Origin of the sequence: Streptococcus devriesei DSM 19639 (assembly GCF_000423725.1) — a bacterium.
Taxonomy (GTDB): Bacteria; Bacillota; Bacilli; order Lactobacillales; family Streptococcaceae; genus Streptococcus; species Streptococcus devriesei.
This window is the reverse complement of sequence record NZ_AUIN01000013.1, coordinates 1-115,343: the sequence shown is the minus strand read 5'-3', so window position 1 is coordinate 115,343 and position 115,343 is coordinate 1. Positions and strand designations below refer to the sequence as shown.

The window sequence follows — 115,343 nt, the reverse complement described above, 5'->3', positions numbered from 1 at the left end:
GATCAAGAATGGCCTTGATACGTTCAGAGCCAAAGCGGCGCATCAGTTCATCTTCAAGGGAAAGGTAAAATTGTGACTCACCCGGATCTCCCTGGCGTCCTGAACGTCCGCGCAGCTGGTTATCAATCCGGCGGCTTTCATGGCGTTCTGTACCGATAACACAAAGACCGCCGAGCTCACGCACACCTTCACCAAGCTTAATATCTGTTCCGCGTCCGGCCATATTGGTTGCAATGGTAACTGCACCGCGCTGACCGGCATTCATGATAATCTGAGCTTCTTTAAAGTGATTTTTAGCATTAAGAACTTCGTGAGGAACTCCTGCCTGAACCAGCATTTTGGAAATGAGGTCTGACGTTTCAACCGCAACAGTACCGACCAAAACCGGCTGTCCCTTCTCATGGCGGTCTTTCACATCATCAATAACTGCCTTAAATTTAGACTCAAGCGTCGGATAGAGCAGGTCGTGGTGATCAATCCGAGCTACCGGACGGTTCGTCGGAATCGGAATGACACGCATGTTGTAGATTTCGCGGAATTCCTCTTCTTCTGTCTTAGCCGTACCGGTCATACCTGCCAGCTTTTTGTACATCCGGAACATATTTTGGTAAGTAATAGAAGCGCTGGTCTTTGATTCGTCCTGAATGGACACCCCTTCTTTGGCTTCGATTGCCTGATGAAGTCCGTCAGAAAAACGGCGCCCTTCCATGGTACGTCCGGTAAATTGGTCAACAATCAGAATTTCCTGATCCTCACTGACCACATAGTCAATATCAAGCAGCATGATATAGTTAGCACGCAGAGCATTGTCAATATAGTGAGTCAGAGCAACGTTTTCAATATCATAGAGATTGTCTAAATGGAAATAAGCTTCTGCTTTATCAATCCCAGAGTCCTTAAGCCCAATTGTTTTCGTCGGCGTATCAATCGCATAATCGTCTTCTGTCAGCGTCTTTACAAAACTGTCTGCACGGTAATAGAGCTGGTTGGTTTCTGTGCTGACAGGCCCTGAAACAATAAGCGGCGTTCTGGCTTCGTCAATCAAAACGGAGTCAACCTCATCCACAAGCGCAAAATTAAGCGGCCGCTGTACCATATTTTCCTTGCGAACCACCATATTATCACGCAGGTAATCAAAACCGATCTCAGCGTTGGTCGAATAAGTAATATCACAGTTGTAGGCATCACGCTTTTCTGATGATGATTTGGCTGCCAGATTGATTCCGACAGACAGGCCCAGCCATGAATAAAGCTCACCCATTTCAGTAGCATCACGCGTTGCCAAGTATTCATTGACTGTGACAACATGAACGCCTTCGCCGGCAAGTGCGTTGAGGTAAACAGGCATAGTTGCTGTCAGGGTTTTTCCTTCACCGGTCTTCATTTCAGGAATATCGCCGTGGTGAAGAACCACTCCGCCCATAATTTGAACGTGATAAGGATAAAGACCTAAAACACGTCTTGAAGCCTCACGAACAACAGCAAAAGCCTCAGGAAGAAGATCATCTAACGATTCGCCGTTCTGGTAGCGCTGCTTAAATTCTTCTGTTTTAGCTTGGAGTTCCTCATCTGCAAGAGCCTCCATTTCATCAGCATAACTTTCAACTTTTTTTGCTATTTTTGCTAATTTTCTTACTTCGCCTTTATCATTCTCAATGATAGTGCGTAGAATATTTGCCATCTTTAATCCTTTCGATAGTATTATCGTCCTATTTTATCATAAATACAGCTCATATTCAAGAATTCCTGTGACCTGTCAAAACCTCATAAGAAGCTGGAAGACAGGTCTCTTTTATCCTAAAAATCAGCTGTTTGACATATCGGAAAATCTCAATATAACTAAAATTTTACAAATACAGAAGAAAATGCATTCCCAAAACATGAAAATGCACTTCCTTCGTATTTTTATATTTCTGAATTTTATCGCACCGACAAACACTCACTTTCGATCTAACAGTCTTATCTTTAGTGTTCATTGGGATGGCTGGCAATTATGGTCAGACTTCCTGTCAATTCCCATGTTTTGACATCACTTGGCAGTATAAAATGATCTCCTTTTTTAAGTGGATAAGTCTTCTTGTCAACTGTGATGCCGCCTTCTCCATCCAGTACACTAAGCAAGAGATAAGGAGCCGTCTGCCGCATCTTAACAGAGCCTTTTACCTCCCATTTATACACCGCAAAAAAGGAACTTGAAACCAAGAGAGTGGATTCTATGTTTTCCAGAGCCAGACTGACGGGAGTCGAGTTGGCAGGAGCACCAATCGTTAAAACGTCAATAGATGCCTCAATATGGAGCTCCCGCTTTTGTCCTTTATCATCTTTCCGATCAAAATCATAAACACGGTAAGTGGTATCACTGGACTGCTGGGTCTCCAAAATCATAATTCCCTTGCCAATCGCATGCATCGTACCGCTCGGAACATAAAAGAAATCCCCGGCTTTTACCGGAATGCGCGTTAGAAGCCGATCCCATTTTTCTGACGCTATCAAATCCCGCAGTTCTTCCTTCGACCGGGCATTATGGCCATAAATAATTTCTGCTCCTTCATCAGCGGAAATAACATACCAGCACTCAGTTTTTCCTAGCTCTCCTTCATGCTCCAAAGCATACTTGTCATCCGGATGAACCTGAACACTCAGCCAATCGTTAGCATCTAAAATCTTAGTCAACAGCGGAAAAACAGGGCTCTTGCTTTGGCCAAATAATTCTCTGTGCTCGGCATAGAGCTGATCAAGCGGAACTCCCTTATAAAGACCGTTTTTAACAATCGAAACTCCGTTGGGATGAGCTGAAATCGCCCAATATTCACCGGTTGTCCTACTGGGAATATCGTAGCCAAATTCTGTTTTCAAACGATTGCCGCCCCAGATTTTTTCATGCATTTGTGATTGTAAAAATAAAGGTTCTGCCATTAGTTCTCCTTTTTGTCACTTACTCTGCTAATTGTTTTTAACATCCAACAAAGAATAACCTCTTGTATCAAAGCGATTACGGCTGCGAGAATATTCAATCGGCCGCCCATTTTCAAGATAAACCACCTGCTCAACCTGCAAAACAGGATCTTCCTTTTGACAGTCCAAATAATCTTTATCGTAACTGTCTGGTTTCTCAGCTGTAATATGGCGATAAGAACCAGCAAATTTCAATCCTAAACGATGCCACAAATAATCATAAATGGATGTCAGTAAAACAGCATCATCCAGACCAGGCACTAAATCACAGGGCATGTAGGTATGTTCTAAGGCATATGGTTTTCCGTCCAGCAAACGCAAGCGAATAATTTTATAAACAGGAGCAGCGAGTTCAATTTGCAAGCGTTCAGCTATTTCTTTACTGGGAAATTCAACAGAAAATTCAATTATGCGACTGGTTAATGTTCTGGGATCGTCTTTTAAATCATAAGTCAATCCGTTGTAATTATTCAGACGAAATTTAGAGTCTTCCTTATTCCAGAATGACGAGTTTAGAATTTTCGTCCCATTCCCTTGTTTTGAAAAAACCAGCCCTTCAATCGCTAACAGCTCAACAGCTTTTTTTACCGTCATACGGCTGACCCCAAATTCCTTAGCCAAATCTGCTTGGATTGGCAGCATAGAATTTACCGGGTAAGTCCCATCAGAAATCCTACCGCGAAGAATGCCTGCAATTTCTTCGTATTTTGGCATAGACTGCTCCTGTTCCTTGTGTATTTACGATTAATTATAACGCAGAGTCAGGCTGTTTGTCCAGCACACGCAGGAAAGGATACCATAGAAAACCAACAATAAACATATCAATGATTTGTAAAATACCTCCCAAAATGGAATTGGTAGCTAACATACCGCTAAAGAATACAGGAACCGTCCAAGGTACTGAAACACCTGTTGGAGCAGGAACAAGACCAACAGCCATGACGGAATAGTTAAAAGCAGTAACAATAATCGGCGCAAGAACCCAAGGAATTAAAATAGTCGCATTTAAAACAATAGGCAAACCGAAAATCACAGGTTCATTGACATTAAAGATACCGGCACCTAATGCTAAGCGTCCAACATCGCGGTACAGTTTTTTCTTAAGAACAAAGGCCATTATGATGACCACCGCCAAAGTCATGCCTGACCCTCCCAAACCGACAGTAAATGTTTCCATGAAAGGCTTGGAAATGATATGCGGTAAGTGACTGCCATCTTTATAGGCTTCCAAATTGTCTAACATCAATGTGTTCCAGATAGGATCCATTACAGAATTCACAAGAATCTGACCGTGAAGACCGAAGAACCATAAAAACTGTATAAAGAAAATAGCAATCAAAGTCGCCCAAATGCTGCTGCCAAGCCCGACAAGAGGAGCTTGAATCACCTCGTAAATGACATCATGAAGATTGGTCTTTAAAATACCAGTTACTGCAGCATTAACAAGCAAGAAGACAGACAAGGTCAAAATAGCAGGAATCAAGGCAGCAAAAGATTTTGCAACAGCCGGCGGCACACTGTCAGGCATTTTAATCTGCCACCCTTTTTTCGTTGTTCGGCAGTAAATTTCTGCTGCTAAAAAAGCAACAATCATTCCCAAGAACATCCCTTTAGCCCCCAAGCGGTCCAAGCTCAATACACCTGAAACGGACTTCCCGTTGTCTAAAGTCACATAAAATGGTGTTAAAAGCAAGAAACTCGCAAAAGAAACTGCTCCGCCAAAAATACCTTCAACATCATAGGATTGAGATAAATAATAGCCGATACCAAACGTTACAAATACAGTCATAATAGACATCGTAGCATTTTGACCGCTGCCTAATAATCCTGTCAGCATCGTTTTGGTACTGTCATCAAAGAAGGGAAGATTCGTTATAACGACAACAATAGACCCAAACATTGTCAAAGGAAAGGCCAGCATAAAAGCATCCCGCAAAATTCCCAAGTACCTATTTGAACCTAGTTTGTTTGCCAAAGGCAAAAGTTTGTCACTGATAGCATCTAGAACTTTGTTCATAGCAGCTCCTCTTTTCTTTTTATTTGATTTTTGCACTACAAATATATAATATTTTTATTTAAAAGTCTAGTCTTTTTTAAAAAAGAATTGTTCTTTTTTAAAAAATGATATACAATTATAGAGAAATAAACTACTGATAAGGAGAATACAATGACTGTTTACAGATTTCCAAAGGATTTTTTCTGGGGGAGTGCATCCAGCGGCCCGCAAACAGAAGGGCGTTTTAACAATGACGGAAAAGGCGACAATATCTGGGATTACTGGTATCGGCAAGAACCCGATAAATTTTTTAACCAAGTAGGTCCAGATAAGGCTTCATATGGTTATATTCACTACAAAGAAGATATTCAGCTAATGAAAAAGACCGGGCATAATTCTTTTAGAACATCTATTCAATGGAGCCGCCTTATCCCTGATGGTGTCGGCAGTATAAATCAAAAAGCAGTCGCATTTTACAACGACTTCATTGATGAATTAATTGCAAATGGCATCGAACCTTTCATTAATCTTTATCATTTTGATATGCCCGTGGCACTGCAGGAAGAAGGAGGGTGGCTCAGCCGTAAAACAATTGATGCCTACGTTTATTTTGCCCAAACATGCTTTCAGCTTTTCGGCGACCGTGTCAAGTACTGGTTTACTCATAATGAGCCCATCGTTCCTGCCGAAGGAGGTTATCTTTATCAGTTTCATTATCCCAATGAACAAAACCTTAAGCATGCTGTCCAAGTAGCCTTCAATGAAGCTTTAGCCAGTGCCAGAGCTATCGAGAAATACCATCAGACACAGGATGGAAAAATCGGGATTATTCTTAATGTAACACCTACTTATCCACGTGATAAAAATAATCCCGAGGATGTTAAGGCTGCAAGCATTGCCGACGCCTTTTTTAACCGTTCATTTTTGGATCCGGCTATTAAAGGACAATTTCCAAAAGATTTAGTCACTATTATCAAAGAGCTTGATATGATTCCTCATCATACCGCAGCTGATCTGGAGGTTATCAGCAAAAATACAATTGACTTTTTAGGAGTCAACTACTATCAGCCACGGCGAGTTCAGGCTAAGGAGAAAGCTATTGGCAAAACTGCAAATCAGCCCATGCCTGAGGACTACTTTGACTATTACGATATGCCCGGTAAAAAAATGAATCCTTACCGCGGCTGGGAAATTTATGAAAAGGGAATCTATGATATCATGATAACTATCCGCGATGACTACGGAAATATTCCATGTTTTATTTCCGAAAACGGTATGGGGGTTGAAGGCGAGGAGCGTTATGTCAACAAAGACGGACAAATTGAAGATGATTACCGCATCGAATTTATCAAAGGGCACCTTCGCTATCTTCACCAAGCCATAGAAGAAGGCGCCAACTGCCTAGGTTATCATTTATGGACTTTTATGGACAACTGGTCTTGGACCAATGCCTATAAAAATCGTTACGGATTAATCGCGGTTAATCTTGATAAACAAGGAGAGCGTACTATTAAAAAATCTGGATATTTCTTCAAAGAATTATCTAAATACAACGGCTTTGAAGATTAATCAATCAACAAAAAAGACAAAGATCCATGGTTGAAATCAACCATGGATTTCAGGTTGTAGACAAACTCTCAAAACTAAATTCTCTCTAAAATTTCATCATAGAATAATATTACTTTTCATTTTTGTAAAATGATATAGAGACAATCAAAGCCTAACCTGATACTTTCCGATGTAGCAAAAGAGGCAGAAACTCACTGTTTCTGCCTCTCGGAGATTTTGAGACCCAGACTCAAAATCTAGGTATGGAATTCCGAAGGAAGTCGCTACCGTCCGTGCTACCTAAGGAAAGTATCATAACAAAATATTACTTTTTGAAAAAATAGACTTTTTCTTCAGTCTGAAATTTTATATAAATCATTTATTTTTTAGTAATTTTTTTCGCCAGAGCAAAATTTCCCAATGTCGCAGAACCGTTATCAGCAACTGCCGGTGTGACGATGTAATCTTTAACATCAGGCACTGGAAGATAGTCATTAAGCAAGGCCGTAAATTTTTCACGGACCCGGCGCAGCATATGTTCCTGAGCCATGACACCGCCGCCAAAAACGATAACCTGCGGCCGGTAAAGCATTGTCGCCTGAATAGCAGCCTGAGCAATATAGTAAGCTTGAATATCCCAAACATCTGAATTTTGCTCAATCAGTTCCCCGCGAATACCAGTTCTGGCTTCAAGACTGGGACCTGCAGCCAGACCTTCCAGACAGCCCCTATGAAAAGGGCAGACACCGTAAAAATCGTTAGCTGCATCGCTTGGATGAAGAGCCATATAAGTATGTCCTGCTTCTGTGTGTCCGACACCGCCGATAAATTCACCGTTTTGGATAGCTCCTGCTCCGATACCGGTACCGATTGTGTAGTAGACCAAGCTTTTCACCTTAGGGCGAGCAACGGTTTCCCCGTAGGCAGAAGAATTAACATCCGTTGTAAAGTAAAAAGGAATCTTAAAATCTTTGGACATCAAACCTACCAAATCAACATTGGCCCAGTTAGGTTTGGGGGTTGACGTAATATAACCGTAAGTTTCTGAATTTGGATCAATGTCAATAGGCCCAAAAGAACCGATTGCTATCCCGGCCAAATCTGCTTCGAATTTTTTGAAAAAGTCAACAGTCTTTTCAATCGTTTCGTAAGGAGTTGTTGTTGGAAATTGAACTTTTTCAACGATCTGAAAATTGTCATCGCCAACTGCACAGACAAATTTTGTTCCGCCAGCTTCCACGCTGCCATATAATTTAGACATAGTAAACCTCGAATCTTTTTTGCTTCAATATCCGGTAGTTACCCTTGCTTGCAAGAGCATAATTTTATAGGAAACTACTTTTCATTATACCATAAATAAAGGGTCTGTTAAGAAAGAATCCTGCTTTTAATGCTGCATAATAAAAATAAAAGCTGAGGCTAGATGTGTGTACTAACCTCAGCAAAATCTGTTATTTTTTAACTTCCAGCAAGTCATCGCCAACAGCCACTGTTCCTGAGGCAACAGGTGAAACTGAAGCATAATCTGCCGTGTTAGTAATGATAAACATGGTTGTGTCATCAAGACCGGCTTGTGCAATCTTAGCACTGTCAAATGTTCCCAGAACATCGCCTTTTTTCACTTTTTGGTCAGCTTTTACTTTTTGATCAAAGCCGTCACCATTCATAGATACTGTATCAATACCGATATGAATCAGGATTTCTGCTCCCTTGTCGGTCTTAATACCGTAGGCATGGCCTGTGTCAAATGCGATTTGAATTGTACCGTCAGCTGGTGCATAAACAGCGTTGCCGCTAGGTTTGATGGCAACACCTTTACCCATTGCTTCGCTGGAGAATACCGGATCTTTTACTGATTTCAGATCCACAACTTCACCGGCAAGAGGTGCGCTGAGGACATCATCAGTCACTTCAACAGGAGTTTCTGCTGCGGCTTTTGTTTCTTCTGTTTCCTTTACAGTTTCTTCTGCTTGTTCTTCTTCATCTTCATAACCAAAGAAGTAAGTCAAAGCAAAACCAAGCGCTGTTGTTACCAATACCATGATAACATACTTAAGAATCTGTCCATTCAAGTAAAGGAGGGAACCCGGAATGATTGTAATACCAAAACCTGTTCCGGCAAGGTTGAATAATGATGCCAGCCAGCCGCCGAAAGCACCTGCGACAAGCCCTAAGATAAATGGTTTACCAAAACGTAAGTTTACACCAAAGATTGCTGGTTCAGTGATTCCCAAACCTGCTGATAAAGCTGCCGGGAAGGCAAGGGCTTTTAATTTAGCAGATTTTGTTTTCACACCGACTGCAAGTGTTGCGCCGGCCTGTGCAGTCATCGCTGCTGTAATAATAGCGTTAAATGGGTCTTTTCCGTCTGCCGCAATCAATTGTGATTCAAGCAAGTTGAAAATGTGGTGAACACCGGTCACAACGACCAATTGATGGAGTCCTCCGAGTATCAAACCTGACAAACCAAGCGGTAAATGTAAGAGGAACTTCGTAGCAGCAAGGACATAGTCTTCAACTGAGTGGAAGACAGGGCCGATAACAAAGAGTGCAAGAGCAGACATGACTGTAAATGTCACAAACGGCACTACCAATAAATCAAGTACGTCCGGAACTTTTTTGTGCAGCCATTTTTCAAATTTAGCACCCAGCAGACCAACGAAGAAAGCCGGCAATACAGAGTTTTGATAACCAACTACCGGAATAAAGCCGAAGTACATGATAGGTTTAGCTGCATTAGAGGCAACATCCCAAGCATTTGGCAAAGCTGAGTTAACCATCATTAAACCGAGTACCAAACCAATAACCGGATTCCCGCCAAACACACGAAAGGCAGACCAGGAAATTAAGGCTGGAAAGAAGGCAAAGGCCGTATCAGTCAAGACTACCGTATAAGTATAGAAATTCGATGCTGAAAAAGCTTTTGATGTAGTGCCGAATAATCCTAAGATTGTGTCGTTATTGATGGCACCGCGGACACCCATAAAAAGACCTGTAGCAACGATAGCCGGCAAAAGCGGTACGAAGACATCACCAAAAGTCCGAATAGCGCGCTGGAAGGCATTTCCTTCTTTAGCGGCTTGAGCTTTTTGTTCTCCGGTTGAAGAGGTAGGCAAGCCAAGTGATACCACTTCATCGTAAATCTTGTTAACAGTACCTGTTCCGAAGATGATTTGATATTGACCGGAATTAAAGAAGGCTCCTTGAACTTTTTCGATGCTCTCAGCCTTTTTTTTGTCAATTTTATCCTCATCAACAACCATTACACGAAGCCTGGTAGCACAGTGAGCAACGCTGCGTACGTTGTCCCGTCCTCCTAAGGCCTCAATGACTTCTTTTGCAATTTGTGTATTATCCATTTGCAAAAAACTCCTTTGATATTTTGTTATGTTTTTTGAAAGCGTTTTTTTACTTCCCACGCTTTATATTTTATCATTTTTTTATAATATGTCAATCGTTTTACAGAAAAAAGTTAGTTTTTGCGTTAAAATATTGATTTTTAAGAAGAAAACGTCTAGTATAATAGTATAGAATTATATGATGGAGGCACTATGGCATTAACAACAGAACAAAAGTATAAACCATATGATAAATGGACAAAGGAAGAGGTTCAGAAAATCAAAGACAATGCTGCACGTTCTCCTTGGCATACAGTATTTCATGTTGAACCGGCCTATGGTCTTCTCAATGATCCCAACGGCTTCTCCTACTTCAAAGGAAAATGGCAGCTGTTCTATCAGTACTTCCCTTTTGGAGCAGCTCACGGTCTCAAATCTTGGGTACAGACAGAGTCAACCGACTTAATCCATTTTAAAGAAACAGGAACAATCTTATATCCGGATACTTCTCTGGACAGCCACGGCATGTACTCGGGCTCTGCCATGCAGTTTGGCGATAAGCTGTTCATCTTTTATACAGGCAATGTCCGCGATGAAAACTGGGTGCGGCATACTTATCAAAACGGCGGTCTGCTGGACAGCAGCGGACATTTAGAAAAAGTCCCTCAAACGCTGATTGCTAAGCCAGACGATGTTACCGAACATTTTCGCGACCCGCAGATTTTCTTCTACAAAGGCGACTACTACGCTATTATCGGTGCCCAAAGTCTGGATAAAAAAGGATTTATCAAGCTTTATAAGGCACTGAACAATAGTTATAAAAAATGGACCTTTGTCGGAGATTTGGATTTTGACAATGATGCCACCTCTTACATGATTGAATGCCCCAATCTGGTTTTTGTAGATGACCAGCCGGTTCTTCTTTACTGTCCTCAAGGGCTTGACAAAAAGGTCATTGATTACGACAACATTTATCCAAACATGTATAAGATAGGTCAAACGTTTGACACAGAAAAAGCGGCTCTGGTCAATCCTTCCGAGATTCATAATTTAGATTATGGCTTTGAAGTCTATGCAACTCAGGCCTTCAACGCTCCTAACGGCAGAGCCTTGTCTATCAGCTGGATCGGACTTCCTGATGTGGAATACCCGACCGATAAGTATGATTATCAGGGAGCTATGAGCCTGGTTAAAGAACTGACGATTAAAGACGGAAAACTCTACCAGTATCCTGTCGATACTGTTACTGCCCTTCGTCAGGAAGAACAGAACTTCACCAATATGAGCTCAACCAACAATACTTATGAGCTGGAGCTGACTTTTGATAAGGACAGCCGCAGTGAAATTATCTTATTTGCTGATCAAGACAGCAAAGGCTTATCAATAGTTGTTGATACCAAAAAAGGGGAAATTCTGCTGGATCGCTCTCAGGCAGGAGAACAGTACGCTCTTGAATACGGCACAACCCGTTCCTGTACAATTGATAACAAAACAACGACCGCCAATATTTTCATTGATAAGTCCATTTTTGAAATTTTCATCAATAAGGGGGAAAAAGTATTTACAGGCCGCGTTTTCCCGCATGCAGACCAGACCGGTATTGCTATCAAACAAGGGCAGCCAGCCGGTAAGTACTTTGAATTAGACTATTAGATTATGGTTACAAAATTAACAGATGTTGCAGAATTAGCGGGCGTCAGTCCTACTACTGTTTCCCGCGTGATTAATAAAAAAGGCTATCTTTCCAAAAAAACCATTCAAAAGGTTAATGAGGCCATGCGTGAACTGGGCTACAAGCCCAATAATCTTGCCAGAAGTTTGCAGGGCAAATCCTCTAAGCTGGTTGGCCTCATTTTCCCCAATATCAGCCATATCTTTTATGCCGAATTAATTGAGCATTTAGAACGCGAGCTGTTTGATAAGGGTTACAAGACCATTATCTGCAACAGCGAACACGATTCTGACAAGGAACGTGAATATCTGGAAATGCTGGAAGCCAATCAGGTGGATGGCATTATCTCCGGCAGCCATAATTTAGGAATTACTGATTATGACCGCGTCACTGCTCCTATTATTTCCTTTGACCGCAACCTATCCCCTAATATTCCTGTTGTTTCATCCGATAATTTTCAAGGCGGCGTTCTGGCTGCTCACAGCTTGAAGGAAGCCGGCTGCAAGCGCATTGTCATGATTACCGGCAACGATGACAGCTGCTCGCCTACAGCCCTGCGCCGCACAGGCTTCAATTCTGTTCTGCCTGACGCTTATTTCATTAACGTTTCCAGCGACTATTCCCCTGTCCGCAAGGAGATGGAAATCAAAACGATTCTTGAGCGCTTTCATCCAGATGGAATTTTCACATCTGACGATCTGACAGCTATGCTGGTTATGAAAGTGGCCAATGAATCACAGATTAAGATTCCTCAAGACTTAAAATTAATCGGCTACGACGGCACTGCCTTTATTGAAAATTACCTGCCGCAGCTGACGACTATTAAACAGCCGATCCATGATATTGCTCAGCTGACTGTCGAATTGCTGCTTAAAAAAATCGCCGGACAAACGCTAAGTGACAAAGAGCATAAACTCCCCATCACTTTAATATCTGGCAGAAGTATTTAAAAACTCGCCCAATATTCCTGTTTTGGAATAAGCTCTTGGCGCAGTGGTTGGGAGTAAGACTTGTTGGCTAAGCCAACTTAGTCTTACCCCTGCACAGTTCATTAGGTGCTTTAGCACCAATGAACCACTGCTGGCTGGCTTTCCTTTTGCCACAAGGCCAAAGCGGAAAACCTAGCCAACTGTGCGGGGGTGGGAAGACGAACTCTTTTGTCATTTGTTGAGTTCTTTCCCACTCCCTTTTCTAAACAACAAAATCATCTGACACTGCCTGTTTTAGCAGCCAGCCTTTAAGCTCAAGATGAGAATCCGCAGCATAGTACTTTTCTGCCGCTGTCGGATAAAGATGAGAGGTAAAGGTTGCCTGACCGTCATTGATAAACAGCTCAACAGAGCTCTTGTCAATATAGACAGCAAGTTTCGTCAGCTCATCCTCCATGGGAATCGTCAAACATTCTCCAAGCTCTGCATTGAAATGCTGATCCATCTGACTGCGGTCAACTGTACAAAGCTTTGTTTTACTGTCATAAGAAATGCGAAAACCGCCGCTGCCATCTTTCTTGCTGAACAGCCGCAAGTCAAAATCCTGTTTCCGAGCGTTCAGCACCTCTAATTCACAAACTCTGGGCAGCTCCTTATCCAAAGTCAGCGGCTGCTTACGAAGTGAAGCCATGCCCTCTATAGGACGCTGAATCAACCGGTTATTAACCAGACGCAGTTCACGCGGCAGGGTCAGACTGCCCTCCCAATCTTCTGCTTCCGTCGGGTAGTGATTATCCGGCAGCCCCATCCAAGCCGTTAAAATAGCCCTATCAGAATCCTTTACCCCAGCTGCAAACTGCGCTGCATAAAAGTCAAAGCCATAATCCAGATGGCGGTAGTCTCCTTCTGCTGTGAAGGTTAAGTTCTGATAATCCATTTTCCCAAGTAAATAGACATTATGATTAGTATTTTGATTACGATGCGGCAAGGTTGTGTACTGAGGTGAAAAAACTAAGACATCCTTGCCGGAAATGCGTTCAATGGACGGGCACTCCCACATGCCGCCCAAGTTTTCAAATCCCGGAACCTGCAGTTCACCGGCAAAGGTCCAGCCTTCCAGCAAAGAATCCGAGCTGTAAATTAAAACCTTGCCCTTAAGGTCCTTGGATTGGGCACCCAGAAGAATGTAATATTTTTGTGTTTCTTCATCATAAACAACTTTAGGGTCACGCTGGTGCTCTGTATAATTTTCATGAGGCCCAAAAAGAGGCTGAGGGGCTTTCACCAATTCGCCGGAATCTTCCAGCTTGGCAACACAGGTATAAGGTGTCCGCACCCAATTGTCATCACGATGATTGCCTGTATAAAAAAGATAGAGATCCTCCCCTGTTGAAAAACCTGAGCCTGAATGCACTCCTTTATTATCGTAAAAAGAATCCGGATAAATGCCGACACCGCGGTTTTCCCAATGAACCAAATCCTTTGATACCGTATGATACCAGTATTTTAAGCCATGTACAGCACCCCAGGGACACCACTGGTAAAAAAGATGCCAGATACCCTTATGATAGACAAAACCGTTGGGATCACTTGATAAGCCTGTAATCGGCTGTAGGTGATAGGTTTGTCTGTAATCAGACTTTTTGATGGCCTCATAAAGCCCGCGAATATCATCTGCACTCTGCAGTACACGGTAGCGCTCTTCCCGCGTCCATTCTTTCATTTTCTTCTCCTTTGATTCAAACAGATACTTTCATTATAGCGTATGCGCTTTCATTTTTCAAACTCTTCTTTTCACATAAAAAAGCCCGGCTGATTTTTTGAGCTTTAGCAGCAGCAAAAAATTTCAGGTCGGGCTTCTATTTTTTCTCAGCAATAAACTGACTTAAGACACCATTAATAAACTTGCTGGATTTGTCATCGGAATATTTCTTTGAAATTTCAATGATTTCATTGAGAGCAACACGTTCCGGTGTTTCCTCATAATATTTAATTTCATATAAACCCAGCCGCAGCAAGTTTTTATCAACCAGCGTCAGGCGGGAAAGCGTCCAGCCTGATTTAAGATGCTGGGAAATGCTTTTATCCAGCTCTTCTTTGCAGTCAGATACCCCCTGAACCAAGGCCAGCAGGAACAAAGGCAAATCGGCTTCTTCCTCCTCAGTCTTGTCATAGGTATAGGCAAAATCAGCAGCTTTAAGGCTGTCGCCGCCGAATTCCAAAGAAAAGAGTGCCTGAAAGGCACGTTCACGCAGATCACGTCTCGAATCACTAAACACACTAGCCATCAAGGAAATCCTCATCAAACAGGGTTTTCATATCAGGTTTTGGTGTTTTTTCAGGAACAATACCAACAACATGGACATTAACAGCTGAAAGACTGACTTCTGCCATATCATAAACAGCCGCCTTGACCGCCTGCTGAATTTCGATAGAAACTGCCGGTACATTGACCCCGTACTGCAGATAGACATAAATATCAGCGTTAACGGTACCGTCTTCTTCTGTCTGAAGATAAACGCCCCGTCCATGAGCAACCTTGCTGAAACTGTCAGCTACTGTTTTATTATGAAGTGAGTGGACACCTTCAACCTTAGTGGTAGCGATGCCTGTAATCACTTCAAGCACACGTGGAGAAATAACAATTTCTCCGATCATTTCATTTGCCATCATGCGATCCTTTCTAATAAAGTCTACAAATCCGGCTTTGTTTAAGCACGAGAAACGTAAGTACCTTCTGCTGTATTAATGATCAGTTTTTGACCGACTTCAATGAAGTCCGGCACATTAACAACAAGACCTGTCTCAAGAGTTGCAGGCTTACCTGAACCTGTTACAGTTGCACCCTTGATAGATGGCTGTGTATCAGTAACCGTCAGCTCAACAGTTGTCGGGATGGTAACCCCGATAACTTCTGTACCGTAGAATTGAATTTTTACTTCTGAATTTTCTAAAATGAACTTCAATTCTTCTGCTACATTGGCAACCGGAATTTCATACTGCTCATAGTTTTCTGTATCCATGAAATAAGCTGTATCATCCATTTGATAAAGGTATTGAGCAGGACGTGTTTCGATGATAGCCTGTTCAAATTTTTCTTCCGGACGGTAAGTTGTATCAAATGTTGAACCCGTACGGACATCACGCAGTTTCATGCGCATAACGGTGTTTCCTTTACCTGGTTTATGATGGCTAGCTTCAAGCACTTTAATCAATTTACCATCATTGGTCTCAAAAGTCATGCCAGCCTTGAGCTTACTTGCTTCAATCATGTTTTCTATACCTCTTTATAAAATATTATCATCTCATTTTACCATAATGTCCCGGCATTCTCAAATGTTTTCTGAGCTGCTCTCTTCCTGCTGACCCAGATGAATTTCCGGTACATCGTGCTGAAAATAAGGAACATTTTTGGCCTCTAAAAGCTCAATCGCAAAAGGATGCGGACGGTAGGCTGTCTTGTAGGTAATCTTGCTGATTCCTGCCTGCAGGAGTGCCTTGGTACAATTAATACAGGGGAAATGCGTGACATAAATTTCAGTATTGTTGGTCGAAATGCCCTCTTTAGCACACTGGATGAGCGCGTTCATCTCAGCGTGAACCGTTCGGATACAGTGTCCGTCTTCCATTTGGTGGCCGACTTCATCACAGTTATCCGTATCGGACACACCGCCGTTGTAACCTGTGGCAATGATCCGCTTATTTTTAACCAGCACAGCCCCGACATAAGCGCGGTTGCAGGTTGAGCGCTTGGAAATCAGCTCTGCATTAGCCATAAAATAATCTTGCCAGGATAGGCGTTTTTTATCAGTCATATCTCTTTTCTCCTATAAAACAATTAATTCTTTCGGAGCCTGAGTCAGAACCTCGCAGCCATTTTCTGTAATCAGCAGATCATCTTCAATTCTGACGCCGTATTTGTTTTCAAGATAGATGCCGGGCTCATCAGTCAGAATCATGCCCGCCTGAATAGCCTCATCAGATTTTCCGAAATAAGGAATCTCGTGAATATCCAGACCAATTCCATGGCCGATGCCATGCGTAAAATACGCTCCATAGCCGGCAGAATCAATCACTTCACGCGCAATGCAATCATAAGCACGGTAAGTCACTCCGGCCTTAGCAGCCGCAATTAAAGCCTGATTGCTTCGCAGCACGATATCATAGATTTCCCGCTCCTGATCGCTGACCTGCCCGATATGAATCGTCCGAGTCATGTCAGAAACATAGTGATGGTAGTAGCAGCCAAAATCAAGAGTCAGCGTTTCTCCCTTTTGAATAACCTTATCGGAAGCTACTCCGTGGGGCATGGCAGAGCGATAGCCGGATGCCGCAATCGTTTCAAAAGATACACTGCTTGCACCGTATTTTCTCATGCGAAAATCTAAGAAATTAGCTACGTCCAGCTCAGTTGTTTGTCCCGGCTTGATAAAATCAAGCACATCCAAGAATGCTTTATCAGAAATGGCACAGGCACACCGCACAGCTTCAATTTCGTCAGCGTCTTTAATCATACGCAGTTCTTCAACAAAATCAGTCATAGGATGCAGATGATAACCGGCAAAAATTTCTTCCAGCTGCTGATAAAAACTGTAAGTCACCTGACTGTCAAAGCCGATTGTTTTTAGGCCGTCTGCCTTGATGATGTCAGCAATGCTGTTCAGAGCTGAGCGCGTCTCAACAATATCAAAGCCTGAAACGGTTTGTCTGGCAATCAGCGTATAACGAGAATCTGTCAGTAAAATTCTGCGTTTAGGACTGATAAAAACAGTCGCTTCAGTTCCCCAAAAACCGGTCAAATAGTAAATATTATTCTGCCCGGTCACCAAGATAGCATCTGCCGGCGACTGGGACAGTTTTTCTTCAAATCTCAGCAGCCTCTTATTCATTTAATTTACCTTTCAAATACTGACCCGTAAAGCTGGCAGGAATGCCGGCCACTTCTTCCGGTGTGCCGGTCGCAATAATCTGACCGCCGCCAACTCCGCCTTCAGGGCCTAAATCAATAATATGGTCTGCAGTCTTAATAACATCCAAATTATGCTCAATGACAAGCACCGTATTGCCATCATCAACAAAACGCTCTAAAACTTTTAGAAGTCTGGCAATGTCATCGGTATGAAGACCGGTTGTCGGCTCGTCTAAAATATAAAAACTCTTGCCGGTGGAGCGTTTATGGAGTTCACTGGCCAGTTTCATCCGCTGCGCTTCACCGCCTGACAGTGTTGTTGCCGGCTGCCCGAGAGTCACATAGCCGAGACCAACATCCTTGATCGTCTGAATCTTGCGGGCAATCTTAGGAATGGGAGCAAAGAATTCTGCGGCATCGTTGACCGTCATGTCAAGAATTTCCGCAATATTCTTCTCCTTGTAATGAACTTCCAGAGTTTCACTGTTGTAACGGGTGCCATGGCAAACCTCACAAGGTACATAGACATCCGGCAAAAAGTGCATTTCAATCTTGATGATGCCGTCACCCGAGCAGGCTTCACAGCGGCCGCCTTTGACGTTGAAAGAGAAGCGGCCTTTTTTATAACCTCGTATTTTAGCCTCATTGGTTTGGGCAAACAAATCCCTGATATCATCAAACACACCGGTATAAGTTGCCGGGTTTGACCGTGGTGTGCGTCCGATAGGACTTTGGTCAATATCAATCAAGCGATCAATATGCTCAATGCCAGAAATAGACTTGTATTTCCCGGGCTTTTCAGAATTGCGGTTAAGCTTTTGCGCAATAGCCTTCTTTAAAATACTGTTAACAAGGGTTGACTTCCCGGATCCTGAAACCCCTGTTACAGCAATGAATTTTCCCAGAGGAAACTTAACAGTGATATTTTGCAGATTATTTTCTGCCGCTCCCTTAACTTCAATAAAACGTCCGTTTCCTCTGCGGCGCTCAAGCGGCACAGGAATCTTCTTTTTGCCGGACAGGTACTGTCCGGTAATAGACTTTTTATTTTTAGCAACCTGTTTAGGGGTGCCGGAAGCGACAATCTCTCCGCCTGCAGCACCGGCTCCCGGTCCCACGTCAACCAGCCAGTCAGCTGACATCATGGTATCTTCATCGTGTTCAACCACAATTAACGTGTTGCCCAGATCGCGCATTTTCTTAAGGCTTGAAATCAGGCGGTCATTGTCTCTTTGGTGGAGACCAATCGAAGGCTCATCCAAAATATAAAGAACACCGCTCAAATTCGAACCAATCTGAGTGGCCAAGCGAATCCGCTGGCTTTCACCGCCGGAAAGTGTTCCGGCCGAGCGCGAAAGCGTCAGGTAATTGAGCCCGACATTGTTGAGAAAAGTCAGGCGATCTTTAATCTCCTTGACAATCGGCGTGGCAATGGTTTTCTCGTTATCTGACAGCTCTAAGTGCGTCAGTAAATTCAGATGATCGGCAATGGATAAATCAGACACCTGACCGATATTCAGTCCGTCTTCACCGCCTACACGCACGCAGAGCGCCTGATCATTGAGGCGGTAGCCGTGACAGGTTGCGCAGGGCAGCTCATTCATATAGCCGCGCATGACATTGCGGGTAAAGTCGCTGTTGGTTTCGTGATAGCGGCGGCTGATATTGCTGACAATGCCTTCAAAAGGAATATCAATATCTCTGACACCGCCGAATTCATTTTCATAGTGAAAATGAAATTCTTTGCCGTCAGAGCCATATAAAATCAGATTTTTAGCCTCATCCGACAGCTCTTTAAAGGGAACATCCATGTCAACGCCAAAAGCTGTCATGGCCTGTTCAAGCATCTGCGGGTAATAATTGGACGAGATAGGATTCCAAGGGGCAAGTGCTCCTTCTCTCAGCGTTTTGGACTCATCCGGAATAACCAAATCCAAGTCCACTTCCAATTTGATACCCAGACCATCACAGGTCGGGCAGGAACCAAAGGGAGCATTGAAAGAAAAGAGGCGCGGTTCCAGCTCAGGTACCGTAAAGCCGCAGACAGGGCAGGAATAATGTTCCGAAAAGATTAATTCATTGCCATCCATCGTATCAATAATAACATAGCCGTCACCCAAGCGCAGAGCTGCTTCGATCGAATCAAACAGCCGGCCGCGAATGCCCTCTTTTTGTATTAAGCGGTCAACAACTACTTCAATATTGTGCATCTTGCTTTTGGAGAGTTCAGGTACTTCTGCCACATCAACAATATCACCGTCAACCCGCACGCGGACATAGCCATCTTTTTGAATACGCTCAAAAATAGACTTGTGCCGTCCCTTTTTTCGGCGGACAATAGGAGCTAAAATCTGCATGCGCGTCCGCTCAGGCAGAGTCAAAACCTGATCCACAATCTGCTCCACAGATGAAGCTGTAATCGCACCGTGCCCGTTTTTGCAGTAAGGCACACCGACACGTGCATATAAAAGCCGCAGGTAGTCGTTGATTTCTGTGACTGTCCCCACAGTTGAACGTGGATTTTTGCTGGTTGTTTTTTGGTCTATGGAAATGGCAGGGCTGAGACCATCAATAGAATCCACATCGGGTTTATCCATATTTCCCAAAAACTGTCTGGCATAAGCTGACAGACTCTCAACATAACGGCGCTGACCCTCCGCATAAATGGTATCAAATGCAAGGCTTGATTTCCCTGATCCCGACAGGCCTGTCATAACAATCAGCTTATCGCGCGGAATTTCCACGTCAATATTTTTCAAATTATGAGCACGCGCTCCGTGAATAATTAATTTATCCTGCATAACTAATGAAGCCTTCTCTCTAGTCTTATCTTCTTATTATAACAAATATTTAAGAATCAGTTGCCCCAAAATGTTTCAAATGTAGTATAATAGAACAGTATGCATTAATTAAACGAAGAGGAGGGCTTGTCATGAAGCAAATGTTTCTTTCAACAGCAACAGAATTCAAAGAAATCGAAACATTCGAGCCGGGTGCTTGGATTAATTTGGTCAACCCCTCCCAGGAAGAGTCAATGCAGGTGGCCGAAACTTTCAATATTGATATCACCGACTTGCGGGCACCGCTCGATGTCGAAGAAACATCTCGGGTTTCCATAGAAGATAATTACACGCTTATCATCGTTGACGTTCCTACATCGGAAGAGCGCAACAGCCGCAGTTACTATATTACGATTCCTTTGGGAATCATTGTCACTCAAACAGCTGTTATCACGACTTGCTTAGAGCCTCTGACGCTCTTTGACAATTTCTTGAATCATCGGATCCGCAATTTTTACACTTTTATGAAGACGCGCTTTGTCTTTCAGCTTCTTTACCGAAACGCAGGACTCTATCTGACAGCCCTTCGTTCGATCGACCGCCAAAGTGATAAAATTGAAGCCCAGCTGGAAAAAGCGACACGCAATGAGCAGCTGATTGACATGATGGAGCTGGAAAAGTCCATTGTCTACCTGCGAGCTTCTCTCAAACTGAACGAACGCATTGTCAAAAAACTCTCCGGCAGCACCTCCAGTCTCAAAAAATATGTTGAAGACGAGGACCTGCTGGAAGACACCCTGATTGAAACCCAGCAAGCGATTGAGATGGCAGGCATCTATGAGAATGTCCTTAATGTTATGACAGAAACCTCAGCCTCCATCATTTCCAATAATCAAAATACCATTATGAAAACTTTGGCACTGATGACCATGGCCCTTGATATTCCAACCGTTATCTTTTCTGCCTATGGCATGAACTTCCAAAACAACTGGCTGCCTCTAAACGGCATGGAGCACGCTTTCTGGTATATCGTTCTAATCGCAGCAGCTATGAGCTCAATCGTTGTCATCTACTTTATTAGAAAGAAATGGTTCTAAATGGGTAAGAATGTCGGACACTAAAAGTGTCTCGCCATTCTACGCCATCCGCTATCTGGCGGTATGTCTTACCCATTTACTGGTACAGGAGGTCAAATATTATCGATTTGTCCTTCTGGGCGGTATAAGCTATTCTTTCATGCCGAATCGGCTGCTGAAAGTGGCAGCCTGCCTTTCCCCATTATATTTTTACTTAGATTTTTATAAACAGGAGAATTCTACCCTATGGATTTACAAAACCTCACCAAAAAGAATCAAGAATTTATCAATATCGTCACACACCAATTAATCCAAGCCGGCAAGTCGGATCAAGACATCAAAGCTATCCTTGAGGAATACTTGCCGGATATCCTAGAAAAACAAAAACAGGGTATTCCTGCCCGTTCTTTCCTTGGTGCACCTAGTGTCTGGGCAGCTCAGTTTATTGAAAACGAAGAAGACCGAGCAAATAAGTCGGCTCCCAAAAATACCAATCCTTGGCTGATGTGGCTGGACACCTCCCTCTTTTTCCTTGCCATTGTCGCTTTAGTAACGGGGCTGTTGAATTTCTTCAGCAAACAGACACCGACCTACGGCATTGTGTCAATCTTATTTATAGGTTTTGGCGGCGGTGCAGTCATGTTTGCAAGCTATCACTTTGTCTATCGGCATTCCGGAAAATCTAAGGAAGAACGCCCAAGTCTGTTGAAATCAATTGGGATCCTGATTCTCTTTATGTTCTTCTGGATGGTGCTCTACACAGCATCAAGTCTGTTGCCGGCAGCTATTAATCCTAAGCTTTCAGGACTGACACTGCTTATTCTGGGAGCTATTGCCTTTGGTATTCGCTACCTGCTCAAAAAGAAATATAATATTGAAAATGCCTTAGCTCCGCAGCAAAGCGCGAAATAATTTTCACTGCCAAATAGGACAGCTTAGACATAAAAAATGACCACTTAGAAAGAAAGTGGCCTTTTTTATAATTTTTTATGCTATAGTTAATACATGGAGACGAGATATATTTTTGATGACCGGGTGGCACCCGGTGTTATGGAAATTCACTTAAACTCTAAACACCAATCTGTTGAGGTATTTTCAGAAAAGGAAATTTTCTTTTTAAACATCACAGATATCATTTTCATCGAAATCAACAATCGCAAGACCTATGTGCATACAGTAAACAGGGTCTATCAAAGCCGGTTGAATCTGCGTGATTTCATGGAACTGCTGCCTGATTATTTCCAGCAAATCGGCAAGAGTCAAATCGCCAACAGTCTTGAAATTTCTGCTATCAACAAATCTTTTTCCTCCACCCCAAAAATCAGCTTCAGAAATTCAGCCAAAACAACCTGGGTTTCTCGAAAATATTACAAAGAATTACTCATGAAAAAAAGGAGTTTATTATGAAAAAAGAATATTCTTGGTATTTCCTGCTATTGCTGCTTGCTCTTTATTTTATTGCTATAGCCTTCTTTCCTGCCTTGCATTTGATTCTGGACGGCATGCTGGTTTTAGCCCTGCTCTTTGCTTTCTTTGGAATCAGCAGCCATAATTTCGTTTTGTTCTTTATCGGATTGGGATTTTTAAGCATTTACCTTAAAGATCTCTTCCACTTCACCTACTCCACCGGCCCGTTATTTGCCGGCCTCGTTCTTATCGGTGTTATCCTGCATAATCTGATTAGACCCCGCAGCTCCTACACTTACAAAAGCAAGAGCACTTCGCACCGCCATTTTGAAGGTGAAAAAAATGCCAATTATATTGACAATGAAACCGACCTCTATCTTAGGACATTCTTTTCAGAAAACACTACTTATGTAACCTCAAAACAATTAACCAACGTTTACATCAACACGAAATTCGGTGAGCAGTCAATTGATTTCACTCAGGCACAATTTATGACAGACTCTCCTGAAATCCGGCTTGATGTTGCCTTTGGTCAGACCAATATTCGCATCCCCGGCAATTGGCGTATCGTCAATAAAACAAGCACACCTTTTGCCGCCATTTCTTATTCAGGCAGCCACGACACCAGCAGCGATGATCTTGTATCCGTTGCACTGACGGGTACAGTCGCTTTTGGAGAAGCTGTTATTCAATATTAAAAAAAGAGTGATAAAAATCACTCTCTTTTTCTTAGTCTTCATTTACGAAAGGCATAAGTGCCATAACGCGAGCACGTTTGATTGCTGTTGTTACTTTGCGTTGGTTCTTAGCTGAAGTACCTGTTACGCGGCGTGGAAGAATTTTTCCGCGCTCTGAAACAAAACGGCTAAGCAATTCAGTATCTTTATAATCAACATATTCAATCTTGTTAGCTGCGATATAGTCAACTTTTTTACGGCGTTTAAATCCGCCACGACGTTGTTGAGCCATGTGTTTTCTCCTCTTTATATTTTTGTATTCGTTCCATTAGAATGGAAGATCGTCATCTGAAATATCCATTGGATTGGAATTTCCAAATGGGCTTTCATCTCTGCCGAAGTTTGGTGTTTGCGATTGCGAAGCATCCTGCTGGGCAGAAAAATTACTTCCGCCAAAATTGCCGCCGGCATTATAACTGCCAGATTGGGCTTCACGTGTAGCACGGCTTTCCAAAATTTGGAAATTGTCGGCAACAACCTCTGTGACATAAACACGCTGACCCTGCTGATTTTCATAATTACGGGTTTGAATACGGCCTGTAATTCCAAGCAGAGTGCCTTTTTTGGCCCAGTTAGCTAAATTTTCAGCCTGCTGGCGCCAAATCACGATGTTAATGAAGTCAGCTTCACGTTCACCATTTTGATTTTTAAAATTACGGTTAACCGCAAGCGTGAAAGTTGCCACAGCTTGATTACTTGGAGTGTAACGAAGCTCAGCATCACGAGTCATGCGACCAACGAGTACTACATTATTAATCATAAACGACCACTACTTTCTTAAGCGTCAAGTTTAACGATCATGTGACGAAGAATATCACCGTTGATTTTTGAAAGACGGTCAAACTCGTCAAGAGCTACGGCTTCTTCAGCCTCAACATTGACAATATGGTAGAGGCCTTCACGGAAATCTTGGATTTCGTATGCAAGACGGCGTTTTTCCCAATCTTTTGATTCAACAACAGTTGCACCGTTGTCGCTCAAGATAGCGTCAAAGCGTTCTACCAAAGCATTTTTTGCTTCTTCTTCAATGTTTGGACGAATAATATAAAGAATTTCGTACTTTGCCATTGATTTTTCCTCCTTTTGGACTAATGACTCACGGTCTTTGCCATGAGTAAGTGAGGGATACTCACGAAACCTTATTATACAAAAATTATAGAACAAATGCAAGGAGTTTTCTAAAAATGAGCAAAGATTTCCCCTGACAAAAAGTCAGGGGTTATTGATTTCCTAAAGAAACTCACTGATTTTTTCAACCGGATAGCGCTGAGAATGGAATTCTGCTGACTGTTTTTCAGGATCTGGTTTGCCAATGGCAATCGCCATACATGGGACATAGCGTTCCGGATTCAGCCCCAAGGTCTCAGCAGCCACACCGGAATTATAGCCTTGAATAGCGTTTGTTTCATAGCCGTGAGCGCGTGCGATCAGCATGAACTGCATAGCTGCCAGAGCACTGTTAGTCTTAGCATCGAATAAGAGCATTTCCCGGCTTGCATTTTCATATAAAGGCAGAAAAGTTTTCAAAACCTCATCCCTTTTTTCAGGGGTTATTTGCCCGTCATCACAGGCTTTATTCCACAAATCACGATAAGATTTATAGGCTTCAGTATCGCCAAAAATCATGACAATAGCTGATGCTGTTTCAAGCTGCGGCGTATTAAAGCGCATAAAGAAAGTACGCAGTTTTTCCTTGCCTTCCTCACTGTCAATGACAAGAAAGCGCCACGGCTGCAAGTTGCAGGCTGATGGAGCTGTACGGGCTTCATCAATCATTTGCGCCAGTTCATCACGGCTGATTTTGACAGCAGGATCAAAGTGGCGCACAGAATGACGGTTTAAAAGAATGTCAGCGAAATTATTGTTTACAAAATTGGTCATCTTACTGGTCTCCTCTATTAAAAAATTTTCTAAATTCCTCGCGGTATTCCTGTTTCAGAATCTCTGCCGCCAATCAGGCATAAACAAGTAATCTTACCTGCTGCAGGAATTGATAGAAGCTATGTGACGTAAAACATACCTACATAGATAAACCCCGACGATTTACACGCTCATCGCCGGGGTTCCTTCTGCTTTTACAATTAAAGTGTCATTGGACTTCTCCTTTGCACTTTTTGATTTTCAAGGAGTTATTCACTATTTTCATAGTCTTTCTGATTTATCTCTAAAATGGTAGACCTCCTTTTATATTCTATTTTAAGAATGACTAGGTCTTTGAGCTCTCCAACCTAAATATCTACCTAGATTGTCGACCATAACTTTATTCTTATTATCAAAGCAGAGGACTCTACTCGCGAGCATTTTTCTTGTAGGATTTTAAATAATGACCACCCAAAACTTCTTTTTTCGTACAATCGTCTCTGGTCGCTTATTTCTCATATCCTGATTATAATCTTTAATCGCCCTCTTGCTTTTTTATCACATCTACAATAAAACATTATTTGTAAAGTTACTGCCTACCGTCTATTCTTTGTCACCGTTCTTATAGCGACCTACATCAAGCATCAACATAAGCGCCACCTCCTATTTAACAAAAAACTAATGGTTTATAGAAATATTCAATCTCCGTTTTTATACCGCGCGATATTCAATCTTACCATAAGAATTCCTCCTTATCGTTAATGATTTCTTATCTTTTTTCTAAATTTATTCTACCGTAACCGCTTACATTTGTCAAGATAAAACTATTAAAAATATGACTTTTTTGGAAAATAAATCAGCATCTGCTACAATAGACTTATGCTAGATTTAAATGATTACGGTATCAAAATGTGGGAAGCAGACAAAATTGCCTCCTTTAGAAAAACATTATTGGCTTGGTATGATCAGGAAAAGCGTGATCTGCCCTGGCGCCGGACAAAAAATCCCTACTGCATCTGGGTCTCTGAAATTATGCTCCAGCAAACTCAGGTGACAACCGTTATTCCCTACTATGAACGTTTTTTGGACTGGTTTCCAAGCATTCAGGATTTGGCTCAGGCGCCCGAAGAACGATTGCTTAAAGCTTGGGAAGGCTTGGGGTATTACTCCCGTGTGCGCAATATGCAGACCGCTGCCCGGCAAATTATGGAAAAGCATGGCGGTCAGTTCCCCAATACTTATGATGCTATCGCTAAGTTAAAAGGAATCGGTCCTTACACAGCCGGAGCTATTGCCAGTATCGCTTTTGACCTGCCGGAGCCGGCAGTTGACGGCAATGTCATGCGGGTGATGGCTAGGCTCTTTGAAGTTGACTATGATATTGGCGATCCTAAAAATCGAAAGATTTTCCAAACTATCACCAAAATACTCATTGATCCGAAGCGACCCGGAGATTTTAACCAAGCTCTAATGGACCTGGGAACAGATATTGAAGCAGCCAAGAATCCACGGCCGGAAGAAAGTCCTGTTCGCTCTTTCAGCGCTGCCTATCTTCACGGGACAATGGATAAGTATCCGATTAAACTGCCTAAGAAAAAGCCGCGGCCTGTGCAGATTCAGGCCTTTGTCATCCGCAACCAAAAGGGCGATTTTCTGCTTGAAAAAAATAATAAGGGACGTTTATTGGGAGGCTTTTGGACATTTCCGCTTCTGGAAACGGACTTTATCAGCCAACAGCTAAGTCTCTTTGAAAACGACGGGACCACTGTTTTAGAAACGCAGTCGCAAAAACACCTCTTTTCAGAGGATTATAAGCTCACTGTCAACTGGTCCGATAACATTTTTCAGCCTGTCAAGCACACTTTCAGCCATCAAAAATGGCAAATTGAGCTGATAGAAGGATTCACGGCAAGCGACAGTCTGCCAGCCAAACATGAGCTTCGATGGGTTTCTGCCAAAGAGTTTGACCGTTTTCCCATGGCGACACCTCAGAAAAAAATGATAGAAGCCTATTTGAAAACTATAGACTCCAAAAAATGTTAAAATCACCTGCCTGTCCTTGCAAAATCATCTCAGAAATGATCTTTGACTGAGCAAAAATGTTTATTTAAGCTTTCTGAAAGAATTCTTTAAGCCTATCTTAAGGAAACGTTCGTACACTATAGTCATCCTAGCAATAGGAATCCCAAAACTTTCACCGAACACTGTTCGGTATCCGTCACTGTAAGGAGCTAAAGCTCAAACGGTGAGCGTATCTTTTTCATAAATCTCCTAAAAGCAGCCCAACTTTTGTTGGGTTGTTTTGCTGTTAAAATAGTAACAACTAATGTAAACTTTCACCGAACATGTTCGGTATCACTGTAAAGAAGCTAAAACTCAAACAGTGAACGTATCTTTTCCATATCAGTGGCTGCCAGTCATCTTCTCGCGGTTTTACCGCTTAAGCTGACAGTAGCTGCTGCATGTGTATTCGTACGACCTGAAGGTCTACGACTGCGGTAAAATCTCCTAAAAGCAGCCCAACTTTTGTTGGGTTGTTTTGCTGTTAAAATAGTAACAACTAATGTAAACTCTCACCGAACACTGTTTGATATCCGTCACTGTAAGGAGCTAAAGCTCAAACAGCGAGCGTACCTTTTTCATAGCAGTGACTGCTAGTCATCTTCTCACGGCTTTGCCGTTTAAGCTGACAGTAGCTGTTGCATACGTATTCGTACGGCCTGAAGGTCTACGACTGCGGTAAAATCTCCTAAAAAAGGCCCTGAGAAATCAGGGTCCTTTTTGTCTTAAATTTTATAGGAGCGAGGAAAATTATCTACCGGATAAAACTGCCCCGCTCCTTTTGCTGCTAATCGCGCAATTATTAACCAAGTTCAGCTACGATAGCCTTAAGCTGATCCTTGGTATGAACACCGGCTACTTGTTTAACAACTTCGCCGTTTTTCTTGAAGAGAAGTGTCGGAATGCTCATGATGCCAAATTGCTGTGCTGTATTAGGATTTTCATCAACATCAATTTTGACAATTTTGAGTTCGTCTTCGTCCAATTCTTCTGAAAGCTGTTCAAGGATGGGAGCCTGCATGAGACAAGGACCGCACCAAGTTGCCCAGAAATCAACAAGAACAAGACCGTCTTTTGTTTCTGCTTCAAAGGTTGTATCTGTGACTGCTTTTGTCATAGTAGTTTTCCTCCATTGTTTTTATAAGCTTATTCTACACTAAAAGATATTATTTGCCTAATATTTGCTACGCTATTTGAAGGTGACGATTGTTGCTCCTGAACCGCCTGCATTTTGCGGGGCATAGCCAAATTCTTTAACATTCTTATTGCGGCGTAAATACTTGGTGACACCTTCTCGGATAACACCTGTTCCAATCCCGTGGATAATATCTACCTGAGCCATATTATTGAGCAGTGCCTGATCAATGAACTCATCCAGCTCCTGCATAGCTTCCTCATAACGCTTGCCGCGTAAATCAAGCCGAGCTCTGGGAGCTTTTTGAGAGTTTCTTTTGACCACCTGAACGTGTTTTTTCTGCGGATTTTTGACACTGTCTTTTTTCACTAAGTCAAATTCACTTTCCTGCAAAGTCATTTTGATTAGTCCGACCTGAGCTTCCCAGCGGCCGTCCTTAAGCTGCTTGACAAGAGTTCCCCTTTGCCCGTAGCTGCTGACGATAATATCGTCTCCCACCCGGGCTGCCCGTTTTTTCTTGGCCTTTTTTAAGACCTTGTTTTTAGATAAATCAATATCGGGCGCCAAGGTTTTAAGCTGCCTTTTGGCTTCGATGACTTCATGAGGCTTAAGCTGCGACTTGGCATGAAGATTCTTGAGAATGTCATCACTTTCTGCCAAAGCCTTATCAACTATATCCTGAGCCTGGGCTTTTGCTTTGTCCAATTCTTTATCTCTGGCATGTGAAAATTCATTATAAAGTTTTTTAACAGCACGATTAAACTTGAGATTCTCCTGTTCTACCTCACGGATATTATCCAGACGCCTGCGGCTTTCGATTGTCTGATTTTCCAAGCGTTCAATAATTCGATTGACATCAGAATCCGTATCTGTCAGATTTTCAGCTTCTGAAACAATAATCTCTGACAGTCCCAGACGGCGGGCTATTTCAAAGGCATTGGAACGCCCCGGCACTCCCTGCATGAAATGATAAGTCGGACTGAGAGTCACCATATCAAATTCCATGCTGGCATTTTCCACATAATCAGCTTCAATGCCATAGGCCTTGAGTTCGGGATAATGGGTGGTCACCATTGTCTTAATATCCGACAGACGCAGGTGCTCCAGTATACTCATGGCCAAGGCTGCGCCTTCCTGTGGGTCTGTCCCCGCGCCAAGTTCATCAAAAAGAACCAAGCTGTCCTTGTCAGCTGTCTGCAGGATATCAACGATATGCGTCATGTGGCTTGAAAAAGTTGACAGACTTTGTTCAATAGACTGCTCATCACCGATATCAGCAAATATTTCTTTAAAGACAGCTGCTTTGCTCCCTTGGTCAGCCAAAATGGGAAGGCCCGACTGAGCCATCAGCTGGGTCATGCCCAGTGTCTTCAGCATAATCGTCTTACCGCCTGTATTGGGACCGGTAATTAAGATGGCAGTTGTATCCGTGCCAAAATGCAGATCATTCGCGACCGGATGAGTCAGGAGAGGATGCCGGACGCCCAGCAGCTGAATGGTTTTATCTGCTGTCAAGCTGGGAATGGACGCTTGATACTCTCTCATATAAAGATACTTGGCACGGGCAACATCAAGATGCCCAAGCAGCCAAGCATTGTTTCTGATAGAGGCGGTCTCAGGGCGCAGCCTGTCAGACAAGGCTTGCAAAATACGCATTACTTCATGGCGCTCATCAGCACGCGCCTGTGTCATGTCCTCATTGAGGTTGACAACAGCTCTGGGTTCAATATAGACAGTACTTCCAGAGGCGGAAATATCATGAACGACACCTGCAATCCGGTGGCGATAGGTATTTTTGACAGGCAAAACACTGCGGCCGCTGCGGCTGGCAATCAGATTTTCAGCCAGCAAGTCTCCCTGCTTTTTTAGCATTTCCTGAAGAATCTGGCGGATTTGCTGCTCATTCTGCTGAATTTTGTGGCGAATCTGCGTTAATTCCGGACTGGCAAAATCTTCAATAAAGCCGCTGTCGTTTATAGCCTGCAGGCTTCCCTGCAGATCAGGAAAACGCTCAATTTTTTCAAACAGGCCGTCCAAAGCGGTTAATGAAACATTCTCCAAATTATCATAAAAGCCACTAATCTCGGCTGATATTTGCAGAACCCGCTTAAGTGCAAGGAGTTCTTGAATATTGAGATCGGCTCCTAATTCTAAGCGGCGCAGGCTCTCGGAAACATCCTGACTGTGACCGAAGCCAAAAGAGCCGTACTCTTGATAAATCTGTTCAATATCTGCCACCTCTTCAAAAGAACGCTCTATCTTAGCCTTATCAGCCATCGGCAGCAAACCGTCTAACTCTATTTGCCCTTGCTCGGTTTGCAGAAAACCGGCAAATTGTTTTTTGACCTTATCAAATTCTAAGGCCGTTAAAATCTTTGTATTCATGGCTTTATTATACCATAATGCAGCAAAATGCCAGATACTAAAAACCTTAACAAAAAAAGTGAGGTCAGTCCTCACTTTAATACTGCTGCTATCCAAAAATGATTGACAATCCATGAAAATAAGGGAAAGTTAATCAGCAGACGAATCACCCAGCTTCCCGCCAGAAAATTCTGGACTGCAGCAACGGGAATCGTTGCTAAGATACTGAAAAAAAGATTGAATGACAGCACACTCACCAAAACGGCTAAGCTCCCGCTGACATAGGCAAAAACAGGCCTGTCAAAACGATCCAGCCTGACAAAATGCACAAAAATACCAATCAGTCGAAAAATCAGATAAGCCAAGACGTAAAGGCTAAAAAAGGACAGCCCCGCATAAAATACCTTGTCCAATTCGAACAGGCCTACTGAGCTGAAAAAAGTAACAGACGCACCCTCGCTGGCATTGGAATACGGCACCCACAGCGTCAGCAGCTGAGCCAGTCGCTTATAGTAAGCCGCCGCAATTCCCAGTGAAATTAAGCTGGCTGCAAAGTAATAGGCCTGTAAGATAATGCCTCGGTGATAGCCGATATAAAAATTCCAAGCTAAAAGCAAGAGAATCAAAAGCGATATCATTTTTTATCTCCGCTGCGCTGTGCCCGGCCTTTCAGAAGAGATAGTTCTTTCGTCCTGAATTTTTCCAGCTCTTCTTCTTTTTTATCGAAATCAATTTCTCGGCTGAGCTGGGTCGATAGGGCATTGATAGCCATTAAAATAGCAATCGTTTCATCATCGGCCTGAGGTAATTTTTCTTTAATGGCGTCATATTTTTCTTTAGCAACCCGTTCAATCTCTTCCATAAAGAGATTGTCTTTGTCAGTTGTCAGTGTTAATGTTTTTTCACCAAATGTGAATTTGTAACGATTTTTACTTGTCATAAGTCCACCTCGAATTTTATTATAGCGTAAAATCTTTTTTTCGTAAATTAGAGATTTTTTAATTTCTTTCCAAAAACCTCTCTCAAGCAAGCAAAATAGGAGAAAATTTCTTTTAAAATTTTTGTAAAAAATTTTTGGTTAACCTTTTATCACTTATATTACATTAGAATATTCCAAAGATTTGCTTTTTTATGCTAAAATATAGGTTATGAATACTTTTGTTCTGCAGCTCGACGAAAAGGCTGTCCAAGACATGATCCACAAGCTCGGCAGCTATCGCGTCCAAAACAGCAATGCTTACGTTCGTTTTGCTGCCAAGTTTAAAGAGACTACAATCCTGATTTACACCTCAGGCAAGGTTGTTTTCCAAGGAAAAAACATTTCAGAAGCTGCTCACACTTTAGGTTTTCAGGCAGAGCCTGCCCATCAAGATGAGCAAAGCAGCAAAAATCTTTCTCTCATTGGTTCTGATGAAGTGGGAAACGGATCTTATTTTGGCGGTCTGGCAGTGGTTGCCAGTTTTGTCCGGCCTTCCGATTATCCTTTTTTAAAAGGGCTGGGCGTAGATGATTCTAAAAATCTGACAGACAGTAAAATTCGGCAGATTGCCCCCTTATTAGAGGAAAAAATACCGCATAAGGCTCTGCTTTTGACACCTCAAAAATATAATCAGGTAGTAGGCCCAAAACACAGGCACAATGCTGTTTCTGTTAAAGTCGCTATGCACAATCAGGCCATCTTTTTGCTTTTGCAGGAGGGAATAACACCTGATAAAATTGTTATCGACGCCTTCACCAGCTTCAATAATTATCAAAAATATGTGAAGCATGAAGTCAATCGTTTTTCTAATCCTATCAGTCTGGAAGAAAAGGCAGAAGGAAAGTATCTGGCAGTAGCTGTCAGCTCTATTATCGCTCGGAAACTCTTTTTAGACAATCTTGCTGCTTTAAGTCAGGAGATCGGTTTTAACCTGCCCAGCGGTGCAAGTTCTCAATCCGATAAAACAGCCAGTCAGATTTTAAAAGCTTACGGAGAAGACGGGCTCAGACGCACAGCCAAACTCCATTTCAAAAACACAGAAAAAGCTTATCAACTACTAAAATAATAAGGATGGTATCATGAAAAGATTTTTAAAAGAATGGGGACTCTTCTTGTCCTTCTTTATCGTTTTCGGGCTCTTGCGCCTCTTTGTCTGGTTCCCGGTTCAGGTAGACGGCCACTCTATGGATCCTACTTTAGCTGACGGAGAGCACCTTATCGTTGTAAAAACGGCATCTATTGAACATTTTGACATTGTTGTAGCTACCGAAGGTGACAAACATATCGTTAAACGTGTTATCGGCATGCCCGGCGACACCATCACCTATAAAAACGACATGCTTTCGATCAACGGCAAAAAAGCAAATGAAACCTATCTGAAGCAATATAAGAAAAAATTTGCTGAGGACAGATTGTACAAAACCTATTCTTACAATCCCTATTTCCAAGAACTCGCTTCAAAATCCACCGCCTTTACCACAGACAGCCAAGGAAATGCCAGCTTTACTATTAAAGTGCCCAAAAATCGCTATCTTCTTTTGGGAGATGACCGGATTGTCTCCAAGGACAGCCGTCAGGTCGGGACTTTTTCTAAGGACAAGCTGGTGGGTGAAGTGAAAGTCCGCTTCTGGCCGCTCAACGCTGTTCGTTTTATTTCAAATAAATAAGAAGACTTTCAATTCAACGGGAGTTGGAAATAAACTCAGACAGCTTTGAGACTATTTCCGCTCTCGATTTTTTATAAGGAATGATTATGACTTATTATTTTTCAGGCACTATTGAGCGTGTTATCTTTGAAAACGCCAGTAATTTTTTTAAGATTATTCTTTTGGAAATCGATGATACCGACAGTGATTTTGATGATTTTGAAATCATTGTTACAGGAACCATTGCCGATGTCATTGAAGGAGAAAACTACACCTTTTGGGGAGAGATGACCCAGCATCCCAAATACGGTCAACAGCTGAAAGTTGAGCGTTACGAGCGTGCCAAACCCTCTTCTGCCGGCCTCATTAAATATTTTTCCAGCGAACATTTCAAGGGAATCGGACGAAAAACAGCCGAAAAAATCATCCAGCTTTACGGCGATGAGCCTATTGATAAAATTTTAGAAGATCCCGGTAAACTAAGCACTATACCGGGTCTCTCTAAAGTCACTAGAGAAAAATTCATCAGCAAACTGCGCCTCAATTACGGGACCGAACAAATTTTGGCCAAGCTGGCTGAATACGGTTTGAGCACTAAACTCGCCGTTCAAATTTTCGATCACTATCGAGAAGACAGTCTGGATATTATCAATGAAAATCCTTATCAGCTGGTTGAAGATATTCAGGGCATCGGCTTCAAACTGGCGGACCAGCTGGCTGAGCAGCTGGGAATAGAAAGCGACGCCCCCCAGCGCTTTCGCGCGGCTTTAGTCCATACTCTTCTGGAGACTTCCATCAATAAGGGCGACACCTACATTGAAGCTAAAGAATTACTGGAAAAGGCCATTTTTATCCTTGAGGAGTCAAGGCAGGTGGAACTTGATCCCAGTCAGGTAGCCCATGAGCTGAGCCAGCTTATTGTTGAGGATAAGGTGCAAAATATTGATACTAAGATCTTTGATAATACACTTTTCTATGCGGAAATCGGCATTCAAAAACACCTCTCCCGTATTCTTGATCAGCCGTTAAAAAAGCCCATTGACGATAAAGACATCGAAGCTGAAATCAGCCATGTTCAAGAAGACTTCACCATTCACTATGACATTACTCAAAAGGAAGCTATCCAAAAGGCACTTCAAAACAAAATCTTTCTTTTAACCGGCGGACCGGGAACAGGAAAAACAACGGTTATCAATGGTATCATTAAAGCCTATGCCGGCCTTCATAACCTTGATCTCAGCAGCAGCGATATTCCTATTATTCTAGCTGCACCGACTGGCCGGGCAGCCAGACGCATGAATGAATTGACCGGCCTTCCCAGTGCGACTATCCACCGCCATCTGGGCTTAAACAGCGACAGTGACTACCAAGCGCTTGAAGATTTCTTGGACTGTGATTTAATTATTGTTGATGAATTTTCCATGGTAGATACCTGGCTGGCCAATCAGCTGTTCAGCGCTATCGCATCAGACACACAGGTTATTATTGTCGGTGACAGTGATCAGCTCCCTTCTGTCGGTCCGGGGCAGGTCCTAGCTGATTTACTGAAAATCAGCTCGCTGCCGCAGGTCTCACTAACCAAGATTTTCAGACAGTCTGAGGATTCAACGATTGTCACCTTGGCCAGTCAGATTCGTCAGGGGATTCTCCCTGCTGATTTCACAGCAAAAAAGGCCGACCGCTCTTATTTTGAGGCCCAGAGCAATCACATTCCTCCCATGATAACCAAGATTGTCAAATCTGCTCTTAAAAGCGGCATTGCAGCTCAGGATGTTCAAATTCTGGCACCTATGTACCGCGGACAGGCAGGCATTAACAACCTTAACACACTGATGCAGGATCTCCTCAATCCCTTAGCCGGGCAGCTGGAATTTCAGTTCAATGAGCTGCGTTTCCGCAAAGGTGATAAGGTGCTTCATCTGGTAAATGATGCTGAAATCAATGTTTTTAACGGTGACATCGGCTACATCACTGATTTGCTGCCGGCAAAATACACTGAATCCAAACAGGATGAAATTATCATGGATTTTGAAGGAACCGAGATTTCCTATCCTCGCAATGAATGGAGCAAGATTACACTGGCCTACGCCATGAGTATCCATAAATCTCAAGGCAGTGAGTTTAAAGTCGTCATTCTGCCTATCACGCGTCAGGGAGGGCGGCTCCTGCAGCGCAATCTCGTTTATACGGCCATCACACGCTCCAAAAGCAAGCTGATAATGCTCGGTGAAATCGCAGCCTTTGATTACGCCGTTAAAAATCAGGGAACTATGCGCCGAACCTATCTTGTTGAACGGTTTGAAGGTCCAAAGACCAATCAGGTTCCGACTGATCCATCAAATACAGAGCAAACCGAAGAAAATCCGCTGTCATCTGAAAAAGACTCCTATATCCTGACTGAAGATAATCTATTGACTATCGATCCTATGATCGGCCTGTCCCAAGCTGACTTTGACATCTTCTTTAAAAATTAGCTGACCTATATTCCAGATTAACTTCTTGGATCAAAGAGTGCTGAAAGGGTGATTGTTCACACAGGCTTTAAGACAGTGAATTGTCTGTTTGCCCTGTTTTCAACGGCTGTAGTTTATGTTAAAATAAGTTTGTGTTATCAAACACAGGCTTTTTTAATTTTAGGAGGTTTATATGGTATCATACGAAAAAGTAAGGCAGGCACTTAAAACCAGCACAATCGCCGTTGCTGTTCTTAGTATCTTAAATATTATTGGAGCAATTTTGGGGCTGATCAATGTTTTTTCAGTACTTCGAGCTTTTAAAAACGGGACAATTGATAAATATAACTTATCAGCAGAGCAATTAGAATCTCTCAAACAAACGATCTCCTCAACGGGTATCATGATTGTGATTGTTTCACTCATCGTTCATATCACCATCACTGTTTTTTGCTTTATCAATTTATCAAAATTAAAGCAAGAACAGTCTGTCAGCTCCATTCCTTATTATTTAGGGATTGCAGTGTCAACTTTGAACATAATTTTGAACATTATTTATTTCTCTATGTTCAATAAATTTTCAGTCTATGCGTTCTTGATCCAAGCTGCCTATATTGTTCTGTATTTCTACGCCATTCAAAAAGCAAGAACACTGGCAGGAAAAGAAGAAGAGGAATAGTTTTCCAATTCACAGCTGAGAGCGGTACAGAAATCAGTCATTCAAAGCAGATTGGCGAATTCTGCTTTCCTACAGCTGATTAGGGAACTGTTGCAGTTATCACTTGTGCAGCAAGGCTTTAGACTATAAAAAACAGGAAGGTGAGACAAAAGTATCTCACCTTCCCGTTTTTTTTTTTTAACTATTTATAGTGCTAAAAACTATCATTAGTTGTCATTATTTCTGCCAAAACCTTTCAAAAATAAAATTAGCATTGTCTTTTTCTGAAATTTTTTTCACCTGTAAAATGCCTAGTTTTGCTGCTTTTTGCTGCTTTTTGAATTTTTTATTAAAAAAGCTATTGCTTTTTTCATGAAAACGTTTTACAATAATAATGTTCTTAAATTTCTTTAACAAAGGAGAATTTTGTGACTTCTTGCAAGGAGCATTATTCTTTTTAATTGAGAAAAAATATTTATAAGGAGGAAGAACAAGAATGGCTATCGGAATCATTATCGCCAGTCATGGTGAGTTTGCCGCTGGTATTCATCAATCTGGTTCTATGATCTTTGGCGATCAAGAGAAAGTTCAAGTTGTTACTTTCATGCCAAGTGAAGGACCTGATGACCTTTATGCCAAATTCAACGATGCAATTGCTGCATTCGATGCGGATGATGAGATTTTAGTTCTGGCTGACTTGTGGAGCGGATCTCCATTTAATCAGGCCAGCCGTGTCATGGAAGAAAATCCTGACCGTAAATTTGCGATCATCACCGGACTTAATTTGCCAATGCTGATTCAAGCCTATACAGAACGCATGATGGATGCGTCTGCCGGGGTTGAAAAGGTAGCTGCAAATATTATCAAAGAGGCCAAGGATGGTGTCAAAGCCCTCCCTGAAGAGCTGCAGCCCAAAGAAACTGCTCCTGCGGCCGCTGTTGCAAGCGCTGCGCCTCAAGGTTCCATCCCAGAAGGAACAGTTATTGGTGATGGTAAGCTCAAGATCAACCTTGCCCGTGTTGACACCAGACTTTTACATGGACAGGTCGCTACCAACTGGACACCGGCTTCTAAGGCTGATCGTATCATCGTAGCATCTGATACCGTAGCAAAAGACGAGCTGCGCAAAGGTCTGATCAAGCAAGCCGCACCAGGCGGTGTTAAAGCCAATGTTGTTCCAATTAAGAAATTGATTGAAGCAGCCAAAGACCCTCGTTTCGGCAATACGCACGCGCTGATTCTTTTTGAAACACCTCAAGAAGCTCTTGAAGCGATCGAAGGCGGTGTGCCGATCAAAGAATTAAACATCGGTTCAATGGCTCACTCAACCGGAAAAACAATGGTCAACAATGTTATTTCCATGGATAAAGATGATGTCGCAACTTTCGAAAAGCTCCGCGATTTAGGCGTGAAATTCGATGTTCGTAAGGTTCCAAACGACTCCCAAAAAGACTTGTTTGAACTCATTGAAAAAGCTCACGTGCAATAAAGATAATATGACTGTTCCTTGAAACAGGCCCATTATCTTCTCGTGTGCTCTTTATTAATTTATTTATAACTTAATCAAAAAGGAAGGATGTAGAAACATGTCAGATATTTCTATTATTTCTATGATTTTAGTCGTTATCGTCGCCTTCTTCGCAGGGTTAGACGGTATTCTCGACCAATTTCAATTCCACCAACCGCTTGTCTCATGTACATTGATCGGTTTGGTGACAGGCCATCTTGAAGCAGGTATTATCCTTGGTGGCTCACTTCAAATGATTGCTCTCGGCTGGGCAAACATTGGTGCAGCAGTTGCACCGGATATTGCCTTAGCAGCAACTGCTGCCGCTATCATCATGATAAAAGGCGGTGACTTTAGTCAGCGCGGTATCGGTGTTGCAACTGCTGTGGCTGTACCATTGGCTGTTGCCGGACTTGCACTTACCATGATCGTCCGGACCCTTTCCGTCGCTATCGTCCATGGTGCTGATGCGGCCGCTAAAAATGGCAACATCGCTGGGGTTGAACGTGCCCACTTCACTGCCCTTCTCCTGCAAGGCCTTCGTATTGCTCTCCCTGTAGCTCTTCTGCTGGCTCTTCCTACATCAACTGTACAATCGATGCTCAATGCGATTCCTGACTGGCTGGCAGATGGTATGACTATCGGCGGTGGTATGGTTGTTGCCGTTGGTTATGCTATGGTTATCAACATGATGGCAACTCGTGAAGTTTGGCCGTTCTTCGTTCTCGGTTTTGTCTTTGCAGCCCTTAGTGATTTGACTTTAATCGCTCTTGGTGCAATCGGTGTTGCTATGGCTCTTATTTACCTCAACCTTTCAAAACAAGGCGGTTCCGGCAACGGTGGTTCAGCCGGCGGTTCCGGAGATCCAATCGGCGACATCTTAGAAGACTACTAGAAAGGAGCGATTAACATGGCAGAAAAAATTCAATTAACACAATCTGATCGTCGTAAAGTTTGGTGGCGCTCCACTTTCCTGCAAGGTTCTTGGAACTATGAACGGATGCAAAACTTGGGCTGGGCTTACGCACTTATCCCCGCCATCAAAAAACTTTATACATCAAAAGAAGAGCGTTCTGCTGCTTTGGAACGCCATCTGGAATTCTTTAATACCCACCCTTACGTAGCTGCTCCTATTATGGGGGTTACCCTCGCTCTGGAAGAAGAACGTGCTAATGGTGTTGAAATTGATGATGCAGCTATTCAAGGGGTTAAAATCGGTATGATGGGACCTTTAGCCGGTATCGGTGATCCGGTCTTCTGGTTTACCATTCGTCCTATCCTCGGTGCCCTTGGTGCGTCTATTGCATCTTCAGGCAACATCCTTGGTCCAATCATTTTCTTCTTTGGCTGGAATATTATCCGTATGGCCTTCTTGTGGTACACACAAGAATTTGGTTACAGAGCAGGTTCTGAAATTACAAAAGACCTCTCCGGCGGTATTCTCAAAGATATTACCAAAGGTGCTTCTATCTTAGGTATGTTCATCTTGGCTGCTTTGGTAGAACGTTGGGTATCTATTAAATTTACTGTAGGTCTTCCGTCAACACCACTTGCCAAAGGAGCTTATATTGAATTTCCTAACGGCAGTGTCTCAGGCAAGCAATTACAAACAATTTTGGGTCAAGTTAATGACGGACTCAGCTTAACACATGACAAAGTAAACACGCTGCAAGGTCAGCTGGACTCCTTGATCCCAGGTCTTATGGGCTTGCTCCTTACTTTCTTATGTATGTGGCTGCTTAAGAAAAAAGTTTCTCCAATCACAATCATTATTGGACTCTTTATCGTTGGTATCGTAGCCCATGTTATTGGATTGATGTAATATCAAGCTATTCATATCATTAAAAATTCCTTAGAGTTTTGTTGATATACTCCCCTAATGGTGACAGTGAAAAATTTCATTGAGCCCACAGGGGAGTTTTTTAGCGCTCAAAGGCTGAGCAGCTAAGTCAGAAGACCTTAGACCTATAACTGATTATCGCTATTTTTGCTATCTAAAATAGCGCAAGCTTTCTTTTTTTGATATAATAAAACATATTATTCAGGAGTAAGTTATGGTACAATCAATCAATACAAAAGTGGAATACACTGGTAAGGGCGTTTCTTATCTGGGAATCGGTGGTAAAGTCGGAAAATTTCTCTTAGGCGATCGCGGGTTTGAATTTTATAATGATAATAATGTTGAACACTTCATTCAGATTCCTTGGGGAAGCATCCTTGAAATGGGTGCCAACGTCAGCCGAAGAAAAGTCAGCCGCCATTTTGAGATTGTTACTGACCAAGGTAAATTTCTCTTTGCCTCGTCTGATTCAGGTAAAATTTTAAAAATATCCCGCCAGCATATTGGCAATGATAAGGTTGTGAGGTATCCCAGCCTCATTCAAAAAATCGCTTCGCGTTTTAGCAGAAAACACAAAGCAGCTAAGAATTAAACGTTTAATCTTATTTCTTATAAATAAGGCAATAAAAAATGCTGAAGAGGTCTTCAGCATTTTTTAGTTATCATAGTCGCCAAAAGGCAGCCAGCTGTCAATTTTCATGATAAATTGTTTCAAGTTCAAGAAATCAAACAGCTTTATTCTCAAAATTTCGACCAAGGTGGAAACCACATAGATAAGAAAAGCCGTTCCCAAAATCAGAAAAGGAAAAAGCCAGATGGGCGCCGTGACAAACGATTCAAAACCATCCTCTAAGAAAAAGCGAACCATCAAAGGATTGAGGTGGAACAGATAAACTCCCAGCGTTGTCGGAGCCAGCAGCTTGATTAACTTGAAAAAGCGGCTGCCCTTTTTTATCTCTAGGGTTGCAAAGAAAATAAAAATGGCTAGGGCTTCACAAAGAAGCGTCGGCGATGTGTACCAATACCAAATATCACCAATGAGCAGTTTAGCAGTTAGCGTTGCAGCCATAGCTGTCAGAGCAATCAATAGGATCAGCCTGCGGCTGAACAGTTTTTTCAAATCAAGCCGCTGCAAATAAGCACCGATAATATAAAGGACAATCAGCCAATTCATGCTAAAGCCCTTAGCAAAGGAAAATTCATCCACCTTCGTATTAAACAAGACCGGAAGCACAGAAAAAAAGACAATCGCCAAAATGACTAGATGCTTTAAATCTTTTGTCCTCAGCCTTTTTAAAGCGATGTTTAAAATAGGCATAAAAATCAAAAGGCCGAAATAGGCTGTCACATACCAATACTGTCCTGTGATAATAGGAAAGAAGGCCTCAATCCAGTCATGATAGGTTACCGGTTTTTGTAAAAACGTAAAGATAGCCGTAAAGGCAAATGTATAAAAGAACACCTGCAGCCATAAAGAAAGGCATTTTGAATATCGGTAATGCGAATGGGCGCCGACATAGCCGCTAATCAAGGCATAGCAGTTAACAGCACTGTAAGCCAGCACCTGAATGCTCCAGGTCACAAAATAATAAGGATCAAAATCCTCCTCTACAGTTGAGCGGATACCGCCCTTTCCCAAAACATGGGTGACGACAATCATAAACATGGCAAAAATACGAAGAAAATCGATCCCAGAATTGTAGTGTGAACGTCCTTTTTCTCTAATATTTTCTTTCATCGTTTTACTATTCTAACACAGGAAACGGGCAAACGGAAAAATGTTTTAAATTTGAGATATTTTGTTAAATCAATTTCATAAAATTAATGATTCTGAACAGGCGATTTCTCATTTTTTCGTATTTACATTCTATTTTAAATCTTGTATAATGAAAACAACGGATAAGTAGCATCGAATCTTTTTCAGAAAGCCTGCGGCTGCTGCGAGCAGGTAAAGAAACCATGTGAAATTCTACCGTGAAAATTTTTGATGACAGTAATTAAGAGCACAGAATGTGAAGCTGGATGGAACCGCGCTTAAGGCGCTCCAGCAAGTCACTGCCTGTGTTTTTATTTTAAGGAGAAAATATGTTAGATATTAAACGCATTCGCAATGATTTTGACCGTATCGCTGAAAAACTAGTCAGCCGAGGTGTCAGTCAGGATAGCTTACAAGAACTCAAAGACCTTGATGCAAAACGCCGGTCTCTTCTCATCCAGTCTGAGGAAGCCAAGGCCGAACGCAACACAGCATCTGCAGCTATCGCACAGGCTAAACGCAATAAAGAGGATGCTTCTGCACAGATTGCGGCCATGCAAAAATTATCAGCGCAGATCAAAGCAACTGATGCTGAACTGGCTGAAACTGATGACAAACTGAATCAGATCATAACGGTCTTGCCCAACACACCTCACGAAAGTGTTCCTCTAGGAGCTGATGAAGATGAAAACGTTGAGGTCCGCCGCTGGGGAACTCCCCGTGAATTTGACTTTGACATCAAGGCTCACTGGGATCTGGGCGAAAATCTCGATATTTTAGATTGGGAACGCGGGGCCAAGGTCACAGGGTCACGGTTCCTGTTTTACAAGGGACTGGGGGCTCGTTTAGAGCGGGCCATCTATAACTTCATGCTCGATGAACATGCTAAAGAAGGCTACACAGAAGTTATTCCGCCATACATGGTCAACCATGAGTCCATGTTTGGGACAGGCCAATATCCTAAATTCAAAGAAGATACCTTTGAATTGGCAGATACTGACTATGTTCTCATTCCGACAGCTGAAGTTCCACTGACCAATTATTATCGCGATGAGATCATTGACGGCAAAGACCTGCCGGTTTACTTCACTGCCATGAGTCCTTCTTTCCGATCTGAAGCCGGGTCTGCCGGCCGTGACACTCGCGGACTTATCCGCCTGCACCAATTCCATAAGGTCGAAATGGTAAAATTTGCCAAGCCGGAAAATTCTTATGAAGAATTGGAAAAAATGGTAGCCAATGCCGAAAATATCCTGCAAAAGCTGGAGCTGCCTTACCGTGTCATTACTCTATGTACCGGCGATATGGGCTTCTCAGCGGCTAAAACCTACGATTTAGAAGTTTGGATTCCAGCTCAAAATACCTACCGCGAAATCTCTTCCTGTTCAAATACCGAAGATTTCCAAGCCCGCCGGGCTCAAATCCGCTACCGCGACGAAGCCGACGGCAAGGTAAAATTGCTCCATACACTGAACGGTTCAGGACTGGCTGTTGGACGTACCGTCGCAGCTATCCTTGAAAACTACCAAAACGAAGATGGTTCAGTTACCATTCCTGAAGCCCTCAGACCTTATATGGGCGGGGTTGAGGTGATTGGTCAAAACAGTAAATAACCTCAATAGATGCATCCCAAAAGCCCTCAAAAACAGCTATTTTTGGGGCTTTTCTTAACTGGACTTTTTAATTGATGTGTTTTCAAGATTAAGTTTGCTCTTTTGATAACTATGAACATTTCAGCTGTTTTAACCTTGATGAAAATCTATTTTTTGTTAATGAATGATTAAAAAATTAACAGAAAATATATAAAGTCTCACCCCTTTAACGTAAAAATTAATTTCATCTTTCTTTCAATCTTTTTGGGTTGGCAGGCAGGCAAAAAAGTTTTACAATGGCCTTGTTAGCTGAAAAGGCAGACAAAAAAATAAAGTAAAGGATGGCTATCTTATGACAAGTCAAGCATTGGAACGATTTGAAACAATGGATGCAAACGAACTCGCTGCTGTAGAAGGCGGATTTAGTTGGAGTGATTTCTGGGAAATTTCTAGGGTGATTGGAGGACCAATTCGTCTTCCTTATCCGGTCCTCTAATTTCATTGTTACCAGAAGTATAAAACATGCGTTTATGAAAAGCATTTTTATGCATCCGGCTGGAATCGGCTATGGTCCGGCAGCCTATGCCCAAAAAGTTGGACTATAAATTTATGATAAGGATTGAGTTCTGTACTCCACAGAGCTTAGTCCCTTTAACTTTACCTTGATTCATTTGTTGTTGTAGTAATAAATGTATTCGTAATAGCGTATTTTATCTGTACTACTTCTTCTCACCGTCCTTTCTTGTTATGCGTTTATTCAATAGAATTGATACTTTACCTACTGTAGTGAATTCTCTGGCTGTTATTATCGCTCTGGGATTAATAACAGTATTATTTACTTGCCGGAGTTATCAGATGGATAAACAAAAAAGGGTTGATTAAATAACAATCCTAGCTGTAAAATAAAAGTCCTTGAAAAGTATTTTTTGAGGACTTTTTTTATTGATTCATTTCAAAAATTTTCCAACTAAAAAAGACAAAAAATGGCTCATGTCAACTTTACAGCTGACAATGAGCCCAGATAAATGCACTATTAGGAATTTTTCTCGTTCTTATCTTTAATAGCAAAATAACGGGTGGCAGCAACAGCTTTTTGCCAGCCATGGTAAAGTTCTTGTGCTTCTTGGGCGGACATTGACGGCTCAAATCGCTGGCTGGCAACGAAGAGCTCTTTTAATTCCTCCGTATCCCGCCAGTAGCCGATTGCCAAGCCTGCTAAGAAGGCTGCCCCAAGGGCTGTTGTTTCCAGATTAGCTGCCCGTTCAATCGGTATTTGGAGAATATCTGCCTGAAACTGCATGAGATAGGTATTCATAGCCGCACCGCCATCCACCTGCAGCTGAGGAATAGCAATAGCTGTGTCAGCCTGCATGGTATCTATGACGTCTCGCGTCTGGTAAGCTAAGGACTGCAGAGTCGCTTTTACGATATCGTCATCAGTCGTTCCGCGGGTCAGCCCAAAAACTGCTCCGCGCGCTTCACTGTCCCAGTAAGGAGCCCCAAGTCCTGTAAAAGCAGGAACCAGATAGACTTCGTTATGGCTTTGGGAACGATAAGCCGCTGCTTGAGAATCCGGTGCTGATGCCAAAAGATGCAATTTATCGCGCAGCCATTGCAAAGCAGAGCCTGCTACAAAGACAGAGCCTTCCAAAGCATAGGTCACCTCTCCGTCTAAAACGTAAGCAATCGTCGTCAAGAGATTATTGGCTGATTTAATGGGCTTTTGACCTGTATTCATGACAATAAAAGCACCTGTTCCGTAAGTATTTTTGACCATTCCCTCTTCTAGAGCCAGCTGTCCAAAAAGAGCTGCCTGCTGGTCTCCAGCCATGCCGCAAATGGGAACGGAACTGCCAAAGAAATGAAAAGGAACTGTATAACCATATATTTCAGAATTCCCCCTTACTTCCGGCAAAAGACTGGCTGGAATATTGAGCAGGTCTAAAATTTCTTGATCCCAAGTCAAATCATTGATATTAAACAGCATGGTCCGGCTGGCATTAGAGTAATCAGTCATATGAGCCTCTCCGCCTGTCAAACGCCAGAGCAGCCAAGTATCAATCGTACCAAAGAGCAGCTCCCCATTTTCTGCCTGCTTTTGGGCACCTGGTACTTGGTCTAAGATCCAGCGAATCTTAGTAGCAGAAAAATAAGCATCAACAATTAACCCCGTTTTAGCATGGATCACCTCCTGATAACCGTCAGTCCTCAGCTTATCAGCAATACTGCTGGTCTGCCTGGACTGCCAGACAATCGCATGGTAGATGGGCAATCCTGTTGCCTTATCCCAGATAACCGTGGTTTCACGCTGATTGGTAATGCCGATGCCTGCAACCTGCTGAGGTTTAATACCAGATTCGATAAAAAGAGTTGCTAAGGTCGCCTGGACAGCATTCCAAATCTCATTGGCATCATGCTCAACCCAGCCGGGCTGCGGAAAATATTGGGGAAATTCTTTTTGGGCTTCATGTACCTTCTTTCCTGCTTTGTCGAACAGAATGGCCCGCGTTGACGTTGTTCCCTCATCAATTGCTAAAATATAAGATTCTGTCACCTGTCGTCTCCTTTTGATAACGTTTACAGACATTATACCCTACTCGCTTTCTTTTCTCAAGGCAAGAAAAAAGCCTCCTAGGAGACTTCTATTTTCTTTGATGAGACCTTACCAAAAGACATCAAAAAAATCTACTTGAGCCTACTTTTTGTCTGCCTTACCGTATTCTTTAAAAACGCCGAATAAAACCAGCACCATACCAATAAGGGCAAACATCATCTGCAGCATATTATTTGACGTTAAGAGAACCCAAATCCCTAAAAATAGGATTATCAATAAAAAAGGGACCATCAGATATTTTTTCATATTATTACCTCGTCTGGTGCGATTAGCTAACAGCTTTCGTAAAATGTAAAATACTTTTCAATGTTATCTTATCATTTTAGTTTGCAGTTTTTAAAAATTCGCAAATATGAAAATTTATTTTTACTTATTTGCATATGTGCAAATAAGGAGTCTGATTCTGAAAAGAAAATAGTCAGCTTGACAAAACAAATCCCATAAAATTTAAGTCAAAGCGGCCCAACATCTTTCATCTGGTTGCCTGATAATAAGGCATAAGCTTGTCAAATCCCTGAGCAAATTGATTCGTCAGTGTATTTAGATCTAATTTTTCTGATATAGGAATGTCATACTTAACCAAAACTTTTCGAACCTGACCGCTTGCAACTTTTTCCCGTAACTCCTGACGATTAGCTTCAGTTCCTGCAAGACGGTGGCTGAGTCCGTGTTCCTGAGCAAAATAATAAAGTGGTGCTTTTATAGGAAGTTCAAGGACCTGATGCTGCTTAAGAAGCGTCATTTCTGATTTTTTGCGTTCTACAAAACTGACTTCCACACTAATACCAAAGTCCTCAGACTGGCCATAGAGCCTGATGGCAAGACCAACATCAGACTGGCTGTCTTCTGGTCTTTTAAAATAACACCAAAAATGAGGTCTGGCTATCTGAGCCTGATTGGCCCAATTGCTGACACGAGTCATTTGAAAAGGAGAAACTTTAGGTTCCAGAGCTTTGGCAATTTCTGTAAATTCCTGACGGGCAGCCTGACCCAGAGACTTTAAGGCCATCATTTCTCCCGCTAGAGGCCCTGACTTTTCGGACTTGGTATATTTGAAGCCTTGCTGACTCAAATATTTTTGAATAGCTTGATACATCATAAACTCTTTTCCCTATCCATGAGGCTAGACACTTGCTAAACAGATAGCCTTTACTTACGTTTTCGAGCAATCAAACGAATTGGGGTGCCTTCAAACACAAAGGCCTCGCGGATTTGATTTTCCAGAAAACGCAGATAAGAAAAATGCATCAGCTCTTCTTCATTGACAAAAATAATAAAGGTCGGCGGTTTGACAGAAACCTGTGTCGCATAGAATATTTTAAGCCGGCGGCCTTTATCAGTCGGTGTTGGATTAACCGCCACTGCATCCATGATAACATCATTGAGTACCGCTGACGGAATACGCGTATTTTGGCTCTGGCTGATTTGTTTAATCATCTCCGGCAGCTTATTTAAACGCTGTTTGGTTAGAGCAGAGACAAAGATAATCGGTGCATAAGTGATATACTGGAAGTTATCTCTTAAATCAGCCTCCCACTGGGCAACTGTATGGTTGTCTTTTTTAATGGTATCCCACTTATTGACAACGAGAATTATGCCCTTGCCGGCTTCATGAGCAAAACCTGCAATACGTTTGTCATATTCCCGAATTCCCTCTTCAGCATTGATAACCATCAGCACAATATCAGAACGATCAATGGCACGCATGGCACGCATGACGGAGTACTTTTCAGTGTTTTCGTAAACCTTGCCGGATTTTCGCATACCGGCAGTATCAATCATGATAAATTCCTGACCCTCACTGTCCGTAAAACGCGTATCAACTGCATCACGCGTCGTACCGGCAACAGGACTTGCAATCACGCGCTCCTCTCCCAAAATAGCATTGATAAGACTGGACTTACCAACATTGGGACGGCCGATTAAGCTGAATTTTATCACATCAGGATTGTCTTCTTCGAGCTTTGTTGGGAGTTTCTGCACAATCGCATCGAGCACATCTCCGGTACCAATCCCATGCACAGATGAAACAGGATAGGGATCACCCAGACCAAGCGAATAAAAATCATAGATTTCACTGCGCATTTCAGGATTGTCAACCTTATTAACAGCAAGAATGACCGGCTTTTTGGTACGGTAGAGAATTCTTGCAACATACTCATCAGCATCTGTAATGCCTTCTCTGCCGGATACCACAAAGACAATAACATCAGCCTCTGTCATGGCAATATCAGCTTGGTGCTTGATTTGTTCCATAAACGGTGCATCAACATCATCAATGCCGCCTGTATCAATCAAAGAAAACTTACGGTTAAGCCACTCAGCACTTGCATAGATGCGGTCCCTTGTCACACCTTCAACATCTTCAACGATGGAAATGCGTTCACCGGCTATACGGTTAAAAAGCGTTGATTTGCCGACATTGGGACGGCCGACAATCGCTACGGTTGGTAAAGCCATTACTGCTCCTTCTTATCTTCTATTTTCACCTTCTAGGTGAACTTCTTTAGCTAAATAGCGAATCCGCTCCATGATACGCTTAGCCTGCCAAGTTTCGTCACTCCCGCGGATATTGCCCAATTTAGCCTCTAAATCTTTAAAACTATAGTTAGAGGTAAAAAAGGTAGGCAGCTCCTCTAACATGCGGTACTGTAAAATGACCTGCAAAACTTCGTCCCGAATCCAGGAAGTGCTCTGCTCTGCTCCTATATCATCCAAAATCAGGATTTCAGCTTTTTTGACAGCATCAATCTCATCCTTGACCGTTCCAGTATTGATGGCATTTTTCACATCAATAGTAAAGCTCGGAAAATGTAGCAGAGTAGTCGCAGCGCCTTTTTGCTCTGACAGTTCATGAGCCATGGCCGCCATCAGATAGGACTTACCAATCCCCATGTCTCCATAAAGATAGAGACCTTTTTGGTCAGAGCTGGGGTAGTTTTCAACAAAATCAGCAACCATCTTAAAGACGTCTAAACGTTTGACATCATCAAGACTGATATCATCAAAAGAAATGTTTTTATAAGATCTGGGAAGGCTGACCACATTGATGCGTTCCGAAACAGCCTGTCTCTTCTGAGATTCTTTGAGCTCCTTGGTTTCCAGATAAGAAACATCTGCATAGCCTGCATTCATGGTCAGAATCGGCTGATAGCCCTTGGCCACGTAATTTTCATCGTGATTTTTAAAGCGGTCGCGCTCTAAACGATACTGATTAAACTTAGGCAGACTGAGCTTAATCTGCTCCTGAGTCAAATGATGAGCAGCGATAAAATCAGCAATATCTTGGTCTGCCAAAATAGTCTGCATCATTTCTTCAGTATTGTAGTGCTTCTTAGTATCCTTTTTGGCCAGCGTTTGTCCAATCTTTTCCATCTACTCACCATCCTTTCTCAATCTGGCAAGCGTCTGACGTTTAATTTCCTCTAAACGTGCCTGCTCGTCTGCCGTTGTTTCATTCTTGTAATCCTGATTGCTCCACTCGGGAACATTGCTCTTTGTTTTGGCTTTTTCCTGATTTTGCTTCGTTCTGCGTTCTGAAAAAGCACGCATCTTTTCAACAGCCTGTTCCGCCGAAACGACCTTTTGATAGGCAAAGTCGTTGGCAATTTTCATCAAATAGCGCTTGTTGAGGTTGGCAGAATTCGTTTTGGACACCGTATATAAGACCATAACATTGATAACTTCATCCAAAAAGCTCATCTCTGCCAAATCAGCCAGCAGTTTCCTCTCATCTGCAGTAATCGCTGCGTGCCGCGCCTTCTTGATCTTTGCTAAGAAAACCTCAGGGCGGTCAAGCTTGGCCTCCTGAATAATAATCTGCTCTTCCTTAGAAAATTGACCGGCCGTATCAGCCTGCTTGGCCTGCTCTTTCTTCAGCTGCATGCGTTTGGTTGAAATCTTATGTTGACTGGCTGTCTCTTTGGCTAAAAGATAGGTTTCATACCAAGTTAGTTTATATTTTTCAGAAATCACATATAAAGCCACTGCATCTGTCCGTTCATCAGCAAACTGCAGGCCGTCTCTTGTCATCAAGTGTTTAAAACTGTCTAAATCAAAGTCTGTTTTGCTTTTAGCTGCTTCCTGCGGCTGAGGCTGCTCTTCTGTATAGCCAAAAACATCAGAAAACCGTTTGGATAGATTGCTGGCATCGTAAGGAACAGACACTTCCAGATGCTCCAAAGCAACCTGACCGATTTTTTGCTCTAGGAGATTGCGATAGACAGCATTTTTACAAAAGGCCTCAGCAGTTAAAGGCGCCAGCAATTTCACATAATAAAGGCCCTCTTTCTCATAAAAGGCTAAAAGATCCATGGCTGTCAAAAGAGACAGGGATTCTTCAAAACGAGCCATGCCAAATTGCGTATGGTTAAGAATTTCGCTGAATTTATGCCTTTTTTCACCATTATCAAAAAAACTGATAAAGTACTGATAAAGAGCCGCAGCATCACTGCCGATAATGGGCAAATAAAAGCGCATGAGGCTGACCGTATCAGGCAGAAGATAGTTCTGCCTGACATAGAGAAATTCATCAATCGGTTTCATCTAATTTACTCTTTTTCTTACTTCTGACGCGGTTGGTAATTTGCTGCAGGAGCGCTTCGATTTCATCAACATCCTTAAAACTGCGGTAGACACTGGCAAATCGAACATAAGTAATCTCATCCAGCTCCGCCAGCTCATCCATGACTAGGTTTCCTATAACAACACTGGAAACTTCGCTGTCATAATCACTGCGGATTTTTTGCTCAATATCATTGACAACTTTTTCAATAGCACTGCTGGAGACAGGACGTTTCTGAGCACTGCGGATAATGCCATTGAAAATTTTATCACGGGAAAATTGCTCTCTGGTTCCATCCTTTTTGACAACCAAAAGCGGCAGTTCTTCAATTCTTTCAAAGGTTGTAAAACGTGTATGGCAATTTTCACATTCTCGGCGGCGTCTGATAGTGTTGCCTTCCTCAGCCTGACGGCTGTCAACAACACTGGATTTTAAATAATTACATTTAGGACAACGCATGAAAACACCTCACTTCTTGATTCAGGTTAGTACTTTATTTTACCATATTTTGGTCTAGAACAAAAGTAAGCAGCAGCCAAATGAAACCTGTTCTGCCCCCACCGGTAATGCTTTTTATTCAGCACACCTCCGAACAAAAACAAAGGGCAGAAATTTCTTCCTCCCCTTTGCTTTTATCTATTTTTCGCGGATAACATAGCCCATACCGCGGACTGTCTGAATATAGCTTTCTTTGCCGGAAACATCAATCTTGCCGCGCAGGTAGCGAATATAGACATCTACCACATTCGTTTCGGCCTCTTGATCATATTTCCAAACTCGGTCCAAAAGCTCTTCTCGGGTCATCACCTGATTGAGGTTTTCCATAAGAGCACTGAGCAAATCAAATTCTCGCTTGGTTAAAGGTATGGTTTCACCATTTCGAATGGCAGCCCGATTATGCACATCCAGCTGCAGATCACGGTAAGTACTGTCTTTCTTCGAAGAATTTTTGGCTCTTTCAATATCCTGACGGCGAAAAATAGCACGAACCCGAGCCAGCAGTTCTTCAATGGCGAAGGGTTTGACGACATAGCCATCAGCACCGCGGTCCAATCCACTGACAATATCCATAGTAGAATCTCGGGCAGTAACCATAATGATATAAGTTGTTTTTTCCAGCTGCAGCCGGCGCGTTACTTCATAACCGTCCATTTTCGGCAGCATCAGATCAAGAAGGATTAAATCAAAGTCTCTTTCAAGAGCTCTGTCTAAACCGGAACGTCCGTCATGTTCCACATCAACTTCATATCCTTCATGCTGCAACTCCAGCGAAACAAACTTTGCAAGATTTTTTTCGTCTTCAATAATTAAAATACTTTTAGCCATATACCCCTCTGCTTATTCTTCTAATAAAATATTATAATATTATTCTAATAAAATAAACTTTTTATAATTAAACTATAAAGTCTAGGCAACAAACTTATTACAGTTCTATAAGGTCATTATTTTTTTATTATGATGATGGCTAATCCCTTTATTATCAAGGAAAAACGAATGTCATCAAACCCTTTTTCAAAATTTTATTTTTTAAAATAATCCACCAGTTTTTTCATTATACTATTTCTATTTTCTTTTTTCAATGGCTGGTATTGATTTTTCTTAGTCATTTTCTAAGAAAAAAATTTGATTTATTCAACAACTTGAAACCTTGAAGCTGTTTCCTGACATCCAATAGCAGAAAAATCACTCTTCATCATCAAATAATCCATCCAAAGCTGCAAACGGACTGTTTTTTTCTTTCTTTTCTTTCTGTAAATTTTGATAGTCTTCTTCACTGAGAAGATTCCAATCCTGTCCTGAAGGCAAATTTTGACTTTGTTTTTCTTCCTCGGTAAGAATCTTTAATGGAATATTAAGTAAAATATTATCAATAACACTTTCCTCTAAATCAATGGCGGCATCTTCTAAAATCAGGACGAGATCCTCATCCACCAGATCTTTCTTATCTTCTAACTGGCTGTTTTCTATAAAAACTTCATTGATAAACAATGATTTTGCCTGTCTGACAGTTTCCAAAGAACGGCTGGAAGGCAGGCTGATGGTATAGCTCAGCTCATAATTTAACAAATACAGCCCGTCATCATAACTGACTCTTCCCTTAGCCAAAACATCTTCAAGAGCCAAAACATCGGGGTTTCTTTCCTTTACAGCTTCTTCAATAGAGAGCCTTTCTTCAAATGCCAGACCTTCCGGCTGCTTTTTAATATCACTAATAGTAAACATTCTCTATTTCCTCCTCTAGTTCTTCAAATTGTTACCATTATATCAATAATCCACTGACTTGTCCTTGAAATTCTGTTTAAGCCGCTGCATTTAAAAAGAGCAGAATCCAATCGCTTCTGTTAAAGAAAAGGATTGTTTTCTGCTCTCTTGTTTTTAAATGAACTAATTTTAAATAGGTTTCTTGCTACATTTGCTCCAAACGTTTAATGCGGTCAGCAAGGGGCGGATGCGTATAAAAGAGATGCTGCAGGCTGGATTTTTTCTGCGGATCGTTGATATAAAGCGCAGCACTGGCATCGTCCACAGGATGAGACATGGGCTGTGACTGTTCTAATTTGTGCAAAGCCTTGATCATTCCTTGCGGATTGCGGGTCAATTCAACCGAGCTGGCATCCGCCAAATATTCGCGCTGGCGGGAAATGGCCAGCTGAACGAGACTGGCCGCCAAAGGCGCTAAAACAATAGCTAAAATAGAAAAAACCAATAAAATAATCTGCACATAACCGCCGCCTTCATTATTATTTGACGAACGGCGGCTGCGGCCGCCGCCAAACCACATCATCCGGCCGCCGATACTGGAAATAAGAGTCACGGCGCTGGCAAGAGCGACGGCAATAGTTGAAATTCTGATATCATAATTGCGGATATGGCTGACCTCATGCCCGATGACCCCCTCTAACTCTTCACGGTTCATGACCGCTAAAAGACCTGTTGTCGCTGCAACCGCAGCATTCTTGGGGCTGGATCCGGTCGCAAAGGCATTGAGTGACGGATCATCAACCACATAAACACGCGGCATGGGAATCTGCGCCACCATAGCCATATCTTCCACTATATGGTAATAGTCGGGCATCTCATCTGCGCTTATTTCTCTGGCATTATTCATGGCCATTACGACATTGGTTGATTGGAAAATCATGCTAAAGGCATAAATAAAGCCAATAATTAAAGCAATAATGACACCGCCAGTTAAACTATCCAGCCAAAGATATCCGACCGCAGCACCGATAAGTGCTAAAAGCAGAAAGAAGACAACCAGCAAAATGATTGTCTTTCTTTTATTACTGGCAATTTGATCAAACAGCATAGCAGTCTCCTAAGCCATATCGCCAAAATCAACTTTTGGCACTGATTTTTCTTCCTCGGGCGTTTCCAGAAATTCGCTGGCTTTAAAACCAAACAGGCCTGCAACTAAATTGCTTGGGAAAGTTTCCAGTTTAACATTGTAGTTAGCTGTTGTTGAATTAAAGAGCTGACGTGAGTATGAAATTTTATTTTCTGTGTTAGTCAGTTCATCTTGGAGCTTCATAAAGTTTTGATTGGCTTTAAGATCAGGATAATTTTCAGCAATCGCTAAGATACTGGCCATTTGTTTTCCAAGAGCATCGCTGGCTTGCATGGCTTCATTAGGCGTATTGGCATCAGCCACTTGACGGCGGAGTTCTGTGATCTTTTCAAGAGTGCTTTGTTCATAATTAGCATAGCCCTTGACCGTTTCAAGCAAGTTAGGAATGAGATCATTTCTGCGCTTCAGCTGCACATCAATCTGACTCCAAGCTTCCTGTGTCTGCATACGGCTTCTGATCAAAGCATTGTAACTCACAATTACCCAAACAATAAGCAAGGCAGCAATAATTAAAATAATCCAAATTAACATGGGGGTTCTCCTTAAAAATTCTTGTCTCCATTATATCAGAAAAAGAAGAATTATGTTAGAATAAATGATGATAAAAGGAGAAAGCATGACCCCTGAAGAATTTTACCAAGCCTTAGCCAAGTACCAAATCAATCTGTCTGACCGCCAAAAAAGACAGTTTGCTTCTTATTTTAAACTGCTGGTCGAATGGAATACAAAGATCAATCTCACAGCCATTACTCAGGAAAAGGAAGTCTATCTGAAGCATTTTTATGACTCGGCAGCTCCTATTTTAGAGGGCTGCATCAAAAATGAGCCGCTCAAGCTTTTAGACATAGGCGCCGGAGCTGGCTTTCCCAGTCTTCCCATGAAAATCATTTATCCCGAGCTTGAGGTGACAATCATTGATTCTCTGAATAAACGCATCAAATTCCTGCAGGTGCTGGCTGAGGAACTGGAGCTGACTAATGTCCATTTTTATCATGGCAGAGCTGAAGATCTCGGACAGGACAAACAATTTCGTGCTCAGTTTGACCTAGTTACTGCCCGCGCTGTTGCCCGGATGCAGGTATTAGCCGAGCTGACAATCCCCTTTTTAAAGGTGGGCGGTCAGCTTGTAGCGCTGAAAGCCAGCGCTGCTGATGAGGAAATTGCAGCTGCTCAGAAGGCGCTGAAAGTGCTGTTTAGTCAGGTTTCAGGAAATTATCACTACCAGCTTCCTAACGGAGACGAGCGCAATATTACCTTAGTAACAAAGAAAAAAGAAACGCCCAACAAATACCCGCGCAAAGCCGGTATTCCCAATAAAAAACCGCTGTAGAAAACCAAAAAGCTGTCATCTGACACCCGCACATTGCTGCGGCATCAGATGACAGTTTTTTATATGTTTCACATCACTTAGCTAATCCTATCTCCAAGGATTGTAAAAGCGGCCTTCGTTCAAACGGAACAACCAAAAACTAATCAATAAGATGAAGCAGGCTAAGCCAATTGCTAAGATATCTTTTTTTCTAAAGGGCTGATACATGTACCAGGTCCTTTTTTTATTTTTTCCGAACCGCCGCAGCTCCATTGCCGTTGAAACGGTATCAATCCGATCTAAAGAACTGAAAATTAAAGGAATGATGATTTGCAGATTACCCTTGATCCGGCTGAGCAGGTTTGCCTTTTGAGACAGCTCCAAACCGCGGGCTTCCTGCGATGTCCGAATCATGTAAAATTCCTCCTGAACATCCGGAATATAGCGCAAGGTCAGGCTGACAGCATAGGCCACCTTATAAGGAACGCCGATTTGATTAAGACTGGCAGCGAACTGACTGGGATGGGTAGTCATCAAAAAGAGTATTGCCAAAGGAACCGTACAAAAATACTTGAGAACAAGATTTAAAAGGTAGAAAATTTCCTGCCAGCTCAGGTAAAACCGCCCTGTTCCTGCCCATAGCAGTGTCCTTGCACCGTAGATTTTCTCACCGTAGTCAGGCGCAAAAAGATAAACCATGACCACATTCAAAACGGCAAAAACCGTCACAAACTTCATGACAAAGGAAATATCCCGCCAGTGAATATCGGCTGATTTAAACAGCAAAACAGACATAAGCCCTACTGCTAAAATCAAACGGGTATCATAGGTTGTCATACAGGCAATGGAAACAAGGAGAAAAAAGAGGAGCTTGCTGGCGCCTGACAGTTCATAGAGGAAGCCCTCGCTATCATGATAGCCTATCAACTGTTTATTCATCCGATCCTCCTTGGTGCTCAATATAATAACGGGTCAGCGAAATAGGATCACAGCCTAGTTTTTTCGCTAAATCAAAGAGACTGGTTTGTTTCAAATTAGCAGCTGCCAGTAATTCCGGCTGACTGAAGAGTTCAACAGGGCTTTGATCTGCCAAAATCTGCCCCTGACTAATGACAAGTGCCCGGTCTGAGTACTCCAGCACCAGCTGCATATCGTGCGTAATCATAATAATGGTATGCCCCAGAGCATTCAGCTCATCTAAGAAGGCCATCATTTCTGTATAGTGTCTCTTATCCTGCCCTGCTGTCGGCTCATCCAATAAGATAATTTCCGGATTTAAAACTAAAATTGATGCAATCGTTACACGCTTTTTCTGCCCAAATGACAAAGCAGAAATGGGCCAGTTGCGAAATTCATACAGGCCGCAGGTTTTTAGAACGGCAAAAACCTTCTCCTTCACCTGCTCCTCAGGAAAACCGCGAAGACGCAGCCCCAGAGCCACCTCATCAAAAATCATGGTCTGGCTGATCATCTGATTGGGATTCTGCAAAACATAACCGATGCGCTCAGATCGCTCTTTAATAGAATCAAAAGAGATGTCTTTTCCTTGATAGTAGATGCGGCCGCTGGCAGTTATAAATTGACAGAGCGCCTTGGCCAGAGTAGATTTGCCGGCACCGTTTTTCCCGACAATAGCAATGCGCTCCCCTTTATTAATCTGAACAGACAAATTTTGCAAAATCGGTCGATCCGGCGTGTAAGAAAAATTAAAACCGTCAATGGTAAGCAAAGGCAGAGAAGGCTTAGAAGCAGGCAGGCTGCTTGTTTCTTCAAAGTGAATGCCTGAGAGATTAAGCTGACTGAGTGCCGCTAAATGGGCTGTTTTTTTCACATCGAGACCTAATTGACGCAGAACCGTCAAATAAAGGGGTTCGCGGATGCCGTTTTCCCGCAGCAGATTGGTCTGCAAAATCTCATCAGGACTGCCATCAAAAAGAATCCGGCCATCATTAATCAGCACAATTTTATCAACAGGGCGGTAGAGAACATCTTCCAGCCGGTGTTCAATAATAATCGTAGTCGTTCCTTCTTCTTGGTGAATCCGATCGATCAAATCAATGGTGTCCTGGCCAGCTTTTGGGTCCAGATTAGCCAGAGGCTCATCAAAGAGCAAAATCGGACTTTCATCAATTAAAACGCCGGCCAGACTGACACGCTGCCTCTGACCGCCTGAGAGGTCCTGAGGGCGATGATCAAGCAAATCCGTCAGTTCTAAGCGCTCAGCCCAGATATTGACCTTTTCAACCATCGTCTGATGGTCTGCGCAGTCATTTTCCAGTGCAAAGGCCAAATCCTCAGCCACTGTCAAGCCGATAAACTGACCGTCCGGATCCTGCAAAACGGTTGAGACAAGATGTGACTTTTCATATACAGACAGATTAAAGGAATCCTTGCCGCCAATAGTCAGGCTGCCGCTCACCTGTCCCTTGTAAATATTGGGAATAATGCCGTTTAGACAATGGCCCAAGGTTGATTTTCCGCAGCCGGAAGGGCCGACAATCAGCACTTTTTCTCCCTTTTTCACTGATAAATTGATATTTTTCAGAGTGGGTTCTGCCTGGGCATCGTATTTGAAGGAAAAATCTTTAAATTCAATAAATGGTTCCATAAGATGTATCCCTGATTTTCAAAAAAGTCAGTCTTTGGATAGGCTTCCTGACTGTGTCCGTGTTTTAGCATAGACAGCCAGCAAAATAGTAGCACCGATACCAATTGTCAAAGCGTTGGCCACACTGGCCAGCAGGCCCTGAACAAATACCTTGCTGGCAGGTTCATTGAAAATGACAATATCTCCCAGAGGCGCCACAATTCCCCAGGCAATAATATTGATAATAATCTGTACAACATTGAAAGTCAGCACATCTTTAGCTGTAAAAAATCCCTGTTCGACCCGAAGACGATTTTTCAAAAAACCGATGCCAAGGCCAACCAGACCGCTTGGGATCACCCATGACCACCAGATACCGTAACCGGCAAACATATCTTTAACCATGTGTCCGATAAGACCTGTGAAAAAACCGACCGCAGGCCCAAAAAGAACAGCCAAAAAGGCCTGAACCGCATACTGCAGCTGGATGCTGGTATTGGCAAAAAGAGGAATATTGATAAAAATACCGATAATGACAAACAGAGCTGCACCGATACCGGTTGCGACAACCGCTTTAATAGAATTATTTTTCATGTCGTCTCCTTAGTTAATTTTTTTAATTTCAATGCGCCATTGCGGCCCAACCCCGACGTTGTAGGCCTTGGCAAAGGAACCCTGATTGATGGCAACCCCTACACGGTAGAGAGAATTGATATAGATGATGGGCTGGCCGACACGGACAGCCGCAAATGATTTGCCATAGGTGACCTGATTTTGGTAAACCAGCATGTCATTGTTGTAAATGGTCAGCTCAAAGCGATCATCAAATTCGGGCGCAAGCGTGTAAAATTCTTCACGGGTGATCGAGGTCCATAGAGAGCCAAATTGAACATCAAGAATATCAACTGCCCCGCGGACAAGATTATCCTCAATAACTGTTTTTACGGTCGGAAGCTCCACAATAGCCTCAACAGGCAGTTCAGGCCCCACATCTTCGAAGGCAATGTGACCGCTAGCTAATTTTGCTCCTGTAAAAGCATAGACATCACGTCCATGAAAGGTATAGGACAGTTCTGTATTGCGCCTGCGGTTTTCAATTTCAGAAATCTCCCTGACCGCTTTAATGCCAATGTGCCTTTTGATATAGGACAGCGTGCCGTTATCGGGCGTTACGATATACTGATTTTTCTCAGTCAGAGCCACAACACTTTTTCGGTCAGAACCGACTCCCGGATCCACCACTGACACAAATGTCGTGCCTTCAGGCCAATATTCCACCGTTTGAAAAAGGCGGTAGGAACCTTCAAAAATATTGTAGGGAGTGATTTCATGGGTCAGATTGTGAATGCCGAGAGTTGGTTCCTCCTGCAGGGCCACTCCGATCATGGCTGACACCGCACCGTCAACCAAACCAAAATCTGACTGCAAAACTAATAAATTGTTGCTCATTGAACTGACTCACCTTCCTTTCAATTCTTATTTTATCACAAGGGAGACTTTTTGGGACATCCCATTCAAAAAATTAAAAACAGCAGACCCTTTAAAACAACTTCAGAATCTGCTGCTTAGCGCTGACAGCTATGAATAGAGATCCGGCCGTCGATCGGCAAAAACAGGAATTTTTCCTCGGACATCCTGAACCTGCTGCATATCAATCTGACTGCTGAAAACACCTTCGCTGTCATCCGTTTCCAGCAAAATGTTTCCCAAAGGATCGATCACAAGCGAATGGCCGTTAAACTGATCTGTTGCTCCTTGGCCGATACGATTGACAGCAATAACAAAGGCCTGGTTTTCGATAGCCCGAGCCTGCAGGAGCGTCCGCCACTGATCAATCCTGCTGCTGGGCCACTGGGCTGAGACAAATAGAAGCTCTGCCCCTTGACTCACTAATTTGCGAGTCCATTCGGGAAAGCGAATGTCATAGCAGATGACATGGACGGCTTTGACCTTGCCAAGCTCAAAGTGGCTTTCTTTTTGCCCTGCAGTCAAAAAACGATCTTCTGCCATGAGACCAAAAAGATGCACCTTGTCATAGGCATTGACCAGTTTTCCGTCTGCAGCAAAGCTATAGGCAGTATTGTAAAATTTGCCCTGCCGCTTGACAGCGACAGAGCCTGCAACCAAGGCGACCTGATGCTCCCTAGCAAACTGGCTGAGCCAAGCGATACTGTCTTCTCCATTTTCATCAGCTATTTCTTCCAGCTCGTCCAAAGCATAGCCTGTATTCCACAGTTCCGGCAGGACAATAACATCAGGCTGGTCTGACAGAGCTTGCTGCATGAGCTCTAAAACCTTATTTTTATTTGTTTGAGGCTGGCCGTCTTTGACATCAAACTGTACAAGACTTACTTTCACAAAATCACCTCCAAAATCATCACAGCTGCTTTTAGCTGAAACACAGCTGCATTATCAGCGATGGCTGACTTTTCTTGTCAGCGTATCGCCGATAAACTGAATGGTAAAAATAAGCAGCAGGATGATGAGGGTTGCAACCCAGGTTACATCGTTGTTAAAACGATTGTAGCCATAAGAAATCGCAACATTTCCAAGTCCGCCGGCTCCGATAGCTCCCGCCATGGCAGTTTCACCAACCAATGAAATCAAGGTCACGGTTGACACACGAATCAAGTCCGGAAAACCTTCACTGAGATAAACCTTGACAATATCCCAAAAAGTAGCACCAGAAGCCTGAGCCGCTTCAATCACACCGCGGTCCAACTCAGAAAAGACAACCTGAACCTGACGGGCAAAAAAAGGAAAGGTAGCAAAGGACAGAGGAACCAAGGCTGCTGTCGCTCCTAAGTTGGTCTGCATCAAAAGCATGGTCAAAGGTGCCAGTACAGCAATTAAAATGACGAAGGGAATGGCCCGAAAAACAGACGTTATCTTATCAATAATCCAGCAGACTGTCTTGTTTTCAATCACACCGTCAGGCCCCATCAGCACTAAAAGAAGGCCAAAAACCAGACCGACCCCGCCGCCAATGATAAAGGGAACAATGGTCATATACAGCGTATTTAACAGAGCCGTCAGCCAGCCTGCATCTCCTGTCAGACCAAGCTCATAAACATTTGGTAAATAGGTTTGAATCACATGCATTCCTTAAGCTCCCCTCTTTAAAACAGTCACTGCTAAATCTAATGATTTTAAATTATCAAGCGCCTGCTTGATATTAGCCGCATCCCCCTCTAAAATGACAATCATTTCTCCGACAGGTGTGGCTTCTAAAATCTCGATATTGCCGTAAAGAATATTGGCAGTTACCTGATAATGCTTATAAAGATTGTTTAAAATCGGCTCATCTGTGGCTGTACCGGCATATTTCAGCTGCAGTAAGACCGCATCTGCCGGTAAGTTCTGGACAATATCCTGCTGCTTGATCTTAAGCAGGGCTTCTTCAATACCAGTCGCTGTTTCAATAAAGTCCTTGGTCAGCTCTTCTTTAGGATTAGAAAAAATATCCAAGATCGAACCTTCTTCAATCAGCGCTCCAGCCTGCATGACAGCCACACGGTTGCAGATATCCTTGACAATCTGCATTTCATGGGTAATCATGACAATCGTCAGGCCTAATTTTTTGTTTAAATCCTGCAGGAGTGCCAAAATCTGCTTGGTCGTTTTAGGATCCAAGGCAGACGTTGCCTCATCCGAAATTAAAATCTTAGGATCATTAGCCAGCGCACGCGCAATAGCCACACGCTGCTTTTGCCCGCCTGACAGCTGAGCGGGATAATTATCTGCACGGTCAGACAAACCTACTAAGTCCAGCAGTTCTGCGACTTTTTTGTCTTTTTCCGCAGCGCTTAAGTCTGAATGCCGCAAAGCAAAGGCAACATTCTGCCTAGCAGTCTTTTGTGCCATGAGATTGAAATGCTGAAAGATCATGCCAATTTCATGCCGTTTCTGCCGCAGTTCCTGACTGGACAGCTGAATTTTCCCCTTATCAAAGGTGACATCGTCATCAACCGTGACCTTTCCGGCCGTCGGTATCTGCAAAAGATTGATAACACGCACAAGCGTAGACTTACCGGCACCGGAATAGCCGACAATGCCGTAGATATCGCCCTGATTAATGTGCACACTGACATCCTTAACCGCCTCTATCCGGCGTTTCTTTTGATGAAAGGTGATATCAATATGATCGAGTTGTATAATCGCCTTACTCATAACTTCTGATTAGCTCCTTAATTAATTCAATGTGGGTGTAGTAGTCGGCTAAATTAACATTTTCATCGCCGCCATGATCCCGGCTGTTGGGATTGCCGATGCCAAAAGCCAACATAGGAACGCCTAAAGCTTCATAGACTGTGTGCATAGGCCCCGTGCCTGCTGCGGTTGGCAAAACGGAGACCCCCGCTTCATAAAACTGCTTGCTTAATTCTACAATATTCAAAATGGCCGGAGCACTCATATCGCTGCGGTAGGATTCTTCTCCCAAGGTATAGGTTACTTTGACATGTTCAAATCCCAGTTTTCTCAGGTGGCTGTTGATTTTTTCAAAAACATATTGAGGACTGAGCCCAGGTACCAGACGCATTTCCATCTTAGCACTGGCAGCTGCCGGAAGGATAGTCTTCACTCCCTGACCCTGATAGCCCGAGGAAAGCCCTTCTATGGACAGAGCCGGTTCAAAAAAGTAGGTCTTCAAAAAATCCTGACGCTCTTTTTTCAAAGCCGGAAGTTTCAGACCGTAAACTCTGCGCAGCCCCTCACTGTTTTCAAGGGCAAAGCGCTCCACCAAATCCAGCTCGCGCTCATTGGGCTCTAATACCTGATCATAAATACCATCAATCAAAATCCGGCCGTCATCGGCCCGCATGCTGGAAATGGCATTCAGCAGATACCAGGTTGCAGACTCAACAACTGCTCCGTACTTGGAATGAATGTCCACTTCGGCACTGGAAACTGAAAGATTAAAAGTGATAATTCCCTTATTTCCGCCTGTCAGCTCTAACTGTCCAAGGCTGTTTTTAACACCCTGCTCCCAGATTAGGACATCAGCTGGCAGCAGACTGTCCGCATACTTGGACAAATACTTATCAAGGTCTGTAGAGGCTGATTCTTCGGCTCCTTCTACGATAAAGGTAATATTAACAGGAAGATCGCCCACCTCTCGCATATATTTTCGGACAGCTGTCAGGCGAGCCGTGATGTGTCCTTTATCATCATCAACACCGCGGCCGTACATATAACCTTTTCTCACGGTCAGCTTAAATGGATCGTCTGTCCAGACCTGATCATCGTCAGCCGGTACAGTGTCGTAATGATTGTAAAAAATAATCGTCTTGGCCTGCGGGTTGGGACTCTTAAATTTAGCAATGACAAAAGGAGCCGTATAGGTCTCATCAATCGTCACCTCCGCACCAACATTGGCAAAAATTTCTCCCAGATAGCCGGCAACATCCTGAAGACCTGTTTGCTGGGCAAATATCGACTTTTTAGAAATCAAGGTTCGCAAAACTTCAAAATAATGCTGAGCAACTTCATCCTGCCAAAACTTGGCAACTTGTTCTTTTTCACTTGACACTATCATTGTTCTCCTTTATACGACAAGAGGCTGGGACCGCGTCTCAACCTCTCGCTTTTAGTAATCCTGCATTTGAGATGCCTAAGGCAGAGATGGCTTAGGACATTGACCAATCCTGAAAAATTCCTGCATCCGCAGACAAGATACATCCAGCCACAAAAGCTCTTCCATGGCTTTTACACCAATCAGCGGTGCGAAAGCAGAAAGTCAAAAGCAATTTGGCATCTGCTGATTTTTGACCCGCTTTCAAAGCTCCGAAATTTTTAGGAAGCTCTGCTTTATCATCTGTCTGCCTTATCCTTTGGCTGTTACTTACCAGACAGGCTGGTCAACATTTTTTGAAGTCTTTTCGATAACTTTCTTAACAGCATCTGTATGATAGGCCTTAACTAATTTCTTGACAGCAGCTGCCTTGTCTGATTTTTTCCAGCTCTTTTGTGCTGCAATAATATTAATCCATTGCTTAGAACCAGCATTGACTTTTTCTTTATAAAGAGACGTTTTAAAATCAATTTTAGCCGGAACAGCGTAACTGTTATTGACAATCGCAGCATCTACAGAAGTCAGGTTTCTGGCTGTTTGGCTGGCATCAACTTCTTTAATATCAAGATCCTTAGAATTGGACTTGATATCTTTGATGGTTGCCAGCGTATCGCCTGATACATCTAACTTAATAAGACCGGCATCCTGAAGAACATAAAGGGCACGGCTTTCGTTGGTAGGATCGTTAGGAACAGCAATCTGAGCACCGTTTGGCAGCTCTTTGACGCTCTTGTATTTGGCTTTGCCGTTTTCGGTTCCTGAGAAGAGATTAACAGGGCTGATATAAGTTTCAGCAACAACCACCAAATCTCCCTTGTTTTCCTTATTCCAGTCGTTTAAAAAGTTACGGTGCTGAAAGGCATTGATATCAACTTCTCCGTTTTTAAGAGCCTTATTGGGCTGAGAATAGTCCGTAAATTCCTTAAACTTAAGTTTAATATTGTCTTCTTTAAGCAGCTCTTCAATTTTGTCCCAGCGAGCCTTATCAGAATCCGTCATGGTCATCACACCGACAGTCAGGGTATTTTTATCACTTTTTTGGCCGCAGGCTGCAAGGAAAAACACTGCCGCTAAGGCCAAACCTAAAACACTTAATACTTTCTTTATATTCATTATTCATCCACCTTTTCTACTAAAGTATACCTATTTTCTCATAATTGCTTATAGCTATCAAATTGTTATTTCAAAGGTTTTTCTATAGTTTAAAACTATACCCCTGTTTTCATTTCACTTCTGCTGATAAAAAGGAGCTGAACCTTTCCAGCTTAAAATGTGTCTAGTCCGCTCCCTTATAAATTATTTGATATCCTTTTTGTCCGGAAGGTAGCTTCCGCCCAAATATTTTTGAGAAATTTTCTCCAGCGTTCCGTCTTCGTAGAGCTTTTTAATCCGCTTGTTCACAAACTTCTGCAGATCCTCTTGCCCCTGAGCAAAAATGAAGTAAACATACGGTTTTTGGTCTGACGGAAGATCAATGACTTTCAGATTATTGAGACCTTGATCTTTGATGATCGTTTCAGCTGAAATTTTTTCAAAGATCTTGAAATCATATTTACCATCGCTGACATTGCGGATCTGATTGGCAATATCTTCCTTGGTAAAGTTTATTTCAACCTGGTTGGCTTTGCTTTGTTTTTTATTGAATTTTTGCAGCATCGACACCGTTGTGTTCCCCTGAACCACTTGGGTGCTGTGTCCGGCAATGTCATCATAAGACTTAATGTCACTGTCTTTAGGCACAACGAGCACTAAAGGGTTGGCAGCTGTCGGATTGGAATACAGATATTTATTGGCCCGTTCTTTCGTGTAGCTGATATTATTAGCCCCAATTTGATATTTATCACTGTCCAGTCCTGAGAAGATGCTGGTCCATTCGGTCTTTTGATATTTGACCTTGTATTTGTCTGTTCCCTTAAAGACAGCCTTTGCAACTTCAATGTCATAACCTGTCAGTTTGCCGCCTTTTTCATAAGAAAAAGGATTCGTCGTTCCAACAGTTGCCAGCGTTACCGTTTCTTTTGATGATTTCGAACCGGAGCTGCAGGCTGCCAGCAAGAAAAGCGAAGCAGCGGCAAGTGCACCTGCTTTAGCAATAGTTTTCAATTTCATAAGTTTCCTCCAAGAATAATGATTATTTCTATCTTATCACTAATTGAGAACCTTGCCTATTATATTATTTCTATCACGGTGATAAGATATTTCTATCACTGCTCTTTGGCTTTTTTTAACGTTAAAAAACAGATCAGCTTTTATCTGATCTGCCTTGAACTATCTTTTATTTCACAACAATATTAACCAGCTTATTAGGAACTGCAATGATCTTGATGATGTCTTTGCCGGCAATTTCAGCTTGAATCTTATCATTGGCAAGGGCAATCTTTTCCAGCTCCTCACGGCTGGAATCCTTAGGAACAACAGCCTTAGCCCGAACTTTTCCTTTGATTTGAAGAACAATTTCAATGTCATCTTCAACAAGCTTACTTGCATCGTAAGTCGGCCAAGCCACATAGGAAATCGACTCTCCGCTTTGTGTCAGCGTTTGCCAGAGCTCCTCAGCTAAATGCGGAGCAAACGGCGCTAATAATTGGACAAAGCCTTTGGCATAATCAGCAAAGAGTTCCTCTTCTTTATTAGCAGCATTGACAAAAATCATGAGCTGAGAAATAGCCGTGTTAAAGCGCATAGCTTCAAGGTGTTCTGTCACCGTTTTGACCGCTTCATTGTAAACTTTATCTAAATGGCCGTTGTTGTGTCCAACAATATCTTTTGACGTCAGCAGGCGGTAAACACGGTCAAGAAACTTGCGTGACCCTTCAAGACCTTCTTCGCTCCAAGCAATAGAAGCATCCAGCGGCCCCATGAACATCTCATAAACACGCAAGGTATCTGCACCGTACTGTTCAACAACATCATCCGGATTGACAACATTTTTGAGCGATTTAGACATCTTGGCAGGCGCTTGTTCCAGCTCTTCTCCTGTTTCAATATTAAAGAAGGAACCATCACGTTTTTCGACTTTATCGGTGGCTACCAAGGCTCCACGGCGGTCACGGTAGCTTGTTCCCAAAATCATGCCTTGGTTAAAGAGTTTTTGGAAGGGTTCCTTGGTTGGTACAACACCGAGATCATAGAGGAATTTATGCCAGAAACGTGCATACAGCAAGTGAAGCACCGCATGTTCGGCACCGCCGATATAGATGTCAACCGGCAGCCATTGCTTAAGCAGGTCTTCGTCTGCCAACTTTTGATCATTGTGCGGATCAACATAACGCAGGAAATACCAGCTTGAACCGGCCCACTGCGGCATGGTGTTGGTTTCACGGCGGCCTTTAACACCGTCTTCGCGTGTTACTTGCAGCCAATCAGTCAAATTAGCCAGCGGCGACTCACCTGTTCCAGAAGGGCGGATGTCTTTGGTTACCGGAAGAACGAGCGGCAATTCACTTTCAGGAACTGCAGTTGAGGTGCCGTCTTCCCAATGGATAATCGGAATTGGTTCACCCCAATAGCGCTGACGGCTAAAGAGCCAATCGCGCAGACGGTAAGTCACTTTCTTATTTCCAACACCTTTTTCTTCCAGCCAAGCGACCATCTGATCAATAGCGGCAGCCTTATCAAGACCATCTAAAAATTCGGAATTGATGTGAGGACCGTCTTCGGTGAAAGCAGCTTCTGCGACATTGCCTCCTTCAAGAACCGGAATAATCTCAAGATCAAACTGTTTGGCAAACTCCCAGTCACGCTCATCGTGGGCCGGAACGGCCATGATGGCACCGGTACCGTAGCTTGCAAGTACATAGTCAGCAATCCAAATAGGAATTTCCTTACCGTTGACAGGATTGATAGCGTAAGCTCCCGTCCAGACACCGGTCTTTTCCTTTGCTAGGTCTGTACGTGCAAGATCAGACTTGAGGCTGGCCTGATGTTTATAATCAGCAACAGCCTCTGCCTGAGCCTCACTTGTAATCGCATCAACCAGCTCATGTTCAGGCGCCAAAACGGCATAGGTTGCCCCAAACAGCGTATCAGGACGCGTCGTAAACACAGTAAAGTCCTTGTCTGTGTCCTTAATCTTAAAGGTCACATTGGCACCAATTGACTTGCCGATCCAGTTGCGCTGCATATCCTTGATAGACTCAGGCCAGTCAAGGTCTTCCAAGTCTTCCAGCAAACGTTCTGCATAGGCTGTGATTTTGAGCATCCATTGGCGCATAGGTTTGCGGACAACAGGATAGCCGCCGCGTTCTGAGGTGCCATCAGGCAGGACTTCTTCGTTGGCAATGGCTGTGCCTAATTCTTCAACCCAGTTGACAGGGACTTCAGCTTCATAGGCCAAGCCTTTTTCATACAATTTAGTGAAAATCCACTGGGTCCACTTGTAATAGTTAGGATCAGTGGTATTAATTTCACGATCCCAGTCATAAGAGAAACCAAGTGAATTGATCTGCCGTTTAAAGGTTTCAATATTTTTAGCGGTAAATTCAGCAGGATCATGGCCCGTATCCATGGCATACTGCTCAGCCGGCAGACCAAAAGCATCCCAGCCCATTGGGTGCAAAACATTGTAGCCCTGAGCACGTTTGAAGCGGCTGAGAATATCCGTTGCCGTGTAACCTTCCGGGTGCCCTACATGGAGCCCTGCTCCGGATGGATAAGGGAACATGTCCAGCGCATAAAATTTAGGTTTTGAAGCATCCGTTCCGGTTTTGAAAGTCTTATTTTCAGCCCAGAAGGTCTGCCATTTCTTTTCAATTGCTTTGTGATTATAGTAAACCATAATATTCTCCAAAAAATATAGTCTTCATTATTATAGCACGAAATGACTAAAGAAAAAAGGCGAAAAAAGAGTTCCTTCTCCGCCTTTTCGGTTGTTACCGCGCTGTCTCAGCAAGCAGCTGCGAGCCGCCCAGATCCAAGATACGGTTAATGAATTGATTCATAAAATCGCGTTCTTCTTTGGCGTGGCCGTCATATTTTGTTTCCAGTTTGCTAAAACCGAGCGCTCCAAAAATTCTGGCTTGCATCTGATGGTGGGTTGCCTGCGTCTTCATTTAGACATCCCCTGATGTGATACAGTCAATAAATATGAATACATACAATCAAAAGTTACAGTCATTTCTGCTTCGCTAAATAGCTCTGCAACTGGTCCATAGCAGCTTGAGTGTCCGCCAATCCTAATTGGTATATCTCATCAAATTTATCAGGATTTTTCTCCAAACGGCCGATTTCAACCGTGCGGCTGGGCCGAAGGGCAAAGAGTTCCCCGTCTTTTTCCAGGTCAATGATATGTTCAACTGTCGCGTTGTAGAGCTCAGGGCGCTTTACAGCCACCTTAACAAAATCAGGGTATTTGCGATAGAGCAACTTATAGAGCCGGCCGCTGGACGGCTTTTTGCGGTAATCAATCGGGCGCGTTAAAACCACAATCAGCTTATCAAAACCTAAACTTCTGGCAAAATCAACCGGGATAGAATCAGACAGCCCGCCGTCCAGATACTTCTTGCCGTTCCATTTGACAATTTTAGAAGCTAACGGCAAGGCAGAGCTGGCTCTCAGAGCCTCCATTTGTTCAAAAACATTATCAATCTTAATATAGTCGGGCTTGCCGGTTTCGATATTTGTCGCCACTGCATAAAAAGGAATGTCCGCTTTTTCAAAGGCTTTTTCATCGAAAACGTCCAGCTCCATGGGAATTTTATAATAGGTAAAATCCTTATTGACCACATTGCCGGTTGTCAGCCAGGAGCGCAGGCCCATATAATTAGGATAAGAGATGTATTTTTTGTTATATCGCAGAGCACGGCCGCGCTGTCCTGATACATAATTAACCCCAAAAAGTGCACCTGCAGATACCGATACAATACCGTCAACCTTAATCTTTGCATCTAAAAAGGCATCCAGCACACCAGCCGTATACAGACCGCGCATGCCGCCGCCTTCCAAAACCAAACCAACAGACATCTAATCCCTTCTTTCACGAATCAATGTCTTTATTATAACAAAAGATTTCGGAAAATGCGGGGAAATAGAACGGCTTCGTGCCAGCTCCATAAACTCATCAGCTAACAAAAACATGGAGGCAATCGATTTTTATTTATTGAAAGGATGAAACCAAAACAGGACAATGGACTAATTTTTTCTGGAGTGCTTGCTGGCTCTTAATATGAAAAGAAGCTGAAACAAATGTTTCAGCTTCAGGTTGTAGACAATGTCTTTTTCGAGACTTTCCGCCGTGATAAAAGTGCCTGAAACCTCAGTGTTTCAGGCACTCGGAAGATTTGAGACCTTAGGCTCAAATCTTAGGTATGGAATTCCAACGGAAGTCGCTACCGTCCGTTATCACCTAAGGAAAGTCTCGGTCATGGCTCGCTTCGCTCGCAAATAAGTACCATTCAAATTGACATTTGCAGAGCTGCAAAAACATATATGTATAAAAAATAAGTTTATTTTCAAGTTGAGCTGAAACAAACGTCCCAGCTTCATTTTGCTTACAGTTCTGCAATCTGATACAATTCCAGCTCTGCCTGTGTTTCTGAACCAAACATGTTAATCATGATTTTAACCTTGTTGTTTTCAATTTCAACAACACGGCCTTCCTGCCCCATAAAGGCACCGTCAATGATTTGAACCACATCGCCTTCTTTGATATTGGTATCAATCACATCCACGGTTTGTCCCATAGACAGCAAGATTGAACGGATTTCTTCTTCAAGCAGCGGTGTCGGTTTAGAACGGTTACCGTGCGAGCCCACAAAACCGGTAACATTTGGCGTATTACGCACCACAAACCAAGCCTCATCTGTCATAACCATTTCAACCAGAACATAGCCCGGAAAACGGTTTTCTTCGATTTCTTTAGTTTTCCCGTTTTTTTCAACATTGACCGTCTGTGTAGGAATTTCCACGCGCAGGATATTATCCAGCATGTTGTAGGTCTGTGCCCGCTGCAGGAGATTTTCTTTAACCTTATTTTCATAACCTGAATAAGTCTGCAGAACAAACCAGCCCTTATCAAATGAATCTAACATAATTTTTCCTCCATTATAAAAAAGCCTATGCGGCTTTTGGAACTTTTGCTATATTATACCACAAAAGTCTCAAAAACGATAGGCTTTTTTGCATTCCCGACCATAAAAACGGGACACCGTCAAGCAGTCCCGCTCCTTGCAAACTAAGCAGAAATCTAATAGTTAACTGAACCATCAGACATTCTGTTTAAAAGATTTCCTGCCAGGTGGTTAAAAGCGACTCAGCAGATCAGTTAAGCCTAAGTTTAACAGTTTGTCAAACAGAAAAATAACCAGAGCAAAAAATGCTGAGTACTCAAGAATCGAAATAAAATCATGCCAAGACTGCTTGCGTGTCGGCCAAGTTGTATTTTTTAGAACGGAAAATACGCCTCCGATAAATTTCATGGTTTCTCTCCTAACGTGTTTCTTTGTGTAGTGTGTATTTCTTACAATGTTTACAAAATTTATTAACTTCCAGCCGGTTAGGTTTGGGATTGCTGCTCACTCCGATCGAATAGTTGCGCGAGCCGCATTCCACACAGGCTAGACTTGCTTTTTTCTGTGCCATAATGCCTCCATAGCCTTCTTATTTTAACACGGTTCTATTATTCTTGCAAGTTTACTCAAAATAATTTACCACCCTGTCCCAAAGGTTTTTAGCCTTGTCAACCAGATTGGCATCATCTACTTGCTTCTTGATTGAATCTGTGGCATTTTGCGCTTTCTCCCGGATGCTGTCAATAATATCCTGTGAGTCTGTATTCGTTTGGTCAGAAGCATCATCTGGATCATAAGTTGACTTAATACCGTCTTGGAAGTAAGCATTTTTAACCTTGAATTCTGTTCCCTTCGTATAAGGAAGAATGTAACTTGCCTGTGTACTAAAGATATTGGAGGCCGTTCCTGAACTTGAGTCACTCAGATAGTGTTTTTCATCAGTCTGATTAAAGCCCAGCCACTGACTGATGACAACATCAGGCGTATAGCCGATAACCCACTGATCACTGGCAAGATTGGCGTCGAAATTGGTTTCTGTTGTTCCTGTCTTACCAGCTAAGGTATAGCCATAAACATTGGCATTCACTCCGGTACCGTTTGAAAAGGTTCCAAGCATCATGCTGGTCATCTTATCTGCCACAGATTTGCTGAGGACGCGTTTATCATTAGGTGTAAATTTCTTCAGGATTTCACCGCTGGCCGTTTCAATGCGGGTAATCAGATGGGCTGTCGGCATAACTCCGCCGTTGGCAAAAGCCGAATAAGCCTGAGCCATCTCCAGCGGATTGGTTGTAACACTGCCGCCTAAAGCAACGCCTAATTCTCTTTTAGCATCATCCATATTTAAACCAAACTTCTTGCCGTAAGAGAAAGCTTTGTTAATACCTAATTTATCAAGCGTATAGACCGCAGGGATATTATAAGAATTAGCCAGAGCTTGATACATGGGAACATCTTCTGTTTCAATATTGCCGTAGTTATTCGGCTTATAGCCGTCAAAATCCCTAGCCCTGTTCGGCAGGAGCTTATCCATGGACCAGCCTGAAGCAATGGCCGGAGCATAAACCGTCAAAGGCTTAATCGTTGAACCCGGACTTCTGCTGGATTGTGTGGCATAGTTATAGCTTCTAAAGGTCACATCTTTGGTACTGTTAACCCGGCCGACCAGGCCTCTGACGCCGCCGGTTTTAGGATCAAGAGCCACACTGGCAGCCTGAGCGCTGCTGTTATCATAGGGCGAAACAGGAAAGAGACTGTCTTCATCAAAAGTCTGCTGCATACCGGTCTGGTAATTCTGATCCAGTTCCGTATAAATTTTGTAGCCGTTATTGACAATATCTTTTTCACTGATGCCATAAACAGAGCTGGCTTCACTGATAACAGCATCAAAATAAGACGGGTACTCATAGTCATCTGTTTTAGCTACATAGGTATCACTCAAGCGGTTGCCCATACCGACACTTTGCGCTTCGTCTGCTTGATTTTGAGAAATCTTTCCGGCAGCTACCATATTTTGTAAGACGGTATCGCGCCGGTTGGTCGCATTTTCAACCGAATAAAGCGGGTTATAAATACCAGGTCCCTTAAGCATTCCTGCCAGAGTCGCCGCCTCATCCAGCGTCAGCTGAGCAGCTGTTGTCCCAAAATACTTCTGGCTGGCATCTTCAACACCCCAGACCCCGTTGCCGAAATAAGCATTATTGAGATACATGGTCAGAATTTCTTTTTTACTGTATTTTTTAGTCAGTTCCAAGGCCAGGAAAAACTCCCGTGCTTTTCGTTTAACCGTTTGTTCCTGAGTCAAAAAGGCATTTTTAGCTAACTGCTGAGTGATAGTGGATCCGCCTCCGGAATATCCTAAAGTGACAACAGCCAAAAGCATCCGCTTGTAATTAATACCGCTGTTTTCATAAAAACTTCTGTCCTCGGTTGCAATCACTGCATTTTCCAAATCATCAGAAATAGCATCCAGCTCGACATAGGTACCCTTTTGACCGTAAAGAGAGCCGGCCTGCTTTTCATTTTTGTCATAAATGACTGTCGTTGCTTTCAAGGCCTGCTGCAAGTTAGAAACATTGGTCGTTTTGGCCAGATAAAACAGATAAGACCCCGTCAATAGAACAAAAGTTCCCAGCGCTATCAGCAGAATTTTTCCGACGTGATAACGCCGCCAGTACCTGCGTATCAGTCCGTTTTTAGCCAGACCAATCTTGCTTAGAAAAACATTGAATTTGCCGCTATCCGCCTTTTGGCCATAGCTGCGGTGGTAGCCGCTGTCAGCGTCTTCCTGCTCTTCTTTTGCCCGGGCTGCCGCTTCTTCTTTGCGGCGCTCCTGTTCAGCCTGATATTGTTTGGGAAAAAATTTCTTTTTTAACAATTCTAATATACTCATGCACCTATTATATCAATTTTGACGAAAATGATATAATAAAATCATGACTTTTACCGTAAAAATTACCAATCCCTACCCCAAGGGGTCCGTTAAAGAGCTTTTGGAAAAGCGTTTGCTGATTCCAAGGAAAATCAGACATTTTCTAAGAACCAAGAAGCATGTTTTCATCAATGGCGAAATGATCAATTGGCAAAGCCCTGTTAACACAGGAGACCTGATTGAGTTAATCTTTGATGACAGTGACTATCCGACTAAAACGATTCCCATGGGAAATAAGGATTTGGCAGACTGCCTTTATGAAGATGAGCACCTGATTATCGTCAATAAGCCCGAAGGCATGAAAGTGCACGGCAATGAACCTAAGGAAATTGCTCTTTTAAATCATGTGTCCAGCTACACAGGACAGACCTGCTATGTAGTCCACAGACTGGATATGGAGACCAGCGGAGCTGTCCTGTTCGCTAAGAATCCTTTTATCCTGCCCATCGTCAACCGTTTGTTGGAAAACAAACACATTCAGCGTGAATACTTAGCTCTGACAGCCGGTCAATTCCCCGAAAAAAGCCTTGTTTTTAAAGAACGAATCGGGCGTGACCGCCATGACCGGCGTAAGCGGGTAGTTGATCAAAAACACGGTCAGACGGCCATCACTCAGGTTTCGCTTGTAAGACATTGTGCTAATCACACCAGCCTGGTCAAATGCCGCCTCCAAACAGGCCGTACCCACCAGATCCGTGTTCATCTGGCCTATCACGGCTACCCTCTCATAGGAGATCCTCTTTACAATCAGCACACTGCAGGCAGGCTCATGCTGCACGCTTATCAATTAAGTTTCACACATCCTCTAACCCTCAAGAAAATTAAAGTCCAAGCACGGTCAGACAGTTTTGAAAAAGAGCTTCCAAAATAATTATTTTGGAAGCTCTTTTTTACTTTTGACTGAGCATAGAAGCTAAACCGACCGTGCTTTGCCAATACAGCTAAATTCAGAAACGTCTAGTTTCTATTTTTTAGTTAAGCTGATACCCGTTTTAGGAGCGCCGCTGGTATCATCGCTTTCCCAATAAACGGTGGTAATGCTTGTGCCGTTGATTTTAACGCCATAGGTATAGTGATCATTGGCACCGATGTCATCTAAAACAGTAAAGGCTGCTTTGTCGCCGGATTGATAGTAATAGCGATAAGTACCATCTGATGTTTCATCAGTTTTTTCAACTTTGGCTGTTTTGGTCGTATCTTCTTTCTTATCGTCCTTATAGTCAGTCTTTTTCGTCACAGTTCCGTCTTCCGAGAAGGTCATGGTTACTGTCTTATCATCTTCCTTAGTCTCCCAAGTTCCAATCAGTTCCTCCGGCAGAGGTGTCGGACTTTTCACCTGATTATCCTCAGCGACCATTGTTGGGCCGCTGATAGATTTAATAACAGTGTAACCCTTTGCTGTTTTTTTAACGCTAATCTGACCGGTAAGACTTTGAAGCAGGTGGCCTGAGGTTTTCTTTTCTGGATCTGTTGCTTCATCATAGTAATAATCATAGGTAGCTGCATAAGACAAACTGTAAGTTTTAACGCCCGTTTGATGCAAGTCGCTCAGCGTCACAGAGGTAATGGCAAAGCTGGACGGTTTTCGGCTGTCTGTTACCATCTTTTGCTTGATGCTGCCTTTCAAAGCCCCGTAAAAATGATTTTCTGTGCCCTTTTCAAAAACAGTGTTTAAATCCACAGGATCCTGACCGCTAGTGGCATAGACAGAAAATTTTTCAAACGCAGACTTAAGCAAATTCTGAGCAGTTGCATTGTCCAGCTGATCAGGAACATCCAGCTGAATGGTACTGCCGTCTGCAATATCAAGGAGCGACTGCTTCTTAGATTTTATTTCCCCGTCCGAAAAGGTCTTTTTAACATAGACAGGCTTGGTTCCCATGACAGGATAGTCACTGACCGCATATTCTCCATTGGAAAGAGAAGAGACCTTCTTTTTGCCGAAATAGAGGTCGCCGTTTGCCAGATTACTTTTGACCGTGAAATTCTTAAAGGCCAAAGTCATATCAATTGTCTTATGCTTGCCATCATAATCTTTGCTGAATTCAACTTCTTTGCCATTATGCAATCCATTAAGAGTAAAGCGATAATCCCCTACCGGCAAATGGTCAAGCGCCAGATGGTACTGTTCAGAATTGCTGGTTGCAACCTTTTTATCATTCAAAAGAACATCCAAATCTGAAACATTTGTTTTCAGCTTGAGCTTGAGCGGCTTCATTGCCAGCCGATAGTCTGGAAAAAAGAAGAAGCGGCGCCCAATACGCTTGAGATAAACAGTATCGGAATTATCCGCCATCAACAGTTTGCTGCGCAGGCTGCGTTGGGAAGCTTTTGTTTTCAGGCGCGCAAACTTGGTATACTGAGCTTCATCATTAGTAATCAGCTCATTGGTATCATCCCAAACCATATATTCCTTGATATTTTCAAAGGTATTGCCCGAAGCACTCCGAGCCCTGATATAACGATCCAACGTAGCTGTTTTGGAATAATGAAGACTTCCCCATAAACCAAAGATAACTAAAAGAACCCCAATAATCACGAGAGTGGTGCGGATGGGCTTTCTTTGGAGCAGTTTTTTGACTGCTTTTTTCATTCTTGCAAAAAGCGGCCCCAGCAGCTCTTTTACCTGTTGAAAGAAGCGCTGCCATTCTTTCTTTAATTTCTCCATCTTATACTCCTCATAAAAAGTACTGACCGGCTAATCCGACAATTAAGCTTCTAAACACTCTTTTACAGTGTTCAAAAGAGCCGCAGATAAACCAACTGCAGTCTTCAAACAGACATCAAGACAAGAGCTGCCCTTTTATTCTGTTCTCGCATTATACTTTTTTTCTTTTTTTAAATTATAACAAAATGATAACAAAACAATCAAAATCAACTGTTTTTTTGGACAAATCTCCTACTTTTTCCTGATTTAAGGCTGATTGGCAATTGGACAAATTCCTCATTTTACTTACTGTGTCAGTTTGCAGCAAAAAAACCAAAGCCGCAAAATCATCTGTTTTACCGCTTCTTACTTACCCCTTTTAACCAAGGACACATTAAAAGGGAGTGGGAAAGAAACCAAAAATTGAAAATTTTGGTTCTCACCACTCCCTAGTTTCAAGGTGGTGACCTGAAACGGTCTCTCCCCAGACCGTTTCACTCCCACCCCTGCGTCAAGAGCTTATTCCAAAACAGGAATACTGGACGAGTTTTACCCAGCCTCTTTTGCATCTATTACATCATGCCGCCCATCATGCCTGGATCCATGGCTGGAGCTGCAGGTGCTTCTGGTGCCGGATGATCAGCAACAACTGCTTCTGTTGTCAAAATAAGGCTTGCTACAGAAGCGGCATTTTGCAGAGCTGAACGTGTCACCTTCACAGGGTCAATGATACCTTCTTTAATCATATCAACCCACTCGCCGTTAGCGGCATTAAAGCCTGTTCCTACAGGGCTGTTCTTCAATTTGTCAATAACAACTGAACCTTCGTAACCGGCATTTTTAGCAATTTGGCGAACAGGTTCTTCCAAGGCACGCAGGACAATGTTGCGGCCTGTGGCAGCATCATCTTCCAAATCAAGAGCAGCAACTTTTTCAATCACATTGATTAGGGCTGTACCGCCTCCGGACACAATGCCTTCTTCAACAGCAGCGCGTGTTGCATTCAGAGCGTCTTCAATACGAAGTTTCATCTCTTTTAATTCTGTTTCAGTAGCTGCGCCGACTTTAATGACAGCGACACCGCCTGATAATTTAGCTAAACGCTCTTGCAGTTTTTCACGGTCAAAATCTGACGTTGTTGTTTCAATTTGCGATTTGATCAGCGCAACACGGTTTTCAATAGCTTCTTTGCTGCCAGAACCCTCAACAATAACTGTTGAATCCTTGTCAACCGTTATGCGGGCTGCTTGACCGAGAGCATCCATTGTAGCATTTTTAAGCTCGAGGCCGAGATCTTCAGTGATCACTGTTCCGCCTGTCAGAATAGCGATATCTTCCAGCATAGCCTTACGGCGGTCACCGAATCCCGGAGCTTTGACAGCCACAACATTAAATGTACCGCGAATCTTATTCAGAACCAAGGTTGGAAGAGCTTCCCCATCCACATCATCAGCAATAATCAAAAGCGGACGGTTGGTTTTAAGCACTTCTTCAAGCAATGGCAGGATATCTTGAATGTTTGAAATTTTCTTATCGGTAATTAAAATATAAGGATTTTCCAGATCGGCAACCATCTTTTCATTATCAGTTACCATGTATTGAGACAGGTAGCCGCGGTCAAACTGCATACCTTCAACAACTTCAAGCTCTGTTTCCATACCGCGTGACTCTTCAATGGTGATAACACCGTCGTTGCCAACTTTTTCCATGGCTTCAGAGATATATTCCCCAACTTTTTCAGAGCGTGATGATACAGCTGCAACCTGAGCAATAGCGTCCTTGCCGGAAACAGGCTGAGCGATAGCTTGTAAGCCTTCAACCGCTGTTGCAACCGCAGTTTCAATTCCGCGGCGGATACCGATTGGATTGGCACCGGCAGTGACGTTTTTAAGACCTTCGCGAACAATCGCCTGTGTCAAAACAGTTGCCGTTGTCGTACCGTCACCGGCAATATCATTGGTTTTTGAAGCAACTTCTGAAACCAGCTTAGCTCCCATATTTTCAAAATGGTCTTCTAATTCGATTTCTTTAGCAATGGTTACCCCATCGTTGGTAATCAAAGGAGAGCCAAATGACTTTTCAAGAACTACATTGCGTCCTTTAGGGCCAAGCGTTACCTTAACGGTATCTGCCAAAGTATCTACACCGCGTACCATTGCGGAACGGGCATCTGCTGAAAATTTAATATCTTTTGCCATAATCTAATCCTCTTTATCTAAATCTAATAGTCTGTCTTTCTCATAAGGCGCTTTTACCGCCAAAACGTTAAAACGCCATCATCAAGCATCTAAGTATATGTTACAGTCTTTCTGATTAGTCCTGAACGACAGCCAAAACATCTGCTTCACGAATAATCAGATAATCCTTGTCATCGTCTTTAACAGGTGTTCCCACATGATTTTCAAGCAGGACAGTGTCACCCTGAGCTATGCTTGGAGCAACTAAGTCACCGCTCAATGTACGAATGCCTTCGCCAACAGCCACTACCTTTGCCTTTTGTGTTTTATCCTGACCAGCTCCGGCAAGAACAAAACCGCCGACTGTTTTTTCTTCTTCTTTCATTAGTTGTACGACCACTCGGTCTCCTAAGGGTTTTAACATAACATACCTCCATAGAATTTTTTAGCACTCTAATTCATCGAGTGCTAATTACAATTATTATTGTATCACTTGGTCAGAAATAGTCAAGAAAAAAACTCTACCTTTCGGTAAAGTTTTTTTAGCTTATTTAGACTCAGAAAGTTTCAGCTTTTCTTCAAAATCATCAACAACCTTCTGAACATTGATCCGCCCCTTATAGATACCATAACCAAAAATCAACATGGCTAAGATACCCAAAACTGTCAGCACAATGCCGATAATAAGCCCGATCAGATTAGCTGAAAAGGAATAAATCAAAACGACTCCGATACTGGCAATGATAAACATAAGCGTAAACCAACGTCCCAGATTTTCAATCATATGCTTTTGATAAGCTATTTCTTTTTCATAGCCTTTGATAAATTCTTCTTTTGTCAGCATAATCTCTCCTTTTTAACTTAGTATTTCAATCCTGGATCGAAGAATCCTGTCAAGACACCGACAAGAGCAACGACAACCAACAGCAGCATTACTTTGATTGGTGACATATTCTTCTTGGCCATCAGCCACCAGCAAAATACAGTGACTAAAGCTGTCAGCAATCCCGGATAAACACCGTCCAATTGATCTTGAAGTACCAAGAAAGCTTTGCCGGAAGAATTTTTCAATTCAAAGGCAGTCTTAATCGGTACCCAAGTTGCTGCTACCGCACCGACAACCATACCGCCGACGATAGCTACGGCTTTACGGATAGCTTGCCCTTGAGGGCCAACCAGCACTTCAACCGCCTTATCTCCCAATTCATAACCTTTAAAGTAAGCAAAACGCATACCAAAGTAAGCCAGAAGGTTCCAAACGATAATATAAAAGATTGCGCCGACTGGTGAACCGCCCGTTGACAAACCAAGAGCAATCCCCAAGATAATTGGAATCAGGGTACCAACCACCAGTGAGTCACCGATACCGGCAACCGGTCCCATCAGACCGGCACGCAGACCGTTGATTGTTTCATCATCGACACCGTCGGCACCGTTAGCACGCGCTTCTTCAAGACCTGCAGTAACACCGACAATAAGGGAACCTAATTGCGGTTCAGTGTTAAAGAAGGCTGTATAGGTTTGCATGGAGCGAGCCTTGTCATCTTCATTGTCATAAAGTTCTTCAACGATTGGCAGCATAGAAGTCAGGTAACCAAAAGTCTGCATGTGCTCTTGTGAGAAGCAGGTCAGGTTACCATAGTACCAATGATGGAAGGACTTAGTTAGGGTTTTCTTTGAAATTTTCTTTTGAGCCATCTTAGATATCCTCCTCATCGTCATCAAAGTCTAAGCCATCTGCACCAGCCACAGCTGTAGCCTTAGCATTTTTAGCCATTTCCAATTCATAGAACAATACAGCAAAAATCAAGGAAATGACTGCACATGATACCAGGTTCAGTCCCAGTGAAGCTGCCAAGGTAAATCCAACAAAGAATGGGACAAAGTCAACAGCTTTTTCAACAATTTGTTTCAAGAGAATGGCAATCCCTACACATGGAAGAAGAGAACCAACCGTAAAGAGGGTCTTCATTGGAATACCGTCCATTGGAAGAGCTTCTTTCAAAGCTGTAACAGCGTCTGCTCCCAGTTTACACATAATCAAAGTTGGAATAAATGAGAAGACAATATGAGAAACCCAAGGGAATCCCCAGTCTACTGCGTACAGTTTTTTATAATCTCTCTTTTCAACAGCTCTCCAGCCGATATGCTGCCAAACCAAGTTCATAGTAGCTGTTCCGTAGAAAAGCACGGTACCGATAGTTCCTACCAAGGTACCCATTGATTTTGCAAGGTTAGCTGCATCGGCTGAATCAGCTGAGAGCCCTTGTGAGTGAATAGCAACCATTGCTAAAGGAATACCGATATAAGATACAGCACGGACATCGGCTGATACAGTACCGCCGGGTGTTACCAGAGCAATGTAAACCAGCTGCATAGCAACCCCGCAAACAATACCTGTCTTAACATCTCCAAGAACCAAGCCGCAGACCAAACCGCCGACTAAGGGACGGCCTAAAGTATAGTTACCAATGGTCGTACCACCCAGACCGGGCATTGAAGACAAACAGGCAAACAGGCCAAGAATGGCTGCTTGTAACCAAGAAATTGTCATAATATTTCTCCTTTATTTAAGATACAAAGGGCGTTAGGAAATCCGTATAAAAATAGGAAACGGACGCCGTGTCACTAAGACACAAGGACGGTTATCTTTTTTACTAGGATTTTAGCCCGTGTTCAATTAACAAGATACGGCAGAGGTTTGTTATCTAAGTGTTTCTCACTTGATAACAAACGCCAATCACCATAGTGAATTGACTGCCATAGTTTATGACACGAAGTCAGTAAGGCCGATAAGCAGACCGCCATAGCGGCTGCCGTAGTTTATTAGGTGCTTTAGCACCTGATAAACTTTCTGCCTTAATAACCAAATTTCGATTTAAAATCTGACCAATAACCGATTGAAACATCCGGCAAAAGCTGGAATTTTACTTTGTATCCGGCTTTTTCGATAGCTTCGATAGCGTCGGCTTCTTCCTGAGTAATCGACTGGTTGTTGCCGAGCTTAACAGCTCCCGGACGGTCGTTGGCAGGGCCGACGATAATTTCTTTAATATCTCCCGGAACAAAGCCTTGATCAACCAGAATTTCTTTCATATCGATAGGGTTTTTAGTAATCAGGAAGTAACGGCTGTCTGACTCTGCTACTTTTTGCGATTTTTGAGCAAAGGCTTCCTTGGTCCAAACAAAGGTCTTCTTGTCTGAAGCGCCTTTATAGGCTTGGATCAACACCTTATTTTTTGCCGCAGCATCATTAACCGCAATCAAGCCATCACACGGATATTCCTTAGCCCAGCGTGTTACAGTTTGTCCGTGAATCATACGGTCATCAATTCTTACAAACGATACAGTCATTTTCTTCTCCTTTTCTAGATATCATCGTCATCATCGTCTTCGTCATCAGCAGTGACTTTGAATTCCTGCAAAGCACTCGTTGCTTCACCCAGAACAGTTGTTACAAAATCCTGACCCTCAAGCACATCTTTCATAACCACTGCATTTACTGCCATTGGCAGGTTCATTCCGCCTAAAATAACAGCATCATCCAGTTTGCCTAATTCCGCCAAAACATTGCAGGCTGTCGTCAAAGGACTGCCGCCGACAATATCAGCCAAAACGACCACTGAATCTTCTTCCTTGAGCTCTGCAAGAGCCTCTTTGAAAGACTGAGCAAAATCGTCTACAGATTTGCCATTTTCCAAGCCGACAGCTATCACTTGGTCAACTTTGTCTTCGGCAAACATAGCTAAAGACGTTTTCAACCCCTGCGCAAAGCCGCCATGACTCACAAGTATTAGGTATTTCATGACTACCCCCTACCTTCTTTTAATTTCATTCTTATTTTATAATTTTTGAAAACGCTTTTGCAGTGTCATTTGTCATCTTTAACCACCTGACAAATGTCATATAGAAAATGACATTTGTCAGATTTTGCCCATATTTAAAAATAACAAAAACCGCCCGAGCGCCAAAATATAATTGATTTAGCGTAAAAGAATTATAATAGCAACAAAAAACGAACAGCTGACAGCAAATATCAGTTGTTCGTTTTGATAAGGACTGCAGCACAATGAAACAGAAATCGATTTTTCACTTCAATTCATCCTCAATCTTTTTTTGGATATCGGATAAGTCACTTTCAATGGTATCGTCCTCTAAAGATTTGGTGATAAGATAACCTGCTTTTTCATAGATCGTGTTGTAGGACTTAAATCTTGGAGCGGCTGTCGCTTTTTTCAGCATACTGTCAAGTGTGCTTACTGTCAGAGCCTTGGCGCCAAAACTGTCATTTTGCAGGAGATTTTTGCTTTCCTGACTGTTCATTACTGATTTTAAAACAGAAGCTCCTTGTGAATCCTCAAACAGCTGCTGCTGGGTCTTTTTATCGGTAGACAGCAGTTTCAGAAATTCCCAAGCCAGCTTAGACTGGGAGGTTTTAGCAGACATGGCATACAAAGACGTGCTGGATTGCGTTCTTGCCACAGATGGGTTTTGAGCAGGCATTTCGACGCAGCTCCAAGAAAATGAAGAATATTTTGAAACGTGATAAGGATAGGGCTTATAAGTCCTATACTGAGCCAAAGTCATAGGGAAAAAGGCCACCTTGCCTTCATCGAAATCCTTAAGTGTTACACGGTAACTGCCATTTAGATTTTTTAATTTCGTGACCAAGGACAAGGCTGAACGAACTTTTTTCGTGTTGAAATAAGCTTCTGTCCCTGTCTTGTTAAACAGTTTGATATTATAGGCTGCCAGAGCTTCCTCCCATCCATAGCCAAAGCTGCCATACTGGTCAATCACACCGTCACCGTCGGTATCCTTGGTGACTTTTTTACAAATATTATAAAAATCGGTCACTGTCCAATCCGAAGCAGGCAGTTTGATGCCTTCTTTTTTTAATAAATCAATGTTAATGCACATCATAACAGGATTGCTTTCAAAAGGAAGCGCAAATTGATTTTTGCCAAAGTGGCCGGCATTATAAGCTGGAGGATAAAACTGAGAGGGTTTGAGTTCTTTTTTAATGCGGCTGTCCAAATTCGCCAGAGCCCCTGTTGAAGCTAAAAGGTTGAAATCATTTTCAGGAACCATAAAGACATCCGGCTGTTTGCCCTCAACGATTTTTCCGGACAGCCAGGAAGAATAATCCTCTTTTAGAATACCGCTTTCATAGCGAACCTCCACATTGGTATGCCTCTTTTCAAAACGCTTGATAGCCTCATCTAAGAACTGATATTCTTTACCGCTGGGAACATCCCAGCTGCTGCCGGCGTACACTCCTAAGCGCAGGATTTTCTTTTGCCTTGACTGAAAGACGAAAAAACTCAGCACTGCTGCCAGCAGTACCAAAGCGCCTATCAAAGGAAACTTGTAGCGGCCAATCCATTGTTTAATCATTATCATCTCCAAAGTGTCTGGTCGTAACACCTGTCTGCACTGCCCAAATAGCTAACTGCGTGCGGTCACGCAGGTTTAACTTAGAGAGAATGGTTGACAGATAATTACGAATCGTTCCTTCCGACAAGAACAGCTTAGCCGCAATTTCCTTATTAGAGAGACCAAAGCCTATCTGCTGAATAATTTTCCACTCTGCCTTAGAAATATTTTCAACATTGCTTTCCTGCACCTGAATAGCTGAATTCGACTGGGCCATTTGAGAGAACAATTTGACAACTTTTGTCGCGACATCCGGATTAATCATGGCATTGCCCTTATTGACCGTCACAATAGCCTGATGCAGGTCTTCCATCGAAATTCCCTTTAAAATATAGCCTGAAGCGCCATACTGAAGGGCTTTAAAAATAAAATCATCATCGTCAAAAGTCGTCAGAATAATGATTTTGATATGAGGATAATGTTCCTTGACCTCCTTGGTGCATAAGACCCCATCCATCTTAGGCATGCGGATATCCATGAGGATAATATCGGGCTGCGTTTTTTTCAGGCTTTCTAAAACTTCAAAACCATCATCAACGGCACCGACAACCTCAATATCCGTATAAGAGGACAGAACAATTTTCAGCGATTCTCTAATGAGTTCTTGGTCGTCAGCAATAAGTACTTTTATCACTTTTCTTCTCCTTTTTTCTTGGGGATAATGACAGTGGTTTGAAAACCATTCTTACTTTCAAAGCTGGCGCGGCCGCCAATAATAGCCAGACGTTCTTGCATCTGCGTCAGTCCATAGCCGGGTTTTATCTCCTTACAGCCCACACCATCGTCCTTGATTTTAATGATGTAGGAATCTGTATTCAGCATATCAATGGTAACATGGCGCGCATGACCGTGGCGCAAAGAATTGGTAATCGTTTCTTGAATAACCCGAAAAATAATATCCTCTTTAGTGATGTCTAAATCAACATTATCCCAATGATAATTGAGACTGACCTGCAATTTGGACAGATTCTCATAATCAGCAATCATCTTCAAAAGGGCTTCCTTCAAGCTTCCCTTTTCAAGCGCTCCGGGTCTCATCTTTTCCAAAGACCGTCTGACATCCTGAATTCCCTCTCTGACCACATCGGAAACGTTTTTTAGCTGATTTTTGGCGTGACTGGGATTCAGATCCACCAAAACAGTGACCGCATCAATCCCTGCTGAAATACCTGTCAAAGCATGGCCCAGCGTATCATGAATTTCCCTGGCAATGCGCTTACGCTCTTTATCCTCAGCAATTTTTTCAGCCAGCGAGACATAGTCATTTAATTCTGTATTAGCACGCGCAGCCATGCGCAGCTCTTCTTCAATCTTGTGGTTCTCAGCAATGGAATACATAATATAGGTTACCAATGACACGATAAAAACGATGATATTCAAAGAATAAAGAAAGTTTTTAATAAAGAGAACGATCAAGCGGCTGGTACTGGGGAAAAAGCTGATGTAAACATCCAGCGAAGGAAGCTTTATGACCAGAGACAACAGGTCAAAATTCGATATCAGCAGCATGCCGAATCCCAGAAAAATAAAGAGCAGCCAGTATTTTTGTTCCTTGACATTGTAAAAATTCGCATAGCTGTAAAAAACATCTGCAAAAACCAAAAGAAAGAGCCCGTTGTAAGAAAACTGCAGGGAAATAAAGGTAAAGATAATCAGCATAACCTCCGCAGCAATCAGCCAGTCATTGATTTCTTCTTTTTTATTAAGGATGCTTTCACGATAAAACATGACCACTAAAAACATAGCAAAGAAAAACATGGTCGAAAAAAAGATACTTTCGGGAGCTGTCGGAACAACATCCAAATGATCCAAAAGGACATGGCTTAAGTTTTTAGCAACAATATACTTACTGGCAAAAAGATAAACAAACGCATAATAAATAACCGCCAGTAAATTGATAAAAATCAAAGCCTGCTTGGCATATTGACTGTATTTTAAGTATTTATAGCTATTCATTACTGCCACCCTGCCAAATCAACTTCCCCGATGTTCTTTTTTGTCAGCAGCTGAACTGGTACAATAATCTCCTTGGGATAAGCTTGATTCTTCGATAATTTAACGGTTGCTTTGATGACTTCCTGCCCCATGGTATAAGGCGACTGAGCCACAGTCGCTTGCATTTCCGGTGTTGTGGCAAGCAGACTCTTCATATCCGGAGAACCGTCAATGCCGTAAATCTGCGTATCAGTTTTCTGCTCTCCCTTAATAGCAGCCAGGGCTCCAATAGCAGCTCGGTCATTAAGCGCCATCACCGTATCAAAATCAAGACCGTCCTGAATCAGCTTTTTGACCTTGGGCATGGCAATCTCAGTCTGTCCGAGGCTGTCAAGCCGCGAGACAATCCGGTAGGCCTTATGCTTTTTGATAGTATCAAGAAAGCCCTGAATTCTGCTTGTTGCAGACAGAGCATCGCGATGCTCCAAAAGTAAAATATCAGCACTTTTTTTCGTTTTCATCATCTGCTCAGCACATAAAACTCCGGCCTTATAATTATCAGAAACAATGGTCGTATTAACGGCTGAGCTGTCTTTGAACTGGCTGTCCACCGCTATAACTTTAATCCCTTCTTTTTTAGCCTTCTTAAGGCTGGCAATCAACTGACTGCTGTTACCGTCTACCGGATTGATAATGATAATATCAACCTTTTCCCTGATAAAAAACCGAACCTGCTCAACCTGCTTTTTGATACTGAGAGCCGGATCACGCGTGTAGAGCTGGTCGTGATGCTCATTAACGCTCTTTTCAACTTCGGCATTCAAGTACTTATAAAAATCATTATTCATGGTCATATAGGTAGCGCCGATTTTTGTCTGCTGAGGAAAAACAGGTTCTTCTTTATAATGAAAAAATAAAACACAGACCACTGCTGTAACTAAAAGGCAAGCCAGAAGCCTAATGAGCTGCTTATATTTCATATCTTCCTTCCTGTCTTGAAAATCATTATTAAAAATAATACTGCCTGTTAACAAACTGTTTAGCAGATTAAATCAAGAATTATTTTCATAAATTTTTAGTTTCTAAACATTTATTCCGTCTTATCTGTTACTTTAGTTTAACACTTTCAGCTATTCATAGCAAACACTCCTAGGTACAATCACAGTCAGCTGTCAAACGGGTGATTATTGGCTTGCAGCAAAACAAAAGACATAAAAAAACTCTCCCAGGATAAAAATCCTAAGAGAGTTCGCAGATACAGGATCTTGCAAAAACCAGTTCACAAATGATTGGAGAACCTGCTCCGGCAAGCAACTGAAAAAGGCACTGCTTTGTCAAAAACTTACGTATCTTTGGGCCGCTAACACATCCTATTACCTGCCTTTAAAACGGCAGCTCTTCCTCTTCAAGAACCAGATCAGCCAAGTCATTATCCGTATTATTTTCACGCATAGCCCGCTGAGCCCTGCTTTCAAGCAGCTGAAAAGAATGCCCCAAAACTTCAGTCACAAAATGCGTCATCCCGTCTTTTTCATATCGTCGAGTACGCAATTCACCATCCAGTGATAAGAGACTTCCCTTACTGCTGTATGAGACCAGAGTCTCAGCCAGTTTCCCCCAAAAAACGACCTGAATAAAATCAGCCTGTCTCTCACCGTCCTGTCCTTTAAAGCGACGATTGACAGCCAAAGTTACACGTGTCACTGTCTTATCATTGGACGTTTTGACTATTTCCGGTGTTGCTGTTAAGCGCCCAATCAGGATAACTTTATTGTACATAATTTTCCCTCCTGCTTTATTATTCGAAAAAGAAGGAAAAAATAGTTAGCATCGTGTAAATTAATCTAAAGGAATTCAAAACCTTTTGCCTAACAAGACCATAATAGACCATAATCAATCCGGCCGGTAGAGATAAAATGAGCTGTCCGTGTCCAACACCCGACAGGGGCATCTCTTTTTCTAACAGCTACTTTTGAATGCAGTATAAATACATAGTTTTATGCTTTTTGTACAACAATTTCCCAGGACGCCTGTCCAACTTGCTCAAAACGCGTAACCGGATAATTATTCTCAGCAGCCCAGTTGGGAAGACTTTCCGTCGCCTGAGTACAGTCAAATTTGATTAAAAGTTCATCGCCACTGGCTAACTCTGCCATCTTATTTTTCGCATCAATTAACGGGAAAGGGCAAACTAAGCCGCCGGTTTCGAGTTCTATTAAGGCCATAATTTATTTCCTCCTATCTCTGATTCGGTCTTACAAAACTAAAATATGAAGCACTCCATACACCTAGGATGGTTACCAACAAGGCTATCCAACCCTTGCTTGACATGACAGCAGTTGCTGTTAGACCGTTGCCAATAGTACAGCCGCCTGCCCAAGAAGCACCTACTCCCATGAGTATACCGCCTATAACACTTTTTCCAATAGTTCTGATATTAGGCAAACGCCAGCGAAATTCACCGGAACCCTTAGCAGCGATAAATGAACCTAATAAAATCCCCAAAACAAGGAAAACACCCCAGTTCAGCAAACTGCTGTCACCTGTCACAATATAGGCCAAAAGATGAGCAGAAGGAGTTGTAATCCCAAGACCGCCAACACGGCCGGTTATCTCGCTGGCCGGCCAAGCAATTAAAGCAATGAGACCAATCACAAATCCCGCCCAATATTTGGAATAGGTCTTTTCAAATAAATAGTGCCGTATTCCTTGATATTTGGCTGGCAAAGTCACTGCCTTTCTTCTGGGCTTTCTCAAATCACGAACAATAAGGAAAGCCGTTATAACAGCTAACAGCGCAACAAAATACCAAACAGATATCCCAGCTTGTCCTGCCAAATCCTCGTTAATCACACCATAACTCGTCAGCTTTTCATTTAGAGGAAGCAACAAACCAAATTTCATACTGGCTGAACTGAGCATATAAAAGAAGAGGGCTATCCAGCTGCCAATTAACCCTTCACCCGCTCGATACCAAGTTCCAGTTGCACAGCCGCCTGCCAAAACAATTCCTATTCCAAAAATATAGGATCCCAGAACTGCGCCAAGAAGAGAATAATCTTCATACGGATTGGATACAAGCCCCAGCTGAATGAGGCTGATGACACCGATGCTCTGAACAGTAATCGCAATTAAAAAGGCATAAAAAAGTGTATTATTTTTAGCAATGTACATATCACGAAAACCACCTGTCAAGCAAAAACGCGTCCGCTGCAAAACAAAACCAAAGATCGTTCCGACTAAGCCACCTGAAATAAGCGCTAAGAACATGACTCACCTCCCCAAATTTAATACTAATATCCTATCATGACCGCCAACTTTTGACCAATCTATATTTTTTATGGCCGTTTATAAATAATATTTATCCCTGATTGATAGTCCTTTATGACTGGTAAAACAACTGACTGACCGCTGTTAAAAAAGCAGCAGCCCAAACAGATCATGCACTGTCTGAACCACTGCTGTGTTAATGTATTTTAACTAAAAATGCCGAATAATGCATTTCGAACTTATCCCTTGAAAATGCGACACTTGCACCTCAGTGCCTGCTTTTTGTGTCTTACATTATCCTTGCCAATGTTTCTTAGCATCAAAAGCTTCTCCTACCGCTGCACTTGCAGCAAGCTCAATAATGCCGCGCTTTTGCGGAGCATTTGGCAAAGCGAGTTCCCGCGGAGAGCACATCATGCCAAAGCTCTTTTCACCTCTTAGACTTCCCGGAAAAATCAAACTGCCATTTGGCATCATAGCTCCCGGCAAAGCAACAATCGTCTTTAAGCCAAGAGCTGCATTGGGAGCACCGGCAACTATTTGAACGATTTTATCATCTGCTACCTTTACTTGACAAATATTGAGATGGTCACTGTCCCGATGAGGAATCATTTCAACAATCTCACCAACCACGAATTTAGGATTGGGATCATTTTCCAGACTTTCCTGAAAGCCTTCCTTAGTCAATTCAGCATTTAAAACAGCGATCTGCTCATCTGTCAGCGCTAGCTGACCGCTTCCCGAAAGAGCAATCAGATCAGACACTTCAAAAATATTCCAGGCAACCGTTTCATTGTTTTCCTGCAAGAAAACACGGGCAACTCTCCCCTTGCGTTCTGAAGCCAGTTTACCGCCTTTACTGTCTTTGACAATAACCATCAAAACATCACCGACATATTGCTTATTATAAGTAAAAATCATTTCCATTCCTTTCAATTATTCAGTTCCCGCATAATTTTAACACCCATTATCCAGTATGAACTCTAAGACTTATGCGTCTTCAGCCCAGCCAAAAAGGTATTAATCTGGGCTTTTGTCTTACGCTGTTTATTAACAAGACGGCCAATTTCTTTCCCGTTTTCTGCCACAATAAAACTTGGGATGCCAAAGACATTCCATTTTTGAGCCAGCTCTATAAAAGCATCGCGATCCACACGAACAAAGGTAAAGTCGGGATTGTCCGCTTCAATCTCAGGCATAAACGGATAAATAAACTGGCAGTCAGGACACCAATCTGCTGTGAAAAAGAAAACAACTCTTTCTTTTTGCTCCAGATAGGCGGCTAATTCCTCATAGGACTGCGGAGCAATCATCTTTTTTCCTCCTTGTAGTCGATACTGCCATTTTGATGCGTAAATTGGTAGACAGTATCATCCTTCATGACCACGCCGCCGCAAAGCTTTTTCCTATCCGATTCAAATTCGTTGATATAAAGAACGGCAATCTCACCAAATTGACTAAAAAACTGCCGAATCTCCTTTTTAATCCTGTCTCGTCTTTGATCTGCCAAATGCTTTTGAATAATAAGGCCGGCAAGAACAGCACCGCTTATTCCCGCAAGACCGGCAGACATCAGTGTCATTTTTTTATTTTTCATAACCTTTATTTTATCATAAAACATGCTAAAATATAAAGTATAGAATTAAGCAGGGATTTAAGCAATGTGTCTGACAAGTTTAGACTGACACAGCACCCCTTACAGCTATGCGAGGTAAAAATGACAGATTTATTCAATAAGATCAAAAGAGTCACCGAATTAGACGGCATTGCCGGCTATGAAACCAATATTCGTGATTTTCTGCAGTCTAAAATAACCCCTTTAACCGATGACGTCCAGACAGACGGGCTGGGCGGAATTTTCGGCATCAAGCACAGTTCTGCCAAAAACGCTCCCAGAGTCATGGTTGCAGCACATATGGATGAAGTCGGCTTTATGGTCAGTCATATCAAAGAAGATGGTACGCTGCGTGCCTTAGCTATCGGCGGCTGGAATCCTTTGGTTATCAGTTCCCAGCGGTTCACTCTTTATACTCGCGGCAATCAAGCCATTCCTCTTATTTCTGGATCTGTGCCGCCGCATTTTCTGCGTAATAACAATGGCTCTCCTTCACTGCCAAAAGTTGAAGATATTGTCTTTGATGCAGGCTTTGCTGACAAGGCTGAAGCTGAACGTTACGGTATTGCTCCGGGCGATATTATTGTGCCGCAAACAGAAGCTATTTTGACAGCTAATCAGCAAAATGTCATTTCCAAAGCTTGGGATAACCGCTACGGCGTTCTTATGGTTACAGAATTATTAGAAAGCCTTAAAGATCAGCAGATAGACAGCACCCTCATTGCCGGCGCCAACGTTCAGGAAGAAGTAGGCCTGCGCGGTGCTCATGTTTCAACTACTAAATTTGATCCGGAACTCTTTTTTGCAGTTGACTGCTCGCCTGCCGGCGATGTTTACGGAGATCAAGGAAAAATCGGGGAAGGAACCTTAATTCGCTTCTACGATCCGGGGCACCTGATGCTTAAAAATATGCGGGATTTTCTGCTGACAACAGCCGAAGAAGCCGGTATTAAGTACCAATACTATGCCGCTAAAGGCGGAACAGATGCCGGTGCAGCTCACCTTCAAAACAGCGGAATTCCTTCAACAACCATCGGTGTTTGTGCCCGTTATATTCACTCACATCAAACACTTTACTCCTTGGATGATTTCCTGCAGGCGCAGCATTTCCTCCAAGCAATTATAAAAAAACTTGACCGCTCAACTGTCGATCTTATTAAAAATTATTAGAAAGGATGAGACGGGACAAATGCTTTTTGATTTATAGCCGGTCAATCAACACCGGTCCTATGAACATCTCGCATCTCTCAAATCTCTATTTCATTATGATTATTGGATTTATCGGCGTTGGAAAAATGGCCAGCGCCATCATTACCGGACTTCAAAAAACAGAATTCAGCGTCATTGTTTCAGACAGCAATCTTGAAAACAGCAAGGAAAAAGCCCGAACATTAGGCGTTGATTTTGCAGCTTCCCATCAAGATTTAATTGAAAAAGCTGACTTAGTTGTTTTAGGCATTAAGCCACAAGTCCTGCCCCTTGTTCTAACAAACTTAACCATTAATAAGCCCATCCTTTCAATGGCTGCCGGAACAAGCTTGAACCGCTTAGCCGAATTAAGCCAAGCGGACCTGCCTATTATTCGTATTATGCCTAATCTTAATGCACAGCTGCTTAAAAGCACCACTGCTATTTGCCGCAATGACAAGGTTTCTGATCAACTCTTTGAAACAGCCAAACAAATTACTAACTCATTTGGCACAACCTTTGAAATTGCTGAAAAAGACTTTGACACTTTCACTGCTCTGGCAGGCTCCAGCCCTGCTTATATTGCACTCTTTATTGAAGCTCTGGCTAAGGCCGGCTTGAAATATGGCTTTTCTAAAGATCAGGCTCTTGATATCGTCAGTCAAACGGTACTGGCTACCAGTCAGAACCTTCTCTTGAACGGCATCAGTCCTAACGATTTTATTGATAAGGTCTCAAGTCCGGGCGGTACAACAATTGCAGGACTCTTAGAGTTGGAAAGGACAGGATTTACCGCCAGCACTATCTCAGCTATTGATACAACTATCGAAAAAGCCAAAAATATGTAAAAGAAAAATGCTCCTAAAGCTTTATCATTTAGCTTTAGGAGCATTTTTTATGATTATTAATATCTGCAGACAAACTGTTCCCACAGCAAACAAAAACCTAACTAAAGATTAATTATTCATCAGATTAGTCACCAGTATGGCAACAAATCCCAGAGCATTATTGAGACCGTGTATCCAAATGCTGTACTCCAGATGCTTAAATCTATAGCACACGATAGCTAAAACAATTCCCATACCAACATATAAGACAAAGCTGCCAATATCGCTGGGTCCATGAAGCAGGCCGAAAAGCAAGGCACCAACAGCAAAGCCGAAACCTTCAAATCGTTTTGAAAATAATTTAGGAATAAGACCTCTAAAAATAATTTCTTCTGTTAAAGGAGCTATCACAACAATAAACAGGAACATAATCAAAAGCGAAGAATTTTCAAACAGCTGATCAATCGTTGCCTGGTTATTCGTTGTGGTCTTGCCTTCCAGTGTTAAAATAATACCGCCAATAAGCTTAACAATAAATAATGCTATAAATCCCAGCGAAACAACCGCAAAAGTTTTCCAACTCAGCCAGTGCTTAACACCAGAGTCAATCAATCCTTTTCTCCTAGCCAGCACATAAAAACCAACGATTATAAGGATTTGCATAGCAATAATCGTTAAGGTTTGCCACACATTAAGAGTTGAACTCTCCTTTTTCCAAATTATCATGACTAAATCAGGCAGCTGACTCACAACAAATAGACTAGCGATAGCGGCTGCAGCCGCGGCTTTTTTTAAAATTCCTTTCATATCTCTCCTTTAACTAATCCGTGCTTTTCACAGTCTTACAGCAAAAGGCCAAGTTCCATACTTTTTACCAAGTAACATTAAGAACTGGCTGTTCAAATCAGCGCTGCAGACAATTTTTAGCATAACTGGGCTTTCCTAACAAAAAAGTTGATAGGTGAATATCTATCAGCTTTTTCGGTCTTATCATAAAATGTGATAACTTATTTAACTTTCAGACGCTCAACATCACGCGCAATGACAAGCTCTTCGTCGGTTGGGATAACCAGCACTTTAACCTTGGCATCATCTGATGATACCACACCGTAGGCTGGGCGGGCTTCATTCTTTTCTGCAACAATATCCGCACCAATCCAAGAAAAATGCTTGATAATTTCATCTCGAATATGAGCATCGTTTTCACCAATACCGGCTGTAAAGACAATAGCATCAACGCCATTCATTACTGCTGCATAAGCACCGATATGCTTTACAATACGGTCAACAAACATGGCATAAGCTAAAGACGCATCCTTATCGCCATTTTTCGTTGCTGTCTCAATCTCACGCATATCGTTAGACAATTCTGAAATGCCCAGCAGACCGGACTCATGGTTGAAAATACGACGAATATCTTCAGGCGTCTTGAAATCATCTGTATTATCCATCAAGTAAGGGATAATAGCGGGATCAAGGTCTCCCGTACGCGTTCCCATCATAACGCCGCCCAGCGGAGTAAATCCCATAGAAGTATCCACCGATTTACCGCCGTCAACAGCAGTGAGAGAAACACCATTTCCCATGTGAGCCGTAATAAGTTTAAGCTCTTCAATGGGCTTACCTAAAACTTTAGCTGCTTCATGAGCGACATAGTAGTGGCTGGTGCCGTGAGCGCCGTATTTACGAACTTTGTTTTCTGTAAAGTACTTATTTGGCAATGGGTAGCGATAAGCAACCTCCGGCATTGTTGTGTGGAAGGCCGTATCAAAAACGACAACACTGGTAATATCTGGAAGAATTTCTTTAAATGCCCGTATTCCCGCAGCATTAGCCTTGTTATGCAGGGGTGCCAGAAGAGCCAGCTCTTCGACTTTTTCAATAACCTCTTCACTGTCCACCAGAACAGACTCATTGAAATAGGTTCCGCCTGCAACCACACGATGTCCAACGCCTGTAATTTCATCATAAGATTTGATGATTCCCAGATGAATTAAATCGTCCAAGAGAATTTTTACAGCAGCCGTATGGTCTTTAATCGCCAAAGTTTCAGAAACATTTTGATCATCAAATTTTACCGTCGAAATGGCATCATCTTTACCAATACGCTCAATTAAACCCTTTGCTAATACTTTTTCTTCAGGCATTTGATAAAGCTGCCATTTCAGGCTTGAAGAACCTGCATTAATAGAAATTGTTTTTGACATAACATACCCCTTCATGAAATCGTTTACGATCATATAAGATTATTATAGCAAATTATCACTTAAATGGCATTATCTTCCTTCCACTTTTTAAAATTTTTCATAAAAGTCCGCAAACTATCAGGGTTCTGTAAATCCGTCAGTGGGTACACAAAGGTTTCGCAGTCTTGTTTTGCCTGCTTCTTTAAGACAAAAATGGATTTCATATTATTTTTATGACTGAAGACTGTCTCCGGCAAAGAAATAACCGATAAAACAGCAGCGTTTTCCTGCAGCCACGCCTTTAACAAAGGACTCTGTTCACTGGTCAGCAAATCAACAGGCGCCAGAAAAATAGCCAGTCCATTTTTCTTTAGGTACTTAAGTGACTGCTCCATCAAAAGATGGTGGGCATAAGTATGCCCATCTTTTGCTGCAACCTTATAGCGCCCAGCAATATCATCATTAGGATAAAAGCCAACGGGCAAGTCACTGATAATAACATCACTTTCTTTTAAAATCTGCGGCCTCACTGCATCTTCTTGAATAAAATGAGCAGGAGAATCTAAAACATCCGCAATACTTGCTGACAGATCAATCAAAAGATCATCAACCTCAATACCCATATAATCTAATTGCTTGGAACTATTGTTGAGCAGTGTTTCAGCGAGATTTCCTGTTCCTGATCCGATTTCAAGAACATCTAACTGGCTAGCATCCGTCAATTCTTCCAGTAAATAGAGAAGGATAAAACCGATACTGTCCGGAGTAAACTGATGGTTTGCCTGCAAGCGTTGTTCTTGGGCTGCCTTAATAAACAGAAACTGAAAAGTTCTGCGCCACTCTTCTTTACTGAGATTCAACTGCTGTAACTTGTCATTATTCTGACTGATTATGTCATCAGCTCCATCTGCACCTAGATAATAAGCATTTTGCTCAATTAAAGCATCATAAAGATTTGTCTGAAGTTTTGTTTCCAGCCGCTGACAATTATTCAGCAGTAAATTATAGGCTGTTTCTATTTTTTCAAAATCCATAATTTCCTCCAGCACCTATCATATCAAAAATAGATTGAACTGGCAAAATCAATTATTAGATTGAGATCCTTTATTTTCTTTTGATTTTTCAAGAGCTGCTTTATTTTTTTCAGCACTTCTTTCAGTCGTCTTTTCCTTTGTTTTATCATTTTCTTCCTTAAAATGGTAGTGATAAGACTGACCGTTTTTCAAATGTACTTCAATCAAAATCTGCTGATTTTTCCTTTGATAATTTGAATTGCCATAATTAAAGGTAAACTGCCCGCTGTTATCTTTAGCTAAATCCTGAGTTAATTCTGCTATCAGATACGCCTTACCAGCCGATAATTGCGATTGATTCTGCCTCTCTGTTGCAAGGACACGGTTGAGGTAGAACTGCAATAAAAGACTAAATATTGCTGCCATTAGCAGGGCATATAAAAGAACACCTGCCTTAACCTTTTTCATTAAATGCATAGACAAAAGTCCTCTCTAATCCATTATCAAAAGTAATATCTAGCCTCACAATGTCTCCGGACTGATTAAAATAAGCTGTCTTTACTCCTGTCAGCATAGGCTGATAACCGCGCCCATCGGCATTCGTTTTCCTAAAATCTGTCGCTTTTGATTTACCAAAAGCTAAATCCTGTCCATCTTTACTGATATAAAGCTTATGATTGTCTATTTTCTGCAAGCTTGTTCCCTCAAGCTCTGACCGGAATTGTTGACAAAAGAGCAGCCATCTATCTTTTTGATTTTTTGATAAATAATGAACATTGCTGCTAATCACCTTAGTCAATCCACTGTAAACAGAAACACTGCCGGCAATAACAAGGAGGGCAACCAGACACTCCAGAAGTGTAAAAGCCTTTAATCTATTCTTTAACAAGACTTATAACCTCCTCTTGATCGTGGTAGACAGCGATTGTAGTTTCATCTCTGACTACCTTCACACTGACACCATTGAGACTCAGGCTGTCTTGTTTAGTTTGAACAGCCATTATCGCTAAGTTCATCACTTCTTGCCTTTGCAAATTGTCGGCTATCCTTTTTTGATCGCGATTGATCTGCTGAAGAATCAAAGATGTAATTGTCACTAAAAGTCCCAGAGCAATTAGGCTTTCAAGGAGAATGTAAGCTTTCATTTTCTGTTTTTTTATATTGACCACTCCCTATATATAATTGATAAGTTACCGTCTTTTTTGGAGTTTGAAAACTAAGTTTAGCTAGCGATGAGTTTCCGCCTGCCTGATCAAAATTCAGTGCCATGCTTTTTTCTAATGTTATATCCTCGGGAACATCAAGCGTCTCAACACCATTAGAAATCTGCCCCTTATCCAAAGTTAAAGTCATTTCCTGCTGAGTCAGAGCACTGAGTTTTTGTGTGTCACGGTAAAGATGTTCAAATGACAGAAAAAAGAGCTGCTCTTTTACACTGGCAAAGGTCTGATTGATTCCTCCAGATAAACTTAGGATTAAAAAAGCTGTAATGGCCAAAGTTATCAGGCTCTCCAAGAGTGTGAATGCTTTAATTCGCCACATGCCGTGCCTTTTCAGGATGTTTTGCATAATAAGCCTTATAAGAATCAGCCTGCTCTTGAGTAATATTGCCGCTAGCTACTAATTTAGAAAGAGTTGCCGAATCAGTTTGATCCAATTCATACAGTTCAGCCTGACTTTCAACAACTTTGACAACAGCTGAATTGCCTGTATCCTTTACTTTATCTTTTTGTTTGGTTAAATTAGGTACAAACAAAAGCAGCAAGACACTGATAATCAGCAAAACGACTAACATTTCTATCAAAGTGAAACCTTTAACAGTAACTTTCTTGAATTTTTTCATTACAAATTAACCTCCATATTTTGATAAATCGGCAGCAGCATAGCTGCATAAATCATCACAATAACTATCGCTACTAGGACAAAGACAAGAGGCTGGATGAGCTGCATAGCTTTATTGAGTTTACTGAAGAAACGCTCCCAGCTCTCCTCAGCATAGATTTCAAGCTCGCTGCCTAGTTTTGACTTGACTTCCCCATATTCAATCATTAGGCTGAGTTCCCTCAAAAAGAAAGGATAATCTAAAACCTTCTGATGAAATTCCCGGCCGGCTGTAAGCGCCTTTTCCATATCATGGCCAATTTCTCTAAAAAGCTGTGACTTTTGCTCCTGCATCAAGTGGACAATTTCAGCCATCTCTACTCCCTGTCCTATAAGATTGCCCCATTCTCGTGCATAATAAGCTGTCAAATACAGCCGAAAATAGCTGCCTATAAATGGTATCTGACTGTAAATCGTCATTAAGCGTTTCCGACTCATTCTTCTTGAAAAAAGATAAAAAAATCCTGCTAAAAGTATGAAAAAACCGCATCCTAAGAGAAAAATAGCCGGAAAATGAGAAATAAGCTCCGTCGCAAAATTCCCATTTTCAAGCTGGGGCAGCAGATAATTTTTTAATCCCAGCATGATAAGAACAAGAAAAATGATTAAAATAACAGGATAGGTAGCTACTTCAATCAGTTTCTTTTTAACAACCATAAGATTACTTAAGTAGGCCTCAATTTTTAAAAGACTTTTCTGAGTATTTCCATGAATTTCAGAAAGTGCCAGCTGAGTAACGACATTGTCTGAAAAACCCAGAGAACTCATTATTTCTGCTAAATTCAAGCCATTTAGAAGACCCTGACGCATACTGTCTGTATAATCCTTTGCCAATAGGCGGCTTCGCTCTAAAAAATCTACAATTTCAGTCAGGTTGAAGCCGCTGGCAAAAAGATTATTAAACAATTGAATGACTTTTCTTTGTTTTTCAGTCCTTAATTTTTTCTGCTTCAGCTTCTTCCCTAGTGATATATCCATCTGTAAAAAGGCTGTCAATTTGTTTATTCCACTCTTGCGCTGAGTGTTTTTGGTAGTCTCTTTGGGCAAAATCAATGACACCTCCTCCCTTGATTAAACGCTGGTAAGCAATCCCGCGCAAAGCATTTTCCAGTTCTTCTTTGCTGACTCCTAGTTCCAGAAGTCTGGCATAAACTCCGGGAATACTTTTGGCATGGATAGTTGAAAAAACAACCGCCCCAGTCAGGCTTGCTCTGATAACTGCCCGCGCTGTTTCTTTATCTCTGATTTCCCCGATAATCAGAATGTCCGGCCGATGCCTGAGAGACAGTTTAATTAAATTATCATAGGTCATATCAATACTTTCATTTAGCTGCAGCTGCAGCATATCATCCTGTTTAATTTCCACAGGATCCTCAATGGTAATCACCTGTCTGCTGCTAAACTTTTCCTTGACCAATTGATACATCAGTGTCGTTTTCCCGCTGCCGACCGGCCCCGAAAAGAGATAAAGTCCTCTCCCTTTAATTTCCTTTAAAATGAGATTCATGCCATTAAACCAAAATTTTAAATCGTGGCGGCCGTCAAATAAAAGACGAATGACCAAACTTTCATAACTGCGATAATCTCCGACACTTGAGAGCCGTAAAGCGATTGTTTTGTCTTCATCATAGTGATAATCACAAGCTCCTAGCTGGCTTCGCCTTTTTTCGCCAACATTCATTCCCGCAACAAATTTAAAATGGCTGATAAGATTTGCCATAAACTGATGCTCGTAATCATCAATAAACTTTCTTTCATCGCCTATTCTCATATAGAGCTCATAAAAATCTTTTTTAGGAATAATATAAATGTCCTGCGCTCTGTTTTGAACGGCTTCTGCAATGATTTTCTTTCCTAATTCTTGAACCATAAATCCTCCTACTTTATTTATTCGCAAAGAAGGAGCATTTTGCATAAAATATTATGAATTATTGCTTTTAAAGCCAAAAAAATAAACCGCAGCTTACACTTGCGGTTTATTTTTCTTAATAGAACAGGCTCGGTGATTAGGCTTGTCGCTTTGTCTGTCATAGGCCGGGCGGTGCATTTCCTCAGGGATTTCCTGCCAGTCGGTTAAAAGAGCTAAGGAATAGTACTGCTGTACATATTCATCACATTCTTCACACCAGCGCTGGTCTTCAATATCCCAAAACGCGGTCATAATACTGCTGCGGCTGTTAAAACTTGAATGGGCACCATGTAAGTTTAACCATTCCTTTTTATAACATTTCAAAGCTTCATAATAATGCTCAAATTCATGGACCTGAACAATGTCATCTTTCCAGCCATCTAAGAACCACCAGGGTTCCATATCGCCGTACATTTTTACTACTTGATACATAAACTTTACTTCCTTGATACACTCATTATATAGGAAAAGCCTCATTTTTAAAAAAATTTTGCTCATTTGTGAGAAAGATTAGAATTATTATAAAAAAGCCCTGCTAAGCAGGGCTCTTCTCTATTCTGTTACGAGACTTTCATCAGTTTCAGTATCTTCAATAAGCTCGACTTCATTAACAGCCTGCGGCTCAATGTTGCGGTAGCGTGCCATTCCGGTACCAGCCGGAATAATCTTACCGATAATAACATTTTCTTTAAGACCAAGCAAGTGATCCTTCTTACCGCGGATAGCAGCATCTGTAAGAACACGAGTTGTTTCTTGGAAAGAAGCAGCTGATAAGAATGAATTTGTTTCAAGGGAAGCTTTCGTAATTCCCATAAGAACCGGACGGCTTGTGGCTGGAATACCGCCGGCAATGACAATATCTTTATTGGCATCTGTAAAGTCAGCAATATCCATCAGAACGCCCGGAAGAAGATCTGTATCTCCCGGATCCATAACACGGACTTTGCGAAGCATTTGGCGAACCATAACTTCAACGTGCTTATCTCCGATTTCTACCCCTTGGCTGCGATACACTTTTTGGACTTCAGAAAGAAGATAAATTTCAACAGATAAGGTGTCACGGACTTCCAGCAAGTGTTTAGGCTGGATAGAACCTTCTGTCAGTGGTGCTCCGCGGTGAACTTCATCACCCACTTCAACTTTCATGCGAGCTGTAAATGGTACTGTGTACTCACCTTCTCCTGTTGCACCTTTGACATAAACCTTTTTAGTGCGGGTAGCAGCGTCTTCTTCAATGTCTGTGACTTGTCCCTTAACCTCTGTGATAACAGCCTCACCTTTAGGGTTGCGGGCTTCAAAGATTTCTTGGATACGAGGAAGACCCTGTGTAATGTCGGCATTTGAAGCAACACCGCCTGTGTGGAAGGTACGCATAGTAAGCTGTGTACCTGGTTCACCGATGGATTGGGCAGCAATCGTACCAACTGCTTCACCAACTTCAACAGCATCACCTGTTGCCAAGTTGATACCATAACAATGACGGCAGACTCCATGACGCGTATTACATGTAAAGACTGAACGGATAGTCACCTCAGTAACACCAGCATCTACAATCTTACGAGCCATGTCTTCAGTAATCAACTCATCAGCTCCAACGAGAACCTGATTTGTTTCCGGATGTCTGACGGTCTTCTTGGTGTAACGGCCGACAAGACGTTCTTCAAGCGTTTCTGTTACTTCCTTACCATCGGTGATGGCTGTAATCGTCAGACCGCGGTCAGTGTGACAGTCGTCTTCACGAATAATAACATCTTGGGCAACATCAACCAAACGGCGGGTAAGATAGCCGGAATCGGCAGTCTTAAGCGCTGTATCGGTCATCCCTTTACGGGCACCGTGGGTTGAGAAGAACATTTCCAAAACAGACAGACCTTCACGGAAGTTTGAAAGGATCGGCAGTTCCATGATGCGTCCGTTAGGAGCAGCCATCAAGCCGCGCATACCGGCAAGCTGGGAGAAGTTAGAGATGTTACCACGCGCTCCAGAGTCCATCATCATAACGATTGGATTCTTAGAATCCTGTGTTTCAACCAAACGCTCTTCCAGTTTTTCCTTAGCATCACGCCAAGTTGCCGTAACAGCTTCATAGCGATCCTCGTCTGTCATGAGACCGCGGCGGAAAGCTTTGGAAATGTCTTCAACACGATGGTGAGCTGCATCTATAATTTCCTGCTTGTTATCAATAACTGGAATGTCAGCGATACCTACTGTTAAACCGGCCAAGGTTGAATGATAATAACCGAGGTCTTTCAAACGGTCAAGAAAGGCTGAAGTTTCAGTTGTGCGGAAACGTTTAAAGATTTCAGCGATAATGTTACCAAGATTTTTCTTCTTAAATGGAATATTTAAGTCAAGATTTTTGATAACTTCCTTGATATCAGAGCCAGGCGTTAAGAAATACTTATCAGGCGTTTTGTCTGTTAAGTTGGCATTGTTTGGCTCCTGAAGGTAAGGAAGGTCTGCCGGCATAATATCATTGAAGAGAATTTTACCAACAGTTGTAATCATGATTTTGTGCTTTTGCTCATCTGTCCATGGTTTGTCAGACATGCTGTCAACAGCAATACCGACACGGCTGTGGAGATGAACATAGCCGTTGCGATAGGCCATAACAGCTTCATCACGGTCTTTGAAGACCATTCCTTCACCCTCACGGCCGGCATCTTCCATGGTTAAATAGTAGTTACCAAGAACCATATCTTGAGATGGGGTAACGACTGGCTTACCATCTTTAGGATTAAGAATGTGTTCAGCAGCCAGCATCAAGAGACGAGCTTCTGCTTGAGCTTCTTCAGACAGCGGCACGTGAATAGCCATTTGGTCCCCGTCAAAGTCGGCGTTGTAAGCTTCACAGGCCAGCGGATGGAGCCGCAGAGCCTTACCGTCAATCAAAACGGGTTCAAAAGCTTGAATACCCAAGCGGTGAAGAGTCGGTGCGCGGTTAAGAAGAACCGGATGCTCTTTAATGACCTCCTCAAGAATATCCCAAATGCGGTCATCGCCGCGCTCAATCAAGCGTTTTGCTGCCTTGACATTTTGTACGATGTCTCGCGCTACAATCTCACGCATAACAAACGGTTTAAAGAGCTCAATCGCCATTTCACGCGGCACACCGCATTGGTACATCTTAAGTGTCGGACCGACAGCAATAACCGAACGTCCTGAGAAGTCGACACGTTTACCAAGGAGGTTTTGACGAAAACGGCCTTGCTTACCTTTAAGCATGTGGCTCAATGATTTCAATGGACGGCTGCCAGGTCCGGTAATCGGACGGCCGCGGCGGCCATTATCAATCAGAGCATCCACCGCTTCCTGCAGCATCCGTTTTTCATTTTGCACAATAATGCCGGGAGCATTCAGCTCGAGCAAACGCGCCAAACGGTTGTTACGGTTAATAACACGGCGGTAGAGATCGTTAAGGTCAGAAGTTGTAAAGCGGCCGCCATCCAATTGCAGCATCGGACGAAGATCAGGCGGAATAACCGGCAGGATGTTAAGTACCATCCACTCAGGTTTATTGCCCGATTTTTGGAAAGCATCAAGAACATCCAAACGACGGACAGCTTTCACCCGTTTTTGTCCGGAAACTGTTTTTAATTCTGCTTTCAGCTCTGCAATTTCTGCATCTAAATCAACACGTTTCAAGAGGTCTTGAATCGCTTCTGCACCCATTTTGGCAACAAATGATCCCGGACCGTACTCTTGAAGTTTTTCACGGTATTCGCGCTCAGTCAAAAGAGATTTTGGCTCAAGCGGTGTATCCTTAGGATCAATCACCACATAAGCTGCAAAGTAAATAACTTCTTCTAAAGCGCGTGGGCTCATATCAAGAGTGAGACCCATACGAGAAGGGATACCTTTGAAATACCAGATATGAGAAACAGGCGCTTTCAATTCGATATGCCCCATGCGTTCACGGCGAACTCTGGTACGAGTCACCTCAACGCCGCAGCGGTCACAAATAATCCCTTTGTAGCGAATGCGCTTGTATTTGCCGCAGGCACATTCCCAATCCTTAGTAGGACCGAAAATAACCTCATCAAACAGACCGTCACGTTCTGGTTTCAAGGTCCGATAGTTGATTGTTTCAGGTTTTTTAACCTCACCGTAAGACCATGAACGGACTTTATTAGGTGAAGCTAATGTGATTTGCATACTTTTAAAACGATTTACGTCAACCACTAATTTTACCTTTCTTATGATTATCAGCAGCTAGACTGCCTAAACTATAGGTTAAGCAGCCAGCAGTTTGTTTATCTGTTATTTTTCATCACCATTTGCAAATTCGGCAGCTTCAATGACTTGTTTTTCACGCGCTTTTTCAAGATCATCAACGTGCATAACATCTTCATCTTCGCCTTCATCGAGATCACGAAGTTCAACTTCTCTGTCATCTTCATCAAGGACGCGCATATCAAGTCCCAGTGACTGCAGTTCCTTCACAAGAACGCGGAATGACTCCGGCACACCTGGTTTTGGAATTGGATTGCCTTTGGTAATAGCTTCATAAGCTTTGAGACGGCCTGTAATATCATCAGACTTGTAAGTCAGAATTTCTTGCAGAACATTTGACGCACCGTAAGCTTCAAGAGCCCAAACTTCCATTTCACCAAAACGCTGTCCGCCGAATTGTGCTTTACCTCCCAGCGGCTGCTGAGTGATAGTTGAGTAAGGACCGACAGAACGGGCATGGAGCTTATCGTCAACCATGTGGTGGAGTTTAATCATGTACATGACACCGACAGACACACGGTTGTCAAACGGTTCGCCAGTCCGGCCATCATAAAGGACTGTCTTAGCATCAGCAGCCATTCCCGCTTCTTTAACAGTTTCCCAAAGATCATCGGACGTTGCACCGTCAAAGACCGGCGTTGCGATATGAATGCCTAAGCTGCGGGCAGCCATCCCAAGGTGGAGCTCCATAACCTGTCCGATATTCATCCGTGATGGCACCCCAAGAGGGTTCAGCATGATGTCAACAGGAGTTCCGTCCGGAAGATACGGCATGTCCTCAACAGGAACAATACGTGAAACGACACCTTTGTTTCCGTGGCGTCCGGCCATCTTATCTCCGACTTTGATCTTACGTTTTTGAGCAATGTAAACACGAACAAGCGTATTAACTCCTGATTGAAGTTCATCACCATTGGCACGAGTAAAGATTTTAACATCACAGACAACACCGTCGCCGCCGTGAGGTACACGAAGAGAGGTATCGCGCACTTCCCGTGATTTATCACCAAAGATAGCATGCAGGAGGCGCTCTTCAGCGGTCAGATCCTTTTCGCCTTTAGGCGTTACCTTCCCGACAAGGATGTCGCCTTCTTTCACTTCTGCACCAATGCGGATAATTCCCATTTCATCAAGATCTTTGAGAGCTTCTTCTCCGACATTTGGAATCTCACGGGTAATCTCTTCAGGGCCAAGTTTTGTATCACGAGTTTCTGATTCAAATTCTTCCAAGTGCACAGATGTGTAAACATCATCCTTAACCAGACGTTCACTCATGATAACGGCATCTTCAAAGTTATAGCCTTCCCATGTCATGTAAGCAACAATAGGGTTTTGACCAAGCGCCATTTCGCCTTTTTCCATAGAAGGACCATCAGCAATAAAGTCACCCTTTTCCACACTGTCTCCTACCTTGACAAGTGTGCGTTGGTTATAGGCAGTTCCTGAGTTAGAACGGCGGAATTTTGTGATATTGTACACGTCAAGAGAGCCGTCTTCACGGCGGACTTCAACCTTGTCGGCATCAGAATAAACAACTTTACCGTTATTTTGAGCGATAATAGCAGCTCCTGAATCATGGGCAGCCTGATATTCCATACCTGTTCCGACAAGCGGAGCTTTAGGATCAATCAAAGGAACGGCCTGACGCTGCATGTTGGCACCCATAAGTGCACGGTTGGAGTCATCGTTTTCAAGGAATGGAATACATGCCGTTGCCACCGCAACTACCTGTTTAGGAGAAACATCCATGTACTCTACTGAGCTTGCCGGAAATTCCTGGTTATTCCCTTGGTGGCGTCCCATGACGATTTCTTCGGCAAATGTTCCATCTTCATTGAGTTTTGAGTTTGCCTGAGCAACAGTATATTCATCTTCTTCATCCGCAGTCAGCCATTCAATTTCGTTGGTAACCACACCTGTGGTACGGTCAACCTTACGATATGGTGTTTGGATGAAACCATATTTGTTGAGATGTCCGTATGAAGATAAGTTGTTGATCAAACCGATGTTTGGTCCTTCAGGCGTTTCAATCGGACACATACGGCCGTAATGAGTGTAGTGCACATCACGCACTTCATAACCTGCACGGTCACGTGTCAGACCGCCAGGTCCTAAGGCTGACAAACGGCGCTTATGAGACAGCTCAGACAGCGGATTGTGCTGATCCATGAATTGTGATAATTGAGAAGAGCCAAAGAATTCTTTGATAGCAGCTGTCACCGGACGGATGTTGATGATCTGTTGCGGTGTAAGCACTTCGTTGTCTTGAACAGACATGCGTTCACGGACATTTCTCTCCATACGGGCCAGGCCAATACGGAATTGGTTAGCCAGCAATTCACCGACGGCACGGATACGGCGGTTACCTAAGTGGTCAATATCGTCAACCTTGCCGAGACCTTCAGCTAAATTAAGGAAATAAGACATTTCAGCTAAGATATCAGCAGGTGTCAGGTGACGTACCTTATCATCTGGATTAGCATTGCCGACAATGGTCACAACACGGTCCGGATCAGTAGGAGCTACGACTTTGAATTTTTGCAGAATAACGGGTTCTGTCAAAACAGCATACTCATTAGGTGTATAGACAATCTTGTTGAGATCGCCTTCCAGATAATCAGAGATAGAATCAATCACACTGCGTGTCATTTCAGTTCCTGCTTCAACCAGAATTTCACCTGTTTCAGGGTCCACCAGATTTTCAGCAATAACCTGATTCAAAAGACGGGTTTTGATATTTAATTTTTTGTTAATCTTATAACGGCCGACAGCTGCTAAATCGTAGCGGCGCGCATCAAAGAAACGCGCAATCAAAAGGCTGCGTGAACTGTCAGCTGTCTTTGGTTCACCCGGACGAAGACGCTCGTAAATTTCTTTCAGAGCTTCATCGGTTCTGGAATCATTCGGATTTTTGTGGATGTCTTTCTCGATAGTATTGCGTACCAAGTCGCTCTCACCGAAAATATCAAGAATTTCATCATCGCCGGAAAATCCAAGAGCCCGCACCAGCGTTGTAAATGGAATTTTACGCGTCCGGTCAATCCTTGTATAGGCAATATCCTTAGAGTCTGTCTCAAGTTCAAGCCAGGCACCGCGGTTGGGAATAACAGTAGAACCATAGCCGACTTTACCGTTTTTATCAACCTTATCATTAAAGTAAACACCCGGCGAGCGAACTAACTGGGAAACAATGATACGCTCAGCACCATTGATAATAAAAGTCCCCATTTCAGTCATTAGCGGGAAATCACCGAAGAAAACTTCCTGAGTCTTGATTTCACCCGTTTCTTTATTAATCAGGCGGAAGGTCACAAAAATCGGCGCTGAATAGTGGGCATCATGAGCGCTTGCTTCTTCCAAAGTATACTTAGGTTCCTTTATTTCATACCCTACAAACTCAAGTTCCATGGTTTCCGTAAAGTTTGAAATAGGAAAAACATCTTCAAAAACTTCCTTAAGACCAGTATCCAAAAAGTCTTTGAATGAGTCCGTTTGAATTTCAATCAAATTTGGTAAATCAAGAACCTCTTTGATTCTTGAAAAACTGCGACGAGTACGGTGCTTACCGTATTGAACTTCATGTCCTGCCAAGTTTTAACTCCTTCTTCTTTCTAGACCTCTCAAGAGGCCAAAACGTTAGCAAATTTGCCGCTTACACTAATTTTCAGAAATTTTAAATATCTATTACAAATAGACCTGTTCCCTAAAATTAAGCACAAAAAGAGCAGCTAAATCTGACTCTTTAAAGTTTGATTTAACTGCTGTAAGCTCTGATTGGACAATATTTCAATCAAAGCAGACGACAAATAGTTACATATATTATATACTATCTCCCTATGCTTGTCAAGAAACACTACCTGCCTCCAATGCTTGACCAAGCCTTTTGATAATCGCTGTCTGTGCCGCCTATGGCAAATTTATAGACCGTATTGCCGGGACCGTTTTTCGCCCAGTAGCTCGTCGTCGTTGCGCCTCCGACAGAAATAGTCTTGCCGTTCACATTGACAGTCGCCGGCTTCAGACCTGTTGATTTCAAGACATTTGCTTTAATAACGCTGGAATCAAGTCCGAAACGCTGATTGGCTCCCCAAACAGTCGGATCCGCCTGATTAATGGCATTGACCAAATACGCCATATATTGGGCGTTGTTATTATAACCGGTCATGCTTGCTAAGGAAGTATTATTATCATGACCTGCCCAGCCGCCCAGTGTTGTCTTAGGGGTAGACAAAATCAGCCAGACATCTGTATAGTCGTCGGTTGTCCCGGTTTTCCCCGTCCAGTCAGCACCGGCTAGTCCTGAATTAAGAGCTTTCAGCCTATTTTTAAACGTTGTGGTTTTGCCCGAACTGATGGGGCCTCTAAGCAGCTCATTTAAGATGCTGGCAGTTGCTTTCGAATAGACCCGCACCGGTTTAGATTGATGCTGATAAATGACCTTGCCTTGACTGTCAGTAATCTTTTCAACCATATATTGTTTTTGATAGACACCGCCATTGGCCAGCGTCTGATAGCCGTTTGTCTGCTGAGCAACCGTTGTTTCAACGCCGCCGCCTAAAGGAAGACTTTCAATATAATATTCAGGAATATGATAGCCCATTTTTTCCATATAATTGGGAACATCTACGCCTTTTTGCAGTAACATCTGGTAGGTCCAGTAAGCTGGAATATTCCAAGAAACATCCAGTGCTTCCTGCAGATTGACCATAGCCGTACCTTTATCACCGGCATGCATAATTTTTTGTCCGCTGGCAAAGGTTGTGGGATAATTTGAAAGCATGCTTGAGCTGCCCATAAGTCCCTGGTCAATGGCAGGGCCGTAAGCCAATAATGGCTTGATGCTGGATCCGGGTGATCTTGCCGTATCAAAAGCATGATTGTTTTGGTTGCTTTTATAGTCGCGTCCTCCTACAAATCCAAGGACAGCTCCGCTGGAATTATCCATCAGAACATTGCCGACTTCAACTTTGCCCGTTCCATCATCAAGAGAGCCGCCATGCTGGGCAACCGCAGTCTGCATTGCATTATAAACCTTCTTATTAATCGTTGTTGTAATCGTATAACCGCCTAGGCGCAGCTCCTTTAAGGCTTTTTCCTTGTAGGCTTCTTTGGTTTTATCATTTTTTAAATCCTGTGCAGACACCTTATCCCTTTTGACAAGATAGTCATACATAGCATCCCGGGCTTCTTCAAACACAGAATAATATAAATAATCATGAGAATCTGTCTGAGCCGCCTGAGGTTTTCTAAAATCTTTTTTCAGATCGTATTTCTTATAGCTTTCATAGTCAGCTTTTGATAGGACACCTGTGCGGTACATATTGTATAACACGTTTTGTGAGCGCTTCAGGCCCAGCTTCATATCTTCGGCTGACTTGAGTTTTCCTGATGCTGTGTAAGGCGAATACGTAATAGGACTTTGCGGCAAACCGGCTAAAAATGCTGCCTGAGGAATGGTCAGATCTTTCGCAGCAACACCAAAAATTCCCCGAGCTGCTTCCTCAATACCGGCGATATTTTGTCCTTTATTATTACGTCCAAACGGAGAGACATTCAGATAATTGGTCAGAATCTTATCCTTATCTTCATAACGCTCAAGCGCAAGGGCGTAAATGATTTCCTTGGTTTTGCGTTTAAAGGTAGGATCATCTCCCAACACCTGCTGCTTTAAGAGCTGCTGCGTCAGCGTTGAGCCGCCGCTGCTTTCACCCAAGCCCAAAACAGAGGCCAGAGTTGCCCGAAAAACAGCTTTGGGAACAACCCCGTGATGCTCTTTAAAATTCTCATCTTCTGTTGCAATGACCGCCTTTTTCACATTTTCTGAAATCGCCCTACCATCGACCGGCGTTCTTAAAAGATCTGTATCAATAGTTGAAATCAGCGACTTGTCTGAATAAGTCATTTTGGAAATTCTGGTTAACGTATTAACCTGAGCAACTAAGTCTGTCTTATCAGGAACTTTGACATTTTCCACCTGGCTGGCCAGATAACCAAAACCCACACCAAGGCCTAAGAAAACAAATAAAAGAAGAAGAATATAAGCAAAATCGGACAATAGTTTCAGGGTGCGCAAAAAAACAGAACCGAAATCCAGATAGTCAGCTCGCTTTAATTCCTTTAACTTTAAGTTTTGAAGCCGTTTTGCAAAGTTAATTTTGCTAAAATCAGGCTTTTTAGCAATTATTTCTTTAAACTTTCTTTTTATCTTTTCTAGCAGGGACATAATAATACCTCAGTTTACATTATATCAAATTTATCATATTTAACATAGCTGCTGCCAAAATCAGGCCAATTATTTTCCCCCTCTTTCATAAGAACTTGCACAGCCCCTATTGTTTTTGATATAATGCTTTGTAATGTTATAAGAATATGGAGAAAAGATATGACTATTTTTGAAGAACTCAAAGCACGCGGCTTAGTCTTTCAAACTACTGATGAAGAGGCCCTGAAAAAAGCGTTGGACGAAGGACATGTCTCTTTTTATTCAGGCTATGATCCGACAGCAGACAGCCTCCATCTAGGTCATCTGGTACCAATTTTGGTCATGAAACATTTGCAATTAGCCGGACATAAGCCTTACCCGCTTGTAGGAGGCGCTACCGGATTGATTGGCGACCCTTCTTTTAAAGATGATGAACGCAGCCTCCAGACCAAAGAAACCGTAAAGGAATGGGTAGCAAGTATCCGCAGTCAGCTGGAGCGTTTTATTGAGTTTGAAAAGGGCGATAACAAAGCTCAGATGGTCAATAACTATGACTGGTTTGAGTCTGTCAGCTTTATTGATTTCCTGCGTGATGTCGGTAAATATTTCACCGTCAACTACATGATGAGCAAGGAATCCGTTAAAAAACGCATTGAGACCGGGATTTCATATACTGAATTTGCCTACCAAATTATGCAGGCCTATGACTTTTACGTTCTCAATCAAAAATACGGTGTTACCTTACAAATCGGCGGCTCCGATCAATGGGGCAATATGACAGCCGGCACAGAGTTGCTTCGCCGCAAGGCTGACACACAGGGGCATGTAATCACTGTTCCTTTAATCACAGATGCTACCGGCAAGAAGTTTGGCAAATCAGAAGGAAATGCTGTCTGGCTCAATCCTGATAAAACATCACCTTATGAAATGTATCAATTCTGGCTGAATGTCATGGATGCCGATGCTGTTCGTTTCCTTAAAATCTTTACTTTCCTGTCTCTGGACGAAATTGAAGATATTCGTGCTAAATTTGAAGCGGCTCCTCATGAACGTTTAGCACAGAAAACACTGGCAAAAGAGGTTGTTACCTTTGTTCATGGCGAAGAAGCCTATAAAGAGGCTGTAAAGATTACGGAACAGCTCTTTGCAGGAAATATCAAGAGCCTTTCTGCCAAAGAACTCAAACAAGGCCTCAGCAATGTTCCTAACTATGCTGTAAAACCGGAAGACAGCTTTAATATTGTTGACATTTTAATCGCTGCCGGTATTGTTAATTCTAAGCGTCAAGCCCGCGAAGATGTGCAAAACGGTGCCATTTATATCAATGGTGAACGCGTTCAGGACTTAAATTACCAATTATCCAATCAAGATAAAATCGATAACGAATTAACGGTTATCCGCCGCGGTAAGAAAAAATATTTTGTCTTAACTTATTAAGAGCATAACAAAGAAAGTGAAGCAAAATCGATTTCTAAAGAATTTCGATTTTACTTCACTCTTTTTTTCTGCAGACAGCTTATGTAAACTTTCAGCCTGTTTAATCTTTGATCAGCTGATTGAGTAAGCCGACAGCTAAGAAAATGGCAATAAAAATCATCGTAATCGTTGCACTGGCAGGCGTTTCAGCCAGATAAGACATAAAAATTCCAGATACCATCCCGATGAAACCAATCAAGATTCCCAGTGCAATAACCGTTTTAAAACTTTTGCCCAGACGCATTGCAATACTAGCAGGCAGAACCATAATCGTCGACACCAAAAGTGCACCGGCTGCCGGAATAGTAAGAGCAATCGCCACTCCTGTAACAACATTGAACAAAATGGACATAAGCCGAACAGGCAAACCATCTACAAAGGCCGTCTCTTCATCAAAAGTCAAAATATACATAGGACGGATAAAGCAAAAGGTAAGTATCAAAACAACCGCTGCAATCGCAAACAAGGCAATGACCTGTTCACGACTGATGGTAATAATAGAACCAAAGAGATACTGCTCAAGACTGACATTGCTGGCATCGCCGGCCTTGCTCATAACAATTAAGGAAAGAGCCAAGCCCATGGACATAAGAATAGCCGTAGCAATCTCCATATAGTGACGGTAAACCGTACGCAGGTATTCAAGAACAACGGCAGCAAAAGTTACCACAAAAAGGGTGGTCCATGTCGGTGAAATTCCCAGCAGAACCCCAAACGCAACACCCGCTAAGGAGACATGGCTCAATGTATCACTCATTAAACTCTGGCGGCGCAAAATGAGAAACAGGCCCAAAATCGGAGCAAAAAGACTGATAGCCACAACGGCCAGCAAAGCACGCTGCATGAAATCGTAAGCCAATATATCACTTAACATCTTCTTTTTCCCCCTTATCTTTTTCATGGATATTAAAACAGCGCCAAGGCAACTCTTGATTTCTCACCAAATGGATATTTCGATCCGCATATGCCTTGACTTCTTCAGGATCGTGCGTAATCATCAAGACCGCTTTATTATGCCGGTGGGCACTGTGATGCATCAGCTCATAAAAGGTTTCTGTTGTTCCTGCATCCATCCCTGTTGTAGGCTCATCTAACACAAAAATATCAGGATCACTGGCAAACATTCTGGCAATAATAGCACGCTGCTTCTGACCGCCGGAAAGACTGCCGATAGGCTTCTGGCGATTTTCCCACATACCGACGGATTCTAAGCTGGCCTTGATATGCTCTTCATCATGCTTTGTCAGCCTTCTGAACCAGCCATTTCTCGGGTAACGCCCTGATTTGACAAATTCGTAGACTGTACTTGGAAAACCGGCATTGAAACTGGCAATCTGCTGAGGCAGATAGGCCAGACGTAATTTCTTACCGGCCACATTCGTTTTGGAAAATTCTACAGAACCAACCCTAGGTTTTAAAATACCTAGGGTTGCCTTGATCAAAGTTGACTTGGCAGCCCCATTTTCTCCCGTCAGCGTTACAAATTCACCGCTGTTTAAATGGTAACTAATCCCTTCTAAAACAGGTTCCGAATCGTATTGATAAGATAGATCTTTTACAGTAATATATCGCACAGCTACTCCTTTAATCCCTTACTTAAGGCCGTTAAAAAGCGACTGATAACAGCCTGCTCCTCTTTTGAAAAGGTGTCCAAGAGATGATCATAAACCGACAGCGTCAAAGCATGATGGTGTTCATGCTCCTGAGCAATAGGCTTAGCTAAATCCGTCAGACGAAAATAAGTAACCCTTGCATCAGCCTTATCTTTGATGGACTCCAGCATCTCCTGCTTCACAAGCGATTTGACCGCTTTTGTCACTGCCGCTTGACTCACATTCAGCCGTTTGGCCAAGTCCGAATTTGTCAGATTTTCCTGTGACAGCAGCATCAAAATATGCTCCTGAGTATTGGTCAGTTTAATCTCACTTTGGCAAGAACCAATCAGCAGTTCGTGCTGATTTTCAGCCTTTAAAACAATTTGATTAATCAAGCGATCAATTTCTTGTCCTAATACCATAGCCCCCTCCTTTTAATTAACCAGTTAATCATTTGTCGCTTAATCTTACCATAAATAAAAAAAAGAATCAAATGAATTCGATTCTTTTTCATAATATTCTCACCTTGTAAACTTCCCTGCAAAAACCTTTCATGCTGTTGACAACGCGGTTGGCGCGTTTTTCTGTCCGGCAAAGCGCAAAAACTGTCGGTCCGCTGCCCGTCATCAAAGAAATATCAGCCCCGCATTTATCCATACGATCTTTAATTTTTTGAATAAAAGGTTTTCTGGCAATGGTAATATCTTCAAGTGAATTTCCCATAAATTGCAGCACATCTTCATAGGAATTTGTCAGAATAGCCTCTTTTAAAGCGTCAATATTTACCCGAGAAATCGTCTCCGTATCAATTTCTTTGAAAATTGTTCTCGTTGAAATGCCGAAATCTGGCTTAACCAAAACAACCCAGGCTGATAAAGAGCTGGTTAGATTTTCAACAACCTCCCCTTTACCCGAAATAAGAGCACAGCCGCCTTTAATGCAGTAAGGAACATCGCTGCCAATTTCAAAGCCAATTTCAATCAGTTCTTCTTCTGATAAGTTAAGATCCCATAAACGATTGAGAGCACGCAGAGTTGCAGCCGCATCACTGGAGCCTCCGCCTAAACCAGCACATATAGGAATCGATTTTTGCAGCGATATTTCAAGACCAGTACTAATCTGATAGCGTTCTTTTACAAGCTGAGCAGCCTTGCAAACATCATTTTTACTATTTAAAGGCAGCTTACAGCTATTTGAGCTTACAATAACTTGATCCTCTGCTGTCTCTGTAATCGTAATATAATCATTTAAGTCAACACTGACCATAATCATTGACAGTTCGTGAAAACCATCCTGACGCTTGCCGGCAATATCAAGACCAAGATTGATTTTAGCAGGAGCTTTCTCAACAATTTCCATAGCATGCCTTTCTTGTGAATGATTATATTAATTATACCAAAAACTTCTCCTGTATGGTTTGACAAACCGTATAAAAGCTAACTTTTCCCCAGTCAAAAGCAGCCAAACCACACAAAAGAGCTGGTATCATATCCCAGCTCTTTGACCTGCGGACTATTTTAAAGTTTAGCAAAGTTATTTTTTGTTCCCAATTGATTACCTTTTTGATAGCTCTTCCCTTTTTGTGATAAGATAATCAGGACTAAAAATAAGTAACAAAAACTAACAAGCAATTTTGGGCTAATGTTCTCTTAAACTCGTGTCATCAAAATCACTTAATTTTTTCTTGAGATCCTTAAGCATTTTCTGTCTCCCTAAAAACCGTTCGCCAGCGATTAAACGCTCAAACTGCTCTTTCTGATCCTCATCTAATCCCTTTTTGTAAGCAGTTAAACGATCATAAAACAAGACATATTCATCCAGTTGCATGCCTGCAGTTGAAACACAGTGAGCCACTTCACTAATTTCATCATACGGCATTTTGTTAAAACGGCGCTTTTGACTTTCTTGCTGACGCAAAACATCTTTAATATAATTAGAGAATCTCGTTTTAAAATAAACATAAAGTTTTGAATCATCCCTAGTTAATTCGGGATGTTCCTTTAATAGCTGATGTAAAACAAGCATTCCCTCTTGCTGCCAGTCTTCTCTAGTCCACAGTTTAATAAAGTAATAGCGCTGCAATTTAAAGATAATCGGCTTAACTTTATTAAAAGCAATTTCAAAATCTTCTTCCATCTTCACGATGCCCTCCTTTATATGATGACATCATTATAAAGCTAAAGCAATTTTAAGAACAGGACATTTATGTCCTGTTTTCTCCTCACATACAAAAAACACCTCAATGAGGTGTTCAGAAATTCTATTACTCCGGCAGTAGGACTCGAACCTACGACATCATGATTAACAGTCATGCGCTACTACCAACTGAGCTATGCCGGAATTTCGCTAAGCGACTACCCTATCTCACAGGGGGCAACCCCCAACTACTTCAGGCGTGCTAGGGCTTAACTGCTGTGTTCGGCATGGAAACAGGTGTATCTCCTAGGCTATCGTCACTTAACTCATGTGAGATAACTCACTCATAATTGAATAGCGCTTGAAACCGCTGCTGTTACTTATCTTTGGATAAGTCCTCGAGCGATTAGTATTGGTCCGCTTCATATGTCACCATACGTCCACTCCCAACCTATCTACCTGATCTTCTCTCAGGGCTCTTACTA

109 protein-coding genes, 1 tRNA gene, 2 rRNA genes and 3 pseudogenes (1 of these 115 running past the window's edge) are annotated in these 115,343 nt (G+C 42.6%); 23 read left to right on the top strand and 92 right to left on the bottom strand.

Annotated features, from left to right (window positions below):
* The 4 genes from secA to celB all read right to left on the bottom strand — a co-directional run.
* Positions 1–1,681: the 5' portion of a preprotein translocase subunit SecA gene (secA, locus tag G573_RS0103235; protein WP_027975368.1), read on the bottom strand. 851 nt of this gene lie to the left of the window's left edge; the window shows 1,681 of its 2,532 coding nt (coding positions 1–1,681); its start codon is at positions 1,679–1,681; its stop codon lies beyond the left edge, outside the window.
* Positions 1,682–1,965: 284 nt separating this feature from the next.
* A complete protein-coding gene (gene manA, locus G573_RS0103230; protein ID WP_027975367.1) occupies positions 1,966–2,916 on the bottom strand; it encodes a mannose-6-phosphate isomerase, class I in 951 nt (316 codons plus the stop codon).
* Positions 2,917–2,943: 27 nt separating this feature from the next.
* A complete protein-coding gene (locus tag G573_RS0103225; protein WP_027975366.1) occupies positions 2,944–3,669 on the bottom strand; it encodes a GntR family transcriptional regulator in 726 nt (241 codons plus the stop codon).
* A gap of 34 nt (positions 3,670–3,703) precedes the next feature.
* On the bottom strand, positions 3,704–4,972 hold the full coding sequence (gene celB, locus G573_RS0103220) for a PTS cellobiose transporter subunit IIC (RefSeq protein WP_027975365.1): 1,269 nt from the start codon (positions 4,970–4,972) through the stop codon (positions 3,704–3,706).
* A 150-nt stretch (positions 4,973–5,122) separates the two neighbouring features.
* Here celB and G573_RS0103215 point away from each other — a divergent pair, with 150 nt between their 5' ends.
* On the top strand, positions 5,123–6,520 hold the full coding sequence (locus G573_RS0103215) for a glycoside hydrolase family 1 protein (protein WP_027975364.1): 1,398 nt from the start codon (positions 5,123–5,125) through the stop codon (positions 6,518–6,520).
* Positions 6,521–6,878: 358 nt separating this feature from the next.
* Here G573_RS0103215 and scrK read toward each other — a convergent pair whose 3' ends face one another.
* The 3 genes and pseudogenes from scrK to G573_RS0103205 all read right to left on the bottom strand — a co-directional run.
* Positions 6,879–7,760 (bottom strand): fructokinase ScrK, encoded by an 882-nt coding sequence (gene scrK / locus G573_RS0103210; protein WP_027975363.1) that lies wholly within the window; start codon positions 7,758–7,760, stop codon positions 6,879–6,881.
* Between the two features lie 190 nt (positions 7,761–7,950).
* A pseudogene (locus tag G573_RS11760) lies at positions 7,951–8,385 on the bottom strand (PTS sugar transporter subunit IIA); the annotation flags it as partial.
* A gap of 87 nt (positions 8,386–8,472) precedes the next feature.
* A pseudogene (locus G573_RS0103205) lies at positions 8,473–9,858 on the bottom strand (sucrose-specific PTS transporter subunit IIBC); the annotation flags it as partial.
* Between the two features lie 192 nt (positions 9,859–10,050).
* Between G573_RS0103205 and G573_RS0103200 the strand changes: the two are divergent.
* Complete coding sequence (locus G573_RS0103200) at positions 10,051–11,490, top strand: sucrose-6-phosphate hydrolase (protein WP_027975361.1); 1,440 nt, start codon at positions 10,051–10,053, stop codon at positions 11,488–11,490.
* A gap of 3 nt (positions 11,491–11,493) precedes the next feature.
* Entirely contained in the window at positions 11,494–12,459 is a 966-nt protein-coding gene (locus G573_RS0103195) for a LacI family DNA-binding transcriptional regulator (protein ID WP_027975360.1), read from the top strand.
* A gap of 241 nt (positions 12,460–12,700) precedes the next feature.
* On the opposite strand, the gene G573_RS0103185 is transcribed toward G573_RS0103195, so the two are convergent.
* The 7 genes from G573_RS0103185 to uvrA form a co-directional block, all read right to left on the bottom strand.
* The gene (locus G573_RS0103185) at positions 12,701–14,161 is read right to left on the bottom strand and encodes a glycoside hydrolase family 32 protein (RefSeq protein ID WP_027975359.1); all 1,461 of its coding nucleotides are present in this window, start codon (positions 14,159–14,161) and stop codon (positions 12,701–12,703) included.
* 136 nt (positions 14,162–14,297) lie between these two features.
* Positions 14,298–14,726 (bottom strand): transcription antitermination factor NusB, encoded by a 429-nt coding sequence (nusB, locus tag G573_RS0103180; RefSeq protein ID WP_027975358.1) that lies wholly within the window; start codon positions 14,724–14,726, stop codon positions 14,298–14,300.
* Positions 14,719–15,108, bottom strand: a complete 390-nt coding sequence (locus G573_RS0103175) for an Asp23/Gls24 family envelope stress response protein (RefSeq protein WP_027975357.1) — start codon at positions 15,106–15,108, stop codon at positions 14,719–14,721. Before G573_RS0103175 ends, nusB begins: the two co-directional genes overlap by 8 nt.
* 41 nt (positions 15,109–15,149) lie before the next feature.
* On the bottom strand, positions 15,150–15,710 hold the full coding sequence (efp, locus tag G573_RS0103170; RefSeq protein ID WP_027975356.1) for an elongation factor P: 561 nt from the start codon (positions 15,708–15,710) through the stop codon (positions 15,150–15,152).
* A 60-nt stretch (positions 15,711–15,770) separates the two neighbouring features.
* Positions 15,771–16,253, bottom strand: a complete 483-nt coding sequence (locus tag G573_RS0103165; protein WP_027975355.1) for a deoxycytidylate deaminase — start codon at positions 16,251–16,253, stop codon at positions 15,771–15,773.
* A 12-nt stretch (positions 16,254–16,265) separates the two neighbouring features.
* Positions 16,266–17,327 (bottom strand): M24 family metallopeptidase, encoded by a 1,062-nt coding sequence (locus G573_RS0103160; RefSeq protein WP_027975354.1) that lies wholly within the window; start codon positions 17,325–17,327, stop codon positions 16,266–16,268.
* Positions 17,320–20,148 (bottom strand): excinuclease ABC subunit UvrA, encoded by a 2,829-nt coding sequence (gene uvrA, locus G573_RS0103155; protein WP_027975353.1) that lies wholly within the window; start codon positions 20,146–20,148, stop codon positions 17,320–17,322. The genes G573_RS0103160 and uvrA overlap by 8 nt, the downstream gene beginning before the upstream one ends.
* A 131-nt stretch (positions 20,149–20,279) precedes the next feature.
* Here uvrA and G573_RS0103150 point away from each other — a divergent pair, with 131 nt between their 5' ends.
* The 4 genes from G573_RS0103150 to G573_RS0103135 all read left to right on the top strand — a co-directional run bounded on the left by G573_RS0103150 (position 20,280) and on the right by G573_RS0103135 (position 23,308).
* Positions 20,280–21,224 carry a magnesium transporter CorA family protein gene (locus G573_RS0103150; RefSeq protein ID WP_027975352.1) on the top strand — a complete coding sequence of 315 codons (945 nt, stop codon included), beginning with the start codon at positions 20,280–20,282 and terminating at the stop codon, positions 21,222–21,224.
* Positions 21,225–21,449: 225 nt separating this feature from the next.
* Positions 21,450–22,115, top strand: a complete 666-nt coding sequence (locus G573_RS0103145) for a DUF1129 domain-containing protein (RefSeq protein ID WP_027975351.1) — start codon at positions 21,450–21,452, stop codon at positions 22,113–22,115.
* A 138-nt stretch (positions 22,116–22,253) separates the two neighbouring features.
* Positions 22,254–22,610 (top strand): LytTR family DNA-binding domain-containing protein, encoded by a 357-nt coding sequence (locus G573_RS0103140; RefSeq protein ID WP_037586735.1) that lies wholly within the window; start codon positions 22,254–22,256, stop codon positions 22,608–22,610.
* On the top strand, positions 22,607–23,308 hold the full coding sequence (locus tag G573_RS0103135) for a LiaF domain-containing protein (RefSeq protein ID WP_027975349.1): 702 nt from the start codon (positions 22,607–22,609) through the stop codon (positions 23,306–23,308). Before G573_RS0103140 ends, G573_RS0103135 begins: the two co-directional genes overlap by 4 nt.
* 31 nt (positions 23,309–23,339) lie before the next feature.
* On the opposite strand, the gene rpsR is transcribed toward G573_RS0103135, so the two are convergent.
* The 4 genes from rpsR to G573_RS0103115 all read right to left on the bottom strand — a co-directional run bounded on the left by rpsR (position 23,340) and on the right by G573_RS0103115 (position 25,228).
* A complete protein-coding gene (gene rpsR, locus G573_RS0103130) occupies positions 23,340–23,579 on the bottom strand; it encodes a 30S ribosomal protein S18 (protein WP_000068664.1) in 240 nt (79 codons plus the stop codon).
* A 36-nt stretch (positions 23,580–23,615) separates the two neighbouring features.
* Complete coding sequence (locus G573_RS0103125; protein ID WP_027975348.1) at positions 23,616–24,107, bottom strand: single-stranded DNA-binding protein; 492 nt, start codon at positions 24,105–24,107, stop codon at positions 23,616–23,618.
* Between the two features lie 17 nt (positions 24,108–24,124).
* Complete coding sequence (rpsF, locus tag G573_RS0103120) at positions 24,125–24,415, bottom strand: 30S ribosomal protein S6 (RefSeq protein WP_027975347.1); 291 nt, start codon at positions 24,413–24,415, stop codon at positions 24,125–24,127.
* Positions 24,416–24,577: 162 nt separating this feature from the next.
* Positions 24,578–25,228 carry a nitroreductase family protein gene (locus tag G573_RS0103115; RefSeq protein WP_027975346.1) on the bottom strand — a complete coding sequence of 217 codons (651 nt, stop codon included), beginning with the start codon at positions 25,226–25,228 and terminating at the stop codon, positions 24,578–24,580.
* Positions 25,229–26,086: 858 nt separating this feature from the next.
* Between G573_RS0103115 and mutY the strand changes: the two genes are divergently transcribed.
* Positions 26,087–27,250 (top strand): A/G-specific adenine glycosylase, encoded by a 1,164-nt coding sequence (gene mutY, locus G573_RS0103110; protein ID WP_027975345.1) that lies wholly within the window; start codon positions 26,087–26,089, stop codon positions 27,248–27,250.
* An 820-nt stretch (positions 27,251–28,070) separates the two neighbouring features.
* Here the strand turns inward: mutY and trxA are convergent.
* The 4 genes from trxA to G573_RS0103090 all read right to left on the bottom strand — a co-directional run bounded on the left by trxA (position 28,071) and on the right by G573_RS0103090 (position 31,707).
* Positions 28,071–28,385: a thioredoxin gene (gene trxA, locus G573_RS0103105; RefSeq protein WP_027975344.1), complete on the bottom strand. Its 315-nt coding sequence runs from the start codon at positions 28,383–28,385 to the stop codon at positions 28,071–28,073.
* A gap of 72 nt (positions 28,386–28,457) precedes the next feature.
* Positions 28,458–30,788 (bottom strand): endonuclease MutS2, encoded by a 2,331-nt coding sequence (locus G573_RS0103100; protein ID WP_027975343.1) that lies wholly within the window; start codon positions 30,786–30,788, stop codon positions 28,458–28,460.
* 71 nt (positions 30,789–30,859) lie between these two features.
* Entirely contained in the window at positions 30,860–31,405 is a 546-nt protein-coding gene (locus tag G573_RS0103095; RefSeq protein WP_027975342.1) for a CvpA family protein, read from the bottom strand.
* Entirely contained in the window at positions 31,402–31,707 is a 306-nt protein-coding gene (locus tag G573_RS0103090; protein ID WP_027975341.1) for a cell division protein ZapA, read from the bottom strand. Before G573_RS0103090 ends, G573_RS0103095 begins: the two co-directional genes overlap by 4 nt.
* Positions 31,708–31,915: 208 nt before the next feature.
* On the opposite strand from G573_RS0103090, the gene rnhC reads away from it, so the two are divergent.
* The 4 genes and pseudogenes from rnhC to G573_RS0103070 all read left to right on the top strand — a co-directional run bounded on the left by rnhC (position 31,916) and on the right by G573_RS0103070 (position 36,524).
* The gene (gene rnhC, locus G573_RS0103085; protein ID WP_027975340.1) at positions 31,916–32,812 is read left to right on the top strand and encodes a ribonuclease HIII; all 897 of its coding nucleotides are present in this window, start codon (positions 31,916–31,918) and stop codon (positions 32,810–32,812) included.
* A gap of 13 nt (positions 32,813–32,825) precedes the next feature.
* Positions 32,826–33,413, top strand: a complete 588-nt coding sequence (lepB, locus tag G573_RS0103080) for a signal peptidase I (protein WP_027975339.1) — start codon at positions 32,826–32,828, stop codon at positions 33,411–33,413.
* Positions 33,414–33,499: 86 nt separating this feature from the next.
* Positions 33,500–35,696: pseudogene (gene recD2 / locus G573_RS0103075) on the top strand (SF1B family DNA helicase RecD2); the annotation flags it as partial.
* Between the two features lie 342 nt (positions 35,697–36,038).
* Complete coding sequence (locus G573_RS0103070) at positions 36,039–36,524, top strand: hypothetical protein (protein WP_027975337.1); 486 nt, start codon at positions 36,039–36,041, stop codon at positions 36,522–36,524.
* A 216-nt stretch (positions 36,525–36,740) separates the two neighbouring features.
* Here the strand turns inward: G573_RS0103070 and G573_RS0103065 are convergent, their stop codons facing one another.
* Positions 36,741–37,016 (bottom strand): hypothetical protein, encoded by a 276-nt coding sequence (locus tag G573_RS0103065; RefSeq protein WP_156888789.1) that lies wholly within the window; start codon positions 37,014–37,016, stop codon positions 36,741–36,743.
* Here G573_RS0103065 and G573_RS0103060 point away from each other — a divergent pair.
* The 4 genes from G573_RS0103060 to G573_RS0103045 all read left to right on the top strand — a co-directional run bounded on the left by G573_RS0103060 (position 37,000) and on the right by G573_RS0103045 (position 40,442).
* Positions 37,000–37,992 (top strand): PTS sugar transporter subunit IIB, encoded by a 993-nt coding sequence (locus G573_RS0103060; protein ID WP_027975335.1) that lies wholly within the window; start codon positions 37,000–37,002, stop codon positions 37,990–37,992. The two genes, G573_RS0103065 and G573_RS0103060, sit on opposite strands and share 17 nt — an antisense overlap.
* A gap of 97 nt (positions 37,993–38,089) precedes the next feature.
* Positions 38,090–38,905, top strand: coding sequence for a PTS mannose/fructose/sorbose transporter subunit IIC (locus G573_RS0103055; protein WP_027975334.1), 816 nt, complete (start codon positions 38,090–38,092; stop codon positions 38,903–38,905).
* A gap of 15 nt (positions 38,906–38,920) precedes the next feature.
* Positions 38,921–39,832 (top strand): PTS system mannose/fructose/sorbose family transporter subunit IID, encoded by a 912-nt coding sequence (locus G573_RS0103050; protein ID WP_027975333.1) that lies wholly within the window; start codon positions 38,921–38,923, stop codon positions 39,830–39,832.
* Between the two features lie 232 nt (positions 39,833–40,064).
* Entirely contained in the window at positions 40,065–40,442 is a 378-nt protein-coding gene (locus G573_RS0103045) for a DUF956 family protein (RefSeq protein WP_027975332.1), read from the top strand.
* A 63-nt stretch (positions 40,443–40,505) separates the two neighbouring features.
* On the opposite strand, the gene G573_RS0103040 is transcribed toward G573_RS0103045, so the two are convergent.
* Entirely contained in the window at positions 40,506–41,588 is a 1,083-nt protein-coding gene (locus tag G573_RS0103040; protein WP_027975331.1) for an acyltransferase, read from the bottom strand.
* Positions 41,589–41,935: 347 nt separating this feature from the next.
* On the opposite strand from G573_RS0103040, the gene serS reads away from it, so the two are divergent.
* The gene (gene serS, locus G573_RS0103035) at positions 41,936–43,219 is read left to right on the top strand and encodes a serine--tRNA ligase (RefSeq protein ID WP_027975330.1); all 1,284 of its coding nucleotides are present in this window, start codon (positions 41,936–41,938) and stop codon (positions 43,217–43,219) included.
* Between the two features lie 331 nt (positions 43,220–43,550).
* Positions 43,551–43,694 carry a ComC/BlpC family leader-containing pheromone/bacteriocin gene (locus tag G573_RS11395; protein WP_156888788.1) on the top strand — a complete coding sequence of 48 codons (144 nt, stop codon included), beginning with the start codon at positions 43,551–43,553 and terminating at the stop codon, positions 43,692–43,694.
* 537 nt (positions 43,695–44,231) lie between these two features.
* Here the strand turns inward: G573_RS11395 and glpK are convergent.
* From glpK to G573_RS0102975, 11 genes are all read right to left on the bottom strand, one after another.
* On the bottom strand, positions 44,232–45,785 hold the full coding sequence (glpK, locus tag G573_RS0103025; protein ID WP_425423394.1) for a glycerol kinase GlpK: 1,554 nt from the start codon (positions 45,783–45,785) through the stop codon (positions 44,232–44,234).
* 108 nt (positions 45,786–45,893) lie between these two features.
* The gene (locus G573_RS11495; RefSeq protein ID WP_169364435.1) at positions 45,894–46,058 is read right to left on the bottom strand and encodes a hypothetical protein; all 165 of its coding nucleotides are present in this window, start codon (positions 46,056–46,058) and stop codon (positions 45,894–45,896) included.
* A 226-nt stretch (positions 46,059–46,284) separates the two neighbouring features.
* Positions 46,285–46,908 (bottom strand): hypothetical protein, encoded by a 624-nt coding sequence (locus tag G573_RS0103015; protein WP_027975328.1) that lies wholly within the window; start codon positions 46,906–46,908, stop codon positions 46,285–46,287.
* 53 nt (positions 46,909–46,961) lie between these two features.
* Entirely contained in the window at positions 46,962–48,272 is a 1,311-nt protein-coding gene (gene der, locus G573_RS0103010; protein ID WP_027975327.1) for a ribosome biogenesis GTPase Der, read from the bottom strand.
* A gap of 12 nt (positions 48,273–48,284) precedes the next feature.
* Positions 48,285–49,187, bottom strand: coding sequence for a primosomal protein DnaI (gene dnaI, locus G573_RS0103005; RefSeq protein WP_027975326.1), 903 nt, complete (start codon positions 49,185–49,187; stop codon positions 48,285–48,287).
* On the bottom strand, positions 49,188–50,357 hold the full coding sequence (locus G573_RS0103000; RefSeq protein WP_027975325.1) for a DnaD domain protein: 1,170 nt from the start codon (positions 50,355–50,357) through the stop codon (positions 49,188–49,190).
* Positions 50,344–50,835 carry a transcriptional regulator NrdR gene (nrdR, locus tag G573_RS0102995; protein WP_027975324.1) on the bottom strand — a complete coding sequence of 164 codons (492 nt, stop codon included), beginning with the start codon at positions 50,833–50,835 and terminating at the stop codon, positions 50,344–50,346. Before nrdR ends, G573_RS0103000 begins: the two co-directional genes overlap by 14 nt.
* A 177-nt stretch (positions 50,836–51,012) precedes the next feature.
* Positions 51,013–51,702, bottom strand: a complete 690-nt coding sequence (locus G573_RS0102990; RefSeq protein WP_027975323.1) for a response regulator transcription factor — start codon at positions 51,700–51,702, stop codon at positions 51,013–51,015.
* A gap of 357 nt (positions 51,703–52,059) precedes the next feature.
* Positions 52,060–52,599: a YceD family protein gene (locus G573_RS0102985; RefSeq protein WP_027975322.1), complete on the bottom strand. Its 540-nt coding sequence runs from the start codon at positions 52,597–52,599 to the stop codon at positions 52,060–52,062.
* A gap of 184 nt (positions 52,600–52,783) precedes the next feature.
* Positions 52,784–53,686, bottom strand: coding sequence for a zinc metalloprotease HtpX (gene htpX, locus G573_RS0102980; RefSeq protein WP_027975321.1), 903 nt, complete (start codon positions 53,684–53,686; stop codon positions 52,784–52,786).
* A 9-nt stretch (positions 53,687–53,695) separates the two neighbouring features.
* On the bottom strand, positions 53,696–54,256 hold the full coding sequence (locus tag G573_RS0102975) for a LemA family protein (protein ID WP_027975320.1): 561 nt from the start codon (positions 54,254–54,256) through the stop codon (positions 53,696–53,698).
* Between the two features lie 85 nt (positions 54,257–54,341).
* Here G573_RS0102975 and rsmG point away from each other — a divergent pair, with 85 nt between their 5' ends.
* Positions 54,342–55,055 carry a 16S rRNA (guanine(527)-N(7))-methyltransferase RsmG gene (gene rsmG, locus G573_RS0102970; protein ID WP_027975319.1) on the top strand — a complete coding sequence of 238 codons (714 nt, stop codon included), beginning with the start codon at positions 54,342–54,344 and terminating at the stop codon, positions 55,053–55,055.
* Positions 55,056–55,142: 87 nt separating this feature from the next.
* Here rsmG and G573_RS0102965 read toward each other — a convergent pair whose 3' ends face one another.
* The 17 genes from G573_RS0102965 to pbp2a form a co-directional block, all read right to left on the bottom strand.
* On the bottom strand, positions 55,143–55,973 hold the full coding sequence (locus G573_RS0102965; protein WP_027975318.1) for an energy-coupling factor transporter transmembrane component T family protein: 831 nt from the start codon (positions 55,971–55,973) through the stop codon (positions 55,143–55,145).
* Positions 55,966–57,642: an ABC transporter ATP-binding protein gene (locus G573_RS0102960; protein WP_027975317.1), complete on the bottom strand. Its 1,677-nt coding sequence runs from the start codon at positions 57,640–57,642 to the stop codon at positions 55,966–55,968. Before G573_RS0102960 ends, G573_RS0102965 begins: the two co-directional genes overlap by 8 nt.
* Positions 57,643–57,669: 27 nt before the next feature.
* Entirely contained in the window at positions 57,670–58,215 is a 546-nt protein-coding gene (locus G573_RS0102955; RefSeq protein WP_027975316.1) for an ECF-type riboflavin transporter substrate-binding protein, read from the bottom strand.
* Positions 58,216–58,224: 9 nt separating this feature from the next.
* Positions 58,225–59,070: an SAM hydrolase/SAM-dependent halogenase family protein gene (locus G573_RS0102950; RefSeq protein WP_027975315.1), complete on the bottom strand. Its 846-nt coding sequence runs from the start codon at positions 59,068–59,070 to the stop codon at positions 58,225–58,227.
* Between the two features lie 129 nt (positions 59,071–59,199).
* The gene (locus G573_RS0102945; RefSeq protein ID WP_027975314.1) at positions 59,200–59,979 is read right to left on the bottom strand and encodes a carbon-nitrogen family hydrolase; all 780 of its coding nucleotides are present in this window, start codon (positions 59,977–59,979) and stop codon (positions 59,200–59,202) included.
* Positions 59,980–60,033: 54 nt separating this feature from the next.
* On the bottom strand, positions 60,034–60,723 hold the full coding sequence (locus G573_RS0102940) for a methionine ABC transporter permease (RefSeq protein ID WP_027975313.1): 690 nt from the start codon (positions 60,721–60,723) through the stop codon (positions 60,034–60,036).
* A 3-nt stretch (positions 60,724–60,726) separates the two neighbouring features.
* Entirely contained in the window at positions 60,727–61,791 is a 1,065-nt protein-coding gene (locus G573_RS0102935) for a methionine ABC transporter ATP-binding protein (protein ID WP_027975312.1), read from the bottom strand.
* Positions 61,784–63,157: a M20/M25/M40 family metallo-hydrolase gene (locus G573_RS0102930; RefSeq protein ID WP_027975311.1), complete on the bottom strand. Its 1,374-nt coding sequence runs from the start codon at positions 63,155–63,157 to the stop codon at positions 61,784–61,786. The genes G573_RS0102935 and G573_RS0102930 overlap by 8 nt, the downstream gene beginning before the upstream one ends.
* Before the next feature lie 306 nt (positions 63,158–63,463).
* Positions 63,464–64,306 (bottom strand): MetQ/NlpA family ABC transporter substrate-binding protein, encoded by an 843-nt coding sequence (locus tag G573_RS0102925; protein WP_027975310.1) that lies wholly within the window; start codon positions 64,304–64,306, stop codon positions 63,464–63,466.
* Between the two features lie 183 nt (positions 64,307–64,489).
* A complete protein-coding gene (locus G573_RS0102920; RefSeq protein WP_027975309.1) occupies positions 64,490–65,302 on the bottom strand; it encodes an amino acid ABC transporter substrate-binding protein in 813 nt (270 codons plus the stop codon).
* A gap of 166 nt (positions 65,303–65,468) precedes the next feature.
* On the bottom strand, positions 65,469–67,970 hold the full coding sequence (gene leuS, locus G573_RS0102915; RefSeq protein ID WP_027975308.1) for a leucine--tRNA ligase: 2,502 nt from the start codon (positions 67,968–67,970) through the stop codon (positions 65,469–65,471).
* Positions 67,971–68,064: 94 nt separating this feature from the next.
* Positions 68,065–68,244: a ferritin-like domain-containing protein gene (locus G573_RS0102910; protein WP_027975307.1), complete on the bottom strand. Its 180-nt coding sequence runs from the start codon at positions 68,242–68,244 to the stop codon at positions 68,065–68,067.
* A 61-nt stretch (positions 68,245–68,305) separates the two neighbouring features.
* A complete protein-coding gene (locus tag G573_RS0102905) occupies positions 68,306–69,154 on the bottom strand; it encodes a patatin-like phospholipase family protein (protein WP_027975306.1) in 849 nt (282 codons plus the stop codon).
* Between the two features lie 527 nt (positions 69,155–69,681).
* Entirely contained in the window at positions 69,682–70,221 is a 540-nt protein-coding gene (nusG, locus tag G573_RS0102900) for a transcription termination/antitermination protein NusG (protein ID WP_027975305.1), read from the bottom strand.
* A gap of 210 nt (positions 70,222–70,431) precedes the next feature.
* Positions 70,432–70,608, bottom strand: a complete 177-nt coding sequence (gene secE / locus G573_RS0102890) for a preprotein translocase subunit SecE (RefSeq protein WP_027975304.1) — start codon at positions 70,606–70,608, stop codon at positions 70,432–70,434.
* A gap of 10 nt (positions 70,609–70,618) precedes the next feature.
* Positions 70,619–70,771 (bottom strand): 50S ribosomal protein L33, encoded by a 153-nt coding sequence (rpmG, locus tag G573_RS11245; protein ID WP_003086794.1) that lies wholly within the window; start codon positions 70,769–70,771, stop codon positions 70,619–70,621.
* A 51-nt stretch (positions 70,772–70,822) separates the two neighbouring features.
* Positions 70,823–73,093 carry a penicillin-binding protein PBP2A gene (gene pbp2a / locus G573_RS0102885; protein ID WP_027975303.1) on the bottom strand — a complete coding sequence of 757 codons (2,271 nt, stop codon included), beginning with the start codon at positions 73,091–73,093 and terminating at the stop codon, positions 70,823–70,825.
* 43 nt (positions 73,094–73,136) lie between these two features.
* On the opposite strand from pbp2a, the gene G573_RS0102880 reads away from it, so the two are divergent.
* Positions 73,137–74,003, top strand: coding sequence for an RluA family pseudouridine synthase (locus G573_RS0102880; RefSeq protein ID WP_027975302.1), 867 nt, complete (start codon positions 73,137–73,139; stop codon positions 74,001–74,003).
* A 93-nt stretch (positions 74,004–74,096) separates the two neighbouring features.
* Here G573_RS0102880 and G573_RS0102875 read toward each other — a convergent pair whose 3' ends face one another.
* The 18 genes from G573_RS0102875 to G573_RS0102790 form a co-directional block, all read right to left on the bottom strand.
* A complete protein-coding gene (locus tag G573_RS0102875; RefSeq protein WP_027975301.1) occupies positions 74,097–75,800 on the bottom strand; it encodes a zinc ribbon domain-containing protein in 1,704 nt (567 codons plus the stop codon).
* Between the two features lie 551 nt (positions 75,801–76,351).
* Entirely contained in the window at positions 76,352–77,977 is a 1,626-nt protein-coding gene (gene groL / locus G573_RS0102870) for a chaperonin GroEL (protein WP_027975300.1), read from the bottom strand.
* A 115-nt stretch (positions 77,978–78,092) separates the two neighbouring features.
* On the bottom strand, positions 78,093–78,380 hold the full coding sequence (gene groES, locus G573_RS0102865; protein WP_027975299.1) for a co-chaperone GroES: 288 nt from the start codon (positions 78,378–78,380) through the stop codon (positions 78,093–78,095).
* 123 nt (positions 78,381–78,503) lie between these two features.
* Positions 78,504–78,800, bottom strand: coding sequence for a hypothetical protein (locus tag G573_RS0102860; protein ID WP_027975298.1), 297 nt, complete (start codon positions 78,798–78,800; stop codon positions 78,504–78,506).
* A 17-nt stretch (positions 78,801–78,817) separates the two neighbouring features.
* Entirely contained in the window at positions 78,818–79,654 is an 837-nt protein-coding gene (locus G573_RS0102855; RefSeq protein WP_027975297.1) for a PTS system mannose/fructose/sorbose family transporter subunit IID, read from the bottom strand.
* 1 nt (position 79,655) lies between these two features.
* Positions 79,656–80,510, bottom strand: a complete 855-nt coding sequence (locus G573_RS0102850; RefSeq protein WP_027975296.1) for a PTS mannose/fructose/sorbose/N-acetylgalactosamine transporter subunit IIC — start codon at positions 80,508–80,510, stop codon at positions 79,656–79,658.
* A gap of 305 nt (positions 80,511–80,815) precedes the next feature.
* Positions 80,816–81,310 (bottom strand): PTS sugar transporter subunit IIB, encoded by a 495-nt coding sequence (locus tag G573_RS0102845; protein ID WP_027975295.1) that lies wholly within the window; start codon positions 81,308–81,310, stop codon positions 80,816–80,818.
* Positions 81,311–81,324: 14 nt separating this feature from the next.
* Positions 81,325–81,762, bottom strand: coding sequence for a PTS sugar transporter subunit IIA (locus G573_RS0102840; protein ID WP_027975294.1), 438 nt, complete (start codon positions 81,760–81,762; stop codon positions 81,325–81,327).
* A gap of 283 nt (positions 81,763–82,045) precedes the next feature.
* Positions 82,046–83,353 (bottom strand): ABC transporter substrate-binding protein, encoded by a 1,308-nt coding sequence (locus G573_RS0102835; RefSeq protein WP_027975293.1) that lies wholly within the window; start codon positions 83,351–83,353, stop codon positions 82,046–82,048.
* A complete protein-coding gene (locus G573_RS0102830; RefSeq protein ID WP_027975292.1) occupies positions 83,346–84,026 on the bottom strand; it encodes a response regulator transcription factor in 681 nt (226 codons plus the stop codon). The genes G573_RS0102835 and G573_RS0102830 overlap by 8 nt, the downstream gene beginning before the upstream one ends.
* Positions 84,023–85,348 carry an ATP-binding protein gene (locus G573_RS0102825; protein ID WP_027975291.1) on the bottom strand — a complete coding sequence of 442 codons (1,326 nt, stop codon included), beginning with the start codon at positions 85,346–85,348 and terminating at the stop codon, positions 84,023–84,025. The genes G573_RS0102830 and G573_RS0102825 overlap by 4 nt, the downstream gene beginning before the upstream one ends.
* Positions 85,348–86,307: a sugar ABC transporter substrate-binding protein gene (locus G573_RS0102820; RefSeq protein ID WP_027975290.1), complete on the bottom strand. Its 960-nt coding sequence runs from the start codon at positions 86,305–86,307 to the stop codon at positions 85,348–85,350. Before G573_RS0102820 ends, G573_RS0102825 begins: the two co-directional genes overlap by 1 nt.
* A gap of 403 nt (positions 86,308–86,710) precedes the next feature.
* On the bottom strand, positions 86,711–87,106 hold the full coding sequence (locus G573_RS0102815; RefSeq protein ID WP_027975289.1) for a single-stranded DNA-binding protein: 396 nt from the start codon (positions 87,104–87,106) through the stop codon (positions 86,711–86,713).
* A 218-nt stretch (positions 87,107–87,324) separates the two neighbouring features.
* A complete protein-coding gene (locus G573_RS0102810) occupies positions 87,325–87,552 on the bottom strand; it encodes a sulfurtransferase TusA family protein (protein WP_027975288.1) in 228 nt (75 codons plus the stop codon).
* 13 nt (positions 87,553–87,565) lie between these two features.
* On the bottom strand, positions 87,566–88,597 hold the full coding sequence (locus tag G573_RS0102805; RefSeq protein WP_027975287.1) for a YeeE/YedE family protein: 1,032 nt from the start codon (positions 88,595–88,597) through the stop codon (positions 87,566–87,568).
* A gap of 294 nt (positions 88,598–88,891) precedes the next feature.
* A complete protein-coding gene (gene ytpR, locus G573_RS0102800; protein WP_027975286.1) occupies positions 88,892–89,518 on the bottom strand; it encodes a YtpR family tRNA-binding protein in 627 nt (208 codons plus the stop codon).
* 62 nt (positions 89,519–89,580) lie between these two features.
* Positions 89,581–89,910, bottom strand: a complete 330-nt coding sequence (locus tag G573_RS0102795) for a thioredoxin family protein (RefSeq protein ID WP_027975285.1) — start codon at positions 89,908–89,910, stop codon at positions 89,581–89,583.
* Entirely contained in the window at positions 89,907–90,194 is a 288-nt protein-coding gene (locus G573_RS0102790) for a DUF4651 domain-containing protein (protein ID WP_027975284.1), read from the bottom strand. The genes G573_RS0102795 and G573_RS0102790 overlap by 4 nt, the downstream gene beginning before the upstream one ends.
* A 120-nt stretch (positions 90,195–90,314) precedes the next feature.
* On the opposite strand from G573_RS0102790, the gene pepA reads away from it, so the two are divergent.
* Positions 90,315–91,382 carry a glutamyl aminopeptidase gene (gene pepA / locus G573_RS0102785; RefSeq protein ID WP_027975283.1) on the top strand — a complete coding sequence of 356 codons (1,068 nt, stop codon included), beginning with the start codon at positions 90,315–90,317 and terminating at the stop codon, positions 91,380–91,382.
* Positions 91,383–91,477: 95 nt separating this feature from the next.
* Entirely contained in the window at positions 91,478–92,248 is a 771-nt protein-coding gene (proC, locus tag G573_RS0102780; protein WP_027975282.1) for a pyrroline-5-carboxylate reductase, read from the top strand.
* A 108-nt stretch (positions 92,249–92,356) separates the two neighbouring features.
* Here the strand turns inward: proC and G573_RS0102775 are convergent, their stop codons facing one another.
* The 14 genes from G573_RS0102775 to pbp1b form a co-directional block, all read right to left on the bottom strand.
* Entirely contained in the window at positions 92,357–93,034 is a 678-nt protein-coding gene (locus G573_RS0102775) for a CPBP family intramembrane glutamic endopeptidase (protein ID WP_027975281.1), read from the bottom strand.
* A gap of 200 nt (positions 93,035–93,234) precedes the next feature.
* Positions 93,235–94,434 (bottom strand): acetate kinase, encoded by a 1,200-nt coding sequence (locus tag G573_RS0102770; protein ID WP_027975280.1) that lies wholly within the window; start codon positions 94,432–94,434, stop codon positions 93,235–93,237.
* A gap of 59 nt (positions 94,435–94,493) precedes the next feature.
* Positions 94,494–95,447, bottom strand: a complete 954-nt coding sequence (locus G573_RS0102765; RefSeq protein WP_027975279.1) for a class I SAM-dependent methyltransferase — start codon at positions 95,445–95,447, stop codon at positions 94,494–94,496.
* A 48-nt stretch (positions 95,448–95,495) separates the two neighbouring features.
* Entirely contained in the window at positions 95,496–95,903 is a 408-nt protein-coding gene (comGG, locus tag G573_RS0102760) for a competence type IV pilus minor pilin ComGG (RefSeq protein WP_027975278.1), read from the bottom strand.
* Positions 95,881–96,315 carry a competence type IV pilus minor pilin ComGF gene (comGF, locus tag G573_RS0102755; RefSeq protein WP_027975277.1) on the bottom strand — a complete coding sequence of 145 codons (435 nt, stop codon included), beginning with the start codon at positions 96,313–96,315 and terminating at the stop codon, positions 95,881–95,883. The genes comGG and comGF overlap by 23 nt, the downstream gene beginning before the upstream one ends.
* Complete coding sequence (comGE, locus tag G573_RS0102750) at positions 96,302–96,595, bottom strand: competence type IV pilus minor pilin ComGE (RefSeq protein WP_027975276.1); 294 nt, start codon at positions 96,593–96,595, stop codon at positions 96,302–96,304. The genes comGF and comGE overlap by 14 nt, the downstream gene beginning before the upstream one ends.
* Positions 96,549–96,968, bottom strand: coding sequence for a competence type IV pilus minor pilin ComGD (gene comGD / locus G573_RS0102745; RefSeq protein ID WP_037586728.1), 420 nt, complete (start codon positions 96,966–96,968; stop codon positions 96,549–96,551). Before comGD ends, comGE begins: the two co-directional genes overlap by 47 nt.
* Entirely contained in the window at positions 96,955–97,269 is a 315-nt protein-coding gene (gene comGC / locus G573_RS0102740; RefSeq protein ID WP_027975274.1) for a competence type IV pilus major pilin ComGC, read from the bottom strand. Before comGC ends, comGD begins: the two co-directional genes overlap by 14 nt.
* A complete protein-coding gene (gene comGB, locus G573_RS0102735) occupies positions 97,269–98,285 on the bottom strand; it encodes a competence type IV pilus assembly protein ComGB (RefSeq protein WP_051175700.1) in 1,017 nt (338 codons plus the stop codon). The genes comGC and comGB overlap by 1 nt, the downstream gene beginning before the upstream one ends.
* Entirely contained in the window at positions 98,236–99,177 is a 942-nt protein-coding gene (gene comGA / locus G573_RS0102730) for a competence type IV pilus ATPase ComGA (protein ID WP_027975272.1), read from the bottom strand. The genes comGB and comGA overlap by 50 nt, the downstream gene beginning before the upstream one ends.
* A 93-nt stretch (positions 99,178–99,270) precedes the next feature.
* Positions 99,271–99,648 (bottom strand): DUF1033 family protein, encoded by a 378-nt coding sequence (locus tag G573_RS0102725; protein ID WP_027975271.1) that lies wholly within the window; start codon positions 99,646–99,648, stop codon positions 99,271–99,273.
* A 120-nt stretch (positions 99,649–99,768) separates the two neighbouring features.
* A complete protein-coding gene (rpoC, locus tag G573_RS0102720) occupies positions 99,769–103,398 on the bottom strand; it encodes a DNA-directed RNA polymerase subunit beta' (protein WP_027975270.1) in 3,630 nt (1,209 codons plus the stop codon).
* Between the two features lie 78 nt (positions 103,399–103,476).
* Positions 103,477–107,040 (bottom strand): DNA-directed RNA polymerase subunit beta, encoded by a 3,564-nt coding sequence (rpoB, locus tag G573_RS0102715; RefSeq protein ID WP_027975269.1) that lies wholly within the window; start codon positions 107,038–107,040, stop codon positions 103,477–103,479.
* A 262-nt stretch (positions 107,041–107,302) separates the two neighbouring features.
* Complete coding sequence (gene pbp1b, locus G573_RS0102710) at positions 107,303–109,672, bottom strand: penicillin-binding protein PBP1B (RefSeq protein ID WP_027975268.1); 2,370 nt, start codon at positions 109,670–109,672, stop codon at positions 107,303–107,305.
* Between the two features lie 159 nt (positions 109,673–109,831).
* Here pbp1b and tyrS point away from each other — a divergent pair, with 159 nt between their 5' ends.
* Positions 109,832–111,088 (top strand): tyrosine--tRNA ligase, encoded by a 1,257-nt coding sequence (gene tyrS / locus G573_RS0102705; protein WP_027975267.1) that lies wholly within the window; start codon positions 109,832–109,834, stop codon positions 111,086–111,088.
* Positions 111,089–111,188: 100 nt separating this feature from the next.
* On the opposite strand, the gene G573_RS0102700 is transcribed toward tyrS, so the two are convergent.
* From G573_RS0102700 to G573_RS0102655, 8 genes are all read right to left on the bottom strand, one after another.
* On the bottom strand, positions 111,189–112,001 hold the full coding sequence (locus G573_RS0102700) for a metal ABC transporter permease (RefSeq protein WP_027975266.1): 813 nt from the start codon (positions 111,999–112,001) through the stop codon (positions 111,189–111,191).
* Positions 111,991–112,701 (bottom strand): metal ABC transporter ATP-binding protein, encoded by a 711-nt coding sequence (locus G573_RS0102695; RefSeq protein WP_027975265.1) that lies wholly within the window; start codon positions 112,699–112,701, stop codon positions 111,991–111,993. Before G573_RS0102695 ends, G573_RS0102700 begins: the two co-directional genes overlap by 11 nt.
* 2 nt (positions 112,702–112,703) lie before the next feature.
* Complete coding sequence (locus G573_RS0102690) at positions 112,704–113,144, bottom strand: zinc-dependent MarR family transcriptional regulator (protein ID WP_027975264.1); 441 nt, start codon at positions 113,142–113,144, stop codon at positions 112,704–112,706.
* 88 nt (positions 113,145–113,232) lie between these two features.
* Entirely contained in the window at positions 113,233–114,081 is an 849-nt protein-coding gene (gene ispE, locus G573_RS0102680; RefSeq protein WP_027975263.1) for a 4-(cytidine 5'-diphospho)-2-C-methyl-D-erythritol kinase, read from the bottom strand.
* Between the two features lie 279 nt (positions 114,082–114,360).
* Positions 114,361–114,858, bottom strand: coding sequence for a sigma-70 RNA polymerase sigma factor region 4 domain-containing protein (locus tag G573_RS0102670; RefSeq protein ID WP_027975262.1), 498 nt, complete (start codon positions 114,856–114,858; stop codon positions 114,361–114,363).
* A gap of 130 nt (positions 114,859–114,988) precedes the next feature.
* Positions 114,989–115,062, bottom strand: a tRNA-Asn gene (locus G573_RS0102665).
* A 5-nt stretch (positions 115,063–115,067) separates the two neighbouring features.
* Positions 115,068–115,183 (bottom strand): 5S ribosomal RNA (gene rrf / locus G573_RS0102660).
* Positions 115,184–115,244: 61 nt separating this feature from the next.
* Positions 115,245–115,343 (bottom strand): 23S ribosomal RNA (locus tag G573_RS0102655); the annotation flags it as partial.

Excerpts from the sequence above, each read along its gene's own strand:
- manA (WP_027975367.1), bottom strand. The coding sequence starts at position 2,916 with ATGGCAGAACCTTTATTTTTACAATCACAAATGCATGAAAAAATCTGG.
- G573_RS0103225 (WP_027975366.1), bottom strand. The coding sequence starts at position 3,669 with ATGCCAAAATACGAAGAAATTGCAGGCATTCTTCGCGGTAGGATTTCT.
- celB (WP_027975365.1), bottom strand. The coding sequence starts at position 4,972 with ATGAACAAAGTTCTAGATGCTATCAGTGACAAACTTTTGCCTTTGGCA.
- G573_RS0103215 (WP_027975364.1), top strand. The coding sequence starts at position 5,123 with ATGACTGTTTACAGATTTCCAAAGGATTTTTTCTGGGGGAGTGCATCC.
- scrK (WP_027975363.1), bottom strand. The coding sequence starts at position 7,760 with ATGTCTAAATTATATGGCAGCGTGGAAGCTGGCGGAACAAAATTTGTC.
- G573_RS0103200 (WP_027975361.1), top strand. The coding sequence starts at position 10,051 with ATGGCATTAACAACAGAACAAAAGTATAAACCATATGATAAATGGACA.
- G573_RS0103195 (WP_027975360.1), top strand. The coding sequence starts at position 11,494 with ATGGTTACAAAATTAACAGATGTTGCAGAATTAGCGGGCGTCAGTCCT.
- G573_RS0103185 (WP_027975359.1), bottom strand. The coding sequence starts at position 14,161 with ATGAAAGAATGGACGCGGGAAGAGCGCTACCGTGTACTGCAGAGTGCA.
- nusB (WP_027975358.1), bottom strand. The coding sequence starts at position 14,726 with ATGGCTAGTGTGTTTAGTGATTCGAGACGTGATCTGCGTGAACGTGCC.
- G573_RS0103175 (WP_027975357.1), bottom strand. The coding sequence starts at position 15,108 with ATGGCAAATGAAATGATCGGAGAAATTGTTATTTCTCCACGTGTGCTT.
- efp (WP_027975356.1), bottom strand. The coding sequence starts at position 15,710 with ATGATTGAAGCAAGTAAGCTCAAGGCTGGCATGACTTTTGAGACCAAT.
- G573_RS0103165 (WP_027975355.1), bottom strand. The coding sequence starts at position 16,253 with ATGACTGATAAAAAACGCCTATCCTGGCAAGATTATTTTATGGCTAAT.
- G573_RS0103160 (WP_027975354.1), bottom strand. The coding sequence starts at position 17,327 with ATGAATAAGAGGCTGCTGAGATTTGAAGAAAAACTGTCCCAGTCGCCG.
- uvrA (WP_027975353.1), bottom strand. The coding sequence starts at position 20,148 with ATGCAGGATAAATTAATTATTCACGGAGCGCGTGCTCATAATTTGAAA.
- G573_RS0103150 (WP_027975352.1), top strand. The coding sequence starts at position 20,280 with ATGAAGCAAATGTTTCTTTCAACAGCAACAGAATTCAAAGAAATCGAA.
- G573_RS0103145 (WP_027975351.1), top strand. The coding sequence starts at position 21,450 with ATGGATTTACAAAACCTCACCAAAAAGAATCAAGAATTTATCAATATC.
- G573_RS0103140 (WP_037586735.1), top strand. The coding sequence starts at position 22,254 with ATGGAAATTCACTTAAACTCTAAACACCAATCTGTTGAGGTATTTTCA.
- G573_RS0103135 (WP_027975349.1), top strand. The coding sequence starts at position 22,607 with ATGAAAAAAGAATATTCTTGGTATTTCCTGCTATTGCTGCTTGCTCTT.
- rpsR (WP_000068664.1), bottom strand. The coding sequence starts at position 23,579 with ATGGCTCAACAACGTCGTGGCGGATTTAAACGCCGTAAAAAAGTTGAC.
- G573_RS0103125 (WP_027975348.1), bottom strand. The coding sequence starts at position 24,107 with ATGATTAATAATGTAGTACTCGTTGGTCGCATGACTCGTGATGCTGAG.
- rpsF (WP_027975347.1), bottom strand. The coding sequence starts at position 24,415 with ATGGCAAAGTACGAAATTCTTTATATTATTCGTCCAAACATTGAAGAA.
- G573_RS0103115 (WP_027975346.1), bottom strand. The coding sequence starts at position 25,228 with ATGACCAATTTTGTAAACAATAATTTCGCTGACATTCTTTTAAACCGT.
- mutY (WP_027975345.1), top strand. The coding sequence starts at position 26,087 with ATGCTAGATTTAAATGATTACGGTATCAAAATGTGGGAAGCAGACAAA.
- trxA (WP_027975344.1), bottom strand. The coding sequence starts at position 28,385 with ATGACAAAAGCAGTCACAGATACAACCTTTGAAGCAGAAACAAAAGAC.
- G573_RS0103100 (WP_027975343.1), bottom strand. The coding sequence starts at position 30,788 with ATGAATACAAAGATTTTAACGGCCTTAGAATTTGATAAGGTCAAAAAA.
- G573_RS0103095 (WP_027975342.1), bottom strand. The coding sequence starts at position 31,405 with ATGATATCGCTTTTGATTCTCTTGCTTTTAGCTTGGAATTTTTATATC.
- G573_RS0103090 (WP_027975341.1), bottom strand. The coding sequence starts at position 31,707 with ATGACAAGTAAAAATCGTTACAAATTCACATTTGGTGAAAAAACATTA.
- rnhC (WP_027975340.1), top strand. The coding sequence starts at position 31,916 with ATGAATACTTTTGTTCTGCAGCTCGACGAAAAGGCTGTCCAAGACATG.
- lepB (WP_027975339.1), top strand. The coding sequence starts at position 32,826 with ATGAAAAGATTTTTAAAAGAATGGGGACTCTTCTTGTCCTTCTTTATC.
- G573_RS0103070 (WP_027975337.1), top strand. The coding sequence starts at position 36,039 with ATGGTATCATACGAAAAAGTAAGGCAGGCACTTAAAACCAGCACAATC.
- G573_RS0103060 (WP_027975335.1), top strand. The coding sequence starts at position 37,000 with ATGGCTATCGGAATCATTATCGCCAGTCATGGTGAGTTTGCCGCTGGT.
- G573_RS0103065 (WP_156888789.1), bottom strand. The coding sequence starts at position 37,016 with ATGATTCCGATAGCCATTCTTGTTCTTCCTCCTTATAAATATTTTTTC.
- G573_RS0103055 (WP_027975334.1), top strand. The coding sequence starts at position 38,090 with ATGTCAGATATTTCTATTATTTCTATGATTTTAGTCGTTATCGTCGCC.
- G573_RS0103050 (WP_027975333.1), top strand. The coding sequence starts at position 38,921 with ATGGCAGAAAAAATTCAATTAACACAATCTGATCGTCGTAAAGTTTGG.
- G573_RS0103045 (WP_027975332.1), top strand. The coding sequence starts at position 40,065 with ATGGTACAATCAATCAATACAAAAGTGGAATACACTGGTAAGGGCGTT.
- G573_RS0103040 (WP_027975331.1), bottom strand. The coding sequence starts at position 41,588 with ATGAAAGAAAATATTAGAGAAAAAGGACGTTCACACTACAATTCTGGG.
- serS (WP_027975330.1), top strand. The coding sequence starts at position 41,936 with ATGTTAGATATTAAACGCATTCGCAATGATTTTGACCGTATCGCTGAA.
- G573_RS11395 (WP_156888788.1), top strand. The coding sequence starts at position 43,551 with ATGACAAGTCAAGCATTGGAACGATTTGAAACAATGGATGCAAACGAA.
- glpK (WP_425423394.1), bottom strand. The coding sequence starts at position 45,785 with ATGTCTGTAAACGTTATCAAAAGGAGACGACAGGTGACAGAATCTTAT.
- G573_RS11495 (WP_169364435.1), bottom strand. The coding sequence starts at position 46,058 with ATGAAAAAATATCTGATGGTCCCTTTTTTATTGATAATCCTATTTTTA.
- G573_RS0103015 (WP_027975328.1), bottom strand. The coding sequence starts at position 46,908 with ATGTATCAAGCTATTCAAAAATATTTGAGTCAGCAAGGCTTCAAATAT.
- der (WP_027975327.1), bottom strand. The coding sequence starts at position 48,272 with ATGGCTTTACCAACCGTAGCGATTGTCGGCCGTCCCAATGTCGGCAAA.
- dnaI (WP_027975326.1), bottom strand. The coding sequence starts at position 49,187 with ATGGAAAAGATTGGACAAACGCTGGCCAAAAAGGATACTAAGAAGCAC.
- G573_RS0103000 (WP_027975325.1), bottom strand. The coding sequence starts at position 50,357 with ATGAAACCGATTGATGAATTTCTCTATGTCAGGCAGAACTATCTTCTG.
- nrdR (WP_027975324.1), bottom strand. The coding sequence starts at position 50,835 with ATGCGTTGTCCTAAATGTAATTATTTAAAATCCAGTGTTGTTGACAGC.
- G573_RS0102990 (WP_027975323.1), bottom strand. The coding sequence starts at position 51,702 with ATGGCTAAAAGTATTTTAATTATTGAAGACGAAAAAAATCTTGCAAAG.
- G573_RS0102985 (WP_027975322.1), bottom strand. The coding sequence starts at position 52,599 with ATGTTTACTATTAGTGATATTAAAAAGCAGCCGGAAGGTCTGGCATTT.
- htpX (WP_027975321.1), bottom strand. The coding sequence starts at position 53,686 with ATGCTGTTTGATCAAATTGCCAGTAATAAAAGAAAGACAATCATTTTG.
- G573_RS0102975 (WP_027975320.1), bottom strand. The coding sequence starts at position 54,256 with ATGTTAATTTGGATTATTTTAATTATTGCTGCCTTGCTTATTGTTTGG.
- rsmG (WP_027975319.1), top strand. The coding sequence starts at position 54,342 with ATGACCCCTGAAGAATTTTACCAAGCCTTAGCCAAGTACCAAATCAAT.
- G573_RS0102965 (WP_027975318.1), bottom strand. The coding sequence starts at position 55,973 with ATGAATAAACAGTTGATAGGCTATCATGATAGCGAGGGCTTCCTCTAT.
- G573_RS0102960 (WP_027975317.1), bottom strand. The coding sequence starts at position 57,642 with ATGGAACCATTTATTGAATTTAAAGATTTTTCCTTCAAATACGATGCC.
- G573_RS0102955 (WP_027975316.1), bottom strand. The coding sequence starts at position 58,215 with ATGAAAAATAATTCTATTAAAGCGGTTGTCGCAACCGGTATCGGTGCA.
- G573_RS0102950 (WP_027975315.1), bottom strand. The coding sequence starts at position 59,070 with ATGAGCAACAATTTATTAGTTTTGCAGTCAGATTTTGGTTTGGTTGAC.
- G573_RS0102940 (WP_027975313.1), bottom strand. The coding sequence starts at position 60,723 with ATGCATGTGATTCAAACCTATTTACCAAATGTTTATGAGCTTGGTCTG.
- G573_RS0102935 (WP_027975312.1), bottom strand. The coding sequence starts at position 61,791 with ATGAGTAAGGCGATTATACAACTCGATCATATTGATATCACCTTTCAT.
- G573_RS0102930 (WP_027975311.1), bottom strand. The coding sequence starts at position 63,157 with ATGATAGTGTCAAGTGAAAAAGAACAAGTTGCCAAGTTTTGGCAGGAT.
- G573_RS0102925 (WP_027975310.1), bottom strand. The coding sequence starts at position 64,306 with ATGAATATAAAGAAAGTATTAAGTGTTTTAGGTTTGGCCTTAGCGGCA.
- G573_RS0102920 (WP_027975309.1), bottom strand. The coding sequence starts at position 65,302 with ATGAAATTGAAAACTATTGCTAAAGCAGGTGCACTTGCCGCTGCTTCG.
- leuS (WP_027975308.1), bottom strand. The coding sequence starts at position 67,970 with ATGGTTTACTATAATCACAAAGCAATTGAAAAGAAATGGCAGACCTTC.
- G573_RS0102910 (WP_027975307.1), bottom strand. The coding sequence starts at position 68,244 with ATGAAGACGCAGGCAACCCACCATCAGATGCAAGCCAGAATTTTTGGA.
- G573_RS0102905 (WP_027975306.1), bottom strand. The coding sequence starts at position 69,154 with ATGTCTGTTGGTTTGGTTTTGGAAGGCGGCGGCATGCGCGGTCTGTAT.
- nusG (WP_027975305.1), bottom strand. The coding sequence starts at position 70,221 with ATGTTAGATTCATTTGATAAGGGCTGGTTTGTTCTGCAGACTTATTCA.
- secE (WP_027975304.1), bottom strand. The coding sequence starts at position 70,608 with ATGAAATTTATCGGAGGCGTATTTTCCGTTCTAAAAAATACAACTTGG.
- rpmG (WP_003086794.1), bottom strand. The coding sequence starts at position 70,771 with ATGGCACAGAAAAAAGCAAGTCTAGCCTGTGTGGAATGCGGCTCGCGC.
- pbp2a (WP_027975303.1), bottom strand. The coding sequence starts at position 73,093 with ATGAGTATATTAGAATTGTTAAAAAAGAAATTTTTTCCCAAACAATAT.
- G573_RS0102880 (WP_027975302.1), top strand. The coding sequence starts at position 73,137 with ATGACTTTTACCGTAAAAATTACCAATCCCTACCCCAAGGGGTCCGTT.
- G573_RS0102875 (WP_027975301.1), bottom strand. The coding sequence starts at position 75,800 with ATGGAGAAATTAAAGAAAGAATGGCAGCGCTTCTTTCAACAGGTAAAA.
- groL (WP_027975300.1), bottom strand. The coding sequence starts at position 77,977 with ATGGCAAAAGATATTAAATTTTCAGCAGATGCCCGTTCCGCAATGGTA.
- groES (WP_027975299.1), bottom strand. The coding sequence starts at position 78,380 with ATGTTAAAACCCTTAGGAGACCGAGTGGTCGTACAACTAATGAAAGAA.
- G573_RS0102860 (WP_027975298.1), bottom strand. The coding sequence starts at position 78,800 with ATGCTGACAAAAGAAGAATTTATCAAAGGCTATGAAAAAGAAATAGCT.
- G573_RS0102855 (WP_027975297.1), bottom strand. The coding sequence starts at position 79,654 with ATGGCTCAAAAGAAAATTTCAAAGAAAACCCTAACTAAGTCCTTCCAT.
- G573_RS0102850 (WP_027975296.1), bottom strand. The coding sequence starts at position 80,510 with ATGACAATTTCTTGGTTACAAGCAGCCATTCTTGGCCTGTTTGCCTGT.
- G573_RS0102845 (WP_027975295.1), bottom strand. The coding sequence starts at position 81,310 with ATGACTGTATCGTTTGTAAGAATTGATGACCGTATGATTCACGGACAA.
- G573_RS0102840 (WP_027975294.1), bottom strand. The coding sequence starts at position 81,762 with ATGAAATACCTAATACTTGTGAGTCATGGCGGCTTTGCGCAGGGGTTG.
- G573_RS0102835 (WP_027975293.1), bottom strand. The coding sequence starts at position 83,353 with ATGATTAAACAATGGATTGGCCGCTACAAGTTTCCTTTGATAGGCGCT.
- G573_RS0102825 (WP_027975291.1), bottom strand. The coding sequence starts at position 85,348 with ATGAATAGCTATAAATACTTAAAATACAGTCAATATGCCAAGCAGGCT.
- G573_RS0102820 (WP_027975290.1), bottom strand. The coding sequence starts at position 86,307 with ATGAAATATAAGCAGCTCATTAGGCTTCTGGCTTGCCTTTTAGTTACA.
- G573_RS0102815 (WP_027975289.1), bottom strand. The coding sequence starts at position 87,106 with ATGTACAATAAAGTTATCCTGATTGGGCGCTTAACAGCAACACCGGAA.
- G573_RS0102810 (WP_027975288.1), bottom strand. The coding sequence starts at position 87,552 with ATGGCCTTAATAGAACTCGAAACCGGCGGCTTAGTTTGCCCTTTCCCG.
- G573_RS0102805 (WP_027975287.1), bottom strand. The coding sequence starts at position 88,597 with ATGTTCTTAGCGCTTATTTCAGGTGGCTTAGTCGGAACGATCTTTGGT.
- ytpR (WP_027975286.1), bottom strand. The coding sequence starts at position 89,518 with ATGATTTTTACTTATAATAAGCAATATGTCGGTGATGTTTTGATGGTT.
- G573_RS0102795 (WP_027975285.1), bottom strand. The coding sequence starts at position 89,910 with ATGATTGCTCCGCAGTCCTATGAGGAATTAGCCGCCTATCTGGAGCAA.
- G573_RS0102790 (WP_027975284.1), bottom strand. The coding sequence starts at position 90,194 with ATGAAAAATAAAAAAATGACACTGATGTCTGCCGGTCTTGCGGGAATA.
- pepA (WP_027975283.1), top strand. The coding sequence starts at position 90,315 with ATGACAGATTTATTCAATAAGATCAAAAGAGTCACCGAATTAGACGGC.
- proC (WP_027975282.1), top strand. The coding sequence starts at position 91,478 with ATGATTATTGGATTTATCGGCGTTGGAAAAATGGCCAGCGCCATCATT.
- G573_RS0102775 (WP_027975281.1), bottom strand. The coding sequence starts at position 93,034 with ATGAAAGGAATTTTAAAAAAAGCCGCGGCTGCAGCCGCTATCGCTAGT.
- G573_RS0102770 (WP_027975280.1), bottom strand. The coding sequence starts at position 94,434 with ATGTCAAAAACAATTTCTATTAATGCAGGTTCTTCAAGCCTGAAATGG.
- G573_RS0102765 (WP_027975279.1), bottom strand. The coding sequence starts at position 95,447 with ATGGATTTTGAAAAAATAGAAACAGCCTATAATTTACTGCTGAATAAT.
- comGG (WP_027975278.1), bottom strand. The coding sequence starts at position 95,903 with ATGCATTTAATGAAAAAGGTTAAGGCAGGTGTTCTTTTATATGCCCTG.
- comGD (WP_037586728.1), bottom strand. The coding sequence starts at position 96,968 with ATGTGGCGAATTAAAGCATTCACACTCTTGGAGAGCCTGATAACTTTG.
- comGC (WP_027975274.1), bottom strand. The coding sequence starts at position 97,269 with ATGAAAAAATTCAAGAAAGTTACTGTTAAAGGTTTCACTTTGATAGAA.
- comGB (WP_051175700.1), bottom strand. The coding sequence starts at position 98,285 with ATGGATATATCACTAGGGAAGAAGCTGAAGCAGAAAAAATTAAGGACT.
- comGA (WP_027975272.1), bottom strand. The coding sequence starts at position 99,177 with ATGGTTCAAGAATTAGGAAAGAAAATCATTGCAGAAGCCGTTCAAAAC.
- G573_RS0102725 (WP_027975271.1), bottom strand. The coding sequence starts at position 99,648 with ATGTATCAAGTAGTAAAAATGTACGGCGATATGGAACCCTGGTGGTTC.
- pbp1b (WP_027975268.1), bottom strand. The coding sequence starts at position 109,672 with ATGTCCCTGCTAGAAAAGATAAAAAGAAAGTTTAAAGAAATAATTGCT.
- tyrS (WP_027975267.1), top strand. The coding sequence starts at position 109,832 with ATGACTATTTTTGAAGAACTCAAAGCACGCGGCTTAGTCTTTCAAACT.
- G573_RS0102700 (WP_027975266.1), bottom strand. The coding sequence starts at position 112,001 with ATGTTAAGTGATATATTGGCTTACGATTTCATGCAGCGTGCTTTGCTG.
- G573_RS0102690 (WP_027975264.1), bottom strand. The coding sequence starts at position 113,144 with ATGGTATTAGGACAAGAAATTGATCGCTTGATTAATCAAATTGTTTTA.
- ispE (WP_027975263.1), bottom strand. The coding sequence starts at position 114,081 with ATGGAAATTGTTGAGAAAGCTCCTGCTAAAATCAATCTTGGTCTTGAT.
- G573_RS0102670 (WP_027975262.1), bottom strand. The coding sequence starts at position 114,858 with ATGGAAGAAGATTTTGAAATTGCTTTTAATAAAGTTAAGCCGATTATC.